Here is a 111,938-nt window from a genome sequence, read left to right as displayed (position 1 = left end):
GGGCAGGTGGGCGCCCTCGCCGCGTTCCACGCCCCGGTGGGCGCGGCCGGGCCCGACAACCTGCGGCGGATCACCGCCCGGATCCACTTCGGCCACGCCGGAACCGACCTGACGCCCGAGGCACTCGCCGAGCTCAACCGCACCCTGGACGCCGCCGGGCTGGACTACACCTCGGAGATCTATCCGGGCACCGTCCACGGCTTCACGATGTCCGACACCGACGCCTTCAATGCGGAGGCTCTGCGGCTGCACTGGGACCGCCTGCTGCCCCTGCTGAGCGGCACCCTCGTCGGCGGCTAGCCGCCGACGTGGATGCCCGGGCGGCGGGCCGGGTCCGGCTCGCTGCTGCGGATGATCTCCCGGACCACCGGCGCGGTGTCGCCGCGGCCGAGCAGCAGATACCGGAACAGGTGCCCGAGCGGGTTGCCTTCCGACCACTCGAAGTGGCACTGCGGCCGCACCCCGGTGACGTCGCGCAGGGCCAGCAGGATCGCCGCGATCGCGTTGGGCGCCGCCGGGCTGTTGGCGCGGAGGATCCGGTGCCCGTCGACGTCGACGCCGCGGACCTCGAGGACCTTGCTGAACTCCGACGGGTCCACCACGTCGATCTCGAGGAAGATGACGTCGGCGGCGCCGGGCACCGGGTTCATCCCGCGCTGCTCGGCTTCCTTGGCCGAGTACTCGGCGTCGTCCCCGGCCTGGCGGCGGTTGGCGATGATGTTCAGCGCGCCGTCGTGGGCCAGCGAGTCGGTGACGAACCGGCGGGCCTGCTCGTCGAACTCGATGCGCTCGGCCCGCAGTTCCGTCGTCCGCGAGACCCGGGAGACCAGCGAGACGACGATGATCCCGAGGATGAACAGCGCCGAGATCGCGATGCCGTCGGGCTTTTCGATGACGTTCTCGACCAGCGCGTACAGCAGGACCAGCGTCAGCACGACGAAGCCGATGGCGGCGCCGCGCTGGCGGTGGCGGACCGCCGAGATGCTGACCGCGACCGCGCCGGAGACCATCATCGCCAGGATGCCGGTCGCGTAGGCGCCGGCCTGGGCGTTGACGTCGGCGCCGAACGCCACGGTGATGAGGATGCTGATCACCGTGTAGACGATGACAACCGGCCGGACCGCCCGGCCCCACTCCGGCGCCATGCCGTAGGAGGGCAGGTACCGCGGCACGATGTTGATCAGCCCGGCCATCGCCGAGGCACCGGCGAACCACAGGATGAGGACGCTGCTGATGTCGTAGGCGGTCCCGAAGACCTCGCCCAGCTCGCGGTGCGCGAGGTAGGCCATGGCCCGGCCGTTGGCCTCGCCGCCCTCCTTGAACGCGTCGGCCGGGATCAGCACGGTCGTGACGAAGCTGGTCGCGATCAGGAACACCGACATGATGAGCGCGGCGGCGGTCAGCAGCTTCCGGGTGTTGCGGATCCGCGACTCCAGCCGCTCTTCCGGCGACTTCCCGCGCGCGGCGACCAGCGGCATCATGCTGACGCCGGTTTCGAAGCCGGAGAGGCCGAGCACGAGCATCGGGAACGCGATGATCGCCGGGCCGATGACGCCGGTGAACCCGCCGCCGCCCGCGGTCAGGGCGTCGGTCCAGTGCGACAGGCTCGCGGAGTCGCCCACCAGGTCGATCACGCCCGCGACCGTGACCACGGCGTTGAGCAGCAGGAACACCGCGACCAGCGGGATCGCGACGCCGACCGCCTCGCTGAAGCCGAGCAGGAACACCCCGCCGAGGATCAGCAGCAGCACCACGGTGATCAGCACCGCGTGCCCGTGCAGGAAGCCCGGCAGGTACGGGTTCTCCAGCATGTGCACGGTGGCGTCGGCCGAGGACAGCGTGATCGTGATGATCCACGACGTCGCCACGAACCCGAGCAGGGTGAGCACGAAGAGCTTGCCGCGCCAGAACGGCAGCAGGTTCTCCAGCATCGCCACCGAACCCTGGCCGTGCGGGCTTTCGCGGGCCACGCGGCGGTACATCGGCAGCATGCCCAGCAGGGTCAGCGCGACGATGAGCAGGGTGGCCAGCGGCGACAGCGCCCCGGCGGCGAGCGCGGCGATGCCGGGCAGGTAGGAGAGGGTGGAGAAGTAGTCGACGCCGGTCAGGCACATGACCTTCCACCAGGCCTGCGGCGTGCCGTGGTCCTCGCCGCCTGCCCGGCCGACCGGGGCGACCCGGTGCTCCAGCAGCCACCGCGCCACCCCGGACGCCGGCGGCTTCGGCGGCACCGGGCTTTCGACGCTCGCCGGCACGGACAGTTCGGGTGAAACACCCATTTCGCCCTCTCATCCCCTCGTCTCGGAAGACAACTGTTCCAGCATGCCCGATCCGCGCGGCGACGGTCCGCGGGGGAGTCCACTTCGGACGCAGCGCCAGGGCGGGCGTCCTGACTGATCCTCCCACCCGGATCCACCGCTGGCGCGTGCTGAAAGGGACGTTCCTGGCGTCTGGCGCGACGAAAGTCCCGTTCGCTGCGCCGCACGAGACGAAAGCGCCGTTCAGCCCACCCGGGCGCATCCCGCGGCAGACCTCCGAGGCCGCGATCCGCTGGTACAGCCGCCGCCGTTTCGGCGCCGCGGCGGCCGGGTAGCCGGGGTGACATGCCCGGACGCGAAGACTTGCCCAGCACGCTGCTGCGGTCACCGCGCAAGGCCCAGGACACGTGGGTGGCGGCGCACGACTCCGCGCTGCGGACCTACGGCCCCGGCAGGCGGGCCCAGCAGACGGCCTACGCGGCCCTGAAACACTCCTTCGAGAAGGTCGGCGACCACTGGGAGCCGAAGCCCGAGCGCGGCCCGTCCGACGAGCAGGCCGCCCGCGGCGCCGGACAGCCCGCCCGGCCGACCCGCGGCGGCGTGAACGCGACCGCGAGCCGTCAGCACCTCTACGAGCGGGCCAAGCAGCTCGGCGTCCCCGGCCGCTCCCGGATGTCCAAGGAAGAGCTGGTCACGGCGCTGGAGAAGGAAAGCCGCCGTCGGACCGCCCGAGCCCGGCGCTCCGGGTGAAGCGGCAGCCGGTGGAGTCGGCGAGCATCGCCTCGATCGGCTACGACGCGGCCGTCGGCACGCTGGAGGTGGAGTTCCGCAGCGGCGGCGTCTACCACTACTACGCCGTGCCCCGCGAAGTCCACCGCGCGTTCCTGGCCGCGGACAGCCACGGGCGGTTCTTCCGGACGTCGATCCGGGACCGGTACCCGTGCCGCCGGGCGGACCAGCCCTAGTCCGATGTGGACGCTCAGAACTCGTCGGCCGCGGTCAGCTCGTGCTCGAACGCGTCCGCACGGGCGACGACCGTCTTGAGCGGGCGTTCGAACTCCTCCTGGATGCTGAGGTCCTCCAGGGGCACGGTGTGCTTGAGCAGGGCCACCCCGTCGACCACCGCGGCGCCGCCGACGGCCGAGCCGCCCGCCAGTTCGAGCAGCTTCCGCAGGTCGATCGCGTCGGCCCAGCCGACCGGCGAGGAGATCTCGATCCACGCGCCGCCGTCGAGGTCGGGCAGGTGGTGCACGGTCACCTGCTGCGTCCGGTTGCGGGGACCCTCCAGCCGGAACCGCAGCCAGCCGTCCGACTCCTCCAGGACCTCGTACCGCGTCCGGACAAAGTTGATCACGTCGATCCAGGTGGTCACCCGTTCCGCCTCCCGCCTCCGGCCTGCCTGCGGCTCGCAGCATCTCACGCCGGGGCCTGCTGCGGCACGCCCCGGTCGGTTGCGGTGCCGGTGCCCGGGTGTTATGCGTTGAACCATGGGGCTGACCAAGGTCTGGATCGCGACGCTCAACGACGGCATCCTGCGTGCCGACCAGGTCATCGGCCTGACCGCGCACGCGACACCGGCGCTGACCGGCAAGCCGCCGCGGTGGCTGCTCGACGCGACCGTCCGGGTCCCGGCGGGCAGCGGCGCCGTGGACGGCTGGGACGTCGGCATCCTGCACCGCACGCTGGTCCAGACGCCCGCGGAACCGGTGGGTGCCCCGGAGGACCTGGCCCGCCTGCTGGCCCGGCTGGACCGCCAGGACGCGGCGGGCCTGGTCACCGCGGTGGTCGACCGGTCGGCCGCCGGCGTCCGCTTCGCCTTCCGCGCCTTCGACGACGACGTTACTTCGTCAGCGGCTCGATCCGGCTGAGCACCTCGTCACGGCCCAGCGCCTGGGTGATCGCGTGCATGTCCGGGCTGCGCGTCGACCCGGTGAGGGCGATGCGGATGATCTGCGAGGCTTCGCGGATCGAGCCGGGGTAGGCGTCCGGGTTCTTCTTGAACTCCTTGGCGTTGCGCGCGAAACCGTGCTTGGCCGCGACCTCGCGGATCTGCTCGAACCACTCCTGGCCGTCGTCGAGCTGCCGGTAATCGGCGGCGAAGTCGCGCGCCACCGCCTGGACGACCTCCCGGTCGACGCCCAGTGCCGCGATGCGCTCGTCGTCCGGGCCGGTCACCGCCGCGTGCAGCCGCGGGAAGAAGAAGCCGTAGACCGGGCGGAAGTCGCTCCACTTCTTCAGGTCCTTGCGGGGGTTCTCGACGCCGTCGCGCTCGACCGCGAGCGCGCGCAGGGCCAGCTCCGGCTCGTCGTCGAGGACGCCGCGCAGCTCGGGGTCGAACCGCTCGGCCCACGTGCGGACCGCCGCGAGGATGTCGGCGCCGGACAGCGTGGCGATGTGGTCGGCGGCGATGTCGTCGAGCTTGACCAGGTCGACCAGCGGACCGGCGACCCCGCACTCCTCGAGCCGGATCGGCTCGGCCAGCGCCTGCTCCAGCGGCAGCTCGGCGAGCCGGCCGTTGGCCAGGCCGCGCAGGTAGTACAGGACGGCCTCGGCGGGGTAGCCGGCTTCGATGTAGAAGTCGACCGACGCCTCGGGGTCCTTGCGCTTGGACAGCTTGCGCTTGCTGCCGCCCTCCTGCTTCATCAGCGGCGCGATGTGCGCGTAGGTGACCGGCTCGAAGCCCAGCGCGTCGAACAGCTGCTGGTGCACTGGCACCGACGAGATCCACTCGTCGCCGCGGATCACCAGGTTGACGCGCATGAGGTGGTCGTCGACGGCGTGCGCGAAGTGGTAGGTCGGCAGCCGGGGGCTCTGGTCGGAGCTCTTGAGGATGACGACGTCGTTGCGGTTGGCCTCGGCCTCCAGCGGCCCGCGGATGGCGTCGGTGAAGCGGGCCCGCGCGCCGGTGTCGTCGGGCGCGCGGAACCGCACGACGTACGGTGCGCCCGCGTCGAGCTTGGCCTGGACGTCGGCCGGGTCGGCGTCGCGCCAGATGGCCCAGCTGCCGTAGTAGCCGGTGGGCAGCTTCGTGGCCTGCTGGCGCTGGGTGATCGCGGCCAGCTCCTCCTTGGTGGCGAAGTCCAGGTAGGCCTTGCCCTGGCGCAGGAGGTGGCGGACGTAGGTGAGGTAGATCCGCTCGCGCGCGGACTGCTGGTACGGCCCGTACGCGCCGCCGCGGCCGGTGTCTTCGTCCGCGGCGAGGTGGAAGTAGGTGAAGCCGCGCTCGAACTGCTCGAGGGCGCCTTCGACCTCGCGGGACTGGTCGGTGTCCTCGACCCGCACCAGGTAGCGCCCGCCGGTGCGGCGCGCGAGGTCCTGGTCGATGGTGGCGACGTAGATGCCGCCGATGTGCACGAACCCGGTCGGCGACGGGCCGAACCGCGTCACCAGTGCGCCTTCGGGCAGCTCACGGGCGGGGTACTGCTGCTCCCAGTGCTCGGGTTCGGGCAGGTCGGCAGGGAAGAGGGCGTCGATGACCGCTCGGTCCAGCATGGGTGTTCTCCCCGCATCGTGGTGCACTTGCCCGCCGTTCGGCGTCGGCGAAGATCGTGGTTTCTGCGACGAAGAGCCTAGCCGGGCGGGCCGCGGCGCCGGTCCGGTGGGCCGGGCTCCCCGCGCCCGGCCGTGTTCAGCGGAGCTTCCGCCAGTGGACGGCGAGCGCGCCGAGCAGCCACAGCAGCGCCAGGACCGCCAGGAGCAGCGCGGGAGCGCCGATCGTCAGCGAAAGCTCGTGCGCCGTCCCCGGGGGACGGGCGTCCAGCACCACGGCGACGACGAAGAGCAGGCCCGCGACGGCCAGCGCGGACAGGGGCCACCGGGTCGCGCGCCAAAGCTCCTTCACGGCTTCGACAATACGCGGCGTTTTCCCTGGTGGCGGCCGGATTCCCGCAGGTCTGCCCGACCGGGCAGCGGCAAAAATGTCGGTGCCCCGTGTGAGACTGGCCCGCGTGATCGTCGACTTCGAAGCCGAGCTGTGGGAATGGGCAGCCCGGCCTACCGAGAGCTGGACCTTCGTGACCCTGCCCGCCGACGTGTCGGACGAGATCCGCGAGCGCGCCGCCGGGCGGCGCCGGGGGTTCGGCTCCGTGCGCGTGCGGGTGACCGTCGGCGCGACCGGCTGGCGGACGTCGATCTTCCCGGACAGCTCGCGCGGCTACGTCCTGCCGATCAAGCGCGCCGTCCGTGAAGCCGAAGGATTGGAGGTGGGCAGCACCTGCGCGGTGACCGTCGAACTGGTCGATTTCTGAATCGGGGGAAACGCCGATCGGGGGCCGGGCGGATCTGTCATGATGCGGACACAGGCCCCGAAATGCGCAAGGAGACTCATGTCCGCCCAGATGGACGAGCTGATCGCCCAGTTCGAGAACTTCCGGGCCAAGGTCCGGCAGGCCGAGGCCCGCTTCGCCGGGGTCGGCGACATGCAGGAGCGGGTCGCCAGGGTGGAGTCCACCGCCACGTCGCCGGACGGCACCGTCACGGTGGTCGCCGGGGCCGGCGGCACGGTCACCGACCTGCGGCTCACCGCGGGCGCCACGCGGGTCGAGGCGGGCCAGCTGGCCGCGACGATCATGGCGACCATCCGCCGGGCGGTGGCCGGGGCCGTGCAGCAGCAGGCCGGGATCGTGGACGACGCCTTCGGCGACGCGTTCGGCGTCGACGTCTCCGCGCAGGTGCGTGAAGCGCAGGCCCAGGCGTTCGGAACCGCGGCGGCCGAGCCCGCGTCGGAAGAACAGCCGCGGCAGCCGTCGCGGCCCGCCCGACGGCCCGCCCCCGAAGACGACGACGACTTCGGCCAGGGCCCCATCCTCCGCCGATCCTAGGGAAACCCCGATGCCAGACGGAATTCAGACGAACATCGGCGCCATCTCCGCCTACGCCCGCCAGCTTCCCTACTACGAGCAGGAAGCGGACAAGTTCGGCGCGAAGATCGACGCCGCCGACGTCACCGACGCGGCGTGGGGCCTGGTCGGCCTCTTCGCCAAGCAGGGCTACACCGAGCGGCTCGCCGAGCTGCGGTCCCTGCTGACCGACCTCAAGGACGGCGTCGACGGGTTCACCACGAAGCTGAACAAGGCCGCGGAGATGTACCAGGGCATGGAAGACGCCGGCAAGCTGACCTTCGGCCGGTACGAGGCGGAAATCGACGCGGTGGGGAAGAGCGAATGACCGAGCCGAAGCGCAGCATCGCCGACGCGCTGGACGTCCAGGCCTACGACGAGAGCACCGGCGCGAACCTCGACCGCGCGGCGGGTTACGTGCCGGTCGCGGGGACGGCCTACAAGGCAGGCAAGTCGATCGCCGCACACGCCCAGCAGGCGGCCGAGGCGGACAACCCGGGTGAGCTGGCCTCGGCGGGGGCGGCTCTGGTCGGCGACGGAGCGAAGTTCGTCGGCGCCGCCGCCGGCGACATGGTCACCTTCGCCATGGACCCGATCGGCTGGCTGGTCAGCCACGGCCTCAACATGCTGCTGGAGCTGGTCCAGCCGCTGCAGGACGCACTGCACCAGGTCACCGGCGACGGCCCGGCCATCGGGCACGCCTCGGAGAACTTCGTGACGATCGCGCAGGGGTTCGTCGCGCTCGCGGAGGACTTCGAGAAGACCGGCGACACCGCGCTGGCCGAGTGGGTGGACGACGCGGGCAAGGCGGCGAAGGAAGCGCTCGGCGACTTCTCCTCCGGCATCCGCGGCATCGGCTCGGCCGCCGGCTCGGTGGCCGAGGTGCTGCAGATGTGGTCGATGGTCATGGTGGTCATCGAAGAGGTGATCAAGGGGATCATCACCGAGCTGGTGTCCTGGCTGATCACGCTGTGGCTGCCCGCGCTGGCCGCGTCGGTGATCAGCTTCGGCGGCTCGGTCGCCGCCGCGATGACGGCGTCGATCGCCAAGGCGGCCAGCGTCCTGCAGAAGGTGACGCGCTACCTCGGCAAGTTCGGCAAGCTCCTGGACAAGTTCATGGAGTTCCTGGTCCGCTACTCGGGCAAGCTGGAGACGTTCGCCCGGAAGCTGCGGGTCGGCGTGATGCCCGGCGAGACGAAGTTCGGCTTCGGCGCGGCGGCACAGGGCCTCCAGCCGAGCAACCGGATGCTCACCACGATGTTCGGCACTTCGGCCGGCGTCAAGCCGTTCCTCGCCGGCGCGGGTGTCAAGGCCGGGATCGGGGCGGGCAAGGGCGCGTTCGCCGAAGGCAAGGAAGCCGTGACGCCCGAGGGGGACGAACCGTGGTTCAACAAGAGCGAGATCGGCGGGGACCGGAGCCCGGACCAGACACGCCGGGACCTCGACATTTGAGCGAGCGCATGGAGAACTGGGCGGAGCAGACGCAGGTCCGGCCCGGGTTCCGGGAACGGGTCGAGGCGCTGCTGCGCGACCGGTGGCAGGAGCCGGTCATCGTGCTGCGCCTCGGCGACACGGACCTGGGTTTCGACGTCCCCGGCCGTCGCTTGGACGGCACCGTCAAAGGAAAGCGGCTGATCCGGCGGTTTTTCTGGAACATCCTGCGCGGTATCGGCACGGCTGTCATGGCCGTCTTCGCACTCGCGAACGGAGCCACGCCAGGACGGCCCCTGCAGCGGGCGACTCAGGTTTCCGGTCCGGAGAACGCGATGGTGCTCGACCTGGCCGACCGTCTCCGCGGGCTGTCGGGCCCCTGGCTCGCGTGTTCGCCGTCGTGCGTGGCGGTGGTGGAGACCGGGCCGACCTACGTCGACCCGGCGGACGCGCCACCGCCGGAGATCGTCTGGGAGGCCCGCAAGCCGCAGGCCCCGGAACTCAGCCTCCGCAAGCGCACGCTGACCTGGCCGGACGGTTCGCGCTTCGAGTTCCCGCTGCACGGCCGGTCCGAGGACCAGCACCTGCGCAAGTACCTGGAGTTCCCGGACGTCGTCCACTGGAACGGCCGCTGAGCCGACGGCCGGCAGACCACCCGACGGTCACTGGTCGCGGCAGGCGAGGCGGGCCCAGACGACCTTGCCGTCGTCGTGGTGGCTCACGCCCCAGTCGAGGGAAAGCCGGTCGACCAGCAGCAGTCCCCGGCCGCCGCGGCGGCCGGGGACGCGGGGCCGTGGCTCGCCGGTCCCGACGTCGGCGACCGCCACCGTCACCTCGCACGGGTCGTCCGCCCGGTGGATGCGCAGCTCACGCGGCCCGCCGGCGTGCACGTAGGCGTTCTCCAGCAGTTCCCCGACGACGATCAGGGCGTCGACCCGGTGGGCCTCGTCGAGCGAGGCCAGCGTGTCCTCGGCCCAGCGGCGCGCGGAGGCCAGCTCCGGCGGACCCGCTCCGGTCACGTCCAGCGTGCGCCACCCCGGCTCGTTCGCCGCTCCCCAGTTCACTTGCACCGTGCGACTCCTCCTCCGCAGAGGCGTACCCGCGAAAGCGGGAGATACTCGCGCCGGTGCCTAATTGCGCCCGAGCCGCCACAGGTACGCGGCGCGCAGGGCCACGATGAGGGCTTCGTCGTCGGCTTCGCTGGGCTGCTCGCCCATCGGCAGCCAGAGTTCGCCGTCGGGCAGGCCACCGCAGACCCGCGTGAGCGTGACACCGGGGTAGGAAAGCGTCTCCTGGCCCCCGCCGGGCCCGGAGACGGTGACGCGCCGGGTCTCCGCCCGGACGAGCACCTGCCGCTGGTCGTTCATCTCGCGCACTTCCCGGACCGACACCACGCTGGACGTCCAGCATAGACACGCGGGCGCACGGGCACGCTCGGGCGAACAGTGGATTCTCGTTCACGTCAGCTCAAGAACCGCTGTGCCACAACATCTCCGCTGCGGTTTCCGGCGGGCACGGCGCGCTCCGAGGGGGAGGGGCGAGCGCGCCGTGTCCGTGCTGGACGGTACGCCCCGCAGCCGTGTCCGGCGGGGGAACCACTCGTACGCCGGAGCAGCGCACAGTGACCGGAATGCGTTTACAGTGCGCGACGAGGGGGGTAGCCGATTTGCCCGGTACCTATCTTTTGTCCCTGTCCGACGAAAGTCGGTACCGGCGCCGCCGGGGCGGGGATCACCCTGCGGAAAGCACCGGATCACCCGGTGCCGGTTCAGCCCACCGTGGCCGGCGCGGCGATCGCCACGCGCCGGCTTCCCCCGCGAAAGTGAGTTACCGGCATGCGCAGAACGTCTCCGGGACACCACATCCTCGCCCGCTCCGCCACCACCCTGGTCGCCGCCGCTGTCGCCTTCGTCGTCCCCGTCAGCGCCACCGCCACCACCATCGAGGGCTATTCGCCCACGGTGCAGCGCGAGGCGGTCGCTTCGCTCGCCGCGGAAGCGGGAATCAGCGAATCCGCCGCCGTCGCCCTGCTGCGGACGCAGGCGGCCAGTGTCGAAACCCTGCACCACGTCACCGCCGCGCTCGGCGACCGGGCCGCCGGCGGCTACCTCGACGCGGCCGCCAAGCCGGTGGTCAACGTGCTCGACCAGGCCGCCGCGGACCAGGTCACCGCGGCCGGCGCGCAGGCACGGCTGGTCAAGCACTCCAGCGCCGCGCTGGCGAACGCGCAGAACGCGCTGCAGGCACTGCCCGCGGTCACGCACACCGCGATCGGGCTCGACCCGAAGACCAACCAGGTCGTGCTGACCGTGGCCGACGCGGCCAAGGGCACCGAAGCGTTGCTCGAGACGGCCAGGTCGCTGGGCGACCGGGTCCGGGTCGAACGGGTCGCGGGGGAGATGCACACCGCGATCTACAACGGCGAAGCCATCACCGGCGGCGGCATCCGCTGCTCGGTCGGCTTCAACACCAACCGCGGCGGCCAGAACTACATCGTCGACGCCGGCCACTGCACGCGCGCGGTGTCGCAGTGGAACGTCGGCCCGTCGCAGGGCGCGAGCTTCCCGGGCAACGACTACGGCCTGATCCGCAACACCACCGGCAGCGCACCCGGCGCGGTCACCCTGTGGAACGGCTCGGCCCAGCCGATCACCTCCGCCGGCACGGCGACCGTCGGGCAGCGGATCAGCAAGAGCGGCAGCACCACCCACCTGACGTCGGGCTCGGTGCAGCGGACCAACGTCACGGTGAACTACGCCGAAGGCTCGGTGTCCCAGCTGATCCAGACCAGTGCGCTGGTCAACCCCGGCGACTCGGGCGGCTGCCTGTTCGCCGGCAGCGTCGGCCTGGGCATCACGTCCGGCAAGGGCGGCGGGAGTTCCTACTACCAGCCGGTCGGTGAGGCGCTGAGCGCGTACGGCGTCACGCTGAACTGACGTTCCCGCCGGGGGTACCGCGAGGTGCCCCCGGCGGCCGGTCAGTCGCGGCGTTCGCCGAAGATCAGCCGGTGGCCGACCAGGATGATCAGCGCGCCGAGCACGGCAAGTCCCCAGGTGCGCAGGTCGAAGAAGGTGCCGAGCTGCGTGTGGAAGAGGGTCTTGCCGACCCAGCCGCCGACGAACGCGCCGGCGACGCCCAGCAGCATCGTGATGATGCAGCCGCCGGGGTCCCTGCCCGGCATGAGCGCCTTCGCGATCACCCCGGCGATGAGCCCGAGCACGATCCAGCCGATGATGCCCACGAAGCCGTCCTCTCGTCGTGTTTTCGCTGTCCAGCCCCAGGATGACACATGTCCACTGTGGAGTGCCGACCGGCGGGCGGCCGGTTTTTGTCGTACCCCCGGGCTACCGTCGGCGGCATGGTCCTTACGAAGGAAGAACGCGAAGAGTTCCTGGCACAACCGCACATCGGTGCGCTTTCGGTCATCGAGCGTCCCGGCCGGGCGCCGCTGACGGTGCCCATCTGGTACCAGTACACGCCCGGCGGCGAGCTGTGGGTGCGCTCGGCGCCCGGTGCGCGCAAGACGCGGGCGATCGAGGCGGCCGGCCGGTTCACGATGATGGTGCAGCGCACCGAGCCGACGACCCGGTACGTCTCGGTGGAGGGGCCGCTGACCAGGACCGGGCCGGGCGATCCGGCGCAGGCGCGGGAGCTGGCCGAGCGCTACCTGCCGCCGGAGGCGGTGGCGGGATTCCTGGAGTACGAACGCGAGCAGCTGGGAGAACACATCACGCTCTCCATGCGTCCCGAGCACTGGCTGTCGGCCGATCTCGGGTCGTGGTGACGTCCATCAGGAAGGAATCATGAACGCCTGCCGAGCCTTGTTCGCCGCCCTCGTCGTGGTGGCGGCCCTGGGTATTGCCCCGGCCGACGCCATGGCGAGCGGTCCGGTACCCGTGGTTTCCCCGTCACCCCAGCAGATCGCCCGGACGTCACCGGATGTCCGGGTGCCGTCGGCGATTGTGCTCGTCACCGACGGCAGCACCGACGCCGCGGCCAAGGACCTGCTCACCGCGCTGTTGCGCGAACACGGCGTCCGGCGGATCACCTCCGGCGGGCCCGGCCTGACCGTCCGCCTCGGCAGTTCCGGCGGCGACGTCCCGGCGCAGGCCGAAGGGTACGCGCTCAGCGTGTCGCGCACCGGGATCACGATCGGCGGACGCGACGGCGCCGGGCAGTACTACGGCGTGCAGACGCTGCGGCAGCTGTTCGTCCGGGCGGGTTCCGGCTGGGCGGTGCGCGGCGTGGCCGTGCGCGACTGGCCGGACATGGCCCTGCGCGGCTCGATCGAAGGCTTCTACGGTCCACCGTGGACGAACGCGGACCGGTTGCGGCAGCTGGCTTTTCTCGGCGAGGTGAAGGCGAACACCTACGTCTACAGCGCGAAGGACGACGAGTACCTGCGCGCCAGGTGGCGTGATCCGTACCCGGACGACGAGCTGGCCACGCTCGGGCAGCTGGTCCGCGCGGCGAACGCCCACCACGTCGAGTTCACCTACGCGCTGTCGCCCGGCGTCTCGATCTGCTTCTCGTCGCCGTCCGACGTCGCCGCGGTCGAGGCGAAGTTCCAGGCTGTGTACGACCTGGGCGTGCGGTCGTTCTCGCTGCCGTTCGACGACATCTCGTACACGAAGTGGAACTGCGACGCCGACCAGGCGGCCTTCGGCGCGCCCGGGCAGGCGGCGGCGGGACGGGCGCAGGTCTCGCTGCTCAACACGATCACGGCGAAGTTCGGCGGGACGCGGCCGCTGCAGACCGTGCCGACCGAGTACAGCGACCTGAAGGACTCGCCGTACAAGACCGAGCTGCGGGAGCACCTGGATCCGTCGGTGGTGGTGCAGTGGACCGGGACCGACGTCGTCCCGCCGAGTGTGACCACCGCGGAGGCCGCGCAGGTGTCCACAGTGTACGGACGCAAGGTGTTCCTCTGGGACAACTACCCGGTCAACGACTACGAGCAGTCGGCAGGGCGGCTGCTGCTCGCGCCGTACGCGCACCGGGAAGCCGGGCTTTCGCGGTACCTGAGCGGCATCGTGGTCAACCCGATGAACCAGGAGGCGGCCAGCGAGGTGGCCGAGTTCGGCGCGGCGGACTTCGCCTGGAACGACCGGGCCTACGCCCCGGAGCGCTCGTGGCCGCGAGCCCTGGCCCGCCTCGCGGGCGGCGACCCGGCCGCGACGGCGGCCCTGACGGTGTTCGCCGACCTCGAGCACCTGGCCCCGACGTTCGGCCCGGCCCCATGGCAGCCCCAGGCCCCGGTCCTGGCGGCGAAGACGGCAGAGTTCTGGTCCCGCTGGACGGCGGGCGACCCCTGGGCACTCCCCGCCATGAGGGCGTACGCAACCCGCATCCGCGACGCGCCCGGAGTGATCCGCAGCGGCCGGGTACAGAGCGCGTTCGTCACTGACGCGGCACCTTGGCTGGACGCAACCCAGTGGTGGGGCGAGGCAGCGGTAACCCGCCTCGACGCCCTGGCCGCGGCAACCCACGGCGACCACCCCCGAGCGGCCCGCCTGACGGCGGCCGCGGACGCCCTGGTAGCCCGCGCCGAGTCGGTCAAGACGGGCAACACGAACCGCTGGGGAATCCGCCAAGCCCTGGTCGCCGACGGAGTCCTGGACAACTTCCTGACCCGCCTCCGAACCACAACAACCCCCTAACCACCCACGCGACTCCCGCCCGGGACTTCGGCCGGGATCACGCAAATCCCGCCCGAACCACGCGAGTTCGGCGGGGACCGCGCGAGTTCGGCCGGGATCACGCGAGTTCCGTCCCGAAACACGCGGCTTCCGCCCCGGATCACGCGAGTTCGGCGGGGATCACGCGAGTTCGGCCGGGAATCACGCGAGTTCCGTCCCGGACCACGCGAGTCCCGCCCCGGATCACGCGGCTTCCGCCCGATCACGCGAATCCCGCCCCGAATCACGCGAGTTCCGGCCTGGATCACGCGGCTTCCGTCCCGAATCACGCGAGTCCCGGTCCGAGGCCCGCGGGACCGGGAGGGATTTACCCGTGCTCCGAGGGGCATCACTCGTGATCCGAAGGGCATCACTCGTGATTGGAGGGGCATCGAGGTGATGCCCCTCAAATCACACGTGATGCCCCTCCAGACACAGGCGATGCCCGGCCAAGCACGCGTGATGCCTCCCGGAACTCGCGTGGTCGGGGGCGGGGGAAAGACGGTCAGCCGTCGTAGGTGGCCTGTTCCACTGCGAAGACGTTGCGGCTGCCTGCCGCCTCCTGGAGGGTCCAGAGGAGGTCGGCTGCCGTGTCGTCCTCCCAGTACGAAATGCTCTCGCCGCTGCTCACCCACGCGTACGTTGCCGAGCCGGTTGACGGGGTCCAGTAGTACAGCTGCTTCGCTCCGGACGACTGGAACCACCAGCGGCCGTTGTGGGAGGCCACGCCGTTGAGCTTGTACCAGGGCAGCTGGAGGGCCTGGCTCGCCGTTGTCGTTGCGGCGAACGTCGTCGTGCCTGCCGCGAACGGGTAGCGGATGGCTCGCGGGGCGCGATTCGGGTACGCCGTGCAGCCGGACGGGCAGGTGTACTCCGTCATCACGATCGACTTGGTCACGCGGTCCAGGGAGATCGACGACCAGGCGAGGTTCGTCCCCGACGTCGTGGCCGACGTGATCGTGCCGACCTGCGGCAGGACGTAGGCGTAGTTGTGGGCGTAGTAGGTGCCGGACGGCTGGCGGCCGATCTGGTCGGCCGTGCCGCCGGTGTCGGTCTTGAGGATCTTGCGCATGTCGAACACGCGCATGCCGCGGCCGGTGTCGGCGACGTACAGGTAGTCGCCGTACCAGGACACGCCGCCCGCGTGGATCGGGATGTCCTTGAAGTCCGGGGTCGTGGCCGTGCCGGTCGGCTCGACCAGCAGGATCTTGCGGTACTTGTTGGGGTACGTCGCGTCCCAGTCGGCCAGGGTGATGCGGCTGCGCTGCTGGTCGCCGTCGCAGCCGTCCTTGGTGTACCAGCTGACCAGCACCAGCTGGTGGCCGTCGTAGGTGCCGCCGCCGGCGGTGCCGACCGCGTCACGGCTGGTTGTGATGCCCTGCGGGTAGTTCGCGCAGTCGGAGTTGTCGCCGCTGTCGAACCGGAAGCCGCCGGCGAGCCCGGGCATCGAGAACGACGACGGCAGCGCCGTGCGGTCGTGGTTGGCGTTGTCCATCACGGTGTGCACGGCCGCGGTGCCCAGCGTCGACACGAGGGCCGCGTTGACGGTGTCGTACCTGTGGTAGTCGGCGGTCAGCGTGTACTGACCGGCGGGCAGGGTCGCCGGCACGGCCGCGGCGGCGGCCGCCGGGGTGGCGAACACCCCCGCGAGCACGCCGGCGGCCAGCGTGGCCCGCAGAAATCGATGCTGCAGTGACATGGGAGCCATCGTCGGCCGCGGCCGTACAAGAGCCGTACAACGGGTCAGGCGCCGGCGCGCCGGGCGAGGATCTTCAGCGACTGCTCGCACCAGCGCAGGTTCTCCCGCTCGAACGACAGCCCGCGCATCAGCGTCAGGTACGGCCCGATCCGCTCGGCCTCGGCGAGGTAGTCCTCCTCGAAGCGGCCGTCGAGCAGGCGCGCGCGGAGCCGTTCGAACCGGGCGATCTTGGCCTCCGCGCGGGCTTTCCGGTCCTCGAGCGCGCGCCGGACCGCCGCCTCGTCGCCGTCGTCGACCGCCTGGACCTGGACCAGCAGCTCGTCGCGGATCACGCCCGCGCGGGGCGGCCGCGCGGTGAACTCGCGCAGCGCGCGGCGCCCCGCGGGGGTGAGCGAGAACAGCCGTTTGTCCGGCCGTTTCTCCTGGTGGACGACCTCGGCGCGGACCAGGCCGTCCGCGGCCATGCGGTCGAGTTCGCGGTAGAGCTGCTGCGGGGTCGCCGCCCAGAAGTTCGCCACCGAGGCGTCGAACCCCTTCGCCAGGTCGTAGCCCGACGCCTCGCCTTCGAGCAGCGCCGCCATCAGCGCGTGACGCAGTGCCATAGTGAACTAGTTGACTGCTTCCCGCTGGATCTGCTCGAACTGCGCCGCCATCGCCTCGGCCAGTGCCTGCGCCGCCGACAGCGGGCGGACCATGACCGTGAACTCGTCGATCAGCCCGGCGTCGTCCAGGTGCAGGAAGTCGCAGCCTTCGACGCGCACGTCCCCGATCCGGGCCTCGAAGACGAGCGCGTGGTCCCGGCCGTCGCCGCCGCTCAGCTCGCGGACGTACCGGAAGTCCTCGAACACCCGCAGCACGCCGCGCAGGATCGCGGCAGTGATCGCCTTGCCGGGGTACGGCCGGAACGCCACCGGGCTGCGGAACACCACGTCGTCCGCCAGCGTGGCGGCCATGGCCTCGGGATCACGCGCCTCGACGGCCTTGCGGAAGCTGCTGCTCACATCCACCTCGCATACTCAATTAGTTGACTACACCGTACGGCGTCACGCACGGCCTGCCAACTCCAGTGAAATCCTCTTTGCCGGAAAGGACAGCAGCGAAGCACACAAAAGAGCAGAAGAGACACCGAACCAGTAAAAGACGGATAGCCGGTTTGAGGTCCGGGACACCCGGGTAGCCGAACCTCATGAGTGCGACAACAGTGCAGGTGGACGACACCCGCGGCGCCACGGCATGGCGGTTCGGGCTCCCCGGCCTGGCCACCCTCGCCGTCTGCTTCGGCTTCGCCCGCTACGGCTACGGCCTGTTCCTCCCGCGCTTCCAGGCCGAGTTCGGCGGCTCAGCCGGGGCGCTGGGCGCGGTCACCAGCGCCGGGTACGTCCTCGGGCTGGTCGCGCTCGGCGGCGTGGCGTGGTCGTCCGGCCGCCTGGGCGCGCGGTGGCCGGTCGCCTTCGGCGTGGCCTGCGCCGCCGCCGGGATGCTGATGATCGGCCTGGCCCGCGGGCCAGTGCTGCTCGCCGCGGGCGTTGCCGTCGCGGGCACGGCACCGTGCTGGGTGTGGGCGCCGTACGCGGACGTCGTCCAGGACGAGGTGCGCCCGGCCGGGCGGCGGCACGCGCTGGCGATGATCAGCACCGGCACCACCTTCGGCATCGCGGTCGCCGGCTCCGTGGCCGCTCTCGTGCCGGGCGCGGGCTGGCGCGTGGTCTGGCTCGCGGCGGCCGCCGCCGCGCTGGTCGTGACGGGGTGGAACCTGCGCGTGCTGCCCGCCCGGCCGCGGCAGGCCACCGAGGGCCGCGCGAAGCTGTTCGCCCGTCCCGGCGTCGGACGCCTGCTCGTCGCCGCCACCTCGTTCGGGCTGGTCGGCGCGGCGTGCTGGTCGTTCGCCGGGGTCGCGGTGACGGCCGGCGACCCGCGGATCGGCCCGCTCCTGTGGGCACTGACCGGGCTGGCCGGGGCCGCGGGGCTGGCGGCCGGCCTGCTGGTCCGCACGCAGGGGCTGCGCCGCGTGTACGTGGCCGCGCAGGTGGTGATCGCCGCCGCGAGCGTGCTGTTCGGGCTGGCCGCGTGCGGCTGGGGATTCGCGGTCGCCGCCGCGGTGCTCTACGGTGCGGGGTTCATGACCGGTGGTGCGCTCCTCCCGCTGCGCAGCGCGGCCCTCTTCGCCGACCGCCCGACGCGGGGGTTCAGCCTCGTCATCGTGTTCAACACGCTCGGCGCGGCGGCCGGGCCTGCGGCCTTCGGGTTCGTCGTCGACCACGCCGGGCTGACGACGGCGTTCGTGCTGACCGCGGCGCTGGCGCTGGCGAGCATCGCGGTGCTCCCGGGGAAGGAGCGGTGACCGTGGACTTCATCGGCGGCCTGGTCTGCCTCGACTTCGCCAACACCGTCGGCCCGCGCCGGTCGCGGCCCGGCCAGGCCGCGGTGGACTACCTCGGCGGGCCCGCCGACCTGATCGCCTGGTGCGAACGCGCGGGCACGATCGGCACCAACCGGGCCCGGTTGCTCCTGCGGCGCGCCGAGCGTCATCCGGCCGAAGCGGCCGCCACGCTGAGCCGCGCCGTGGCGTTGCGCGAAGCCATCCACGCGGTCTTCGCCGCCATTGCCGACGGAGAGGACCCGCCCGCCGAAGCCCTCGCCGGCCTCCAGCACGCGTACGCCGAGGCGATGGCTCACGCCGAACTCGTCCCGACGCCCGAGGGCCTCGACTGGAGCTGGGCGGCGAGCACGGATCTCGACAGCCTGTGCCGGCCGATCGCCCGCTCGGCCGTCGAAACCGCGCTGACGGCCGACTTCGGCCGCATCCGCAAGTGCCCGGGCCACGAGGGCAGCTGCGGCTGGCTCTTCTACGACACCAGCAAGAACGGCTCACGCCGCTGGTGCAGCATGCGCGCCTGCGGCACCTGGGAGAAGACCCGACGCCACGGCTGACCGGCGGCGCTGCCGCGCGTGACCGGTCCATTGTGGACCCCGCAGCCGAGTCCGGATCAAACGTCCTACACGGCCGCGCCACGCGGCTGGTACCGGGCGCGCAGGGCCTTCTTGTCCGGCTTGCCCAGCCCGGTCATCGGCAGGGACTCGGCCACGAGCACCTGCTTGGGCACGTGCACCGGGCCCTTGCGCTCGCGTACCGCGGCCTGGATCTCGGCGGTGAGCCGCTCGAGGTCGGTGTCGGCGTCCTCGCGCAGGACCACCACCGCCGTCACCGCTTCGCCCCACTTCTCGTCCGGGGTGCCGATCACGCCGACCTGCGCGACCGCCGGGTGCTCGGCCACGACGTCCTCGACCTCGCGCGGGAACACGTTGAACCCGCCGGTGACGATCATGTCCTTGACGCGGTCGACGATGAACCAGAAACCGTCCTCGTCCTCGCGGGCGACGTCGCCGGTGTGCAGCCAGCCGTCGCGGAACGTCTCCGCGGTGATGTCCGGCAGGTTCCAGTAGCCGCCCGCGAGCAGCGGGCCCGCCACGCAGATCTCGCCCGGCTCACCGGGCGGCACGGGCGTGCCGTCCGCGCCGAGCAGCGCGGTCCGCAGGAAGGCCGACGGGCGGCCGCAGGAGGCCAGCCGCGCGTCGTCGTGGTCGCCCTTGGCCAGGTAGCTGATCGCCATCGGCGCCTCGGACTGGCCGTAGTACTGCGCGAAGATCGGCCCGAAGCGGTCGATCGCCTCGCGCAGCCGCACCGGGTTGATCGACGCCGCGCCGTAGTACACCGTCTGCAGCGACGACAGGTCGCGGGTACGCGAGTCGGGGTGGTCCATCAGGGCGTACAGCATGGTCGGCACCAGCATCGTCGCCGTGATCCGCTCCTCCTCGACGATCCGCAGGACCTCGGCGGGGTCGAACCGCGGCAGGACGACCAGCGAGCCGCCCTTGAGCAGCGTCGGGGCGAAGAACGCCGCGCCCGCGTGGGACAGCGGTGTGCAGATGAGGAACTTCGGCGCTTCGGGCCACTCCCACTCGGCGAGCTGGATCTGGGTCATCGCCGCCATCGACTGCGCGGTGCCCATGACGCCCTTGGGCTTGCCGGTCGTCCCGCCGGTGTAGGTGATCGAGACGACCTGCCCGGGCGGCAGCTCGACCGGGACGAGCGGCCGCGGTTCGTACGCCGCGGCCGCCGCGGTCAGGTCCGTGCCGACGTGGGCCAGCGGCTCCGGCACCGGGCCGATCGTGAGGACCCGGGTAAGACCGGGGACCCTGTCGAGCAGGCCGAGCGCGCGCTCGACGAAGGCGGGCACCGGGTCGATGATCAGCGTGGTGATGCCGGCGTCGGCGAGGATGTAGGCGTGGTCGTCGAGTGAGCCCAGCGGGTGCAGCGCGGTCCGCCGCGACCCCTGCACCTGCCCGGCGGCGATGATGAGCAGCACTTCCGGCCGGTTCAGCGACAGCAGGGCCACGGGCGCGCCGGTGCCTGCCCCGAGCGCGTCGAAGGCCTGGGCGTACTGGCTGACCTGTTCGGCGGTCCGGCCGCCGGTCATCGTGGTGTCGCCCAGCACCATGACCGGCTTGTCCCGGTGCCGTTTCAGTGCCGAGACGACCAGGTGGCCGAGGTGGTTCGGGTACCGCATCGCCTGCTCGTCCATCCCGCTCCCTTCGCCGGCGTCAGACTAGAACACGTTACTGTTTTGGGCAACGTGCGCTGGGTGCTGCGCATGGAACAGGTTTCATTGGTGGGCGGTCACGGCACGGGCGCGGCCTGGGCGCGGGCCACGGCCTCGTCGCGGTCCGGCGGCAGCAGGTAGCCCGCCTGCACCGCCCGGTCCGCCGCCGCGGTGAACTTCGCGACGTAAGTGGCGTGGTCGGGGTACAGCTGCCGGATCCGCTGCGGTGACAACGGTGTCGTCGTGCCCAGCAGCATGCAGGCGCCCGGCACGTTGCCGCCGCTGTTGTTCGGCGAGTACGTCGCCACCGGGACGGCGAAGTCCGGCAGCCGGATGCCGCCCAGGGCGTTCTGGTCGCCGTCACGCAGGACGACCAGGTTGAACAGCATCGCGATCGGCGGCGCCGTCGGCGGGGCCGCGCCGCCGCGGGCCCACCGGTCGAGGTGGCGGAACGCCGCGTTTTCGGCGTACCGGAACGTCATGCTGTTGACCGGCTTGTCGCACGTCGTCGGCGCGCCGTCGTTGATGGACCGGTCCCGGGCGTTGGCGGCGTTGTACAGGTCCAGCCCGTACTGGTCGGCGTGTGCCGTGCCGGCGACCTCCCACGTGCGCACCCGGGCGGTGTCCTGGCGGACCGAAGCCGAGGCGACGACGTCGGTCTCCGACTGCAGGACGAACACCGGGACGCCGAGGTCGGTGCGGATCCGGGCGGACAGCGGGCCGATGACGCCCTCGCCGATCGGCGCCGCCAGCGCGGCCCGCCCGTGGATCATCAGGCCGTCGTAGACGTTGCGCAGCGGCTGGATCGCGTTCGCGTACGTCGTCAGCCGCAACGCCGACTGCGAATGCCCGGTGCCGAGCACGACCGTCGGCGTCCGCCCGCCGAGCAGCTGTGGATTCGCCCGGACCGCCTGCGCGGCCTGGGAAAAGATGTCGTAGGAAAGCGCGTCGCCGGAGAGGTTCACCGCGCCGTATCGCGCGGGATCGAGGCTCTTGAGCTTGTCGGCACCCGCTTTCTGGGTGGTCAGCCCGACGTAGATGTCGCCTTCGCGGAGAAAATGCTCGTAGGACTGCGAGAAGTCGACCGGGATGTCGACGCCGAAACTGACGTTCAGCCATTCGACGACGACCGTGCCGGAGAACCGGGCGGCGTCGCGCGGCCGGACCACGACGAGCCGGGTGGTGTAGGGGTTGCCGGTGGAGGCCACGCGGGTGGCCCACCGGCCGTCGTCGGTCCAGAGGCCGGCCTGTTCGTAGGTGTCGGCGCGGCCGGAGAGCAGGTACTCCTCTTCGACGTAGCCGCGGGCGGCGAGGTCGAGAACGCCCTGGGCGCCGCTGACCGGCCAGCCCCGCCCGGCGTTCGCGGGCACCGCGGTGACGGTGGGCTCGGCGGCTTCGGCGGCCGCGGGGACGGCGAAGACCGGGAGAAGAACGGTGAGCAGGACGAGCAGGGTTCTGCGCATGGGAAACCTTCCTGATGGCAGGCCGGGGACCGTCCACATCGGACACGGATCGTCAGGGTGCCTGCTTCGTCTCTACTCGCCGGTACGGGACCCGGGCAACGCGGAAAGCGCGAACCGGGGAAAATGCACCGGGCAACGCTCAGGGAAGTGACAAGTCCACGACACCGTCACTCGCTCCCGCAAGAAAGGCCTTTCGGCGCAGCAACCTTGCGCGGGTGTCCCTCGTTGCGCGACTATCGCGGGACGTTTTGCACGTGCACGCGCACGGCGAGGGGGTGTGGTGACCGAGGTGGCGCCGGCGGTGGCCGGCACGGCGGACGGCCCGAGCGACGCGGCCCTGATCGAGGCGGTGCGCGGCGGGGACATCGCGGCGTACGGCCAGCTCTACGACCGCCACCGGGTCGCCGCCCGGAGAGTCGCGGCGGCGATCGCGGCCGACGACGCCGAGCGGGACGACCTGATTGCCGAAGGCTTCACGCGCGTTCTGCGGATTCTGCGCTCGGGCGAGGGACCGGACTCCGATTTCCGGCCGTACCTGCTGACCACCATCCGGAACACGATGATCAGCTGGCGGCGCCGCGACTCGGCCGTCTCGCTCGTCGCCGAGGTGCCGGAAGTCGTCCCGGACGGCGCGAGCGACGAACCGGTCGGCGCCCGGATGCACGCGACCGTGGCCGTCGACGCGTTCGCCAGCCTGCCCGAGCGGTGGCGGACGGTGCTGTGGCGCACCGAGATCGACGGCGAGTCGCCCGCCCGCATCGCCGCCGACCTCGGGATGACCCCGAACGGCGTCGCGGCGCTGGCCTACCGGGCCCGGGAGGGCCTGCGCCAGGCGTACCTGGACCAGCACGTCCCGGCCGCGCGGCGGCGGAACTGCCGGATCGTCTCCGGCCAGCTGGCCCGCTGGGTGCGTGACGGGATCTCCGACCACAAGGCCGGCCGGATCAGCGCCCACCTCGACCGCTGCGCGGACTGCCGCGAGCTGGCCGCCGGGCTGCGGCAGCTCAACGAGGAACTGCCTGCCGGGATCATCCCGCTCATCCTGGGCGTGCCGGTCGTCTCGCAGTGGCTGTCGGCCACCGGGACGATCACGTCGTCCGGCGTCGCGGCCGGGACGAGCGCCTCCGCCCTGTCGTGGGCCACGGCGGCGAAGGTGGCGGCCGCGGGTGCCGCACTGGTGACGACGGTGACCATCGGCGCGAGCACCTCGTCCGTACCGCCGCCGTCGTCGTCGCCGGGCGCCGAAGGTTCGACGGGACAGCCGGTGCGGACGCAGCCGTCGCCGCGGGCCGCGGGCGTCCCCGGCGGGACCGCACAGCCCACGACGGCACCGGCGACCGAGGGGGTCCCGACGACCGGGGACCTCACCTCGCCGCCCGCGACCTCGGGCGCGGGAACGACCGGCGAGGAGCAGCCGGGCCAGACGACGGCCGCGGCGAACGGGAAGCCGGCCGAGGCGGGCAACCCGAACAAGCCGGACAACGCGGCCAACCCCGAGAAGGGCAAGCCGTCGACACAGGCGGGCAAGCGGCAGAACGAGAGCAAGACCAAGGAACCCAAGCCGGAGAAGACCAAGAACCCCCACGGCTGACCCGGCCCCGCGCGTCCGGGTGGGCTGAAAGGCGCTTTCGTCTCATCTGGTGCAGCGAAAGGGACGTTCCTCGCATCTGATGCCAGGAACGTCCCTTTCAGCTCACGCTGTCAGCAGGGTTGCAGCAGCCAGCAGAGCCGGTAGTTCGCCTGGTACGTCGCCGACGTCGAAGGCGCGACGATGTTCTGTGTCCGCGGGCCGCCGTGTGCCCAGCTCGTGAACGCGTACTTCAGGTTGAGCGGCGGCAGGTTCTGCGGGCTGTCCGCGCTGATCGAGTTCGTCGAGCCGGCGATCACCGTCCGGGAGAACGGTGTGCGCTGCTGGGTGCCGCCGACCGTCAGCGTTGCCTGGCTGGGGCTGGACGTGAAGTTCAGCGCCACCGTCTTCGGCTGGAGGTCGACCGTCTTCGTGCCGATGCGGCCGGTCGAGTCCGTCGCCGTGAGCGTCAGCTGCAGGTACGACGGGTACTCGTGGTCCGGTGCGACGAACGAGCCTGCCGCGACGCCCGGGAAGTCCTGGACGTTGTGGGTGTGGCAGGTGCCGTTGGCCGCGCAGTGCCGGATCGCCAGCCGCCACGACAGCGCCGACGGCGGCAGCTCGCCGTCCTGGGCGTCGACCGCGCGGCCGGAGAACGGCACCGTCTGGCCCACCGACCAGGTCAGTGCCGCGGTCGGCGTGTCGATCACCGGCACCGGGTCGAGCCCGGCCGGGGTGCCGACCGTGACCCGGACGGTCGTGACGGCCGTCGCGCCGTGGGAGTCGGTCACGCGCAACCCGGCGTCGACGGCCGCCGCGGTCGTGTACGTCCACGTCGGACGCGGGTCCGCCGAGTCGTCGTACGCGCCGTCCGCGTCGAGGTCCCAGGCGTACGACAGCACGTCACCGGCGTCCGGGTCGGTGGAGCCGGTGCCGTCGAACTGCACGGTCAGCGGCGCCGGGCCGCTGGACGGCGTCGCCGTGGCGGCCGCGACCGGTGGCCGGTTGGTGCCGCCGGGGTAGCTCACGCGGCGCAGTTCGCCACTGCCCAGCGCGATGTAGAACAGGTCGCCGCCGGGACCGGTGAGCAGCTGCACCGGCGTCGCCGCCCCGGTCACGAACGGCACCAGGCGGCTCGGGCTCGGCTGGCCGGAGACGGTCTGCATCGCCCAGATGCAGCCGCGGGAGGAGTCGGCGAAGAAGAGCGCGCCGGCGTACTCGGCCGGGTAGTTGCTGCCGGTTTCGAAGGCGATCCCGCTGATCGAGGAGCCGCCGGTCGGGCACGGGTCGCTCGCCACGACCTTGGCGCTGTGGTTGTACGCGTAGTACGGCGCAGTCTGGCCGCCCGCGGCGTACAGCGACTCGCAGCGGTCGAGGTTCGCGCCGTCGTAGCCGGCCTGCCGGGCGGTGCCTTCGAAGCAGGGCCAGCCGAAGTTCTCCGCCGCGCCGCCGACGTCGGTGACGCGGTTGATCTCCTCCCAGGTGTTCCAGCCGACGTCCCCGGCCCACAGCTCGCCGGTGCCCGGCCGGAACCCGAACCGGAACTGGTTGCGCGAGCCGTAGGCGATCACGCGCCGGGCGTTGGCGTCGGCACTGCTCGCGAACGGGTTGCCGGGCAGGCCGTCGCCGGTGTCCGGGTCGATGCGCAGCAGGGCGCCGTTGAGCAGCACGGGCTGGCCGGCCGCGCGGCGCGGGGACTGCGAGCGCAGCGCGCCGCCCTCGGCCGTGGGCGGGGAGAGGTTCGTGCCGGCGGGGGACGGCGGGTCGGCGCAGGGATTGCCGGTCTGGCCGTAGTCGGCGTAGTTGAAGCTGGCGCCGTCCCCGCCGCCCGCGTACAGCGCGCCGTCCGGGCCGAAGGCGAGCGCCCCGACCGAATGGCTCGGGAACTGCTGGCACCAGCCGGTGACCAGCGGCTTCTCGCTGACCGCGGTGCCGTCGGGGCCCATGGTGAGCCGGGAGATGCGGCCGGTGACGACGCAGCCCTGGTCGGTCGCGCCCGGCGGTGTCGGGCAGGTGTCGCCCCACTGCGGCGCGGTGCCGCCCGGCAGGGCGTCGAGGGTGTAGGAGACGTAGACGTACGGCCGGGAGGGGAAGGCCGGGTCGACGGCCAGGCCGAGCAGGCCGCGGTCCCAGAAGTCCTGGGTCTGCGTGCGCAGGTCGGCGAACACCGTCGCGGTCGGATCGGCGAGGGAGTCGAACACCTTGACCAGCCCGCTCTTCTCGGCGACGAACACCCGCCCGTCCGGGGCGAACGCGGCGGCGGTCGGGGAGGTCAGCCCGCCGATCGCGACGGTGTCGGTGAAGCCGGTGGGCACGGCGGCGGCCGGGGCCGCGGTGGCGACGGCCAGCCCGGCGGCGAGCGGCGCGATCACCCCCAGTGCCAGTGATCTTCGGGCGGACGTGAAGCGGCGAGAACGCATGACGAACTCCTGCAGCGGCGGGGACCGGATGAGCGCGAACGCTGTCCGGTTAGGCGCAGGACGCCCGAAAGTTGTTACATCCCAGACAGAAATGCCCTCGAAACGCGCAATATCGTTGGCAGGAAATAACTTACCGGCGCTCGCCTTGCCGTCGCGGCCGGGTCATGCTGGGCTCGCGGGACGTCGTGAGCGAGGAGGCTGCCGGTGGCGGAGACCATGCACGCGTGGCGTGTCGTCCGGCCGGGCCCGATGGCGTCGGGCCCGGTGGAGTGGTCGCGGGTGCCGGTGCCGCGGCCGTCGGCGGCGGAGCTGCTGGTGCGGGTGCTGGTGTGCGGCGTGTGCCGGACCGACCTGCACGTTGCGGAGGGCGACCTGCCGGTGCACCGTCCTGGTGTGGTTCCGGGGCACGAGGTGGTCGGCGAGGTCGTCGAGGGTGCGGCCGGGTTCGCGCCCGGCGACCGGGTGGGCATCGCGTGGCTGCGTGCCACGTGCGGGCAGTGCCGGTTCTGCCGCCGTGGCCGAGAGAACCTGTGTCCGGAGTCGCGCTACACCGGATGGGACGCCGACGGCGGATACGCGGAGTTCGCGCTGGTCCCGGCGGCGTACGCGCTGCCGTTGCCGGGCGGGTATTCCGACGACGAGCTGGCTCCGCTGTTGTGTGCCGGGCTGATCGGCTACCACGCGCTGGCGCGGGCGGACCTGCCGGAGGGCGGCCGCCTGGGCATCTACGGATTCGGCGGCAGCGCGCACCTGACGGCGCAGGTGGCGATCGCCCGCGGCGCGACGGTGCACGTGCTGACGCGCAGTGCGCAGGCCCGGGAGCTGGCGCTGGCGCTGGGTGCGGCGTCGGCCGGAGCGGCGGACGAGCCGCCGCCGGAGCCGCTGGATGCGGCGATCCTGTTCGCGCCGGCGGGTGAGCTGGTGCCACCGGCACTGGCGGCGCTGGACCGGGGCGGCACGCTGGCCATCGCGGGTATCCACCTGTCCGACGTGCCGGTGCTGGACTACCAGCGGCACCTGTTCCAGGAACGGCAGGTCCGCAGTGTCACGGCGAACACGCGGGCGGACGCGCGGGAGTTCCTGGAGTTCGCCGGGCGGCATCGGCTGGAGGTCAGCACGGTGCCGTACGCGCTGAGTGAGGCGGACCGGGCGCTGGCGGATCTGGCCGGGGACCGCGTGAACGGGGCAGCCGTGCTGCGAGCCTGACTGTTTCCGGCGATATCGACAACGTGGTTCCAGTGATGCTAACGTCGCTAATATCAACGTTAACACACCGAGGGGATCACCCATGATCGTCATCACCGGGGCCACCGGCAAGCTCGGCTCCCGCATCGTCGACCAGCTGCTCCGGCGGGTCCCGGCCGCGGAAATCGGCGTCAGCGTCCGCGAGCCCGAGCGGGCCGCCGGGCTCGCCGCACGCGGGGTACGCGTCCGGCGTGGCGACTTCGCCGACCCGTCCTCGCTTGCCGACGCCTTCGAAGGGGCGGCGCAGGTGCTCGTCGTTTCGGCGGGCCAGACGGGCGAGGCGGGGCTGTCCCGGCATGCCGCGGCGATCGACGCCGCCCGCGACGCCGGGGCGAAGCGGGTGCTCTACAGCAGCCACCAGGGTGCCGCCGAGGACTCGCTGTTCGCGCCCATGCTCGTTCATGCCGCGACCGAGCGGCGGCTGGCCGCCGGCGGGATGTCGTTCACGGCTCTGCGCAACGGTTTCTATGCCAGTACGGTGCCGCTGCTGCTCGGGCAGGCACTGCAGACCGGGGAACTCGTCGCGCCGGCCGACGGGCCCGTGTCGTGGACCGCGCACGACGACCTCGCCGAAGCGGCGGCGATCATCCTTGCCGCCGAAGGGCGCTTCGACGGGCCGACCCCGCCGCTGACCGCGCCCGTGGCCCTCGACCTCGAAGACGTCGCCGGTCTTCTCGGCGACCTGGCCGGGCGGACGGTCCGGCGGGTCGTCGCCGACGACGAGGAGTGGGTTGCCGGGCTGATCGGGCACGGTGTTCCGGAAGACCGGGCCCACCTGCTGCTCGGCATGTTCCACGCGGCTCGCCGCGGGGAGTTCGCGACCGCGGGGCCGGAGCTGGAAGACCTGCTCGGACGGCAGGCCACACCGCTGCGAGACGTCCTCCGTGATCACTATGAACGGGGTGTATAAACTCCGGCTATACACACCGTGTACAGTCGTCCGCATGTCGATCGGACTCACCCTGCTCGGGCTGCTGGAGAACGGCCCCCGGCACGGCTATGACCTGAAACGCGCGTACGACGACCGGTTCGGGCACGACCGCCGGGTCCACTACGGGCAGGTCTATTCGACCCTCGCCCGGCTGCTCAAGCAGGGGCTCGTCGAGGCCGACGGCGTCGAAGCGGGCGGCGGCCCGGAGCGGAAGCGCTACGCCATCACCGAGGCCGGGGTCGCCGACGTCGGCAGCTGGCTGGCCACACCGGAAAAGCCGGACGTCTACCTGCAGAACACCCTCTACACCAAGGTGGTGCTGGCGCTGCTGTCCGGGCGGCCCGCCGCCGACGTCCTCGACGTCCAGCGGGCGGCGCACCTGGACGCGATGCGGGAGCTGACCCGGCGCAAGACCGGCGGCGACCTCGTCGACCAGCTCGTCTGCGACCACGCGCTGTTCCACCTCGAGGCCGACCTGCGCTGGCTGGAGCTGACCGCGGCCCGGCTCGACCAGCTGGCGGAGGAGGTCGCGTGACCGGGGACGTGCTGCTGGAAGCCGACGGCGTCGGGAAGGCCTACGGGCCGACGGAGGCACTGGCCGGGGCGAGCCTGCGGGTGCGCGCCGGGGAGGTCGTCGCGCTGATGGGGCCGTCCGGGGCCGGGAAGTCGACCCTGCTGCACTGCCTGGCCGGCATCGTGCGGCCCGACTCCGGTACGGTCCGCTACCGCGGCGCCGACCTGGCCACGCTGTCCGACCGCGCGCGTTCGGCGTTGCGCCGCACCGACTTCGGGTTCGTCTTCCAGTTCGGTCAGCTGGTTCCGGAGCTGACCTGCCTGGAGAACGTGGCCCTGCCGCTGCGGCTCAACGGCGCGCGCGGCCGGGCCGCCGCGCAGCGGGCGCGGACCATGCTCGCCGACCTCGGCCTGGAGGACGTGGCCGGGAAACGGCCGGGGGAGGTGTCCGGCGGGCAGGGCCAGCGCGTCGCCGTGGCCCGTGCGCTGGTCACCGCGCCCAGTGTCGTCTTCGCCGACGAGCCGACCGGCGCGCTGGACTCGCTCAACGGCGAGCAGGTGATGCAGCTGCTCACCACCGCGGCCCGCGAACGGGACGCGGCGATCGTCCTGGTCACGCACGAACCGCGCGTCGCGGCGTACTCCGACCGCGAGGTCGTCGTGCGGGACGGCCGGACCCGCGAGCTGGAAGTGACCCGGTGATCCGGCGCTGGACGGCCGACCTGGCGCTCGGCCTGCGCCTGGCCCTGCGCGGCGGCGGCGCGCGGACCGCGCTGGTGCGCCTGGCCCTCACCGCCACCGGCGTCGGCCTCGGCGTGCTCGTCCTGCTCACCGCGACGTCGCTGCCGCACATGCTCGGCGCCCGCGGCGAGCGGGCCGCCGCGCGCACGCCGGTCGCGGGCGACGTCCGGGGTGTCGACCCGCTCTACCTCCTCCTGCGCGACGACGAGTTCCGGGGCCGCGGCCTGCAGGGCTACCTCGTGCAGGCGACCGGGCCGCGCCAGCCCGCCGCGCCCGGTGTCGAGCGGCTGCCGGGGCCGGGCGAGGCAGTGCTGTCGCCTGCCCTCGCGGCGCTGCTGCAGTCGCCGGACGGGGAACTGCTGCGCCCGCGTTTCCCGCAGCGGCTGATCGGCACGATCGGCGACGCGGGGCTGACCGGGCCGAACGAGCTGTTCTTCTACGTGGGCTCCGGCATGGCCGCCGTCCAGCCGGAGGTCAGCGCGGTCAGCCGGTTCGGTGCCGAGCCCCGCGACCGCGGCCTCGATCCGCTGGAGCTGCTGCTGGTCGTGATCGGGGCGACCACGTGCCTGGTCCCGGTGTTCGTCTTCGTCGTCACGAGCACGCGGCTGGCCGCGGCGTCCCGCGACCGGCGGCTGGCGGCGTTGCGCCTGGTCGGCGCCGATCGCGGTCAGGTACGCCGGATCGCCGCCGGGGAAGCCCTGCTCGCCTCGCTCGCCGGGCTCGTGGTCGGCGGGGTGCTGTTCCTGCTCGTGCGGGCACTCGTCCCGCGGATCACCGTGTCCGCCTTCCGCGGCGGGATCTTCACCGCCGACGTCGTCCCCGACTGGCGCCTCGGCGTCCCGGCCCTGCTGGCGCTGCCGCTGCTGGCGTGCGCGGCGGCCGTCTTCGCGCTGCGGCGGGTCGTCATCGAGCCGCTCGGGGTCGTCCGCCGCGGGACGCAGGTGCGCCGGAAACTCTGGTGGCGGCTGCTGCCCGTGCTCGCCGGCGGGGCGTTGCTGCTCAGCGCGCTGGGCACCGAAGACCCCCGCGATCCCGCGGTGGTCGCCGGCGTGGTGCTCGTGCTCGCCGCGGTGCCGGTCGTGCTGCCGTGGCTGGTCGAACGGTTCGCGGGCCTGCTGCGCGGCGGATCGCCCGCCTGGCTGCTGGCCGTGCGCCGGCTCCAGCTGGACAGCGCGACGGCGGCGCGCCTGGTGAGCGGGATCGCGGTGGTCCTGGCCGGTTCCATTGCCCTGCAAGGGATCTACGCCCGTGCCGAAAGCGACCGGCCGCCGTCCGGGGAGGCGAGGGTACTGGCGACGTACTTCGCGACGCACCTCGCCGACACCCAGGCGTTCACCGCCGCCTTCGGCACGCTGCCCGCGCACGAGCCGGTGCGTACCCTCGGCCGCCTGGAAACCGCGGCGGGGGAGCAGACCGCGCTTGTCTTCGGCACCTGTGCCGAACTGCGCGCCCGCGCGGAGCTGACCGAATGCCGCGACGGCGACGTCTACGCGGCGGGCGCCCCCGTCCGGCCGGGCGAGCAGGTGTGGTTCGCCGGAACCCGGCGCGCCGACCCGGCGGCCGCTCCACAGTGGACGGTTCCGGACCGCTTCCACCGCGTGCCCCGCGCGCTGGACGCACCTTCGGCCCTTTTGGTCACCCCGGCGGCACTGGCCACGGCGACGAGCGTCGGGCTGGCGTCGTCCACGACGATCCCGGCGGCGGGACCGGAACTGGTGGAGCGGGTGCGGAACCTGGTGGGCTTCGACGGCACGGTCTACTCGCTCGGCACCGAACGCGACGGCACGTACGCGCTGATCACCCGGGTGCTGTCGATCGGATCGATCCTGGTGCTGCTGCTGGCCGCGGGCAGCCTGCTGATCGCGGCGTGGGAGCAGCTGCGCGAACGGCGTCGCAGCCTGGCGACGCTCATGGCGAACGGCGTCGGCCGCGGCGTGCTCGCCCGGTCCCTGCTGTGGCAGCTGGCGATCCCGGTCGCGCTGGCGGTGGCCGTCGCGGTCCTCGCCGGGCTCGGCCTCGACTGGCTGCTGCTGACACTGGTCGTGCACCGCCAGATGGTGGTGGACCTCCCCACGATCGGGATCCTGACGGCCACCGCGGCGGCCGCGGTGCTCCTGGTGACCGCGGCGACGCTGCCTGCCCTGTGGCGGACCACGAGCCTGGAGCAGCTGCGGGAGGAATGACCGGCGTTTCAGCAGACCGCGGGTTTAGGTGGTCTGCCGCGGCTTGTCGTGAGTGCGTAACAGTGTTCTAACACTGTTACGCACTCACGAGCCGCTCCCGGCGGCAGCCCCGACATCCGGCTGGACTGCGCAGCCGCAGGGGAGGTCCGGGTGGGCTGAAAGGGACGTTCGTCTCACCTGGTGCAGCGAAAGGGACTTTCCTCGCATCAGATGCCAGGAAAGCGCCTTTCAGCTCGCGCTCACCGGTGGATCCCGGTCCGGCGACAGGAATAAGTCATTCGCGTCATCCCCGGGTTGGTACAAGAGCCGTACAAACGCCGGTGTACGAAATTTGGACCGGGGTGTGGCGGACTGGGGCCATGCGAATCCGGAAAACCCTCTTTCTCGCGCTGGCCGTGGCGGCAGGCGCACTCGCGCTGCCCGGCACGGCCGGCGCCGCCTACAGCGATCCCCTGACCACGACGACCAAGCAGGGCCTGGTGTGGCACGCCACGCCGGACGCCGCGCTGACCGCGCTGGACAACGCGCTGCCGAACGTCAGCATGAACACCGTCGTCCACGACACCAGCTACGCCATGACCGGCTGTACCGCCGCCGAAAAGGCCGCGCTGCCCAAGGCGCCGGTGGCCACCAAGGCGCTGTGCTGGGACTCCGAGCGGGCGGGCAGCACGTCGTGGGTGCCGCAGGGCATCACGACCTCCGGCGACGCCGACGACGACGGCAAGTGGGGTGACGACCGGATCATCCTGTCCGGCTGGCACGGCACCGACGACCTCGGCCGCTACAACGACGCGCGCATCCAGGCGATCAACTACAACGACCCGGCTTCGGCCGCGCACCGGATGCTCTACCTGGCCGTCCCGAACAGCACCGGCAGCAGCTTCACCGCGGCCAAGGCGCACATGGGCGGCATGGCCTGGTACGGCGACAAGATCTACGTCACCGCGGTCGGCAACACCTCGACCGCGATCCGGGTGTTCAGCACCAAGCACATCCTGCAGATGACCGACACGACGTCGAACGCGATCGGCAAGACCTCCGGCGGTTATGCCGCCTACACCTACAAGTACGCGATGATGCAGGTCGGCTACTACACCTACGCGGGCGGCACCTGCAGCATGGACTCCGACACCGGCGTCCCGTGCTTCTCGTCGATGTCGCTGGACCGCAGCACCACCCCGGCTTCGGTGGTGACCACGGAGTACTTCTCCGACCAGACCCTCCGCGGCCGTCTCTACCGCTTCGCGATGGGCGACGACTACCTGCTGGCGGCCTCTTCGTCCGGCAGCGTGCCGGCGACCGAGGCGCTCCGCAGCTCGGTGGGCAACATGCAGGGCGTGCTGTCCAACAACGGCAAGTGGTACGTGGCCCACAGCTCGGCGACGATCAACGGCCAGCTCTGGAGCCAGACGACGGCCGCGAGCAAGGCGGCGTCCTGCGGTTCGACGAACGCCTGCTGGGCCGTCCACCCCGAGGCACTGACCTACGACTGGTCGACCGGGCTGGTGTGGTCCCAGTCGGAGTGGTCGACGGCCGACTGCACGGCGCAGGGCCAGACGTGCGGCCGCTCGGTGTTCGCGGTGCCGCTGTCGTCGATCCCGGCCGCGTGAGCTGAAGTCACGGCCTGGCGAGCAGGGATGTGCCGAGCGCGGTGATCAGGTAGACGACCTGGCGCCCGGAACGTTCCCGCTCGACCAGGCCGTTCTCGCGCAGGACGCCCAGATGCTGTGACACGGCACTGGGCGTCACGCCGAGTGCGCGGGCCAGCTCGGTGGTGGTCGCGGGGGAGCGCAGGGCTTCCAGGAGCCGGGCCCGCGCGCGGCCGAGCAGCCGGACCGTGGCCCCGGCGGGTGCTCGCGTTCCGGCCGTCCACAGTGCACCGCGGCCGCGGGCCGGGTAGCGCACGGTCGTCTGCGTGGACGTGCGCTTCTTGATCAGCACGTACGGCGAGCCGAGCACGACCGGGATGAGGACCAGCCCGCCGGGGCCCCGGTTCACCACGTGGTCGGCCCGTTCGCGGTCGCCGCCGAGCACCACCCGGCCGTCGCGCCAGTGCAGGTCCGGGTGCAGGCCGGTGAACAGCTTCTCGCTTCCCCCGGCGGCGAGTACTCGGGCGCGGTGGGCGACGTCGGCGTCGAGGACGGCCCGGATCCGCGGCCAGTGCGGCGCGACCAGCCGGTCGTGCGCCGCGCGCAGTTCGGCCGCGATCGCGGCCAGCCCGGCGGCGGGCCGGGCGGCGAGGTCGGCGGCGGCCCCGGTGAGCCGTTCGCCGAAGACGCGGCGCAGGCTGGTGCGGACCTGCCGGGCGGTGGTGCGCCGGAGCGCGGCCAGATCGTCCTCAATGGACGGACCGGCGCCGCGCGGGGCGGGGACGAGGAATTCCGGCCAGTTCGGCCGGTCGCTGACCAGCAGCGGCCACGTCCACGGCAGCGCGAGCGGGGCGCGGGCGAGTTCGTCCTCCGCCCAGCGCAGCCAGGGCAGGGTGGCGGCCTGCCGGTCGCGGCCGGCCAGCTGCTGCAGGCAGCCGACCGTTTCCGAAAGCGGCGAGATCGCGAACCGGGTCGCCGCCAGTTCCGCCACGCCGAGCTCGATGGTCAGGGCCACCTCGCGAGTATGTAGCAAAGAGCTAAATCGTGTCCGGCCGCGGCGAAGCGCCGAAGGATTCGGGGATGACCTCGATCGACGCGAAAACCCGGCTGCCGCAGGCGTATCGGCGGCTGACGGTGGCCACCGGCATCGACAGCCTCGGCACCGGGGCGTCCGCCGCGGCGGTGCCGCTGCTGGCCGTCACGGTCACGGCCGACCCGCGCCTGGTGTCCCTGGTCGCCACCGCCGCGTACCTGCCGTGGCTGCTGCTGGCCCTGCCCGCCGGTGCGCTGGCCGACCGGCACGACCGGGCGACGCTGATGTGGCGTGCCCAGGCGGGTCAGGCCGTCCTCGCCGGTGCGGCCGCGGTGCTCATCGCGTGCGGCGCCCTGAGCCTGCCCGTGCTCGTGGTCGCCGCGTTCGGGCTCGGGGCGGGTGACGTCGTGTGCGGAACCGCGGCGCAGGCCATCCTGCCGGAGCTCGTCCCCGCGCCGCTGCTGCCGCGGGCGAACGGCCGTCAGCAGGCGGTCACCACCGTCACCGGCCAGTTCGCCGGGCCACCCGCCGGCAGCCTGCTGTTCGGGGTGACGGCCGCGCTGCCGTTCGGGCTGGACGCCGTCTCCTTCGCGGTCGCCGCCGCACTGGTGGCCAGGCTGCCGAAGAAGCCGCGGCCCGCGGCCGGCCGCGCCGGCATCCGGGACGGCCTGGCCTGGCTGTGGCGGCACCGGCTGCTGCGCACGCTCGCGCTGCTGCTCGGCGTCAACACCTTCTGCGGCCAGCTCGCCAACGCGACGCTCGTCCTGCTCGCGACCCAGGTCCTGCACGTCGGTGCCCGCGGCTACGGCCTGCTGCTCGCCGGAGCGGCCCTCGGCAGCGTGCTCGGCGGCCTGGTCAACACCCGGGTGGTGGCCAGGATCGGGCAGCGGCGGGCATTGCTGACGGCGCTGGCCGCGAACGCCGTCGCCTTCACCGGCATCGGCCTGAGCCCGGACGCCGTGCTGCTCGGGATCTTCCTGGCCGCGAACGGATTCGTCACGACCCTGTGGAACATCGTGACCGTCGGCCTGCGCCAGCAGCTGGTCCCGCCGTCGCTGCTGGGCCGGGTCGCCGGCGTCTACCGGATGGTGGGCTGGGGCCTGATCCCGCTCGGCACGCTCACCGGCGGGCTCGTGGCGCACGCGCTGGGCCTGCGGGCGCCCTACCTGGTCGCCGGGGCCGTCCGCGGCGCCGCGCTGCTGGTCGCGCTGCCCGTGCTCGTCAGGACGGCGGCGTCGGCGGCGCCAGGAACAGCCCGGTGATCGCGTCGATCAGGCCCGTGCCCGCGTCGTCCCAGCTCGCCCGCGGCGTCGGCGAGCCCTCCGCCAGCGCGCGTTCGCGCTCGGCCGTCATGTGGATCATCAGCTGCCGCGCCATGTCGCCCCGCTCCGCGCGGACGTCGGCGGGCAGGTCGTCCAGGCACCGGAACAGCCCCTCGACCGTCCGGGCCAGCGCCGGCGACGACATCGACTCCTCCACGAGGATCGCCCGCAGTGCCGGGTCGGTCATCACCTGGGCGCTGAACCGGGCGAACCACGTCGGGCTGCCCAGTTCCTGCAGGTAGCTCGTGCTCGGCCGGACCAGGCAGGCCACCCAGTCACGCAGCTCGCCGTCGCCGTCGATGGCCTCGACCAGCGCCTCGCGCAGCCGCTCGATCCGGGTGGCGTGCTTGCGGGCGATCGCGCGGACGAGGTCGGCCTTGGTGCCGAAGTGGTAGTTGACCGCGGCGTTGTTGCCCTGGCCCGCCGCCTCGCTGATGTGACGGTTGGACACGGCGTGCACCCCGTGCTCGGCGAACAGCCGTTCCGCCGTGACGAGGATGCTCTCGCGCGTCGCGCTCGCGCGGTCCGTTCTGACGTTCATCGCCCCTCACCTTACGGAGCGGGTCAGCGTGGCGGGAATCCGGCGGAGCATGGCAGAACAGCCACTGGCCGCCAGTGCCGCCGGTTCCTAGCGTCAACCGCGTGATCGAAATCCTGGCGCCGATCGTGATCGGCCTGGTCTACGTGGCCCTCAACTCCCTGATCGCCGAGCCGCACCGGCGCAAGTTCAACGCACTGATGGTGGGCGGCGCGGGCGCGGCCTACCTGTCCGGCGGCGCGCTCGGGCCGTGGGAGCTGCTGTTCTGCGCGGTGTCGACGTACGTCGCGTTCCGCGGGCTCGACTCGTGGACGTTCATCGGCATCGGCTGGCTCCTGCACACCGGCTGGGACATCGTCCACCACCTCAAGGGCCAGCCGATCCTGCCGTTCGCCCACGGCTCGTCGTTCGGCTGCGCGATCTGCGACCCGGTGATCGCGCTCTGGGCGTTCACCGGCGGCCGCTCGGTGTGGACCCGGATTGGCCGGGCGGAGCCGCGGGTATCCGGCTGAGCCCGGACCCGAGGAGCCGCCATGAGCACCGCCGTCGAGCGCGCCGCCCACGCGTACTGCCCGCGTTGTCACCCGGACCCCCAGCCGGGTGAAGTGCTGACGGCGTTGTGCGGCGCCCGGCATCCGTACTGGGGACGGCGTGACAGGCCGGTCCACACGTGCCCGGCCTGCCAGGCGCTGGCGTCGGCGAACGTCTACGCCTGCGGCCACCCCGGCGGCTGACGCGCGGGGTGGGGGGGGTGCGGGGGGTGGGGTGGTGTGTTTGTGGGGGTTAGACCGCGAATTACCACTCACGACAGCGGACCGGTTATTCGTCCGAAGTGGACGCCGCGGCCGGGCGGCGGATCAGCCACGAACCGGCGAACGCCACCAGGCCGATGCAGCCCGCCACGAGGAACGCCGCGTGCAGGCCCGCCGCGTCCGGGCTGCCCGCCGCGGTGTCGTTGCTGCTGAGCGTGGCGACGCTGACGAACACCGCCGTGCCGAGCGCGCCCGCCACCTGCTGCAGCGTCGACAGGATCGCGCTGCCGTGCGGGTACAGGTGGTCGGGCAGCACGCCGAGGGACTCGGTGAACAACGGCGTCATCATCAGGCCCAGCCCGGCCATCAGCAGGACGTGGATCCCGATCACCGCGATCAGCGGCGAGCCCGGCCCCAGCGCGGCGAACAGCCACAGCGAAGCCGCCATCGCCCCCGCGCCGGGGATGACCAGCGGCCGCGCGCCGACCTTGTCGAACAGCGCGCCCACCGGACGGCCCAGCAGGCCCAGCACCAGCCCGCCGGGCAGCACGGCCAGCCCGCTGACGAACGTGCTCGTGTGCAGCACCGTCTGCAGGTAGAGCGGCAGCACGATCGCCGCCGCGCCGATCAGGCACACGAACAGCAGCGCCGTCAGCACCAGCGCGACGACGAAACTGCGGTGCGTGAACGGCCGCAGGTCCAGCAGCGCCCGGTCGCGGCGCTGCAGCCGCAGCTGACGCCAGGTGAACACCACCAACGCGACGACGCCGACGACGATCGCCACCCACGGCGGCACCGGCGGCTCGGCGCCGGCCTGCTCGCCGCTCGAGGACAGCCCGTACAGCACGCCGCCGAACCCGATCGCCGACAGCAGCACCGACGGCACGTCCAGCGGCACCCGGCGGCGTTCGCTGTCCAGCCGCAGCTGCAGCGCCCCGGCCACCAGCGCGGCCACCGACAGCGGCAGCACGATCCAGAACATCCAGCGCCAGCCCAGCGACGACAGCACGGCACCACCGATGGTCGGCCCGATCGCGGGCGCGACCGCGATGACGATCGTGATGGTGCCCATGGTCGCGCCCCGCCGCTCCGGCGGCACCAGCCGCATCACGGACGTCATGAGCAGCGGCAGCATCACCGCGGTCCCGCACGCCTGCACGACGCGCCCGGTCATCAGCATCCCGAACCCGGGAGCCAGCGCGCTCAGCAGCGTGCCGGTGCTGAACGCCGTGAGGGAGAACAAGAAGACCTGCCGCGGCGAGAAACGTTCCAGCAGGAACCCGGTCGTCGGGATCACCACGGCCATCGTCAGCAGGAAACCGCTGGTCAGCCACTGCACGGTCGTGGTGGGCACCCGCAGGTCGACGGTCAGGTCCCGCAACGCGACGCTCAGGATCGTCTCGTTGAGGATCATCACGAACGCGGAGAGCACGAGGACCCCGATGAGGAGCCCCGAACGCACCGGCGCGCGATTCAGGTCGGAGGGGGAAGTGGACACGGTGTCGGTCATGAAGGTCGGGAACTTTCCTGGTCGGCCGCGCCGGGACGCCGGCGGGGGTCCCTTGCAGTCTGCCCGTTTCGGCTCCTTCGTGTCACGGCGGTTTTCCCACGGCGGACGGCAACCGGGACCCCCCGTGCAGCGCCCGCGGCGGGTCCGATATGGTTTCTCCAGTACGAAGTTCCGCAGCGCGCGATTAGCTCAGCGGGAGAGCGCTTCCCTGACACGGAAGAGGTCACTGGTTCAATCCCAGTATCGCGCACCACGACTCCACCCCCATGGACGTCGTGGAAGTTCGTACCACGGGCGATTAGCTCAGGGGGAGAGCGCTTCGTTCACACCGAAGAGGTCACTGGTTCGATCCCAGTATCGCCCACGAGATTTCGGATGAGCCCTGTTCGCGGACCGCGCGAGCAGGGCTCATCTCGTTGTGTCCAGTGGGGCCGAGCCCCCTTCCCTTTCGGGCACTGTCCACTGGGGACTGGTCACAGCAGGCGGCGCTGGATTGCGTCCGCCATGACCGTGCTCACCACCTTCTCCAGCTCTGCCTGCGGTGGCTGGGTTCCCCGGCGGCGGCCCGCGAACAGCAGATGGCCCGCTCCGATCAGCGACAGGGCCAGGGACTCCGTGTCGGCGTCCGCCGCCGTCCGGCCCAGCTCGCGCTCGGCCGCCAGATAATCCGACAGCATGTCTCGGGCCTCCGTCAGGATCGGCAGGCCCTGGCCTCGCGGACGCAGGCGTGCGCGCAGCTCGTCGCGGACGAACACCATGCTCACCAGTGCCAGCGTCACCGGGTCGAACAGCTCGGCCAGTGCCTCGGTCAGCGTCGCTTCGATCGGGCGGCTGCCCGCTGCCGCGCGCAGGAGCACCGACTGGTCCGTCACGCGGGCGATGCGGGTGCGGACCAGCTCCGCCAGGAAGTCGTCGAAGTCCGCGAAGTGGCGGTGCAGCACGCCCTTGGCCACGTCCGCCTCGGCCGTCACCGCCCGGCTCGTCAGGGCGTTCGGGCCCTCCTTCAGCAGCACCCGCTCGGCCGCCGCGAACAGCTGGCGGCGCACGTCGCGCAGATGGACCCCGGTCGGCATGTCCCTCATTCTCCGGTACGCCCACAGCGAACGCCCACCCCTGGCCATAGTGGGCACGTGCCCACTAGAGTGGGCGCATGCCCACTCAACCTCATGAAGCCCGGCAGATGGCCGAATCCTTCGGCGTCGACGTCGAACGCTACGACCGTGCCCGGCCGCCCTATCCCGGCGAACTCGTGTCCCGGATCGTGGACGGCAGTCCCGGGCGCGACGTCCTGGACGTCGGCTGCGGGACCGGGATCGAGGCCCGGCAGTTCCGTGCCGCCGGCTGCCGGGTGCTCGGCGTCGATCCCGATCCGCGGATGGCCGCCTTCGCCCGTCGTGGCGGGATCGACGTCGAAGTGGCGACGTTCGAGGACTGGGATTCCGCCGGACGCACCTTCGACGCCGTGGTCGCCGGGCAGGCGTGGCACTGGGTCGATCCCGTGGCGGGCCCGGCCAAGGCTGCGCGCGTGCTGCGGCCCGGCGGGCTGCTCGCCGTCTTCGCGCACGCGTTCAGCCCGCCGCCCGCCGTCGCGGACGCGCTCGCCGAAGCCTGCCGCCGCGTGCTGCCGGGCTTTCCCTTCGCCGCGGAGAACGCCCAGGACGTCTACGACGCCATGTTCGCCAAGTTCGCCGAGGGGATCCGCGAGTCGGGCCGCTTCGGCGAGCCGGAGCGCCTGCGGTTCGCCTGGGAGAAGGACTACACCCGGGATGCCTGGCTGGACTTCCTGCCCACGACCGGCGGCCTGACCCGGCTGCCGCCGGACGCGCTGGCCGAGGTGCTCGCCGACGTCGGAGCTGCCATCGACCGGGCGGGCGGTGGCTTCACGATGACGTCCGCCACGCTCGCGGTGGTCGCCCGGCGGCCTTGACAAAAAAAGTTGTCGGTGCGACTGTGGTGCCACCCGACCGGAGATCTTTTGGAGGCACCATGTCTTTCCAGGCCTACCTCGACAACGCGGAGAAGCAGACCGGCATCACCCCGCGTGGCTTCCTCGACCTGGCCGCGGGCCGGAACCTCACGAAGCACGGCGAAGTCGTTGCCTGGCTGAAGACCGAGCATGGCCTCGGCCACGGTCACGCCACCGCGATCGCCCGGCTGGTCACCAAGGGGCCGGAGTTCGTCGCGCAGCACCACGGCGACGGCGTGCTGCACCTGGACGGCCTGGCTGGGCGGAGTTGAATCAAGTGCTTGACTCGCTGGCCCCGGCTCAGACGCTGCGCAGCACCGACACCACGACGCCGAGGATCACCGCGCGATCGCCGTCGATGACGTCGTAGGCGGGGTTGCGTGGTTCGAGGTACACGTGCCCGTCGCGGCGGCGGTAGACCTTCACGGTCGCCTCTTCGTCGATCATCGCGGCGACGATCTGCCCCGAGTGGGCCTCGTGCTGCTGCTTCACCACGACGATGTCGCCGTCGCAGATGGCCGCGTCGATCATCGAGTCGCCGCGGACGCGCAGGCCGAAGACGTTGCCGCGGCCGGTCAGGTCGCGGGGCAGCTTGAGGACGTCGTCGACGTGCTCCTGCGCCGAGATCGGCGTGCCCGCGGCGATGTCGCCGACGACGGGCACCGGGACGGAGTCGCGGTCTTCGCCGGACGAGCTGCCGTTCAGGAAGGCGCGGACGTCGATCGGCCGCGACACGCCGGTGCCGCGGCGCAGGAAGCCCTTGTCCTCCAGGCTCGCCAGGTGCTTGGACACCGACGACGTCGACTGCAGGCCGACGGCCTCGCCGATCTCCCGCGTGCTCGGCGAGTAGCCGTGCCGGACCACCCAGTCCCGGATCGCCACGAGGATCTTCTGCTGCCGCTCCGGCAGGGCCGCGGGGTCGAGGTGCTCGAAGGTGTCGTCGTAGGTGGTCACCGGCGGAATCCTAGAGGCTCGCCGCCTGCCGCCGGCGCCCGGCCGGGTGGTCCACAATGGACCACCCGGCCGGGTCGAACGGGTGTTCGCTCAGCGCCGGGTCTCGTACCGGGTCAGCAGCACGCCGCCCGGGAACGTCCGGGTCTCCGCCAGTGTCAGGTTCACCCAGTGGTCCAGTGCCGTGAAGAACGGCGTGCCGCCACCGACCAGGACGGGATGGGTGACGAGCACGTACTCGTCGATCAGCCCGGCCCGCATGGCCGCCGCGGCGAGGGTCGCGCCGGCGATGTCCATGGTGCCGCCGTCGCCGGCCTTGAGCCGGGTGATCTCGGCGACCGCGTCGCCGGTGACCAGCCGGGCGTTCCAGCCGACCGGGCACCCGGCCGAGGAGAACACGACCTTCGGCATCTCGCGCCAGCGGCGCGCGTACTCGATCTGTGCCGGGGTGGCGTCCGGCCGCCGGTCGGCGGTCGGCCAGTGGGCGCTCATCGTCTCCCACAACCTGCGCCCGTACAGCGCGGTGCCGGTCGTCCCGACGCGGTCGGACCACCACTGGAACAGCTCGTCGCCCGGCACGCTCCAGCCCAGATCGTCGCCGGGGGCGGCGATGTAGCCGTCCAGGCTCACGTTCATGCCGAAGGTCAGTTTTCGCATGGGTGCCAGCCTCCCATGCCCGGTGGCCGGGGTTTCGAGACAATCGACGAAAGCCGTTGATCGAAGTCGTCGATCGGCACTGCCATGCCTTGACCGGCCGGCGAAGCGGCTGCGATAGTCGTTGCGCGGCAAGGAAGAATCGGCAGAAAGCGCTTCCGCAAGGCAAAGGGACCGATGAAGTTCAGCGACGGATACTGGCGGCTGAAGCCGGGCGTGGTGGCCGCGCACCCGGTGCAGGCGTACGACATCACCGAGGAGCCCGGTTCGCTCGTCGTGCACGCGCCCGCGCATCCCGTCCGGCACCGGGGCGACCTGCTCAAGGGGCCGGTGGTCACCGTCCGGCTGTCCGCGCCGATGCCGGACGTCATCCGTGTCCGGATCACGCACTTCGAGGGCGTCGCCGACCGCGGGCCGCACTTCCGGATCGACGATTCCGGCGCCGACGGCAAGGTGTCGCACGAGGACGGTTGTGCCGTGCTGACCTCCGGCGCGTTGTCCGTGCGCGTGCACCGGGACCCCTGGCGGGTCGACTTCGCCGCCGGGGGCGAGGTGCTCACCTCCAGCGGTGCCAAGGGCATGGGATTCCTGACCGTCGACGGCACCCACCACGTCCGCGAGCAGCTGGACCTCGGCGTCGGCGACGTCGTCTACGGCCTGGGCGAGCGGTTCGGGCCGCTGGCCCGCAACGGCCAGGAAGTCGACATCTGGAACGCCGACGGCGGCAGCGCGACCGAGCAGGCGTACAAGAACGTCCCGTTCTACCTGACCAACGCCGGGTACGGCGTGTTCGTCAACCACCCCGGCCGCGTGTCGTTCGAGGTCGCCTCCACGGTGACGTCGAAGGTCCAGTTCAGCGTCGAAGGGCAGTCGCTGGAGTACTTCGTCGTCCACGGCGCGACGCCCAAGGACGTCCTGCGCACCTACACGGCGCTGACCGGGCGGCCGTCGCTGCCGCCCGCGTGGTCGTTCGGGCTGTGGCTGACGACGTCCTTCACGACGTCCTACGACGAGGAGACGATCACCGGGTTCGTCGACGGCATGGCCGCCCGCGACCTGCCGCTGAGCGTGTTCCACTTCGACTCCTTCTGGATGCGCGGGCTGCACTGGTGCGACTTCGAGTGGGACCCGCAGGCGTTTCCCGACCCGGCCGGGATGCTCGCCCGGCTGAAGGCCCGCGGCCTGCGGATCTCGGTGTGGATCAACCCGTACATCGCGCAGGCCTCGGCGATGTTCGCCGAGGGCGTGGCGGGCGGCTACCTGCTGCGGAAGCCGGACGGCGACGTCTGGCAGTGGGACGAGTGGCAGCCGGGCATGGCACTGGTCGACTTCACCAACCCCGCCGCGCGCGCGTGGTACGCGGCCAAGCTGGAGAAGCTGCTGGACCAGGGCGTCGACTGCTTCAAGACCGACTTCGGCGAGCGGATTCCCACCGACGTCGCCTACCACGACGGGTCCGACCCGGAGCGGATGCACAACTACTACGCCCACCTCTACAACGAAACCGTCTTCGAGGTGCTGCGCCGTCGGGGCGACGCCGTCGTGTTCGCCCGGTCGGCGACGGCGGGGTGCCAGCGGTTCCCGGTGCACTGGGGCGGGGACTGCGAGTCGACGTACGAGGCGATGGCCGAGAGCCTGCGCGGCGGGCTGTCGCTGGGGATGTCCGGGTTCGGATTCTGGAGCCACGACATCGGCGGGTTCGAGGGCACGCCGCCTGCCGCGCTGTTCAAGCGCTGGATCGCGTTCGGCCTGCTGTCCTCGCACAGCAGGCTGCACGGCAGCCGCTCCTACCGGGTGCCGTGGCTGTTCGACGAGGAGTCGGTCGACGTCCTGCGCCGGTTCGCGAAACTGAAGGCACGGCTCATGCCCTACCTCGACCAGGCGGCCCGGCAGGCCGTCGCCGAGGGCGTCCCGGTGATGCGTGCCATGGTGCTCGAGTTCCCGGACGACCCGGCGTGCACCCACCTGGAACGGCAGTACATGCTCGGCGGCAGCCTGCTCGTCGCGCCGGTGTTTTCCGATGACGGCGAGGTGTCCTACTACGTGCCCGACGGCGCGTGGACGGACCTGCTGACCGGCCGGACCGTCCGGGGGCCGCGGTGGGTCCGCGACCGGTGCGGCTTCCTGGAGCTGCCGGTCCTGGTGCGGCCCGGCACGGTCCTGCCGCTCGGTGCGGTCGACTCCCGGCCGGACTACGACTACGCCGACGGCGTCACGCTGCACCTCTACGGCCTGTCCGAGGGGATCCGGGTGACGCCGGTGGGCGGCACGACGTTCGTCACGCACCGCCGCGGCGACCATGTGCTCGTCGAGACGTCCGATCCGCCGTCGCGCTGGCAGGTGCTGGTCGCCGGCGTGCACGAGGTGGCCGTCGTGAACGGCGGCGTCGTCGAAGCCACCCCGGCCGGGGCGCTCGTCCGGGCGGACGGCAACGCGGTGACCCTGCGCATCGAGGAGTGAGGGAGTTCTGCCCATGTCCGAGCTTTCCCGTCGTGGCCTGCTGAAGGCAACCGCCGCCGGCTCCCTGCTGATGGCGTGGCCCGCGCTCGCCCAGGCGTCCACAGTGGACGACCCACTGTCCTTTTTCGTCAACCTGCGCTTCGGGATGTTCCTGCACTTCAACATGGGCACGTTCCACGACGCCGAGTGGGTGGACCCGAAGCAGGACCCGAAGTCGTTCGCGCCCACCGCGCTGGACTGCAGCCAGTGGGCCGACGCGGCCAAGGCGGCCGGGATGACCTTCGGCGTGCTCACCACCAAGCACCACGACGGGTTCTGCCTGTGGCCGTCGCGGCTGACCGGCTACACGGTGGCCAACAGCTCGTACCGCCGTGACGTCGTCGCCGAGTACGTCCGCGCCTTCCGCTCGCGGGGCCTGGTGCCCGCGCTGTACTTCTCCATCTGGGACCGCACGCAGGACGTGGCGAAGGGCTCGGTCAGCCGGGCCGACCTCGACTTCGTCAAGGGCCAGCTGACCGAGCTGCTGACCGGGTACGGCGAGATTCCCGCGCTGGTGATCGACGGCTGGTCGTGGCAGATGGGGCTGCGGGAGGTGCCCTACGGCGAGATCCGCGACCACATCCGGGCGCTGCAGCCGCGGTGCGCGGTGGTCTGCCTGACCGGGATCACCGAGCCGTGGGGCAGCGACGTCGTGTTCTACGAAGAGCCGAAGGGCGTGTGGACGGCGCCGGACAACACGTACGCGGCCTGCCAGGGCCAGACCATCTCGGCCAACGGCTGGTTCTGGCACCCGGACACGCCGACCACGACCCTGATGACGGCCGACGACATCGTGCACCGGCACCTCGGGCAGCTGGAACCCCGCTGGTCGACGTTCATCCTGAACTGCCCGCCGAACCCCCGCGGCCTGCTGGACGACAACATCGTCGCCAGGCTGCGGGAGGTGGGCAAGCTGTGGCGCCCCAACCCGGCCCGGCCACCGCTGCCCCCGCAGCCGGCGCGCCTGACACATCCCATCGCGCCGGTCCGGGCCACGGCGACCAGCGGCGACGCGGCCGCCGCGATCGACGGCTACAGCGACTACAACGGCGGCGCGCAGCAGACGCTCTGGCAGCCCGCCGGGCCGTTGCCGCAGTCGGTGACGCTGGACCTGGGCGGCGTCCGGCCCGGCATCGACATGCTGACGTACCTGCCCCGCCAGGACGAGGTGAACGGCCAGTACGTGACCACGGGCAACGTCACCGGCTTCCGGGTCGAGACGAGCACCGACGGCGTCCGGTTCACGCTGGCGGCCCAGGGCGGCTGGCCGTCGGACAAGACGATGAAGCGGGCGAAGTTCACCCCGCGCCCCGCACGGTACGTCCGGTTCGTCGCGACGGCCGCGCAGGGCGGAGCCGCGGTGGCGAGCCAGATCGACTGCGGCCGGTCCTGACCGCGGTTTCTCAAACGCCCCAATGTGGCCTTCGGTGCGTTCAACGCACCGAAGGCCGCCTTGGGTGCGTTGAACGCAACCAAGGCCACCTTGGGGCGCTTGGGCCGCGGCAGACCGCTCAGCCCGGCCGGACCGCGCTCATCCGGGTACCGGCCCCGCGCGGGAGTCCGGAGGTTAGCCGGGGTGGGCGCGTCCGGGTACCGGCCCCGCGCGGGGGCTAGCCAGGGTGGGCGCCCGCGGCGGCCTTGGCGGGGCGGGGGCGGTCGTGGGGGAGGAGGCCGAACTGGCGCAGGCGGTCCGCCGGGGAGAACGGGCGGATGCCGAGACCGGCCATGTTGTACGCCATCAGGTGCACCAGGCGCGGGTTGGCGGCCGTGCGGTGCAGGGCGTGGGTGCCGAGCCGGCGGCCGAGCGGGGAGGTGTTCGTGATCAGCCGGGCGGCGCGGTGGCTCATCCGCTGGTTGTGGACGAGCGCGGGCAGCCGGTCAGCCTGGTAGGCGGGCAGGGCGCGGTCGACCGCGGCCGCGAAGTCGCCGTCCCAGTGCTCGGCGATCCGGGCGGCGAGCGACTCGGCGTCGGCGACCGCGCAACCCAGTCCCTGTGCCGCCATCGGGTGCACGACGTGCGCGGCGTCGCCGGCCAGTGCCAGCCCCGGCACGACCAGCCGGTCGGCGAGGAACCGGGCAACCGGCAGGGACTGCGGGCGCCGTGCCGCCGGGGGCAGCCAGTCCAGCGCCGGCACCTCGGCCGCCAGGTCGCGGTACCAGCGCCGCGGGTCGCCGCGCAGTTCGTCCGGTCCGGTTTGGACATACACGCGGACCCGGCCGCCGGGCAGCGGGTACACCAGGCGCAGGCCGCGCGGGCTGCGGTAGGCGGTGAACGCCTCCGCGGCCGCGCCGTCGGCCTCGAAGGTGGCGAGCCGGTGGCGGTAGGCCCGGCGGTACCCGGTGATCCGGGCGTGCTTGCGCAGCGCGGAGGAGACGCCGTCGGCGGCGACGACCAGCCCGGCCCGCACCCGGTAGGGACGGCCGTCCTCCTTCAGCCACGCGCCGTCGATGCGGCCGCCGCTGCCGGTCAGCTCGGTGACGACGGTGCTGCGGCGCAGTTCCACGGTGGCGGGCAGGCTGCCGGTGAGCGCGCGCAGGATGCCCGCGTAGTCCTGCGCCAGCAGGTGACGGCTGCCCTCGGGCAGGCCGCCGTAGTCGATGGCCAGCAGCGGTTCGCCGGGTCCGTCCCGGATGACCAGCCGCGACAGCCGCAGCGCGCCCTGGTCGCCGAGCCGGGAGAGGGCGCCCCACGCCTGCAGGGCGGGGAACGCGGACGGCTGGAACACCTCGCCCTTGGCGACCGGCCGGATGCCCGGCTGCTTGTCGACGACCAGGACCTTGAGCCCCAGCGAGCCGAGCGCGCAGGCGGCCGACAGCCCGGCGACCCCGGCACCGCACACGAGAACGTCGGTCATCACGCCGCCTTCCGCGCTCGTGAGTGAGAAACAGGGTTAGAACACGGTTTCTCACTCACGACAAGCCGCGGCAGACCGGCTTGCGGGAGCATCGTCGGGGTGTTGGTCATCGCGCCGCCTTCCGGTAGCAGCCGAGCGCCCGCAGGGCCAGGCCCTGCGTGATCGCCGTGTTGAAGTAGCGGTAGCAGTTGCGGATCCACTCGCTGACCGGTGCCGCGGGCCAGGTGCCGTCCGGGCGCTGGGTGTCCAGCAGCCACGTCACCGCGGCGCGCGCGGCCGGGTCTCCCGGTGGCAGGCCCGCCTGCAGGAGCGCGCGCAACGCCCACGCCGTCTCCTCGACCGTGCCCGGTGTGCCCGGCTGCCCGTCCGACCACGACCCGTCGGCGTGCTGCGTGCCCAGCAGCCACTCCTTCGCCCGCCCGGCGCCGCCGTCCGCGCGGGCCAGTGCCTCCAGCACGACCGCCGTGCCCGCCGTGTGGTTGCGGTACCACATCGCCTCGAACCGGCCTTCGGCGTCCTCCTGGCGGCGCAGCCACGCGACCGCGCGCCGCACGCGCCGGTCCGCAGTGTCCACTCCGGACTCCAGCAGCGCGCAGACCGCCTGAGCCGTCATGAACGGGTCCGCGCCGATGTTGGGCGCGGTCGTCTCGGGCACGCACAGGCTCCACGAGCCACGCCGGTCCTGCTGACGGCTGAGCCACGCCAGCCCGCGGGCGGCCGCCTCGTCGCCCGGCGCGACCCGGGACAGCAGGGCCGTCACCTCCGCCGTCTCCAGCGCCATCGGCCAGCCGTGGCCGGTGCCGTAACTCCAGTACCCCGGCGGGCTCGCGAACGCCGTGAACGGCCGGTCACCCTGACGCGACCGCAGCATCGCCAGCGTCGGCGCCAGCCGGGGATCGGCACCGTAACCGGCCTCCGCCAGCCCGGCCGCGGCGAACACCGACCACGTGATGTCCAGCGGCATCATGTCCCACGAGCCGTCCGGGTTGACCGTCGCGCGCAACCGCCGCCGGATCGCGTCGACCACCTCCGGCGCCTGTCCGGCCCGGTGCAGCCCGAGGCAGATCATCGACGCGGGCCACGGGTCGCCGCCCAGCTCGCCGGTGCCGCCTTCGTGCTCGTGCATCTGCCGGATCACCGACACCGCGCGCCGCGCCGCCGGCCCGCGCGCGCCCGGCTTGAGGCTCAGCGCGGCCGCCACCGGCAGCATCACCGCGAACATCCGCCGGGCCCGGGAGGGGAAGAGGAACAGCGCCGCCGGGATGCGCGGCACGGCCGCCGGTTCGACCCAGCCGGCCAGCGAGCAGAAGAACGCGCAGAGCGCCCGGATCGCCCGGCTCGGCACGGCGTCGAGCCCGCCGTAGCGGTCCAGCCAGGCCCGCCCGGCGAGCACGGCGGAATCGACGTCCCGGCGCTCGGCGACGGCCAGCGCGACCGCGGTCATGACGGTCGGCAGCATCTCACTGTCCACACCGGACACGGTTCCCCAGCCGCCGTCGGGACGCTGGGCCTTGCGCAGCCAGCGGATCCCGGCCGCGACGAGGTCACCGGCGTCGTCGTCCACAATAGACAGGGTCAGCACGGCCGCCGCGGTCGACACCGTGGAGGACCAGTCGACGTCGGTGCGGATCACGCCGTCGGTGCGGACCGCGGCGAACACCGCGGCGGCGCCCCGCTCGATGGCGTCGTCGAGCAGGTCCGTCTCAGACATGGTGTCCCTCCGGGAATTCGTAGCGCGCCCGCAGCCGGTGCTGGGTCGCCAGCGTCGGCACCAGCGCGACGGCCAGCGCGGCCATGCCCAGTACCGGCGGCAGCAGCGCGGCGGCCAGCACGAGCCGTTCGACGACCAGAATTTCGTGGGCGCGCAACGCGCGGCCGGGCGTCACGGTCCGCAGTGTCCACAGTGCACCGATGCCGAGCGCGGCCGCGGCGAAGAGCAGGACGGCGAACGCGGCCACGGTGAACAGGGCGCCGACGGCGACCGCGTACAGCACCACGACCAGGCGCACGGTGGCGGGCACCCCGTGCCGCACCGGGAAAGTCCGGTAGCCGCCGCGCTCGTCGCCGTCGATGTCGCGCAGCGTGCCGACGAGGTTCGACGCCGTGTCGTGGCACAGGAACGCCACCGCGGCGACCGCGGTCACCACCGGGGGCACCGGATGGGTCAGCAGGGCGCCGCAGGTCAGGGCCAGCGCCGTCGCGGTCCCGCGGGCCAGGTTCCCGGACAGGCCGCGGCTCTTGAAGAACGCGCTGTAGGCGATCATGACGGCCACCGTGGCCAGTGCCAGGAGGCTGACCCGCCAGTTCACGGCCACCAGCGTCGCCAGGACCGCGACGGCGAGCCCGATCCCGGTCACCAGCGCCGTGCGGGCGGACAGCCTGCCCGACGGGATCGGGCGCTGAGGCTTGCTGAGCGCGTCCAGGTCGCGGTCGAAGTAGTCGCCGAGGTAGTGGCCCGAGACCCAGCCGAGGGTCGCGGCGGCCCAGGCCAGCGCGAGCTGCCACCACGCGGGCGGCCCGGGCGGCAGCGCCGCGCCCGCCATCCCGACCAGTCCCGGGTAGGCGAGGGTGTACGGCCGCCAGGTCTGCACGTGCGCCGAGAGCATCACCGCTCCCGGTCGACGACGAGTTCGGCGACCGACGCGAGGAACGCCGTGCTGTCCGAAGGCGGGAACGCGGCCAGCGCGGCGATCGCGTGGCCGGCTTCCGCGGTGGCGAGGCGCCGGGCGTGCTCGATCGCGCCGATGCCGTGCAGCAGCTCGCTCATCCGGGCCAGCGCACCCGGTGCTCCACTGTGGAGGATCGCGGCCAGCTCGCCGCGGCGGCCCGGCGCCAGCTCGGCGGCGACCAGGACCGGGAACGTCGGCCGCCGGTTGGCCAGGTCGCTGCCGGCCGCCTTGCCGGTCGTCGCGCTGTCGCGCAGGTACGGCAGGAGGTCGTCGTACATCTGGAACGCGATCCCGAGGTGGCCGGCGTAGGCCGCGGCCGCGACCTGGTCGGAGGTGCTGCCGCCGCCGAGGACGACACCGGCGACGCAGGCCGCGCGGAACAGCGCGCCGGTCTTGCCCTCGACCATCGCGAGGTAGGCCGGCAGGCCCGCGTCGAGTGCGCCCTGCTGCGCGCTTTCCTCGACCTGGCCGCGGCACAGCCGGATGCCTGCCTCGCCGAACAGGCGCAGCGCGGTGACCACCGCGGCCGCGGGCACGCCGAGGTGCCCGCACTCGGCCAGCGCCGTCGCCGAAGCCATGAACAGCGCGTCCCCGGCCACGATCGCGTCGTCGACGCCGTAGCGGGCCATCACGGACTCGCGTCCGCGCCGCAGCCGGTCGCCGTCGATCACGTCGTCGTGGATCAGCGACGCGCCGTGCAGGTACTCGACGGCGAGCGCGGCGGGGACGACCTGCGTGCGGTCGCCGCCGACGGCCGCGGCGGACTCCAGCAGCAACAGCGGGCGCAGCAGCTTGCCGCTCGGGAGCAGCGCGTGGCGGCACATCGCGTCGAGCCGGTCGCGGCCGTCCGGCCAGCGCCGCTCGAGTTCCTCGCGCACCAGGTCCAGCGACGCCCGTACCGGTTCCAGGGTGATGCTCATGGCGGGAACTCCTCCAGTGCGGCCAGCAGTTTCCGGTTTTCCTCGGGAGTGCCGACGGTGATCCGCACGCCGCTGCCCGCCACTTCGCGGACGAGAATGCCGTGCTGGGCAAGGAATTCCACCAGCGGCTCGCCCGCTCCGGGCAGCCAGAGGAAGTTGGCGTGGCTGCGGGGCACGGTCCAGCCCAGGTCGAGCAGGGCCGCGCGGAGGCCGTCCCGGTCCCGGCAGATCCCGGCAACCGACTGCCGCATCGCGGTTTCGGCCCGCAGGGCGGCCAGCGCGGCCGCCTGCGCCGTGGTGGGGACGAGGAACGGCAGCAGGGCCAGCCGCAGCCGTCCGATCAGCCCAGGCTCGGCGATCGCGTAGCCCACGCGCAGCCCGAAGAGCCCGTAGGCCTTCGAAAAGGTCCGGACCACGCACACCCGCGGATCTTTCCGGAACAGTTCGACGCCGTCGGCGCAGTCTTCGCCGAACTCCCGGTAGGCCTCGTCGAGAACGACGACGACGTCGTCGCGGAGAGCGGCCAGGAACTTCTCGATTTCCGCGCCGCGCCACCGTTCCCCGGTGGGATTGTTGGGGTTGCAGAGGATCACCGCGCCGGTCTTCCCGGTGACCGCGGCGCCGAGCGCGTCCAGGTCCACCGGTGCCGCGACCGCCTTGGCCCCGGCCATCAGCGGGTACATCTCGAACGACGGCCAGGGATGCACGACTTCGCCGTCGATGATCTGGCACAACGCCTGCAGCACGGCCGACGAGCCGGCACTCACGAGGACGTTGCCGACGTCGACGGAATGCCGCTGCGCGAGGGCCGCGGAAAGCTCCGAACACAGCGGATCGGGGCCGCGGCCGGGTTCGCGGGCGGCGTCGGCGATGGCGCCCGCGACGCCGGGCAACGGCTCGCGCCGGTTCTCGTTCAACGACAACCGGACGAAGCCCTCGGCGGGGGCACCCAGCGCCGCTCGCATCGCTTCCGTGGTCATCGCCATAGCTTCCGGACCGGACCGCGCCGGAACCATCCGCACTCTCCGAAGGCCGGTCCGCAGATGGCGCATGGTCCCGTGCCCGACCGCCGGACACACTGGGCCGACCCCGATCGCCCGAGGAGCCCGGATGTCCCTTCCTGCCTATCCCGCGCTGCGCACCGGCTGCCCGTTCGATCCCGCACCGGCCTACACGGAGGTGCGCGAAGGACCGGGCATCGCCGAAGTCGGGATGTGGAACGGCACGACCGCGTGGGTCGTGACGCGCTACGACGACGTCCGCGCCATCCTCACCGACCGCCGGTTCAGCGCCGACGGGACCCGGCCGGGATTCCTGCAGTTCGCCCCGGGCGTCAACCCGCAGGTGTCGACGTTCATCCGCATGGACGACCCCGAGCACGCCCGCCTGCGCCGGATGCTGGCACGCAACTTCACCGTCCGGCGCGCGGAGTCGATGCGGCCGGAGATCCGCCGCATCACCGGCGAGCACGTCGACCGGCTCCTGGCGGCGGGCCCGCCCGCCGACCTGGTCACCGGGCTCGCGCTGCCCGTCCCGTCCCTGGTGATCAGCCGCCTGCTCGGCGTGCCATACGAAGAGGCGGAGTTCTTCCAGGCGAGCACCCGCAAGATCATGAGCTGGGCGTCCAGCGGCGACGAGGCCATGGGGGCGCTGGTCGAGCTGGGCACGTACCTGAGCGGGCTGGCCGACCGCAAGGCGGCCGACCCCGGCGACGACGTCATCAGCACGCTGGTGACCGAATACGAGAGCACGGGCGAGCTGGAGCGCCAGCAGCTGGTGCTGATGGCGGTGCTCCTGCTGATCGCGGGCCACGAGACGACGGCGGGCACGATCGCGCTGGGCGTCGCCGCCCTCACCCGGCACCCCGACCAGCTGGCGGCGCTGCGCCGCGACCCGGACCTGGTCCCGGGCGCGGTCGAGGAGATCCTCCGCTACGCGTCGGTCGTCCAAAGCGGACTGTCCCGGATCGTCACCGAGGACGTCGAGATCTGCGGCCACACGCTGAAGGAAGGGGACAACGTGATCCTCTACCTGCCGTCGGCCAACCGCGACGAAAAGGTCTTCCCGGACGCGGCGGCGTTCGACATCCACCGCACCGGCGCGAAGCATCTCGGCTTCGGCTTCGGGCCGCACCAGTGCCTGGGAATGTCCCTGGCCAGGGTGGAGATCCAGGTGGCGATCGAGACCGTCGTCGCGCGGATGCCGGGGCTCGCGCTCGCGAAACCGCTGGAGGACCTGCCGTTCCGGCACGAGATGTTCGTCTACGGCCTGCACGAGCTGCCGGTCACCTGGTAGCGCCCGGGCGCGTCGCCGGATTTGCCCGAACTCACGGAGCGCATCCGGCCGGGTGCGCTCCCGCTCACAAGAGCGTCATACCCAGGTCACGGTGCTGTTTCCCGGGCCGGTTCGACTGGGGCACGCGATCATCCGGTCGCCTCAGCCGAGACCGCCAGGAGGAGCACTCGTGCCCGTTCCGATTTCCGAAGCCCTCAGTCTCCAGGCCGACGCCGCGCAAGGCAAGATTGCCGAGCTGCGCCGTCCGGGCCGGTACCTGCTGAGCTCGGCACTGGCCGGTGCCTACATCGGGATCGCCGTGGTGCTGCTGCTCGCCGTCACCGGGCCGCTGAACGCCGTGCAGTCGCCGTGGACCAAGCTCGTGCAGGGCGTGGTGTTCGGGATCGCGCTGACGCTGGTGGTGTTCGCGGGCGGCGAGCTGTCGACCGGGAACATGATGACGATGGTGCACGGCATGGTCGCCCGCCGCCGCGGTGTCGGCGCCGGGTTCGCCGTGATCGCCGGGTCGTTCGCGGGCAACCTCGTGGGCTCGGTGGTGTTCGCCTGGCTGGTGCACGAAAGCGGCATCCTGCAGACCGGCGCGACGCCCGGCCACGCCGCCCCGGCGGCCGCGCTGCTGGCGGCCACGGTCAAGGCGAAGGCCGCGGAGTCGGGCGCAATGCTGTTCTTCCGCGGCGTGCTGTGCAACTTCCTGGTCTGCCTCGCGGTCTGGATGGCCGCCCGCACCAAGTCCGACGGCGCGAAGCTGACGCTCATCTTCTGGTGCCTGCTGGCCTTCATCGGGTCCGGGTTCGAGCACGTGGTGGCCAACATGACGGTGTTCTCCCTCGGCCTCTTCGAGGACGTCCCGGGAGCGACCTTCGGCGGCTTCGCGGCCAACCTGGTCCTGGTCGGGCTGGGCAACCTGGTGGGCGGCGGCCTGATCGTCGGCGCGGGCTACGGCTTCCTCGGCCGTGGCGAGCCTGCCGCCGCGGCGGCCGAGCCGCGTTCGGACGAGAAGGTGCTCGAACCCGTTTCCGCGTGACGTGCTTCCGGAGGGCACCTTCCTTGCGTCAGGGGGAAGGTGCCCTCCGGCACGACCACTCAGTCCTTGCCGAGGACGTTCTTCAGCTTGCCCGCGACGTCTCCGACCGCGTCCTTGACGTTCTCCGCCGCGTCCTTCAGGCCCGCCTTGAGCTGCTCGTCGCCGGTGAGGTTCCCGGCGGCCTCCTTGGCCTTGCCGCCGAGGTCGTCGGCCTTGTTCCCGATCTTGTCCTGAAGGGCCCTGATCGGGTGAGATGCACGCCACACCATCGGGTTCATGACTTTCTCCCCGGCACCGGGTCTGTCCGGTGTGGAGGAAACCCAGCGCGGAGGAGAAGCCATGACCGCCACCAAGAACAGCACCGAAGGCGCCCTCGTGACCAGCCAGGGCTCGACGTCCATCGCCGACGTCGTCGTGCAGAAGATCGCCGGCCTCGCCACGCGGGAAGTCGCGGGCGTGCACGCGCTCGGCGGGGGTGCCGCGCGGGCGTTTTCGGCGATCCGGGAACGCATTCCCGGTGCCACGGCGTCGGCGGGGCAGGGCGTGTCGGTCGAGGTCGGGGAGAAGCAGGCGGCCGTCGACCTGCAGGTCGTGGTCGAGTACGGCGCGGCGATCGCGGACCTGGCCCGCTCGGTGCGCCGCAACGTGATCACGGCGGTCGAACGGATGACCGGCCTGGCGGTGGTCGAGGTGAACATCCACGTCGGCGACGTGCACATCCCCGCCGACGACGAGGACCAGCCCGCCGAAACCGGCCGCGTGCAGTGACGACACCGTGAGCCTGTCGCCGAAAGTTAACCTGAAAGACTGTATTCCGGTGAACTTCCGGTGACGTGCGGGCGCCACGATACGGGCGCCTGATTCCCTGCAAGGAGGTTCCGTGCCCGCACAGACGCTCACCCGCACCGCGAAGCGGCTCGCCGTCACCGTTGCCGCCGTGGCGGCCACCCTCGGCTTCTGCTCCACCGCCGCCGACGCGAGTGTGTACAGCTCCTGCACGATGTCGCGCTGCGACGCCGCGCGTTCGGCCGACTCGACGTGGGAGTCGCTGGGCTACCCGGGCAGCCGCGGGTGGTACGACTGGCCCGGCGGCGACTGCAACTTCGCGGGCGGCACCTACTCCAACCGCGAAGGCGAGCTGCCCGCCGGCCACCCGTACCAGGAGTTCGACGTCTACCCGCGCGCGTGCGGCGCGGCCCGCGACGCCTACCGGATCGTCGTCGACATGAGCACCGGCGCCGTCTGGTTCTCGCCGGACCACTACAGCAACTTCTACCGCCTCTGACCCGGCAGGCCCGGCGCGGTCCGCGTCAGCGCAGGTGCTGCTGCACCTTGTCGCGGACCGCACCGGGCAGGCGGGGATCCTGGCCGAGCTTCCGCAACGCCGCCAGGCCCGCCGCCGGGTCCTTCTCCCCGGCCCGCAACGCGGCCTGCAGCCGGAGTTCCCCCGAAACGCTGTGGTCGTCTGACATCGACACCAGTGCCCTGACGGAGTGCTTCCCGCGCACCGCCAGCGACGCCTGCAGCCGCACGTCGTGGGGGTGGCCCCGCGCGGCCAGGTCGCGCAACGGCGTATCGGCGGCCTTGCGGTCGTACCGGTCGAGTTCCTTCGCGACCTTCAGCCGCAGGGCGTCGGGAACGGAACCGGAGGTGGCCAGTTCCCGCAGCACCGGCACGGCCGCGGCGCCTCCGGCGAGCGCCGCCTTCACGCGGTACGGGAAGCCGGCCGTGGTCCGTGCGGCGAGATCGGCCATCCGCTCGTGGCCGCGGGTCGAATCGAGGGCCAGCAGCTTCTGGGCCGCCTCCATGGCGGGTTCGTTGTCGGCGGTCTCGGAAATCTGGCTGTACAACTGGATGCGGGCGCTGCGGTCCAGCCCCGCTCCGGCGGCTTCGACCGCCGCGAGCCGGCGCCTGCCCGGGACCCGGGAGTCCGCGGCCAGGTTCGCCAGCGCCGCCGCCCCGACGCTCCGGTCGAGGTCGTACGCCTGCTCGAGGATCTCCAGCCGGCGCGGTGCGATGGCGACGAGCAACCGGGCTCCGGTGCGGGGCTGGGTCCTGCCGACGAGTTCCGCGGCGCGGAGCCGGGCCTTCCCGGGCACGTGCCCGTCTCCGGCGAGATCGACGAGGGCCGTGACCGGCCCGCCGTGCTCGTCGACGATGTGCTGGGCGGCGTCGACGCGGATGTCCCCGCCGGCGGTCGGGTCCCGGGAAAGCCGCTGCAGGGCCGGGACCGCCTGGCCGCGGTCGAGTTCGCCGATCGCCTTCACCGCGTGCAGGCGTGCCGCGTCGCCGGCTTCGCCCGACCACGCCACGGCTTCCAGGACTTCCCACGCGGCCGCGGGGTCGTGCGGGTGCAGCAGGACCGCGACGCGCGCGGGCGTTTCCGATTGTCTGGCGGTCGCCGCGATCCGTTGGGCCGTTTCCCGTGCCATGCCGTCGTTCCGGGCCAGCAGCTCGGCCAGCAGCTTCAGCCTGCCGGGGTCGGACACCCCGTGCCGCGGGTCGGTGAGGTCGCGCATGACGTCGGCCGAGCCTGCCTCGATGGCCGCCGGGACCCGCCGTTCCCCCATGGTGGGGGACTGCGCGAGCAGCAGCAGCGCCCGGACGCCGAGCGCGGGATCCCGGTCGCGGATCAGCCGCGCGGTGGCGAGACGGTCCGGCGGCTTGCCGATGAGGTTCGCGGCCAGGAACGCGAGGCTTTCCCGCGCGCGGACGGGGTCGTGCTTGGCCAGCTCGTCGACGGCGAGCAGCCGGCGCTGGGGCCGGCAGCCGTTGCGGGACGCGCGCACCAGATCGTCCAGGACCAGCCGGGCCGTCGCGGGATCGAAGGCGCCCAGCCAGCCTGCCGCCGCCGGCCACTCGTCGTCGGCCAGCCGGTCGCCGTGCAGGCCCTCGCGCAGGACCTCGACGACCCGCCCGGTGAAGTCGTGGCCCGGCACCAGGTCGCGCCGGATCAGTTCCAGGACGAACCGGATGTTCGGGTACCAGTGCTCGTCGCGCAGCAGCCGGTTCAGGCGCCGCTCGACCCGCGCTCGCGCGGACCGCCACCACAGCGCCGCGAGCCAGAGATCGGTGCCGAGCGCGGGCCACGGCCAGCCGGGCCGGGGCGCGAGGCGCTCTCCCGGATGCCACCATCTCGGCCCGCGCGGGTGACGGCGCACGAGATGCTTCGCCGCGAGGAAGTGCGCCATTTCCTCGTCGGCGAAGGAGAAACCGCCGTCCCCGGCGGTGAACAGGCCGCAGCCGGTGAGCAGCCGCGCCACCTCGGCACGGTCGGTCCCGCGGAGCCGCCGCGACCCGGCCGCCAGGTCGAGGATCGTCCGGTCGCCGGGGCGGAGCACGTGCGCGTACGCGATGTCCTCCAGCAGCACCAGTGCCTCGTCGGCGGTCAGGCGCGGTGTCCCGCCGAGTTTCCCCGCACCCAGCAGGGCGGTCCATTGCAGCTGCTCCAGCGAGTCCCCACCAGCCATCCCGGTAACGTAATCGGGCGCGTGGCAGGCGGTCCAGGACAAAGACGGGACAGTCGGTGACGCGGGAAGGCCGCCCCGCTCCGCCTGAGCGGCTCGGGACGGCCCCGCGGTGGCCGGTTCAGGGCAGCAGCACGACCTTGCCGCGGCTGTGCCTGCGCATCAGGTCGCGGTAGGCCTCGCGGACCTCGGCGAGCGGGTAGGTCGCCGCGATCGGGACGTCCAGGTCGCCCGCCGCGACGAGCTTGACCAGGTCGGCAAGGACCTCGGCGGTGGCGGAGCCCGCCATGCCCTCGCTCTTCACCCCGGTGCGGGCCGCGCCGGCGAAGTCGATGATCGTGTTGATCCGGTCCTTCGCGACGCCCAGTTCGAGGGCCAGGTCGACGTAGCCGTCGCCGAAGTTGTCGATGAACGCGTCGACGCCGCCGGGCGCCGCTTCGCGGATCCGGTCGAGCACGCCGTCGCCGTAGGCGACCGGCACCACGCCGTGGTCGCGCAGCCAGGTGTGGTTGACCGGGCCTGCCAGGCCGATCACGGTGGCGCCGGCGCGGCGCAGCAGCTGCACGGTCAGCGAACCCACGCCGCCCGCGGCGCCGGCGACCACGACCGTGTCACCCGGGCCCGCCCCGACGGCCTGCACGTTCGCGTGCGCCGTGGTCCCGGCGACGAACAGGGCGCCGCCGACCTCCCACGGCACCGCGGGATCGCGGGCCACGAGCTGGCCGGACGGCACCACGACCAGCTCGGCATGGCTGGCGCGGGTGTCCACCCAGCCGATCACCTCGTCGCCCGCCGACCAGGTGTGCACCCCGGCGCCGACCTCCTCCACGACTCCGGCGAGGTCGCTGCCCTGACCGGACGGGAAGGTGGCGGGCCAGCGGTCGTGCAGCGCGCCGATCCTGATCATGTTCTCGCCGGGGTTGATCCCGGCGGCCCGCACGCGTACCAGCACCTCGCCCTCCGCGGGCTGCGGCCGCGGCACTTCGCGGACCTCCAGCACGTCGAAGTCGCCGTACTCGTCGAACCGTACTGCCTGGGGCATCCGCCCCTCCTTCCTGGCTTCTTGTTCCTGTCCACCAGTAGACCCGGACCGGCAGCGGCGATCCATGCTGGATCGGCGCAAAACCATATGCGATCGTCTCTTGTTGTGGACGTACTGACAGATCTGCTGCAGCGCTCGCGGGCCCGCGGCGCCGCGTTCTCGCACTCGACCGCGCGCGGCCCGTGGGGCATCCGGTTCCCGACCGGCGCCAAGCTGGCCATCCACGGCATCCTCGGCGGCGAGGCGTTCGCGTGGACCGACGACCCCGGCCGGGCCCGGCACGTGCTGACCGGCGACGTCGTCCTGGTCCGCGGGCCGGTCGAGCAGTTCATGGCCCACACACCGGGCGCCGACGTGGTGCCGTTCGCCTATTCGCGTGCGGCCGGCCCGCCCCACGGCGCGCGCCGTCTGGCGTTCGGCACCGAGACCGGCGAGGCCACCACGTTCTTCTGTGGTGCCTACACCTTCGAGGGCGAACTCTGCGCGGGACTGCTCGCCGGGCTGCCGGACCTGACCGTGGTGCGCCCGCGCGCCGGGTCGAGCCTGCGCGCGACGCTCGACGTGTTCGCGGCGGAGATCCTCGGCGACGCGCCGGGGCAGCAGGCCCTGCTGGACAGCCTGCTCGACGTGGTCCTCGTGCAGGTGCTGCGGGAGCAGCTCGCGACCGACGTGGAGACCGCGCCGGCCTGGTTCCGCGCAATGGACGACCCGGCGGTCGGGGCGGCTCTCCGTGCCGTCCACGAGGACCCGGCCCGCGCCTGGACGGTCGCCGACCTGGCAGGCGCGGCGGCCCTTTCCCGCGCAACGTTCGCCCGCCGGTTCACGGCGCTGCTCGGCGTGGCTCCGCTGGCCTACGTCACCGACTGGCGGATGGCACTGGCCCGTGAGCAGCTGCGCGACGGCGGCACCGGGCTGGCCGCGGTGGCCCGCTCCCTGGGATACGCATCGGAGTTCTCGTTCGCCGCGGCGTTCAAACGCCACCACGGCGTTTCCCCCGGTCGCTGGCGGACATCGAAGGCGATCGCGGGCTGAGGTTCACGGTCCTTTGTGGACACACGCACGGCTGACCGGCCATCGGACCGCGGCGGCCCCGTGAACTCGACCTCGGTGGCTACCTGTCCGCGCTGGACGGCTGGCTGTGATCCGGGGCGGTGCCGAACAGCTCGGCGATCCGCTGGTCCAGTTCCTTCGCCAGGACCGGGCAGTCGCGCACCGGGTTGTCGCGCGGGCACTGCAGGCTGTGCTCGAGCACCCGGCGCGCCGTGTCGAGCCGCTCGATCTCCTGCTCGAGCCGGGTGACCGCGCCGGACACCACGTCCCGCCAGCCGCCGTGCGCGCGGCCGGAGATCACCGCGGCGGTGTCGTCGAGGTTCAGCGAACCGGCGTGGTGCCAGAGCTGGATCAGCGCGAGCAGGCGCAGCTCCGCGATGCCGTAGGTGCGCGCGCCCGCCCGGCGGCCCGCCGGCTTCAGCACGCCCAGGGTGTCGTAGTAGCGCAGCGCCGAGGCGCGGATGCCGAACGCCTTGCAGGACATCGACATGACGCACCAGAACCCGCACCCTCACCGCGCCGCAGGCAGGACTGCTGGTCGCTGTCCTGCTCGCCGTGTTCATGGCGCTGCCGGACGTCAACATCGTGACCGTCGCGCTGCCCACCATGCAGGCCGATCTCCACGGCGGGGTCGGGGAGATGCATCGCCGCGCTCGCGCTGTCCGCCGGCGCGCTGGCCGACCGGTACGGCCGCAAGCGGATGTTCGTCACCGGCGTCGTCCTGTTCACCGCCGGGTCGGCGGTGTGCGCGCTCGCCCCGGACGCCGTCGTGCTGGTGATCGGCCGGTTCGTCCAGGGAACCGGTGCGGCGATCACCGTGCCCGGCACGCTTTCCCTGATCGCGCAGGGGTTTCCGGAGCAGGGGCAGCGGGCGCGGGCGATCGGGGTCTGGTCGATGGTGGCGGGCCTGGCCGCGATTGCCGGTCCGGTGCTCGGCGGCGCGCTGGTGGATGCCTTCGGCTGGTCGAGCATCTTCCTCATCAACCTCCCGATCGGTCTGGTGGCGGTGGTCGTCGCCGTCCGCTCGGTGACCGAGTCCGCGGATCCGGACCACGCCTCCCTCGACCCGGCGGGCCAGGTGCTGTGCGTGGCCTGGCTGGGACTGCTGCTGTACGGGCTGATCAACGCCGGCACCGCGGGCTGGTCCGGGGCGGGCACCGTGCTGCCACTGGCCGGTTTCCTCGTCGTCGAGGTGCGCCAGGACCGCCCGATGCTCCCGGTGCGGCTGTTCCGCCACCCTCCCTTCGCGGGCGCCAACACCGCCTCGTTCCTGCTCGGCTTCAGCGTCCTGTCGGCACTGTTCTTCCTGCCGCTGTACCTTCAGCAGGTCCAAGGTGTGTCGGCCGCTGGACCGGGCGGGCGGGGCCGCGCCTGCCGATGATCACGGGCTATCTGGTGTCGAGTGTGGCGCTGGCGGCGCTGGTTCTCCTGGAACCCGGCAGCAGCCGCGTCCTGTGCGCCCTGCTCGGGATCGGCGGTGGTATCGCGCTGACGCCGACGAACGCCGGCCGCCAGACGGGAACTTCGCTCGGGATCGCGTTGCTCGGCACGCTTTTCGCTTCGCTCGGCACCGGCGATCTCGTCCGCTCGCTGACCGCAGCCGGGATCACCGACCCGCGGCCGCGCGCACGGGTCTCGGTGCCGTGCGGATCCAGGAGATGTACGGCAGCGCCTTCGTCGGCGGGCTGCACGTGGCAATGCTCGTCGCCGGTGAGCCTGGCCGCGACGGCGATCGCGGTCGCGGTGAAGGCAGGCAGACCGCGGGAATGATTCAGCGTGGTGGGTCCGATGAGCCACGTCGCCGGAAATCGCCGGGAACTCGACGGGGGCCGCGTCCGACTGGTGCAGGCAAGACCTGCGAAGGGAGCTCGATGTCCGTCGACCAGAGTGAAGAGCGTGCGGCCGATGCCCCTCCCCGGTTCGCCTGGGCCGCGGTGCGTCCGCTGCTGCTGCGCCTGCACTTCTACGCCGGCGTGTTCGTCGGCCCGTTCCTCCTCGTCGCCGCGCTGACCGGGCTGGCCTACGTCTGGACCCCGCAGCTCGAGCAGGCCGTCTACGACCACGAACTGCACGTCCCCGCCGGTCCCGGGGTCGTGTCGCTGGACCGGCAGGCCGCGATCGCGAAGGCCGTGGTGCCGGACGGCACCCTCACCGCCGTCCGGCCGGGACCGACCCCGCGAGACACCACGCAGGTCATCTTCGACCGGCCCGGCCTCGAACCGAGCTATCACCACACGGTGTTCGTCGATCCGCACACCGGGGAGATCCGGGGACAGCTGGAGACCTACGGCTCCAGCCAGGCACTGCCGGTGCGCACCTGGATCGAGAACCTGCACGGCAGCCTCAACCTCGGGGAGACCGGGCGGCTGTACAGCGAACTGGCGGCGAGCTGGCTGTGGATCGTCGTGCTGGCCGGGATCGCGCTGTGGATCGGCAGCTGGAAGCGGAAGGCGTCGCGCAGTGCCCGGGGCCGGCTGCTGTCGTGGCACCGCACCACCGGCCTGGTGATCGCGGCCGGCCTGCTGTTCCTGTCCGCGACCGGGCTCACGTGGTCGGTCTACGCCGGGGCGAGCGTCAGCGAGCTGCGCGCGCAGCTGGACTGGACGACGCCGTCGGTGTCGACCGCGGTGCCGGCCGCCGCGGCGCCGCAGGGGGATGCCGGGCTGGACGCCGTCCGGGCGGCGACCGTGCAGGCAGGCCTGGCGGATCCGGTGGAGATCCGCCCGCCCGCCGGACCGGGCAAGGCCTACGTCGTGGCGCAGGTCGGCCACGGCTGGCCGACGAAGCAGGATTCGATGGCCGTCGACCCGGCCACGGCCAGGGTCACCGACACGCTGCGGTTCGCCGACTACTCCCTGGCGGCGAAGCTGAGCCGGTGGGGGATCGACGCGCACATGGGCGTGCTCTTCGGCCTGGCCAACCAGATCGTGCTCACCGCGCTGGCGGTCGCGCTGGTGTGCGTGATCGGGTGGGGCTACCGGATGTGGTGGTTGCGCCGTCCGACCCGCGGTGAAGGGCGCGTAGGACGTCCGCCGTCGCGCGGGACGTGGCGGCGGATCCCGGGCCGGGTGCTCGCGCCGGTCCTGGTGGTGACCGCCGTGGTGGGCTACTACCTGCCGGTGTTCGGCTTGTCCCTGCTGGGTTTCCTGGTCGTGGACCTGGTCATCGGCGCCCGCCGTCAGGAGGTCCGGGCATGATCGAGGCGACCGGGTTGCGCTGGATCCTGACGGTCGTGTTCGTGGCGGCCGGTGCGTTCTGCCTCTTCCGCTGTGCCCGCCACGGCTCGCTGCCGAGCCGGATCGCCGACGTGCTGCACGCGGCGATGTGCGCGGCGATGGTCGCGATGGCCTGGCCGGCGACGATGAGCTTCGCCCGGGTGCCGCTGCTGGCGCTGTTCGGGTGCGCCGCGGGGTGGTTCGCCGTGGTCACCGTGCGAGGTACCGCGGCGCACGGCGGCCGGTGGCAGTCCGGCTACCACGTCGCGATGATGGCGGCGATGGCGTGGATGGTGTTCGCCATGCCCCGCGCCATGGTGGGCGGCGGCACGATGGACATGGCGGGGCACCACGGCGAGCAGGCGGCCATGGCTTCGACGGCAGGCAGTGCGCCGTCGGACATCCTGATCGTCGCGCTCGTGCTCGCGGCCGGTTTCGGCGTGGCCGGAACGGCGTTCCTGGCCAGGGCGATCGACAGCGCGCGCGTCGGCAGGCCGTCCGTGCGGACGGCCGGCTGGGGCGCCGACGCCGTGCTGGGCCTCGGCACCTCCGTGATGCTGCTGGCGATGCTGTGAACGACGGAGCCCCCATGTCTTCCGAGACCACCGTCCCGCCGTGCAGAACCCTGCGTCACGGTTCGTCCAGTGTGGACAGTCTGGTGTCGCTGGGCGTGACGCATCCGCAGGGTCGTCGTGTTCGGGCCGGCGCAGTAAGCGCTTTCCCAGGTTGCGACCGCGTGCCGGATCTGGCATCAATGGCAGGGTGTCCTCACCATCCACAGAACCGGTTTCGATCACCGAGGTGGCGCGGCTTTTCGGGCTGACCGTCTCCACCCTGCGGTACTGGGAGGAGCGGGGACTGGTCTCGGCGGCCGAGCGGCGGGGCGGCCGCCGGTGGTACGGCGCGGCGGAACTGCACCGGATCGGGCTGATCCAGATGTGGCAGGACACCGGCCGGATGAGCCTCGACGAGATTTCCCTGCTGCTCGACGGCGGTGGCGACGGCGCATGGCGGGACGTGGTGCTCGACCGGCTCCAGGCAATCGACGAGCAGATCGAGCGGCTGCAGGCCGGGCGTCTGCACCTCACGCACCTGCTGAACTGCCCCTGCGGCAATCCCGCCTCGGAATGCGAATACCTGCGGGAAACCGTGGTCCGGCGGATGGCGGGCCACCCGGTCACCCCCGAGGAACTGCCGCGGCCGCGGACTTGACCTCAAGCCGCCTTGAGCGGGCACAGTCTTGAGGGAACACGGTGGGACCGCGGAGCGGCGACGCCGGCCCTGCGGACGAAGCGAGGGAAAGGCCCGGATGGACGGCTGCAGCATGTTCTGGCCTGCTCAGACATCCGATGAGGGGATGGCTGAGGCGGCGATGGGGAAGGTGACCCGGGGATCCCTGGTCAACCAGACACCATGCGGGGACAAGGCGCCGGCGTACGCCGGGGTGCTGGAAGTCCGCCACGGTGACGGCACCTACGTGCGGGCGAAGGACGAGACCGAAGCCGCCCGTCGGGCGGCGGAACGCCGCCGTCCGGAGGATCTGCGGCGGATCGGCGAACTCACCCGTGAGGCGGCCGACGGCGAACGGCGGGAAGACGTCGTCGCGCGTGCCATGGTGCCGATCGAGTTCTACCGGGCGTTCTCGACCGCGGTCGCGGACGGCATGCGGCGCCTGGCGATCGACCGGTCCCTGCCCCCTTTCGACGTCGACGCGCACCACGAACTGCACGTGGCGATCGTCGTGGGCGATCCGGAGCGGGCGGGCCGGGAAGCCGCGCGGCACATCGACCACATCCTCGAAGGCGTGCGCGAACAGCTGGGGCGCACCCGATGAGCCAGGTGAGCGCGGCACCCGCGCAGCGCACCCCGGACCGGGCCGGGTCGATGCCGCTCCTGGTCGCGGCGTTCGTCCTGCTGAGCCTCAATCTCCGGATCGTGTTCGGCGGCGTCGGCCCGCTGATCCCGAGCCTGCAGCTGAGCCACACCGCGGCCACGGTGCTCACCACGCTCCCGCCGCTGTGCATGGGCCTGTTCGCGCCCGCCGGCACGGCACTGCGCGGCAGGCTGGGCGACGAGCGCTCGCTGTTCGCCGCACTGGCCGTGCTGGTGCTGGGCATCGTGCTGCGGTCGGCGGGGATGTTCGGCCTGTTCGCCGGGACGATCGTCGCCGGCATCGGCGTCGCCGTGCTGAACGTGATCACCCCGGTGCTGGTGAAAAAGCGCTTTCCGCCCGAGCGCATCGGCGTGATGATGGGCGTCTACGCGATGATGATGGGCGGGGGAGCCGCCGCCATCGCGGCACTGTCGGTGCCGATCTACCGCGCGTCCGGCGGCTCGTCCGCGATCGCGCTCGGCGTCGCGGTGATCCCGGCGGTGCCTGCGCTGCTGGCCTTCACCACCCAGCTGAAGTTCGGCCCGGACAAGGGACAGCCCGCGACCGCCGCACGGTGGTCCGGCCTGCTGCGCCGCGGCACCGCGTGGAGCGTCACCGGCTTCTTCGGGCTCCAGTCGCTGATGCTCTACACGGTTTTCGCCTGGCTGCCGACGATCTACGTGGCCCAGGGCGTCGACCGCGCCACCGCCGGGCTGTACCTGTCGATCTGCGTCGTCGCGGTCTCGGCGGGCGGGTTCTTCGGCCCGAGCCTGGCGGGGCGCCGCGCCGACCAGCGGCTGCCGGTGCTCGTGACGGCCGGCCTGTGCTTCGCCGGCATCGCCGGTGTCCTGCTGGCGCCGACCGCGTCGGCCCCGGTGTGGGCCGTCGTCCTCGGCCTCGGACTGGGTGCGGGCCAGGGAATCCCGGGCGTGCTGTACGTGGCCAGGACGGCGGATCGCCAGACGGCGGCCCAGCTGTCGTCCATGGCGCAGACGGTCGGCTACGTGATCGCGGCCGCCGGACCGCTGCTGACCGCCGCGTTGTTCGCCGCGGCAGGTTCGTGGACGCTGCCGCTGGTGGTGCTGCTCGCGTTGATGGTGGTGAACGCCGTGATCAGTCTCCCCGCCGGGAGGCGCGGCACCATCAAATAGGGGCGATACCCGACCGCGCATTCCCGGAAAGGCCTATTCATTGGTGGGTCACCTGCGGCCCGCGCAGGTGACCCACCCTTGAATTCAGTTCACCGCGAGGGTGAATCCGGACCAGCCGGTGCCGATCTGGGTGCCCTGGCCGAATGTTCCGGTGCCGGTTCCCAGCCACTGCCAGAGGGTGTTGTCCGAGGTGCGGATGGCGACGAGGTCGGCCTTGGTGTCGCCGTTGACGTCCATCGAGACCAGCTGCCGGAACGCTGTCCAGCCCGCTCCGACCTGGACCGCCGTGGCGTACCCGCTGCTGCTGCGCTTCCAGAAGTACAGCTCGCCCGCGCTGTTGGTGGCCCAGATGTCGCCGTCGCCGTCTCCGTCGGCGTCCGCTCCGGTGTGGCGGGTCAAAGACGTCCAGCCTGGCCCGACCGGGCTGCGCTCGGCGAAGGAGCCGCCGCCCTTGCCGATGTAGAGGTACATCGTGCCGCCGTCGCGGGCGAGGATGTCCGCCTTGTTGTCGCCGTTGACGTCAGCGAACGACACCCACTCCATCGCGGACCAGCCCGGGCCCACCGTTGCCGCGCCGCTGAACGTTCCGTCGCCGCGGTTGTTGCAGTAATACAGCGTCCCGGCCTTGATCCCGAACAGGTCCGCCCAGCCGTCGCCGTTCGAGTCGTTCACCGCGATTTCGGTGAAGCCGCTCCAGCCCGGCCCGATGCGGACGCGGGTGCCGAAACCGCCGCCGGACCGGCCCGGGTACAGCCAGGCCACGCCGTCGCTGTCGACACCGACCGCGTCGTCGTATCGGTCGCCGTTGATGCTCTTGGCCACCCGGACCGGCGGCACCGGTGCGCCTATCGCCGCGCGGGCTTCGTCCACGAACTGCTTGTAGGACCCCGAATTGTAGGTCGACCACGGTGTCCAGTCGGTGCCGCCGCCGGAGATCCGGTAGGCCGCGTTCGCGTTGCACTGCGCGTCGTAGGCGCAGGCGTCGCTGACTTCGGGGTGGTACTTGTCGTTGATCTGCCAGAGACCGCGGTCGAGGGAATCAGGGTTGGCGCCCCTGGCGAGCGGATCGCAGCGCGATTCGGCCATCGCGACCGCGACCGCGGTGACGAAGTTCTCGCCGGTGAACCCGGCATTGCGGCCCACGGTGACGCACAGGTCGATGTCACCCGCGGCGGACGCGGGCGCGGCGAACGTGACACCCGAGGCCAGCACGGCGAGCGGCAGCAGGGCACGCAGGAATCTTCGGCTCATCGGAGTTTCCTTTCTCAGCTGTCCGCGAGGGTGAAGCCGGCCCAGCCGGTGCCGATCTGGGTGCCCTGGCCGAACGTTCCGCTTCCGGTTCCCAGCCACTGCCACAGCGTGTTGTCCGACGCGCGGATGGCGACGAGGTCGGCTTTGCCGTCACCGTTGACGTCCATCGAGACCAGCTGCCGGAACGCTGTCCAGCCGGTCCCGACCTGGACCGCGGTCGCGTACCCGCTGCTGCTGCGCTTCCAGAAGTACAGCTCGCCCAAACCGTTGGTCGCCCAGATGTCGCCGTCACCGTCGCCGTCCGCGTCGGCCGCCGTGTGCCGCGTCAGCGACGCCCAGCCGGAACTCACCAGGGTCCGCGCCGCGAACGTGCCGCCGCCGATGCCGAGGTAGAGGTACATGTTGTCGCCGTCGCGGGCGAGGATGTCGGCCTTGTTGTCCCCGTTGACGTCGGCGAACGACACCCACTCCATTGTGGACCAGCCGGGGCCGACCTCGGCCGCCGCGGAGAACGTCCCGTCGCCGCGGTTGTTCCAGTAGTACAGGGTGCCCGCCTTGATCGCGAACAGGTCGGCCCAGCCGTCGGCGTTGGAATCGCCGATCCCGATCCGGCCGAAATCGCCCCAGCCCGGCCCGATGCGGACGCGGGTGCCGAAACCGCCTGCCCGGCCCGGGTACATCCACGCGACGCCGTCGGCGTCGACCCCGACCGCGTCGTCGAAGGCGTCCCCGTTGATGCTCCGCGCCGCGCGCGGCCCGCCACCGCCACAGTTCTTCGACGTGACAGTGCCTTCCGGGTAGGGGAACCGCACGCCGTCGAAGACCGCCGGCTGGATGTTGCCCGGATAGCCGCTCCCGTAACGCACTTCGTAGTGCAGGTGCGGCAGGATGTCGTTGCCGGGCTTGCTCGTGTTCCCGACGTGCCCGATCAGCTGTCCCTGCCTGACGGTCTGCCCTTCGGTCACCGTCATGTCCTGCAGGTGCGCGTAGTAGGTGAAGTAGCCGCTGCTGCCGTGGCTGATCTTCACCAGGTTGCCGTATCCGTTGGCACTGCCCTGGTTCGCGGCGGTGGCGACCGTGCCGTCGGCCGCGGCGAGCACGGGGCTGCCCAGGTCGTCACCGCGGTTGAAGTCGAGCTCCCACGGCGTCACGTGCGCGCTGCTGTCCGGGTTGTTCCCGGACCAGGTCTGCCCGCACGGGAACGGCAGCTGGAACGGTGGTTCCGCGGCTTGCGCAGGCCCGGCGACGCCGAGGGACGCGGCGGCCGCCGCGAGCCCGGCCAGGCCCCACTTCTTCCACGATCTCATCGGCTTCCTCCCACAGACGACTTCTCCGAGCACCGGAGCCTCGCCGGGGGCGCTAAGGAAGTGCTAAGGGCAATCGCGGCGAAACGGTCAGCGATTCGCCCGAACGGACGCATGCGACCCCTGCGCAGGCGTGACACTCTGAGGGCAAATGTCAACTTCAGGGGGAACCGCGGTGGGGAGCAGGGAACATTTCTACCGGCTGCTGGGCGCGCCCGCGGCCGAGTGGGACGGCCGGGAGCTGCCGCTCGGGCCGCCGCAGGCACGCCGGGTGTTCGGCCTGCTCCTGCTCGACGCCGGCCGGGCGGTCACCTGCGACCGGATCATCGACGAGCTGTGGGGCGACACCCCGCCGCCGTCGGCGAAAGTGCAGGTCCAGGGGCTGATCTCGGGGTTGCGTCGCGCGCTGCGGGTGCTGGGCGGCCCCCAGCCGATCGTGACCAGGGGAGCTTCGTACGTCCTCGACGCCCGGCCGGAGCAGACCGACACCGGGTGGTTCACCGCGCTGACCCGGGAAGGCCGTGAACTCCTCGCCGCGCAGCGTCACAGCGAGGCCGCGCAACGGTTCCGGAAGGCGCTCGCCCTGTGGCGCGGGCCGGTGCTCGAAGGGATTCCAGTCGCGCCGGAGGTCCTCGCGTACTGGGAAGACCTGCGGCTCGCCGCGATCGAGGACCGGATCGAAGCCGACCTCGGGGCAGGCGAGCACGATCGCCTCGTGCCCGAGCTGCGGGACCTCCTGGCCGCGGCGCCGTACCGGGAACGCACGTGCGGCCAGCTCATGACGGCCCTCGCCCGCGCCGGACGGCTGGCCGAGGCGCTGGAGCTCTACCGGCACTGGCGTGACCGCCTGGTCGACGAGCTCGGCATCGAGCCGTCCCCCGGAATCCGGGCGCTGCACGAGGAAATCCTGCGCGACGGCGCCGGTATGGCCGCCCGGGACTACCCGGTCCGCCGGACCGTCGTCCCGAGCCAGCTGCCGCCCGCCGTCCCCGGTTTCGTCGGCCGGGCAGCGCTGATCGCCGAGCTGCTCGCCGACCTCGCCCCGGATCCCGCCCGCGACACCCCGCCCGTCCTCCTGCTGACCGGGACCGGCGGCATCGGCAAGACGTCGCTGGCCGTCCGCGTCGCGCACCAGGCCGCGAAGGACTACCCGGACGGCGCGCTGTTCGCGTTCCTGCGCGGGACTTCCGGCGAGCCGCGCTCGGCGGCGGCCGTGCTGGGCGGGTTCCTGCGCGCGCTGGGCGTGCCGTCGGGCTCGGTCCCCGCCGACGTCGACGAAAGCGCGGGCCTGTTCCGCAGCCTGGTCCACGGGCGCCGGGTGCTGATCGTGCTCGACGACGCCGCGGGCGAGGCGCAGCTGCGGCCGTTGCTGCCCGCCGGCGCGGGGTGCGCGGTGATCGTGACGAGCCGGTTCTCGCTCACCGGGCTGGAACTCGGCCGTTCCGTGCCGGTCGGCGTCCTGTCCGACGCCGACGCGGCGGCTCTGCTCGCCCCGCACGGCGACGTCGGCACCACGGCCGCCCGGCAGGTCCTGGAGTACTGCGGCGGCCTGCCGCTGGCGTTGCGGATCGTCGGCAGCAGGCTCAGCGACGAGCCCGGCTGGCAGCTGGCCGACGTCGCCGCGGAGCTGTCGGTCGAGCGGAAGCGGCTGGACTGGCTGCAGGCCGGGGATCTCGCGGTCCGCAGCAGCGTCGCCGTCGGCTACCACCAGCTCGCCCCGGAGAGCCGCCGGCTGTTCCGGCGGCTCGGCCTGCTGCCCGCCGCCGACTTCCCCGCGTGGGCCGCCACCGAGGTCACCGGCGGCGAACCCGGGACGACCGGGGCGGCGCTGGAGGACCTGCGCCGACGGCACATGATCCAGCCCGCCGGGCGGTACGCGGGAATGCCGCGCTACCGGGTGCACGACCTGCTGCGGTCGTTCGCGATCGAGGAGGCCGTGGCGGAACCCGGCCGCGAACACGCCGTCGAACGCGCGCTCGGCGGCTGGCTCTTCCTGGCGGAGAAAGCCGCGGCGCGGATGCCCGGCAGCGTCCTGCGGCCCGAGCCGGGCCACGCGGTCCGCAGCCCGTTCGACGGCGCGGACGCGCTGGTGGCCGACCCGATGTCGTGGTTCCACACCGAGCTTCCCGCCCTCGAAGCCGCCGTCTCGCACGCCGCCGGAGCGGGACTGGGCGAGACGGCATGGGAACTCGCCGTCGTCACGTCGTCGTACTTCGACCACGGCGGCCTGTACTCGGAATGGCTGCGCTGCCACGAATGCGCGCTCGGCGCGGCCAGGGCGTCCGGCTGTACGCGCGGGGAAGCGGCGCTGCTGCGCGGGATCGGCCAGGTCCACCTCTACCGGGACGACTACGCCGAGTCCGCGAAAGCGCTTGCCGAGTCCTACCGGATCAGCGCGGACATCGACGACCCCGGCGGCATGGCGCGGGCGCTGACCGGCCTGTCCGTCGTCGCCCGCTCGACCGGACGGCCGGGCGAATCCCGCACGCTGGCCGAGCGGGCGCTCGCGATGTACACCGGCATCGGGGACGTCCTCGGCATGGCCCACCTGCAGACCACGCACGCCGTCGCGAGTATCCAGTTAGGACTGTTCGACGACGCGGAAGCCGCGCTGGACAAGGCCTGGCGGCTGTGTGCCGAACTCGACGACCCGCACCGGATGGCGCTGGTCCTGCGCCGTCAGGGCCAGCTGCAGCTGCACCGCCACGACCCGGCGGGCGCGATGTCGTGCCTGCGCCGCGCACTGGAGCTGCTGGAATCGATGAACGACGAGCTGTGCGCCGCGCAGGTCCGCCTCGACATCGGGCGCACCTACACGACACTCGGGCAGCGGAAGGCCGCGACCCGGGCGCTGATCGACGCGTCGTCGCACTTCACCAGCGCCGGCAACCGCAGCAGCGCGGCGGCGTGCGCGCAACTGCTCGATTCGCTGGCCTGACCTGCGCGCCTGAGGATCTTCGCGGCCCGCGCTTAGCGGCTGCCCAGCGGTGCCTGCCAGGTTCGGTGGCGTAGTCACTCGCTGGGAAGGGACGAACGAATGAACGTGAACCTCAAGCGCCTGGCCGCCGCCGGCGTCCTCGCCGCGACGGCGTCGGTCACCGTGCTGGCGGGCAGCGCCTCGGCGGCGACCGAGAAGGCCTGCAGCGGTTCGTACTTCTGCAACTGGACGTACGGCGACGGCACCTACGTCCAGTACCTCGACGCCTACCGCGGGAGCGGCACGAAGGGCAAGTACGGCTTCTTCGAAGTGTTCGGCCCGAACGGCTTCAAGGTGACCGGCTCGTCGGGCACGGCGGATTCGCAGCGCTTCCCGTTCCGCAAGTCCTTCCCGTCCGGGCTGCTCTGCCTCCGGTTCTTCGAGGTGGTCGGCGGCCAGGCGACGGAACGGGGCAGCGCGGCCTGCACGTCCATCCCGATCGGCTGACCGCGGGGCTCACGATGGGCGGACCAGCTCGGCCATGTCCGTGGCCGAGCTGCCGTCCGGCGCCGCGGCGTCAGCCCGCCGTAGTGCCGGATCCGGGCTGCAGCCGGGTGAGCGCCTCGCCGGTCGCGGCGTCGAACGGCACGGAACTGTGTTCGTGGACGATCTTCCAGCCGCTGTCGCCGCGGCGGAGTCCGGCGGTCGAGCGGACCCACATCGCCACGGCGGTCCCGTCCAGCATGGTCCCGCGGACGTGGAACAGGTAGGACGCGAACGCGACGTCGCCGTCGGCGACCACGTCCAGGTCACGGATGTCCAGCTCGATCGCGGACCGGTAGGCGCCGAACCACTCCCGCAGCCGGGCCCGTTCGGCGTCCCGGCCGGTGTCGCGGAGGGGACCGACGGCGTCGAACAGCGTGACGTCCTCGGCGTAGCAGGCCAGGAGGGCGTCGATGTCCTTCGCCGCCACCGCCGCGACGCGGGCCTCGATCACCGCGATAGGCGGTCAAGTAAGTGCTTAACTATTCGAGCCGCGGCGGACTTCCCGATCAGGCCTGGAGCCGGTCAGAGTTGCGGCTTGCCCGGCTGGTAGAGCCAGGTGTGGAAGAACGCACCGAGGTCGCGGTGGGTCAGCAGCTCGACGAACTGGATGAACTGCTGCGTCGAAACGGTTCCGTACCGGTGCGTGGCAGGCCACAGGGTGAGCATGCGGAAGAAGTCGCGGTCGCCGATCTTCGTCCGCAGTGCCTGCAGGGTCATGGCGCCGCGGTTGTAGACCAGGTCGTCGAAGATGTGGTCGCGGCCGGGGTCGGCGACTTCGCCGGTCCAGTCCTTCTCGGCGGCGTACGTCTTCGCGAACGTCTGCTGCACCGGGATGTTGTTGAACTTCTCCTGGTAGAGCCATTCCGAGTAGGTGGCGAAACCTTCGTTGAGCCAGATGTCCGACCAGCGCGCCGGGGTCAGGCTGTCACCGAACCACTGGTGGCCGAGTTCGTGGGCGAGCAGGTCGCCGTCGACGGTGCTGGTCTTGTGGTCGTAGACCGGGCGGCTCTGGGTTTCCAGGGCGTAGCCGACGCCGACGTCGGCGAGGATGCCGCCGGTCGAGTCGAACGGGTACGGCCCGTACGTCGAGGACTCCCACTGCACGATCTGCGCCGTGGTGTCGTTGAAGACCTTGCCCTGGCCGGGTTTCGTGTCGATCGACCGGCCGATCGCGGTGATGTTCGGCAGGCCGTCGGCCGTCACGCCGCGGGTGACGTCGTAGGTGCCGATCGCGAGCATGCTCAGCTCGCTGGCCATCGGCCGGTTCATGGACCAGCGGAAGGTGGTCCGGCCGTCGTGCGTCGTGGTGGGTCCGGGTTCGCCGTTGGCCAGCACGGTGAGCCCGGACGGCACGGTGACGGTCTGGGTGTAGGTCGCCTTGTCCTGAGGGGTGTCGTTCACCGGGTAGTAGGTCGCGGCGCCGATCGGCTGGTTGAGCGCGACCGCGCCGTCCTTGGTGGCGACCCAGCCGGAGACGCCGAGTGCGGGATCGTCGATCCTCTGCGGGACGCCGGCGTAGGTCACCGAGACGACGAACGGGCTGCCCTGCGGCAGACCGGACGGCGGGGTGATCACCAGTTCCTGGGCGCCGCTGCGGGTGAAGGCGGCGTCCCGGCCGTTCACCGTGAGCCTGCTGATCGTCAGCGGCCCCTGGAAGTCCAGGTCGAAGCGGGACAGGTTCTGCGTGGCCGTGGCGTAAATCGTGGTGGTCGCGTCGATCGCGCCCGTGCCAGGGGTGAACGCCAGCCGGATGTCGTAGTGGCCGACGTCGTAGCCGCCGTTGCCCATGTCGGGGAAGTACGGATCCCCGGCACCCGGCGCACCGGGGGAGTACACCGGCGCCGCCTCCGCCGCGGGGCTCGTCGCGACCGCCAGGCCTGCCGACAGGGCGAGGGAGACGACCAGCAGCCGGGCACGGGGCATGGGGGTCCTCCTCGGGCAGTTGCCGACGCTGAAGAGTAGGTCCGATCCGGCACGCGGATCAAGGCCGTCGACCGCCTACGCCGGTGTCAGCTGCCATTGCTGGTTGAGGCCGTTGTTGGCCGTCCACTGGACGACCTGGGCGCCGTCGGCCGTCGACTGGCCGTACACGTCCGCGACCAGGCCGCTGTCGTGGCTGACGATCGTGTAGTACCCGTCGGCGGCCGGGCGCAGGTACCACTGCTGGTTGGTGCCGCCGTTGGCGGTCCACTGCTGCAGCTGCAGCCCGGCGGTGGTGGACGAGCCGTTGACGTCGAGGGCCTTGCCGCTCGCGGTGTAGCGCAGGGTGTAGGCCCCGCCCTGAACGGTGCTGATGGTCCAGGTCGCGGTCCCGGTCTGCTGGACCGCCTTGGCGCCGTCGGCCGTGGAGTCGCCCGCGATGGCGAGCGGCTTGCCGCTGTTGCGGTTGACGATGCGGTACGTCCCCGGTGCCGGGCCGGTGCTCGCGCCGCCCAGCGTGAAGTACTCGACCGAGTCGGCGAACGCCGGCGTGCCCGCCTTGGCTGTCGACAGCACGAGGTACACCCGCGAGCCGGTGGCCGGGGCGGTGAACGACACCGGCTGTGTCACCCGTCCCCCGAGCGGGACCGAGAGGGTCGCGCCGCCGGAGGCGATCACGGTGCCGCCCGGGCTGTCGAGCCGGGCACTCCAGGCGAAGTCCACGGCGGTACCGGTGAGGTCGTCGTTGAAGACGGTGACGGCCCGGTTCACCACCGCGTTGGCCGCGTAGCCCGGCACCGCCTGCGGCAGCGGGAAGGCACCGGCCGAATCCGAGACGCCGGAGGCCGACCAGTACGGCAGGTCGATCGCGGCGACCGGATTGAACGCGGCCTGGACCCGCTGGAACTGCGGGTTGCTCCACGGATCGGCCAGGTTGTCCGCCCCGTAGACCGGGTGGCCGCCTTCCTCCGGCGTGAAGTCCGTGGATCGCACCCCCGGGATGACGCCCGCCCAGGCCGACAGCAGCGTGTAGGGACGCAGGTCGTTGGCACCCTTGCCGCGCTTGGCCGCCGTTGCCGTGGCGAACCATTCGAAACCCTGCCTGGTGTTGCACTTCGGCCAGATGTACTCGCCTTCGCCGTCGGGCCGCCCGGCCACCGACGGCACCCGCTCGCCGTACTGGCCGGTGCCGTCCAGATAGTGCGCGAAGACGGCGAAGTTGGCGTAGTTCATGTTCGGGTACCGGCCGGGCGAGTCGGCGCCGGGCGCGGCGTCCACGCTGATCGGGCGGGTGCCGTCGGCGCCGTTCACCGCCGCGTAGAGGTCCTGCTCGAACTGCTCGGAGTCGTTGGAGAAGCTCGGTTCGTTCGCCTGGCTCCAGCGGACGACCGCCGGGTGGTTGCGGTCCCGCAGCGTCAGATCCCGGACGTGGCCGACCATGGCGTCGTGCCCGGCGGCGAAGTCCTCCGCACCGCCGCGCACCCCGCTCTCGTCGATGATCATCAGGCCCAGTTCGTCGGCGACGTCCAGCATGTACGGGCTCGCCGGCTCCTGATGGATCCGCACGACGTTGAAGTTCAGCCGCTGGTAGTTGTCGACGGCCTGGGGCCAGCCGGGATTCCCCGGTGACGGCGGGAGAAACCCGGGCAACGTGTCGTAGGCGTCGCCCTTGCCGCCGTTGTCGATCCGGTCGTAGTCGGCGCCCTGGAGGTTGTCGCCGCGGTAGTTCACGCGCACGCCGTTGAGTTCGAAGTACTCGCCGTTCTGCCTGCTTTCGCGGAACCCGAACCGGTACGAGGTGTCGCTCGTGCCCCCGTCGTCGGTGACCGCGTGCACCGACAGCCGGTGCAGCTGGGCCCGGTACCCCGGGCGATAGGGCACGTTCGGCCACCAGTACGAGGCCGTGCCGAGGTTCCACGCGACCGGGCCGACGGTCACCTGGGCCGTCGCGTGGGCGGGCACGCTGACCGTGCGGCTGGGCAGCGCCGGATAGGAGAACGGGCCACCGCCGTCCGCGGCGAGCGTCCCGGTGAGGGTCACCGACCGGGCGGTGGCGGAGGTGTTCGTCACGGACACGTCGTAGCTGAGGGACTGGTTCGCCACCGACGTCCGGACGAAGGTGTCGCTGACGTACACCGCCGGGTAGGTCCGCAGGAACGCCGAGCGGAAGATGCCCTGCGGCACGGCTTCGGACCAGTCGGCGGCCACCGGGACCAGGTACTTGCCCGCGCTGGTGCGCAGGGCGCCGCGGCCCTTCACCGCCACGCTGATCGTGTGCGTGGTGCCGGGCGCGGCGTAGGCGGTGATGTCGAAGTTCGACGGGGTGAAGGCCGTGGTCCGGGTGGCGACCACCCGCCCGTCCACCGACAGCGTCGCCTGGTGGTTGACCGCACCGAACTCGATCCACGCCGACTGCGGCCGTCCGGAGTCCGGCACCGTGACACTGCGCGAGTACACGGCCTCGTTCACGTCGGTGAAGCCCTGCTTGTACCAGCCGCCACCGGGCACGGTGATCGACGTCGTGGCCCGGCCCGCCGGGGTGAAACTCCACGTCCCGGCCAGGTCGACCGACCCGAGCGCGCCGTTGCCCGCGGCGGCGCCGTCGACCTGCCGCGCCGAAGTGGCGGGAACCGGCTCGGTGGGCCGCGGACCGGCCGCCGCCGGGAACGTGCCCCCGGCCGGAAGAAGCAGCGCCGCGACCGCCACGAGCATCGGCCGGAAGTGTCGTCGCATGACACGGGCCCCTTCGTCGGAGTTTCGCAGTACCCGGGGAAAGAAATGACAGCACCCCGTCGCCTGCGCCGTCAAGAAACGTTTTCACCTGCGTCGATACGCTGAAATTTTCACGGGCGCGGGAATTGAAAATTTCACCGGGAAGGCGAGGTATTCCGCCGCAGCTGGGGGTGTGCCGGACCCGGCGGCAACCTTTCCGGGACCGGCGGCAACCAGGGGCGGAGAGAGTTCGACGGAGTCGAGGAGCGCAGCTGTGTGCAAGACCAGGTCCCGGAAGGCCGATGACCGCGGCGTACTGTACGGCGAGCCGTCCTGACCCGCAGCGTCCCCATCGGAAGGGTGCCGCCAGGGCGTGCGGCCCGGGCAGGAAGAGGACAGCCGAGACCCATGCTCGTCGATGACACGTCGGCGGAGTTCCACGAATTCTTCGAGCGGCACTACGCCGGGCTGGCCCGGTTCTCGTTCCTGCTCACCGGAGAGCCGGACGCCGCCGACGACCTCGCCGCCGACGCCCTGGTCGCCCTGTGGCAGCGCTGGGACCGGTTCCGTGACGCCGAGCGCCCGCTGGCCTACGCCCGCGGGGTCGTCGCGAACCTGGCCCGCGAACGGATCCGCAGCGCGACCCGCGAGCGCCGCCGGATCGCGCTGTTCTGGGCCTCGGGTGCGCAGCAGGAACGCAGTCCCGACGTCGCGGCCGTGGTCGACGTCCGGGCGGCACTGGACCGGCTGCCCTTCGGGAAGCGGGCGTGCGTCATCCTCCGGCACGCCTTCGACCTGTCGGAGAAGGAGACCGCACGGGTGCTCGGCATCTCGGTCGGTGCGGTGAAGAGCCAGACCTCGAAGGGGCTGGCCGAGCTGGAACGCCTGCTCGGGGCGGGCGCGGCGGGGGACCTGGCGGCGGAGAGGAGGAGCCGGTGAACGAGGAGATCGTCCGGCGGCTGCGCGAGGCCGCCGAGGCCCACCAGCCCGACCGGGACCGGATGCTGGCCCGCGTGCACCGCGGCATGGCAGGCAGCGCCGTCCGGCAGCGGCGGCCGGGGATCGCGCGGTCCTGGCCCAAGGCGGTGCTCGCCGGCAGTGCCGCGGCCGGAATCCTGGCTGTCGCCGGTGTCGCCGTCGCCGGACTCGTCCAGACCACGCCGGCCGGCCCGGACACCGTGACCACGCTCACCGCCCCGACCGAGACGTCCGGTCCGGCGCCGACCACCACCGGCGGTTCGGCACCGGCCCCGGCTTCGGGTGCTCCGGCGCGGACGACGGCAGCCCGGCCGTCGTCCGGCAGCCCGGACCCGGCCGCACCGCGCGGCGGCCGGGTCTCCGACGGGCCGCTGTCGGCACGCGGCTCCATCGACCCGCACAGCACCGTGTACTGGGCCCAGGGCGGCGTCACGCTCGACACCACCCAGCCGCTGACCGCGCTCACGGTGGAGGTGCACGTCAAGCAGACCGGGGACGTGCGGAGCACGGGCCAGTGGCAGACCGCGCCCGGCGACGACTTCACCGTCACCGCCCAGGACGGCGACGGTGAAGTGGTGTACCGCTGGGAACTCAAGCCGGGCCGGACCGTCCCGGCCGCCCACCACGTCTTCGCCGTCCAGTACAACCACGCGACGGGCGTGCGCTCCGCCGACGGCGACAGCTACCGCGTGCAGGCCACGGCCGCCGACGGCGTCCACACCGTCCAGGGCGGCTTCACCCCGGCGAGCTGACGGCCCGAGGCCTACCGGCCGAACACCGAAAGGTCGATCGACTCGCCCAGCAGGCGGTCGCCTTCGGCGTTCGGGTGGTAGCAGTCGGTCCGCAGGGCGGGCGGAATGACCGTCGGGTCCGCCGGGTCGCGCAGCACCGAGTCGAAGTCGAGCACGGCGTCGAACGCCCCGGACGTCCGGATCCACGCGTTGACGGCCAGCCGTGCCGCTTCCTTCGCGCTGCCCGCGGCGTTGCACATCGGCAGGATGGTGGCGCCGACGATCCGGTGCCCGGCGGCGTGCACCCGCGCGATGATGCCGCGCATCGCGTCGATGACCTGCGACGCGGGTGCAGGCGGGGCGTAGTCGCCGCCGCCGAGGTCGTTGGTTCCCTCCAGCAGCAGCACGTACCGCAGCCCGGGCAGGGACAGCACGTCCCGCTCGAGCCGCTCCGGCGCCGGCGCGCCGCAGCACTGGCCGGAGGCGTCGTAGGGGTTCGGCTCGACGCTGACCGTGTTGCCGCTGATCCCGGCGTTGGCGACGGACAGCTGCCGTCCCGGCGGCAGCTGCTGGAGGCGCTTGGCGAGCACGTCGGTCCAGCGGCGGCCGCCGCCGTAGGCGTTGGTGCCGTCGGTGATCGAGTCACCGAGCGCGGCGATGGTGCCGCGGGCCGGCGAGATGGCGCTGACGGCGTCGACCCACCACAGCGTGCCCGCGGCGAAGGCACCGTAGGCGCTTCCGCCGGAATCCGCGCCGGCGTCACCGGGGCCGGACCGGAACGAGCCGGGGGTGTCGGTCGCGGGCGGCGGGAACGTGTGGTCGTTGACCGGTGCACCCGGGGCGTACACGCTCACCGCGACGTGGTCGCCCGGCCGCACGGTGAGCGGCAGGGGGTCGCTCCACACGGTGGCCCCCGCGGGCACGGTCACCTCGGGCCGGAACCCGAACGTGGCCCGCCGGTTGGAGCCGGGCACCAGTGCCGCCGAACCCGGCGCCGCCTGCACTCCCACCCACACCGACCGGACGGACAGCGCGGTGCGGCCGTAGGGGTTGCCCAGCCGCACGCGCAGCGCCGTCCCGCCCGCGGTCACGGTGAGGACGTTGCGGACGGTGGTGTCCGGCGCGGTGCCGTGGACGCCCTGCAGTGCCGACTCGGCCAGCGTGACCGGATGCGGCCCATTTCTTTCCGGCGTCGCCGCCTGCGCCGTGACCGAGCCGGAAAGGAAAAGGGAAAAAGCGAACACGGCGATCATTCGGCTTAAGCGCATCAAGGCACTCCTCGCGCGTCAACGGCGATGTCGGAAAACATGAGAGCATGGGCCGCGTGCGGCGTGCAACCAACCTTGCCCGCGAAATAATCGACGCGGGAATCGAATTCTTCGAAGCGCTTCGAACGCCTTGAGCAGATCTACTCAGGCGCCCCGCGCGGGGACTGCGCTAGCGTGTGCTCCATGCGAACGGTGAGCCGGGCTCTGACCCTCTGCGGTGCCGGACTGCTCCTGGCGTCCTGCGGCGTCTTCGCGCCGGGCGACGCCGAAACCGACCGGCAGTCCACCACGCTGGCGGACGCGATCAGCTATCCGCAGCAGCCCGACGCGACCGGGCTGGCCCGGGCCGCGCTGGCCACCACCTTGGGCCGCAGCAGCAACTTCAGCGTGCTGGAGGCCAGGGACCTGGAGCACAGCGACGCCAAGGACCCGTTCGCGCACCTGGTGTGGCGGATCCACCGTCCCGAGAGCACCGGCTGGGGCACGACCCCGGCGTTCGACGCCTGCTACGCGGTCGAGTTCAACTACTACGGGACGACCTCGCTGGAGCGGACCACGTGCCCGGCGGACGCCGTGCCGATCACACCGCCACCCCTGCCGCGGGCCGACATCCCGCCGGACTTCGAGCCGGCGCTGAAAGCTCTTCTCGGCAAGCTGCCCCCGGCGCCCGTCGACGCGGACGTCCGTACCGCGCTGGCCACCGGCCTGCCCGCCCCGCGGGTGGACCCGGAGACCCACCTCGCCGCCATCCCGCCGGAAACCGCTTTCCAGATCAAGGGGACGGACGTGGGCGTGGTGGTCTTCACGCGGGGCGGGGACTGCATGATGGGGCACCGCCTGCACGGCACGGTCAAGGTGTGGTCCCTGAACTGGCGCGACCACATCCAGGAGAAACCGTGCGGCGCGGAGGCCGCGCTGTCCACCCCCTGAGCACGACTGGAGGTTCCATGCCCAAGGGCTACTGGGTCAGCGTGTACCCCACCATCACCGACCCCGAGGCACTGAACGGCTACAACGAACTGGCCCGAGCAGCCGTCCAGGCCGCAGGAGGCCGCACGTTCGCCCGCGGCGGCAGCCGGGTCGTCGCCCACGAAGCCGGCATAGCCGAGCGCGTCGTCCTGATCGAGTTCGACACCTTCGACCAGGCGGTCGCCGCGTACGAGAGTCCGGCGTATCAGAAGGCACTGGCGGCACTGCCGGACGGCTTCGAGCGCGACTTCCGCATCGTCGAAGGCCTCGGCTGACGACCGGGGCGGTCTGCCGCGGCTTGTCGTGAGTGAGAAACAGTGTTCTAACCCTGTTTCTCACTCGGGGGGGGGTTGTGGGGGCGGTAAAAAGCGGCCCCACCCGTTTTCCCCCCCCCACGACCCTCTCCCCGCGGCGGCCCCCGACGACCCGGCCGGGCTGCGCACCCGCAGGGTGCGTGCGGGTGGGCTGAAGGGGACTTTCGTCTCACCTGGTGCAGCGAACGGGACTTTCCTCGCATCGGATGCCAGGAAAGCGCCTTTCAGCTCGCGCTCACCGGTGGATCCAGGTGTCGTCCGGATACCGCCCGAAGGCCTCGGCTGACGCCCGAAGCCGCGGCGATTGCGGTATACCCGGAGCAGTGGAGGAAATCCGGGCCGAGGTCATCCGGCCGCTGCTGACGTCCCTGTCCGCCCACCCCGCGGATCGCCTCGCCTACTCCGACGGCCGGCGGACGCTGACCTACGGTGAGCTGGACCGCGCCAGTGCCCGGCTGGCCGCGGGGCTCGGCGTCGCGCGGGGCGATCGTGTGCTGGTCCACGTCGGCAACCGGGTCGAGTTCGCCGTCGCCCTGCTGGCGGTGCTGCGGGCGGCGGCCGTCGGGGTGCCGGTGAGCGCGCGATCGACCGAAGCCGAACTCGCCCACCTGGCCGGTGACTCGGGCGCGACGCTCCTGATCACCGAGGCCCGGCACGCCGAGGTGGCGGAACGGCTGGGGGTCCGCATGCTCCTCGTCGAAGACCGGTCGCCGGCGCCGGACGGGCCGCCGCGGGACGATCTCGGGCTGGACGAGCCGGCCTGGCTGCTCTACACCTCCGGGACCACCGGGCGGCCGAAAGGCGTTCTCCTTTCCCAGCGGGCGATGCTGTGGTCGGCCGCCGCCTGCTACGCCCCGGTCTACGGGATCGGGCCCGGGGACACCGTGGTGTGGCCGCTGCCGACCCATCACGCCTACGCCCTGTCGCTCGCCTTCACCACCACGATCGCGCTCGGCGCGCACACCCGCTTCGCCGACGGCTGCTCGCCGGGCCTGCTCGCCGCGTACCCGGGCTGCGTGCTCGCCGGGGTGCCGGCCACCTACCTCCGGCTCCGGCAGGAGGCCGACGGCCCGGTGACCCCGCCGCGGCTGTGCCTGACCGGCGGGGCGCCGTGCACGCCGTCGGCCCGCGCCGCGGTCCGGGAGCTGTTCGGCCTGCCCCTCGCCGACGGCTACGGGAGCACCGAATCGGGCGGAAAGATCGCGGTGGAACGACCCGGTGAACCGGGACTGGTCCCGGTGCCGGGCATGGAGGTCCGGATCGACGCGGGGGAGGTGCTCGTCCGCGGCCCCGGACTGCTTTTGGGCTACCACGGCCAGCCCGGGTCGCCGCTGGAGGACGGCTGGTACCGCACCGGCGACGCCGGACGGCTCGAAGACGGCCGGCTGGTGCTGGCCGGCCGGGTCGACGACGTGATCGTCTGCGGTGGCCAGAACGTCCACCCGACCGAAATCGAGGCAGTGCTGGAGGAATCGCCCTCGGTGCGGGAGGTCCTGGTGACCGGCCGTCCCGACGACCTCGTCGGGCAGGTGCCGGTGGCGTTCGTGGTCGCCGGGCCGGACGGCTTCGACGCCGAGGAGCTGCGCCGTCTCTGCCTGAGCCGGCTTTCGCTGCACAAAGTTCCGGTGGCCTACGTCGAAGTCGATGCGATTCCGCGGACCGCGTCGGGCAAACCGAAGCGGAATGCCCTGAAACAACCGGATCTCGCCGCGGTGGTGCGGGCGGAGCTGACGGCCCTCTGCGGACACGACGGCGGCGACGGCTGGCGGGACCGGCCGTTCACCGACCTCGGGTTGTCCTCGCTGGCCGGGGTGCAGTTCCGGCACCGGATCACCGCGCTGACCGGCGTGCCCGTCCCGCATTCGCTGATCTACGACTTTCCCACGCCGGGCGCGGTGATCGCCGAGCTGACGCGGCTCGGCTCGGCCCGCCCGGCGGTGCCGCCGCCGTCCACCCCGGCGCCGTCCGCGGAACCGATCGCCGTCGTGGCGATGGCGTGCCGGTTCCCCGGCGGCGTCCGGACGCCGGAGGACCTGTGGCGGCTCGTGGCGGACGGCGTGGACGCGACGAGCGAGTTCCCCGCCGACCGCGGCTGGGACGTGGCGGGGCTGTACGACCCGGATCCGGACCGGATCGGGCACTCGGTGACCCGCCGCGGCGGGTTCCTCGACGGGTTCGCGGACTTCGACGCGGGGATGTTCGGCATCTCGCCGCGGGAAGCGCTGGCCACCGACCCGCAGCACCGGTTGCTGCTGGAGACGTCCTGGGAGGCGTTCGAGCGGGCGGGCCTCGACGTCGCCGCCCTGCGCGGCAGCGACACGGGCGTGTTCGCCGGCGTCATGAACGAGGACTACGCGAGCCGGTTCACCGGCACCCACCACGAACTCGAGGCGTGGCTGGGCATCGGTTCCTCGCACGCGGTGGCCTCGGGCCGGATCTCCTACACCTTCGGGTTCACCGGGCCGGCGCTCACCGTCGACACGGCGTGCTCGTCGTCGCTGGTCGCGCTGCACCTGGCCGTGAAGGCGCTGCGCGAGGGGGAGTGTTCGCTCGCGGTCGCGGGCGGGGCCACGGTGATGGCGACCCCGCGGACGTTCGTGGCCTTCAGCAGGCAGCGCGGCCTTTCCCCGGACGGCCGCTGCCGGTCCTACGCGGCCGGAGCGGACGGCACGGCGTGGTCGGAGGGTGCCGGGGTGATCCTGCTGGAACGGCTGTCCGACGCCCGGCGGCACGGGCACCCGGTCCTGGCGGTGCTGCGCGGCACCGCGGTGAACGCCGACGGCGCGTCGAACGGCCTGACCGCACCCAGCGGACGCGCCCAGCAGGCGCTGATCGCGGCGGCGCTCGCGGACGCGGGCCTGACCGCCGCGGACGTCGACGCCGTCGAAGGGCACGGGACGGGAACGCCGCTGGGTGACCCGATCGAGGCGGACGCGCTGATGGCGGCGTACGGGCGTGGGCCGCGCCGGGAGCCGCTGTGGCTCGGCTCGGTGAAGTCGAACATCGGCCACACCCAGGCCGCCGCCGGCATCGCCGGCGTGATCAAGGTGGTGACCGCGTTGCAGCACGAGCACCTGCCGCCGTCGCTGCACGCGGACGAGCCGAGCCCGCACGTCGACTGGACGGCAGGCGGGGTGGCGCTGCTGGCGGAGGGCAGGCCGTGGCCGCGGACCGGCCGGGCTCGCCGGGCGGGCGTGTCGGCGTTCGGGATCGGCGGCACCAACGCGCACGTGATCGTCGAGGAAGCACCGCCGCCCGAGCCGTCGGAGCGGCGGCCGTTCCCCGCGGCGCCCTGGCTGCTCAGCGCCGCGGACGGCGACGCGCTCCGGCTCGTCGCGGCGGGACTGGCCGACGCCCCGGACACCGTCGACGTCGCCTACACCCTGGCCCGGCGGACGCCACTGGCCCACCGCGTGCTGGTGCCCGCGGCGAACCGGGAAGCCCTGCGCGCCGTGGCCGACGGGCGGCTGCCCGGCCGGACTGTCCGAAGCAGACCCCGGCTGGCCGTGCTGTTCGGCGGGCAGGGCGCGCAGCGGGCCGGGATGGGCCGGGAACTGGCCGAGCAGTTCCCGGTATTCGCCGACGCCTTCGCCGAAGCGTGCGAAGCACTGGGCCGCGGTGTCGGCTTCACCAGCGAGGAAGCGCTGGACCGCACCGACCACGCCCAAGCCGCGCTGTTCGCCTTCGGCGTCGCGCAGTACCGGCTGTTCGAGTCGTGGGGCCTGCGCCCGGACGTCCTGCTGGGTCATTCGATCGGCGAGATCACCGCCGCGCATGTCGCCGGAGTGCTGTCGCTGGCGGACGCGGCGACGCTCGTGGCGGCGCGCGGCCGCCTCATGGCCGCGCTGCCCGGCGGCGGGGTGATGATCGCCGTCGAGGCCACCGAGGCGGAGGTGGCTCCCCACCTGGGAGACGCGGTGGCCATCGCCGCGGTCAACGGGCCGCGCTCGCTGGTGCTCTCCGGGGAGAAGGCCGCGACGACGGCGCTGGCCGATCGCTTCGGCGGCGGGACGCTGCTGCGCGTCAGCCACGCCTTCCATTCGCCGCTGCTGGAGCCGATGCTCGACGAGTTCCACGAGGTCGCCGCCGGTCTGCGGCACCACCGTCCGGTTCTCCCGCTCGTCTCCTGCGTGACCGGCCAGCCGGTCGAGGAGATCGAGCCCGGTCACTGGCGACGGCACGCCCGCGCGACCGTGCGGTTCGCCGACGCGCTCGCCGCGGCGGCGGCTCCCGGCCCGGCCACCGGCCTCGAAATCGGCCCGGCTCCGGTGCTCGGCCGCCTGGCCGCCGACGTCCTGCCGATCGCGCCCGCCGCGATGTCGGGCTCCGGCGTGCTGGCCGCGGCGGGCGCGGTGCACACGGCCGGCGTCCGGGTGGACTGGCCCGCGGTGTTCGACGGCTCGGGCGCGCGGATCACGCCGCTGCCCACCTACCCGTTCAAGCGCACCCGGTACTGGCTGGACCAGCCCGCCCCGGAACAGGACGGCGGCGACCACGCCGTGCTCGGCCCGGCGCTGGCGGCGCCCGATTCGCCGCGGGTGGTCCACGGCGGCTCGCTCGGCGTCCGCCGTCACCGGTGGCTCGCCGACCACGTCGTCGGCGGGTCCGTGCTGGTGCCCGGGACGCTGTTCACCGAGCTGGCCCTGCACGCCGGCGCGGCGGCCGTCGAGGAACTCGCGATCGAGGCCCCGCTGCGCCTGGACACCGGGGACGTCCACCTCCAGGTCGTCGTGGACGAACCGAGGATCGACGTCTACGCCCGGGCGCGCGACGAGAAGCACTGGCGCAAGCACGCCGCTGGGAAGCTGCGCCCGCGCGGCCCGCTCCCGCCCGGCTGGAGCGGCGAGTGGCCGCCCGCCGGGGCTGTGGAAGCCGACGTCGCCGCGGCCTACCGAGCCCACGCCTACGGCCCGGCTTTCCAAGCCGTGCAACGGTTGTGGGTGCGTGATGCCGAGTTCTTCGCCGAGGTCGAGGTGCCACCGGGCGTCGCAGGCCGGTTCGAGCTGCACCCGGTCCTGCTGGACGCGGCCGTGCACGCGAGCGCGCTCGCCGAGGGCCCGGCGGCACAGCCGCGGGTGCCGTTCCTGTGGAGCGGTGTCGAGGTCCACGCGCCCGGTGCCAGGCGGGCCAGGGTGCACGGCGTCCGCCTCGGCTCCGGCGCAATCCGCGTCACGCTGTACGACGAAGCGGGGAACCCGGTGGCCGGGGTGGCGTCGCTGACTACCCGGCCGATGACGGCGCCCGACACGATGCTCTACCGTCCACAGTGGATTCCGATACCGCCTGCGGCGGCCACCGAACCGGTCCGGACCGTGGAAATCCCTGGCACACCGGGTGATCTGCGCGCGGCGGCCGGGCACACGCTGGCGGTGCTGCAGGACTGGCAGGGCAGCGGCGACCGGCTGCTGCTGGTCACCCGCAACGCAACCGGCCCCGACCCCGACCCGGCCGCCGCGGCGGCGTGGGGAGTGGGCTGCGCGGCCGCGGCGGAACATCCCGGCCGGATCGGCCTGGTCGACCTCGAACCCGGGTTCCCCGTGACGCGCGTGGCCGATCTCGCCGGTGGCAGCGCGGAGCCGCAGATCGCCGTCCGCGACGGCGTACCGCACGTCCTGCGGATCACCCGCGCCGCCCCGGCACCGGCGCGGCCGATCGACCCGGCCGGGACGGTGCTGATCACGGGCGGCACGGGAGCGATCGGCGCGTTGCTGGCCCGGCACCTCGTCACCGCGCACGACGTCCGGCACCTCCTGCTGGTGAGCCGAAGCGGGCCGGACGCGCCCGGAGCCGCGGAACTGCTCGCGTCGCTGCGGGACCTCGGCGCGCACGTGCGGATCGTCGCGGCCGACGTCGCGGACCGGGCCACCGTCGCCCGGCTGGTCGACAGCTGCGATCCGCCGTTGACGGCGGTCGTGCACAGCGCGGCCGTGGTCGACGACGGTGTCCTGGCGGCCCAGACACCGGAACGCCTGGACGCGGTGCTGCGGCCGAAGGCGGACGCGGCACTGGTTCTCGACGAGCTGACCCGCCACCTCCCGCTGACGGCCTTCATCCTGTTTTCGTCCGTAGCCGGCGTGTTCGGCAAGGCCGGGCAGGCCAACTACGCGGCGGCGAACCGGGCGCTGGACGCGCTGGCCTGCCGCCGCCGCGCGGCCGGACGTCCGGCGTTGTCCCTGGCGTGGGGGCTGTGGGAGCTGGGCACCGGCCTGGGCGACCGCATCTCACCGACCGCCCGGCGCCGGATCCGCGCATCGGGCGTGCAGGGCCTGACGCCCGACCAGGGCCTGGCCCTGTTCGACGCGGCACTCGGCTCGGCCGAGCCGGTCCTGGTCCCGGTCCGCTTCGACCCGGCGGCATCGATGGCACCCCCGACCGGCGGTCCCTCCACCCGAGTGCCCGCGGCCCGGGCAGCGTGGCCGGAGAACCCGCCCGAGCCGCAGCTGCGTGAGCTGCTGCGAGCGGAGGTGGCGGCGGTCCTGGGCCACCAGGACGCCGCGGTGATCGCCGACGACCACCCGTTCCCGGACCTGGGCTTCGATTCCCTCACGGTGATCGAGCTACGCACGCGCATCGCGGAGTCGTCGGGCATCGACGTCCCCGCCACGGTGATCTTCGACCACCCCACGGTCGCCGAGCTGGCCCGGCACCTCCTGGATCTCCGGCGTGGGCGTTGATCCGGGAAATGCGCCGCCGCACGCTTGCCCTGGCTGCCGACGTGCGGTCAGCCGTCCTGCTGCCGGGCACGCAGGGCTGCCCAGCGGCGCAGGCGTTCGGTGATCTGCGCTTCGTAGCCGTTCCGGGTCGGCTGGTAGTACGTCTCGCGCTCCATGTCGCCGGGAAAGTAGTCCGCGCCGGAGAAGCCGCCGGCGGTGTCGGGGTCGTACTGGTAGTCCTTGCCGTAACCGAGGTCCTTCATCAGCCGGGTCGGGGCGTTGAGGATGTGGGCCGGTGGCATGAGCGAGCCGGTGCGCCGGGCCGCGCTGTGCGCCGCGTTGAAGCCGCGGTAGACGGCGATGGATTTGGGCGCGGTGGCGAGGTAGACGACGGCCTGCGCGATCGCCAGCTCGCCCTCCGGGGAGCCGAGCCGTTCGTACACGTCCCACGCCGCAAGTGCCTGCTGCACGGCGTGGGGATCGGCCATGCCGACGTCTTCGGTGGCGAAGCGGACCAGCCGGCGGGCCACGTACAGCGGGTCCTCGCCGCCGTCGAGCATGCGCGCGAGCCAGTACAGGGCGGCGTCCGGGTCGGAGCCGCGCATCGACTTGTGCAGCGCGGAGATCAGGTTGTAGTGGCTTTCCTGCGCCTTGTCGTACAGCGGGGCGCGCTGCTGGATGTGGTGGGCGAGCCCGGCGGTGTCCAGGACCGGCTGGGTGTCCGGGAGGGCCTGCAGCTGTTCGGCCATGTTGAGCAGGTAGCGGCCGTCACCGTCGGCCATCGCGATCAGGGCGCGGCGGGCGTCGTCGTCCAGGGGCAGCCGCCGTCCGGTCAGCTGTTCGGCGCGGTCGAGCAAAGTGGACAGTGCGGCTTCGTCGAGGCGTTTGAGGACAAGGACCTGGGTGCGGGAGAGGAGGGCGCCGTTGAGTTCGAAGCTGGGGTTCTCGGTGGTGGCGCCGATGAGGACGATCGTGCCGTCCTCGACGTAGGGCAGGAAGCTGTCCTGCTGCGCACGGTTGAAGCGGTGGATCTCGTCGACGAACAGCAGCGTCCCCTGGCCGACGCCCCGCCGTTTCCCCGCGGCGGCAAAGACCTTCCGCAGCTCGGCCACCCCGGAAAAGGTGGCCGACACCGGTTCGAAGGCCAGGTCGCTGCCATCCGCGAGAAGCCGGGCAATGGTCGTCTTCCCGACCCCGGGCGGCCCCCAGAGAATGGCGGAGCCGAGCCGCCGCTGGGCAACCATCCGGCCGAGCGGAGCATCCGGCGCCAGCAGGTGATCCTGCCCGACGACGTCCTCCAGCCGGGCGGGACGCAGGCGGTCGGCAAGCGGCCGCGCGGGCTCCTCGTCGAAGAGCGGCAGAGTCGCGTGTTCCATCATTCTCCCGGATCGGCGGCGCTCAGTGCGAACGCGTCGTGGCGCCGTTCGACAACCGGATTGTAGGAGTTCTCGGTGACCAGGGGCCGGGTGATGCCGGGCTCATCGGGCCGCCTGGGTGCCGTAGGCGTGCGGGTCGACAGGCTGCTCGGCCTTGGGCAGGCGAGCGACCACCAGAAGGTAGGAGTCGCTGACGAGTTCCTCGACCAGCGTTTTGTCGACTCCGTCGCCGTCCTCCAGGGTGATCCAGTGCTTCTTGTTCATGTGGTACCCGGGAGTGATGTGCCGGTGCTGCTCCCGCAGGGCGCGAGCGTCGCCGGGGTCCGCTTTGAGGATCACGACCGGACGTCCCGGCACTTCGGTCATCAGCATGAAGACCCTGCCGCGGACCTTGAAGACGTCCCAGTCGGGGCCGAAGGGATGGTCGAGCCGGGCTCCGGGAAGGTCCTTCGCACAGCCGGCGGCGATCTTCTGCAGAGGTGAGTCGTTCACGAGCGGTCGCCTTCCTCGGGTGACGGGCTGCGGCGCCGATGGGCACGGCGCCCGTCCCATCTTTCCGGCGAAGTCGATCAAAAGGCCGTAAACTGCGGACACGTGATGGTCGACAGGCGACAAACCGAGCCGGGTGCGGTTCCGCTGTACGATTTCCAGCCCCCGGTCGGCACGCCCTACGGCCTCGAGGTGAACACCATCGAGGACTTCTTCGCTGAACACGACGACTGGCCGTGGAACCCGCCCCGGCCGGGCCGCGCCACCTTCCACTACCTGATCCTGGTCACCGAGGGGGAGTTGCGGCACGACGTCGACCACGTAACGCGAATCGTCGCGCCCGGCCAGTGGCTGTGGGTGCGTCCCGGGCACACGCAGTGCTGGCATCCGCCCGGCACCGCACGGGGCCCGTTCATCCTGTTCGAGCCGGATGTGCTGACGGCAGGCACCGCACGCCTCCTGGCCCCGCTCCTCGCCCACGAGGCGCCGGCGGTGCTGACCCCGCACCCCGATGACGTCCCCTGGCTGCAGCAGACGGCGTTCCAGCTCCTGGACGAACACCGTGCACTCGGGCGCCGCCCCCTCGGCATCCACCACGCCCTGCGGCGCAGTCTCGTCGAAGTCCTGCTGCTGCGCCTCGCCAATTCGCCAGGCGTCGCCACCGGCACGGCGGGCCGTCGTGACACGTATGGACGGTTCCTGGACACCCTGGAGCTGCACTTTCGCGAATTGCACCGGGCAGCGGACTACGCCGAGCTGCTCGGCTGCTCGGTCCGCACGCTCACCCGCGCCGCCCAGGACGCCACCGGCAGGGGAGTGCGCGAGCTGATCGACGAGCGGCGGCTGCTCGAAGCCCGGCGCCTGCTGGCCGACGCCGGGTGGGACGCCCGGGCGGTGGCTGTCCATCTCGGCTTCACCGACCCCGCGAATTTCGGCCGCTTCTTCCACAGCCGCACCGGTCTGACTCCGGCCGCCTTCGCGATGCGCGCGGCGGGAAGCGACCGTACCGTCTCCACCGGGCCGGCACATCACCTGGCCTCGGCGGCATACACCGCTTCAGCGACCGTGCGGAGCGTCGCGACCGGGTCGTCGCCGAGCGGGTAGACGCCGACGTGGTCCGCGCCGGCGTCCCGGTGGGCCAGCAGCCGCGTCGCGACGCTCGCCGGGTCGCCGTGAGCCACGAGCGCGTCGATGAGGCGGTCGCTTCCGGCGTTGGCAAGGTCGTCTTCGGTGAATCCGAGCCGCTGGAGGTTGGCCGCGTAGTTGGTGATGCCCAGCGCGGTTCCGGGCGGTGCGGACCGGGCGATCGCACGGGCCAGCCCGGTGTCGGGCTCGGCGAGGGCGAAATGCCCAGGCAGCAGCAGTTTGCCCACGCCGAGGATCGAGCGCGCCCGCCGGGTGTGCTCCGGAGGCACCATGCACGGAACGGCCCCGGCGGTGCGGTCACGGGCCAGGCGCAGCATCTTCGGCCCGAGCGCGGCCACCACCGTGCGGGCGGCCGGAACGCCCGCACGGGCGAGCTGGTCCAAATAGGACACCAGCGTGGCGTACGGCGAGGCGTATCCGGTGTGGACTTCGCGGTGCCCGACGCCGACGCCGAGCAGAAACCGGCCGGGGTGCCTGGCTTCGATCCGGTGGTAGGAGGCGGCGACGGTTTCCGCGTCGGCGGTCCAGACGTTCACCACGCTCGTTCCGACGGTCAGCCGGGTGGTCGCGTCGAGCAGCTGCTCCGCGAGGGCGAGGTCGGCCGGTGGCGAGGCGTCCAGCCAGAGCGTGCCGTAGCCGGCTCGCTCGAGTTCCGACGCAGCTTCCGGGGTTACTTCGTGCTCGCGTAGATGGGCGCCGAGCAGGCCAAGATCGAAGCTCATGCTTCGACTCCAGCACGACGGCCCCCGGCGAACCAGGCCCAGTGCCGACGCGCGGCGATAACCTGACGGCATCGTCGCAGGGGAGGGCCGGTGGAACTACGGGCGTTGCGGTACTTCGTCACAGTCGCCGACGAGCTGCACTTCGGCCGGGCCGCCGACCGGCTGCACATCGCCCAGCCCGCGGTCAGCAGGCAGATCGCGCGGCTGGAGCGCGAGCTGGGCGTCCGGCTGTTCGACCGCTCACCGCAGCGAGTCCGGCTGACGGCGGCCGGGCACCGGCTGCTCGACGCGGCGCGAGAGGCGCTCGCGGCCGCCGACCGGGTCCGGGTCGTGGCGCGTGAGCAGGCCGGTGTCATGCGCATCGGGATGGGTGCCGGCCAGTTCACTGCCCGCTTGGAACGGGGGATCGACGCGTTGCGCGAGCGCGCGCCGGCGTTCGACGTGGCGCTCGTCGACCTGCCGCTGCCCGCGCGCCTGAACGCCCTGCGGCAGGGGGAGATCGACCTGGCACTGACGCGCGGAGTGCGTTCGGCGCCTGGGGTGCGGGTCCTGCCGGCATGGACCGAGTCTCTGTTCGCGGTGGTGTCCACGCGGCATCCCGCCGCCGGTGGCGAGATCGTCGGCGTGGCCGAGCTGGCCGCCGACCCGTTCCGGACTTCCCAGGACCACGACCAGGCTGTGCTCACGGCGCTGCGGGAGGCTGGGGTTCAGGTACGGCCGGACCACCGGACGGGAACCATCCAGGACACGATCATCGAGGTCGGCTCCGACCCGCGCACCTGGACGGCGCTGCCCACCGACCAGGCGGCCGAGATCCGCTCCACCCGGGTACGCGCGATTCCACTCGCACCACACACGCCGATCATCGGCAGCATCGCCGTCCCGGACGATCTCCCGCCCACCTGCATGGCAGCCCACCGGGCGGCCTTCGGCGACTGATGCCGTGCGTCGCTCCCATCGACCCAATGTGCGGAATCGGCACCACCCTGGTCGAGGCGACCGACCTCGGCCGCCACGACGGCCACATCATCCGCGGCGACGCCCGCCGACTCGAGACCCTGCTGCCCGGCGCGCAGCAAGCGCCACTACTTCCCTGTGGGCGTGGGCTTGGCCTGTGCGCGTGTCCATGCGAGGGCGGCGGCGCCGGCCGCGCAGACTCCGGTGGCGGCTGCGGCGGTGATGACCGTGGACGGGGCGAAGGCCTGGGCGAGGAGCCCTGCGGTGATGACGGCCAGTCCTTGGGCGGTGCGCAGGGAGGCGATCGCGATGCCGATGGCCTGGCCGCGGAGGTGGGCGGGGGCGTGGGTGACGTAGGCGGCGTTGGTGATCATGTCGTGGGCCGAGAGGGCTCCGCTGAGCGTCCACAATGCGACGCTGACGGGCAGGGCCGGTGCCCAGCCGGTGGGCAGCAGGACGGCGCTGGTCGCGACGGCCAGCGCGCCGAGCCAGTGCAGCCGCAGCCCGGGCGGCACGCGGCGCAGCAGGAGCAGCCCGGCCACGGTGCCGACGGGGTTGGCGGCCAGCAGCCACCCGGCCGCGGGGGTGCCGCCGCCGAGCTGGGCGGCGTAGGGGACAGCGAGGCCTTCGGGCACGACGTAGAACCCGGAGCAGCACGCGATGGCCAGCAGCGCGCGCAGCTGCGGGTCGCCCAGGACTATCCGCCAGCCGGCGAGGGTGTGCCGGCGGTGTTGCCGCGGCGGCGGGTGTTCCGGTGTGGCTGGGGGATGGTGCGGGGGCAGGCCGGTGCGGATCACCAGCGCGGAGAGGGCGAAGGTGGCGGCGTCGGCCAGCAGGGCACCCGAGGGGCCGAGCCCGGTCACGACGGCGGCGCCGGCGCCGAAACCGAGAGCGAGCCCGGCCTGGTAGGTGGTCTGCATGATGCCGATGCCGACGGTGAGGCGGTCGCCGGGGAGGATGTCGGGCAGGATCGCCGAGCGGGCCGCCTGGAACGGCGCCGCGGCCAGCTGTACCGCGACCAGCAGCACGATCCGCACGGTCAGCGGCAGCACGGGCAGTGCCATCGCGGCGACCAGCACCGCGCGGACGAGGTCGGCGGCGACCATGACGGTGCGGCGGGAGAACCGGTCGGCCAGCTGGGCCAGGGCGGCACCGCCGAGGAGGTCGGGCAGGTAGGTCAGGGCGTAGGTGAGCGCGGCCAGTCCGGCGGAGCGGGTCCGGTCGAACACCAGCACGGTGAGCGCGACACGGGCGAGCTGGTCCCCAGCGACCGAGAGCAGGTGGGCCAGCCACAGCCGCCGGAACTGCTCGGAGGCGAGGACGCTGCGGTAGCTCGCCGCGTGTTCCCGGGGGCCGGTCACGGTTGGCCTGGTCAGCGGGGTCCGGGGTCGGCCAGGCACACGCGGTCGCGGCCGGTGGCCTTGGCGCGGTAGAGCGCGGCGTCGGCCGCGCGGACCAGGTCGTCGACCGTGTCCACGCCGGGGGCGGGATAACGGGCAGCGCCGATCGACACCGTGATGCGTGCCTCGGCCGCCGGCGGCGGCGGGGCGGTGCCGGTGAACTCGGTGAGGTCGAGGACGGCGATGCGGCGGCGGATCCGTTCGGCGATGGCCAGCAGCGTCGCTTCGTCGGCGACCCCGGGGATCGTGATCGCGAACTCTTCCCCGCCCCATCGGCCGGCGACGTCTTCGTGGCGGATTTCGCCGCGGATGGCGTCGGCGACCGCGCGCAGGACGTGGTCCCCGGCCGGGTGGCCGTGGGTGTCGTTGATCGCTTTGAACCGGTCGATGTCCAGCATCAGGATGCCGAGTCCGGTGGCATGGGCCCGGGCGGTGGCCAGCAGCTTGCCGGTGGCCTGTGACCACCACGACGGCGAGGCCAGCGCGGTCTTGGCGTCCAGCCTCGACTGCAGCTGGAACTGGCCCAGCAGCAGCCCGCGGTGCAGGGCCACCAGCACGATCACCACCGCGGCCAGCAGCACCGGCGCGGTGGCCACCAGGGACGCCGCGAGCGCGCCGAGGGCGAGCGCCCCGGCTTCCAGGACGTACTCCCCGGCGTTGGAGAACAACGTCCTGGCGGTGACGTCCGGGGTGGACAGCACCAGCGCGACGTAGACGAGCGCGGTGTTGACGAACCACCGCAGCAGTCCCGCCCCGGCCAGCACGGCCATGTCCACCAGACCGGGGCCCGGCGCGGCGGCAGGCGGACCCGGGTAGTGGTGCAGGCCCACGGCCAGCACCGCCACCACGGCCTGGGTGGCGATCAGCACGGTCGCTGCGGAGAACGTCCACCGGTACAGCGGCACCGGACGTCCGGACGGCCAGATCCGCCACCACGCGAACGCGTACGTCCACACGACCATCGCCGAGGCGAGCGCCGGCGGCAGCACGATCAGTGCCGCGAACGACCACACGCTCTTCAGGTCGATGTAGGGAGCCCCGGCGACGCGCAGGTACTCCCGCTGCCGCTCCACGTGCCGGGTCAGCTCGATGTGCACCGCCGCCGCGGCCGCCAGCACACCCCAGCGCAGCACATCGGCGCCGTCCACCGCGACCGTGAACGCGGTCGCCGTGCCGGCCACCAGGGCCAGCGACACCACGGCGACGACATAGGCCTGCACCGGCGCCGGCATCGCGCGCAGCGCCCACCCCGACCGTCGTCGCCCGAACCGCATCCCCACCTCGCCAGCACATGCAGTGACCGGACGAACACCGTAACCGGTTCGTGGCCGGTCCGGCCAGAGCCGGGAGGCGACCATAGGCAGACGACCCGGACAACACCTGATCGGCCTAACCGGCACACTCCCACCAGACCGCGAAGGGAGGTGACCCCGATGCGCGACACCAACTGGACCACCCGCTGACCCCGCAGCACACACCCGCCCCGGCACGAGAATCGAGGACCGCCATGCGCGACACGAACTGGTGACCCGCCACCCGGACATCGGGCGGGACACACAGGCCGGCCTGCCCGCCCGATGTCCACCGACGCCGTCTCCGGTCGCGTAACGCGCCGGACTTGTCATCCTGTCATGGCGGACGTCGTTCTCAGCACGCCAAGCGGAGGCGTCCGGTACTGGCGCGGTAATCGAATGAGGTGCTCATTCTGCCCACCTGGCCGTCAGCTGATGTTGTTGCGGCGTTCGAGGACAAGATGTGGGCTGAAAGGGACTTTCCTCGCATCAGGTGAGACGAAAGGTCCGTTCGCGGCACCAGCTGCGACGAAAGCGCCTTTCGGTTCACCTGGCTCCGCCCCCCGGCGGTTCGCCGCGGCAGGCCACCCCCGCGCCCCTTCCCGCATTCGGCCTCGGTGTCCAGGCCATTCCCCACTTCGATACAGCCCCTGGGAGGCTTTCGATGTCGGTGAATAGCTGCAGCGCTCGGGTCAGCGCGTCCACCGCGGCCTCTGGATCGCCTCGGGCGCGATAGCCGCGTCTGGTGCGCAGGCGCCGAGCACTGATTCACGCGACGCCGAGCAGCGGAGACGGCGGTTGCGGCCCAGGTCGGTTTCTCCGAACGATCGGCGGCACTACGCGCGAATGATTTCGAGGGCTTGCAGTGCCGGCACCAGTGCCGGGTTGGTGTGCGTGCGCGACCACAGCAGGTGCAGTTCGACCGGTGCGTCCGGCTGGCCTTCCAGCTCGGCCCAGGCGACGCCGTCGATGGTCATCCGGGTCGCCGACGCCGGGACGAACGCCACGCCCCTGCGGGCGGCCACCAGCCAGATCATCGTGTGGATCTGGCTCACCGAGTGCACGACGTTGCGGTGCGCGATCGGCAGGAGCCGGATGACCAGGTCGTAGAAGTAGCGGGCGTTGTCCGGTGCGTACATGATCAGCGGTTCGTTGGCGAGGTCGGCCGCGGTGACCGGCCGCCCGAGGTCCGCCAGCCGATGTCCGCCGGGGACGCACAGCACGAGCGGTTCCCGGTGGATCAGCCGTGAGGCGAAGGCGTCCGTGTCGAACGGCGGGCGGGCCAGGCCGAGGTCGATCTCGTCCCGGTTCAGCGCTGCCACCTGGTCGTTGGTCACCATCTCCGACAGTTCGACGTGGACGTCCGGGAGGGTGTCGCCGATCGCGGTGAGCGCCGCGTCCAGCACCCCGAACACCGACGCGCCGGTGAACCCGATGCGGAGATACCCGGCCGCTCCGGCCGCGACCCGGCGGGCCCGGTCCGGTGCCCGGTTCGCCAGCGCGAGGAGCCGGCGGGCGTCGACGAGGAACGCCTCTCCCGCGCGCGTCAGCCGGGCGCCGCGGGTACCGCGGTCGAACAGCTTCGCCCCCACCGAGTGCTCCAGCTTCTGGACCAGCCGGCTCAGCGGCGGCTGCGTCATCGACAGCCGTGCAGCTGCCCGGCCGAAGTGCTGCTCCTCGGCGACCGCGACGAAGCCTTCCAGCTGCGCGAACGAGAACTCCATGCGGTGAAGGTATCAAGGCATGCCATATCGGTGTTGGAACTGCATCACGTGACCTCTTAACGTCACTGGGCAAGCCGGGCGACGAAGCCCGCGGTCCCCGGAGGTCTCCGATGACTTCAGTGCAGAACGACCCCCTGAACCTCGCGGTCGGCAAGGTGTTCCGCCGCGTCGTCCCGCTGTTCGTCGTGATGCTGATCTGCAACCAGCTCAACCGCGCCAACATCGGGTACGCCCAGGTGCACCTGGAGGCCGACGTCGGCATCGGCGCGGCCGCCTATGGCCTCGGCGCCGGCCTGTTCTTCATCGCCTACGCGGTCTTCGAGCTGCCCAGCAACATGCTGATGGAACGCTACGGCCCCAAGATCTGGCTGACCCGGATCATGGTGTCCTGGGGTGTCGTCTCGGCGGCCATGATGTTCGTGCAGGGTCCGACGTCCTTCTACGTCCTGCGGTTCCTTCTGGGCGCCGCCGAAGCGGGCTTCTTCCCGGCGATCATCTACTACTTCTCCCGCTGGCTGCCCTCGTCGCACCGCGGCCGCGCCACGGCCTTGTTCGTCGCGGGCTCGTCGGTGGCCGCCGCGATCTCCGGTCCGCTGTCCGGTCCCTTGCTGTCGATGCACGGGTTCCTCGGGCTCACCGGCTGGAAGTGGCTGTTCCTCGTCGAGGGCGTGCTTTCGATCGTTGTCGGCCTGTTCGCCTACACCCGGCTCGACAGCCGCGTCGCCGACGCCCGCTGGCTCACCGCCCCCGAGAAGGACGCGCTGACCGCCGCGATCGAGTTCGAAGACGCCGCCCGCCGCACGACGTCGGATTCCGTGTCGCGCTGGCGGATCCTCGCGCAGCCGCAGGTGCTGCTGTTCTGCTTGATCTACTTCGCGATCCAGCTGTCCATCTACGCCAACACGTTCTGGCTGCCGGCCATCGTGCGCCGCATCAACGGCACCGGAGACATCACCGTGGGGCTGCTCTCGTCGCTGCCCTGGATCTGCGCAGTCGTCGCGATGTACTTCACCGGGCGGGCCTCGGACCGGTCGGGGCGGAGCAAGCCGCTGCTGATCGCGTCGCTGGTCGTCGCCGGTGTGGCGACCTTCCTGGCGGCGATCGCGTCGCCGATCTTCGCCCTCGTCCTGCTGTGCGTCGCCGCGATGGGCTTCAAGAGCGCCAGCCCGCTGTTCTGGACGATCCCGCAGGGCAGCGTCCACCCCGTCGCGCTCGCCGCCGTCGTCGCGGTCGTCAACTCGCTGGGCAATCTCGGCGGGTTCGTCGCCCCCTACGGTTTCGGCCTGATCAAGCAGGCGACCGGGCAGGTCACCTGGGGTCTGTACGGCCTCGCCGCCGCCTGCCTGCTCGCCGCCGTGCTCGTGCTGTTCATCCGCCGCGACCGCGTGGTCACGGCACCCGCCGCCACCCGTACCCCGGTTCAGGAGCCGTCATGACCCTTGCCGCCCGCCTGGGCTCCGGCCTGCTTTCCTTCCCCGTCACGCACTTCGACGCCGAGCACCGCTTCGACGAAGACGCCTACCGCCGGCACGTCACCCGGCTCGGCAAGTACGACGTCGCCGGGCTCTTCGCCGCCGGCGGCACCGGGGAGTTCTTCTCCCTCACACCGTCCGAAGTGGACCGGGTGGTGCGTGCCGCCGTCGGCAGCGCGCCCGCCGGCACCCCGATCATCGCTCCCGCCGGGTACGGCACGGCGATGGCGATCGAGTTCGCGGAAGCGGCCGAACGCGCCGGGGCCGACGGCATCCTGTTGTTCCCGCCCTACCTGACCGAAGCACCGCAGGACGGCCTCGCCGCCCACGTCGAAGCCGTCTGCGCGGCCACCGGCCTCGGCGTCGTCGTCTACAGCCGCGTCAACGCCGCCTACGACGCCGAGACCGTCGCGCGCATCGCCTGCGCGTCACGGTCCACGCCGTCACCGCGCTGGAGTCCGCGCTGCTGGACCTGCTGGGTCGGCACCTCGAAGTACCCGTCTGCGACCTGCTCGGGGACGGCCGGCGGCGCGACGCCGTCCCGGTGCTGGGGTATCTGTTCTACGTCGGAGACAGCGCGAAGACGGATCTGCCGTACCGGCGCGGCCACTCGGGCGACGCGTGGCTGCGTCTGCGTGACCAGGAGGCGCTGACACCCGAGGCCGTTGTCGCGCTTGCCGAAGCTGCGCAAGCTCGCTACGGGTTCCGCGACTTCAAGCTCAAGGGCGGCGTCTTCCCTGCGGAAGAGGAAGCCGAGGCGATCCACGCACTCGCCGCCCGCTTCCCGGAAGCGCGCATCACCCTGGATCCCAACGGGTGCTGGCTCCTGGAAGACGCCGTCCGCACCGGCCGGGCGCTGCGGGACGTGCTGTCGTACGCCGAGGACCCGTGCGGCGCCGAACAGGGATACTCCGGCCGTGAGACGATGGCCGAGTTCCGCCGCCGGACCGGTCTGCGCACCGCGACGAACATGATCGCCACCGACTGGCGCCAGCTGGCGCACGCGATCCGCGCCGACGCCGTCGACATCCCGCTCGCCGATCCGCACTTCTGGACGATGGCGGGCTCGGTCCGCGTCGCCCAGCTCTGCCACGACTTCGGCCTGACCTGGGGCTCGCACTCGAACAACCACTTCGACGTGTCCCTGGCGATGTTCACCCACGTCGCGGCAGCCGCCCCGGGCGAGATCACGGCGATCGACACGCACTGGATCTGGCAGGACGGCCAGCGCCTGACCACGGACCCGCTGCGCATCGAGGGCGGCGAAATCGCGGTGCCCCGCCGTCCGGGGCTCGGTGTCGAGCTGGACATGGACCAGGTCGAGGAAGCGCACGAGCTGTATCTCGAGCACGGCCTCGGCGCCCGTGACGACTCCGCCGCAATGCAGTATCTGCGTCCGGAGTGGACATTCGACCCGAAGAGGCCCTGTCTGGCGCTCTGATCGTGCCTACTGACTCCGTTTCCGCTCAGCCAGGCGCACTTCGCCCGGGGTCCGGCCGAAATGCTCGCGGAACACCCTGGTGAAGTGGGACTGGCCGGAGAAGCCGCAGCCGTAGGCGATATCGGCGATCGTGGCGGTGGTCCCACCGGAGGTCAGCTGGGCGTACGCGTGGTCCAGCCGCCGTCGCAGGATGTAGCGCGCGGGACTCGTGCCCTCGGCTTCGAAGAGCCGGCTCAGGTGGCGGGCCGAGATCCCGGCCGCGGCGGCCACGTGCTGCGCGCTCAGCGCGGGATCGGTCAGGTGGCGGTCGATGTACTGCCGGATCGCGGCGAGGTGGCCGCGATCTCCCTCGAACCGGCGCGCGCCGAGTGCCCGGATGAGCTCCAGCAGCGTTGTCTCCGGGTCGTCGCCGCCCGGCAGCGACCGCTGGGTCACCAGCGCGTCGGCCACCGAGTGCAGGGCCGAGACGGCCATCGTCTCGGCCCTCGAACGCGTGCCGAGCACCGTGGGCTCGGGCACACCGCCCGGCCGGCAGCGTTCGGTGAAGACCGTGCGCGGGATGTCCACCAGGATCTGGCGCATCGGTGCGGAGAACGCGAACAGGTACGGCCGCTCGGTCTCGTACAGCACCAGGCTTCCGGCCTCGACCGGGAACACGCCGTCGCCGGAGAAGAACACCGCGGTGCCGCCGAGGACCAGGCTGGCGAACACCGAGTCCTTCGGCAGCGTGCGGCAGGTCTTCCGGGACCGTTCGACGGCGTGCGCGTTGCCCAGGATCTCCGCGACGTGCAGCGCACCGGCGGCAAGGTTGGTCTCTTTGGCCACCAACCCCTGCTCGGCGTACGAAGAACAGGTCAGGCCGACCAGTTCGCGCCGGTTGTGGTCCTCCCAGAACTCGATCCGCTCGTCGGGAGGCACGGACTCGGTGGACGCGCTGGAGACCACGGCGACGGGACTGCTGGGCGCGGGCATCGTTGCCTCCTGGCCGGTCGTGGTGCTGAGCGGCGTCGGTAGCTTAAGCCAGGTGGCCGCACGAGTCATCGCTCCCGGCAGCGCTCTCCCTTCATCGCGGTCCCGGATTCGGCCGGACGAGCACCTTGATCTGGCTGGTGCCGCCGAGCAGAGCCTCGAAGCCGCGGGGCACCACCTGGTCGAGGGGGATCGTGCCGGTGGCGATCGGAGTGAGGTCGAGCCCGTCCTCGGCGACCAGCCGGATCAGCTCGGGATGGCAGTTCCGGTACCCCACGCTGGTGATGATCGACTGCTCGTTGTTCACCAGCTCGAAGGCACTCAGGGTGATGTCGCCGGTCAGCCCGACCAGGACGACCCGGCCGCCACGCCGGGTGGCGGCGAGGCAGGTCCGGAGCGTGTGCGCCGCGCCGACCGCTTCGACGGCCACGTCGGCGCCCTGCCCGCCGGTCAGTGCGCGGACGCGTTCGGCCGCGTCCTCGCCGGATCCGGCGTCCACCAGGTCGGTGGCGCCGAGCCGGCCCGCCAGCCGCAGCCGCTCCGCCACCACCTCGGCGGCGATGATCCGCCTGATCCCCAGCCGGCCGGCCAGCAGCACGGTGAGCAGGCCGATCGGGCCGAGCCCGATGACCGCGACGGTGTCCGCGGGCCCGGCGCCGGAGCGGCGCAACGCGTGCAGGGCCACGGCGGCCGGCTCGAAGAGCGCGGCCTGTTCCAGGGAGACCTCGGGCGGCAGCCGGTGCGCCATGTAGGCGGGCAGCGTGCAGTACTCGGCCAGCCCGCCGTGCCCGGTCAGCCCGGCGAACCCGAAGTGGCGGCAGATGTTGTACTCCCCGGCCGCGCACCGCGGGCAGGTCCCGCACCGGTAGTGAGGTTCGACGGCGATCCGGTCGCCGATCGCCAGACCGGATACGTCGGGACCCACCGCGCTGATCGTCCCGCAGAACTCGTGGCCGAGCACCAGCGGCGCGGTGACCCCGGAGGCCGGGTGCGGGGTGCCGACCGGGACGGCGTGCGGCCCGTCGACGTATTCGTGCAGGTCACTGCCGCAGATCCCGCAGTAGGCCACCGCGATCGTGACTTCGCCGGGCCCTGGTGGGCGCACGTCCAGTTCGGTGATCCGGACGTCCTTCGGCCCGTGCCACACTGCCGCCGTCATCCTCATCGGGCCACCGCCGCCTTCGCCGCGGCCCGGCGGCGCAGCACCGCGGGCGCGGTCTCGCGCAGGCCGAGCGACAGCGCGGCGACCACGAGTGCGCCACCGGCGGCGATGAACATCGCCGTCCGCAGCCCCCAGACGTCCGAGGCCCAGCCCGCGACCACCGGGGCGAGGAATCCGCCTGCCAGTTCGCCGACGCCCATCACCAGCCCGAGCGCGGTGGCGAGCACACCGCGCGGCACGGTCTCGGCCGGGATGGTGGCCATGAACAGCGTGAAGCAGCCGAGCCCGGTGAAGCTGAGCACCACGACCACGCCGAGCACCAGCGGGTCGGGCACGTACACCACGGCCACCGGGCAGACCGCGGCGATCAGCGTGAACACGGCCATGGTGCGCCGCCTGCCGACCCGGTCCGAGATCGCCGGGGTGAGAAATCCCCACAGCACCCAGGCCACGCCGAAGCAGGTCATCACCGCGCTCATGGTGCCGGGGGAGAAGCCCTTGACACTGGTGAGGAAGACCGGGGTGAAGGTGATGATCACGATGAACCACGTCAGGTAGAAGCACGCGATCAGCGCGCAGAGCACGACGTTCCGGTACCTGAGCACCGACCAGAACGCCGGGGCTTCCGCTGCCGGCGGCCGGTCGGCGACCGGTGCCGTCAGGGCGGGACCGCCGGGCGGCACCTCGCGCACCGATCGCCGGATCCACACCGCCAGCAGCACGCCCGGAACGATGGTGACGAGGAACGCGGTACGCCAGCCGAAGTGCTCGGCCAGCCACACCACCACCAGCGGCGAGATGATGCCGCCGAGCAGGCCGGCCGACGAACCCTGCACCAGTCCCATGTTCAGCCCGCGCCGGTGCTCCTGGGACGCCTCGGCCATCAGTGACTGCGCGACCGGCAGCACCGCGCCCTCCGCGACACCCATCAACGCCCGGGTGAGCAGCAGGCCGGCGAAACCGGTCATCAACCCCGACAGCGAGGAGATGACGGAGAAGAGCAGAACCGCCGCGATCAGGATCGGCTTGCGGCTGCCCAGCCGGTCGGACAGCCGCCCGAAGAACATCCCGGACAGCGCCCAGGTCAGCGCCAGCACCCCGGACAGGGTCCCGAGTTCGGTGTTCGACAGCCCGAACTCCTTGACCAGGAACGGCGCCAGAAAGGACAGCGCCTGCCGGTCGAAGAAGACGAACCCGAACGACAGGAACAGGATCAGCAGCAACAGGTTCTCGTAGCGCCGGGCGGCCGCGGCGCCCGATCCGACGTCGGAAGACATGCATACCTCGATTCGCTGGAAGGCCCCCGGGAACAGGTGCGGAGCCGCTCAGCGGAGCAGCGAGTCCACGTAGCCGGCGCCGATGCCGACCTCGTCGTAGTGCCTGCGGCACATCTCGACGTAGTCGTGCACGTCGAAGTAGCCGGTGGTGTTGCCGTCTTCGTCCAGCCAGATCAGCGGTCCCTTCACGATGAACAGCGCCTTCATCGGTTCCGGGCCGTCGTAGGCGACCAGGGTGTGTCCCTCCCCGGGTGCCTCGTAGACGAAGTCGCCTGCCGAGGCCGTCCACGGCCGTTCGAGGTAGCCCCACTTCCCGGAGATGGTGTAGGCGAACACTTCGTGCGGGTGGTAGTGCCGGTTGACCAAGCCGGCCCGGGTGGCGCGCAGGACGTCCGACCAGGAGTTGTCCTTGATGTTGATCCACAGTGGCCGGGAACCGACGGTTTCGGTGAACGGCACGTAGTACCGGTCGTCGTCGGTGGCCACGTTCTCGAGGTAGACCTCGGGCAGCGCATCGGGTTTGACCGAGTTCCGGATCGGCTTCAGATCCTGCCAGAACTCCGTGGTGGCCTCTTCGGGCATCGTGGGCTCCTCGCGTCGAATCGGGAGCAACAGAGAACCTCGCCGGGGACGGGACCGTCTATCCGGTCCGGGACACCGGGTTGGCCTGTTCGGGACATGACGGCGCACCGCGCCGCCGCGGTCACGTGACTCGTTTGAAAGAGAATTGACAACGTGGTCATTTCGAACTCGTGCTGAACTTCCCGTTCCACGCTTGTGACGCTGACATGTGATCGCTAACATCCGACGTGTGACGGCTACCGCGTCCGGCGCTCGGCAGTGTGCTGGGACGACGGGAGTCAGGACGGGCTGGTCATCCGACCTATTTCGCCGTGCGGCTTGGTTATCGGGAGTGTCAATGGTGGCATCGGGAATGTCCCGCCGTGGCTTTCTGGCGGCTGCGGGTGTGACGGCGGTGGCGGCGACGGTGCCCGGCCTCGCGGGGTACTCGCCGCGCGCCTTCGCGGCGGACACGCAGACGAACCTGGCGAAGCTGGTCGACCTGCGGTTCGGCATGTTCAACCACTTCAACCTGGGCACCTTCACCGACGAGGAATGGGCGGCGGGTGGCCAGAGCCCCTCGCTCTTCGCGCCGTCCTCAGTGGACTGCCGTCAGTGGGCGGCCGCGGCGGCCGCGGCGAAGATGAGCTATGGAGTGCTGACCACCAAGCACCACGACGGTTTCGCCTTGTGGCCCACGGCGTTCGACCGGCAAAATGTGGCGTACTCGGGTTACCGGCAGGACGTGGTGCGCCAGTACGTCGACGCCTTCCGTGCCCAGGGGCTGAGAGTGGGGTTGTACTACTCGATCTGGGACCGCACGCACACGATTCAGGCCTACGGCGGTCACGTCGACGACCGCGCGCAGTCGATCGAGCCGGGCGACATGACCGTGGTGCTCGGCCAGATCCGCGAACTGCTGAGCAACTACGGCACCATCGACCTGCTGATGACCGACGGCTGGTCCTGGCAGATGGGTCAGCAGCAGGTCTCCTACCAGGCCGTTCGCGAACTGGTCAAGTCGCTGCAGCCGGACTGCGTGATGGTCGACATCGGCGGGTTGTCGCACCCCTGGCTCAGCGACGCGATCTTCTTCGAAGCTCCGCTGGGTGTCCGATCTCCCGCGGGCAACACCTACGCCGGTATCCAGGGCGAGACGATCAGCAACGGCTGGTTCTGGCATCCCAGTACCCCCACGACCGCCCCGCGCAGCCGCGATGCCATCCTGGCAGACCTGCGGGACCTCGAACCCAAGTACACGTCGTATCTGCTGAACTGCCCGCCCAACCGCGACGGCAGGCTCGACACCAACATCGTCAACCGGCTGGCAGAGGTTGGGGCCGCCTGGAGCCCGAACCGCTCACGCCCGCCGCTGCCCGCGCAACCCCTGCGCGTGGAATGGCCGGTGAACGCGGTGGCCGCCTACGCGTCGTCGTTCAACGACGGCGAGTTCGCCTGCAACGCGATCGACGGCCGCAGTGACGTCCGGTTCGAGACCTGCTGGTCCACCTGGGGCGGTGGCCGCACGTTGCCGCAGACGATCACCATCGACCTCGGCGGTGTGTGGAGCAATGTGTCCACTTTGGAGTATCTGCCCAAGCAGTGGAACCGGGACGGCGCCAACACCAACGGCGACATCACCGCCGCCCGGATCTCCGTCAGCACCAACGGGGTGGACTTCACCGAGGTGGCGAGCGTGAACTGGGCGGCAGGTCCGCAGCCCAAGGTCGTCGAGTGGGCCGGCCGGAACGTCGGCTTCGTGCGGATCCAGGTCACGGCAGCCACGGGCGGGTACGCCAACATCAACGGTGTCCACATCGGAGGGAGGTTAGCGCGGCCACAGCTGGTGTCCCGGTTTCCGGCCGCGAACACGGTCTACCGCCTGCAGGCGAGGCACAGCGGCAAGGTGGTCGACGTCTCGGGCGCCGGCACCGCAGACGGCACTCCGGTGCAGCAGTGGTCCTGGAACGGCAACGCGTGTCAGAAGTGGACGTTCGTCTCCACCGGGGACGGCTACTTCAAGATCCGTGACCAGAACAGCGGCAAGCTGCTGGAGGTCGGCGGACTCTCGCGGGACAACGGCGGGAAGATGGGCATCTGGCGTGACGCGAACGTCTACCAGCAGCACTGGGCGGTCACCCCGGTCGGGGGCGGCTACCACATCCTGACCAACCGGCTGAGCCGGCGGGCGCTCAACGTTCCCGGCGCCTCCGCGGCGGACGGCACGGTTCTCGACCAGTGGGACTACCAGAACGCTCCCCAGGAACAGTGGCAGCTCATCCCCTCCTGACGGGCGGCTTGCAAACAGTTGGCCTATCCCTATCCCGGCCAGGTGACCGGTGACGTCGGTGTGCACGATCCGAGCGTGGTCAGGCGCCCCGACGGCAGCTACCTGGTGGCGCACACCGGTGACAACATCTCGCTCAAGACCTCCGCCAACGGCACCCGGGTGATCCTGGCGACCTGCACCGGCGGCGACCATCAGCAGTGGTCCTTCTGAGCAGTGGTAATCCAGCGATCGTGAGCAGGTGTCGGCCGAAGGAGAACTCGTGGCCAGCTTGTCCGGGTGGGGAGGTGGGGAGGTGTCGCGGAAAACCGGCCTTGAGTCTGCGGGCCGCGGGCGGGCCGACATTGCCAAGAAATCGCTCTTGCATGGTCGGCCACGTACGCATCTGCCGGCCTGCCGGGTGCTACGCCGGCCCGAGAATGCCGGATCGGTCGGAGATTTGCGAGGATGAGGGTGGGTATCAGCGACATCGGCAAGGCGGTTGGTGTCCTTCGTGCGGGGGGATTGGTCGCTGTCCCGGCCGAAACGGTGTACGGGCTGGGCGCCTGATCGTCCACCTTGCCGCCGCCGGGCAGTGGGGCGGCTGGGTCGCCGGCGTGCCCGAGACGGCGCTCGTGCCGGCCAAGCACTTCTGGCCCGGACCGCTCACGCTGGTCCTGCGGCGCGGTCGCCGGGTGCCGCCATCGTCGGCGCGACCGGCGAGATCCCCAGCGTTCTGCGGCCCGGGCGGGGTGACGCCGGAGGAGCTGGAAGCGGTGCTCGGGCACCCGGTCGCGACCGGCTCGGCGAGCAGCCGCATCCGGGTGCCCGGCCAGCATCCCTCGCACTACGCGCCCCGCGCGCGCGTCGTCCTGGTCGAGCCGGGGGAGATCGCCACCGCAGCATGCGCGGGAGCGGGGACACCGGGTCGGTGTCTTTCCGCCGTCCTCCTGCGCCGACGTTGCGGTGAAGGCGCACGCCGTGGTGGCGATCCCGGAGTCCATGGCCGACTACGCGCGTGGGCTGTACGGGTTCCGGGTGAAACGCGGCTCGATACGGCCGAATCGACGCTTCGGTTGTCACGAAAGCATAACGAAAGATTTTCTTTGCCGGGGTTTACAAGCCGTCGATCGAATTTCTAGGATCCACAGCACGAGCGGGGGTGCTCGATCCTTTTGTCGGGACATGGAGGTTCCGGTATGGCCCACGCCGGGCGACGACGAGCTGTGCGGCCGAGGGCTGAGTGGTCGTGAAATCGGTTTACGCCCGGGCTGAGCATCGACTGCGTCTCGAGCGCCTGGCGCGGCAGGCAGCTTATTCGCAGCAGCGGGCAGGTGCGCGAATCCGCTGGGTGGCTGCCGTGCTGGCGGGACTCGTCGTGGTGGGCAGCGGCATACTGCTGACGACGGTGTCGAGCACCTCTCAGCCGCGTCCGGTCGCGTTGTCGCCGGTCTCGCTCGAGCCTGCCACCGCGCTGCCGCCGACGCCGACGCCGACGTCGAGCGCGAGCAGCCTTCCGGCGAGTGTCCCCGTGGCGGCTCCCGCGTTCACGATGTCGGCCACCGCGACCCGGTCGAGTGTCGCGCAGAAGCCGCCGCAGAAGCCGCCCGTTCAAGCCGCTCCGAACTGCCCGGCCGCGGGCACGTCGACGCTCAACGACGATGCGGCCGGCATCACCTACAGTGGCTCGTGGCGCCCCAACCGCAATCGCGGGTACGGCGACTTCCACGACGACGTGCATTACACGAATTCGAACGGTGACTCGGTCAGTTACTCGTTCACCGGAACCGGCATCTCCCTTTTCACCGAGACCTTCCGCGACGAGGGACGAATGGACGTCTACCTGGACGGGCAGTTCCAGCGCACCGTCGACACCACCAGCGACACCAGGCGCGTGCAGCAAATCGTGTTCAAGGCGTGTGGCCTGCAGGCGGGTTACCACAACATCCGGGCCGTCAAGCGCAGCGGCGACAACATGCTGATCGACCGCCTCGACGTCACGCCCTGACCGGGTTCGGCGGGATCACGCCCGCGGTCAGCCGACGTCGGCGGAGAAGGAGTTGACGGCGAGGCCGGCGCCGCCGTTCCACGGCTCGAATCCGGCCTGGATGCTGGTCAGGTACCAGGAGGCGTCGACCCGGGTCCTGGCATCGACGTCGTTGACGAAATCCATGACGTTGAACGACAAGCTCGGCAGCGCGTACGGAGATACGTAGGAGACCACGTCGTTCTGGCCGTTGCTGCCCTGCCACACCTGCCAGGTCTGTCCGGCGATGGTCGCGTTCCCGACCGGGCTGCCGATGGGCTGGATACTGCCCTGGTGGTTGAACCAGATCATCAGTTCCATCTGGTTCACACCGGTGGTCTTCGGGGTGGGGTCCATCCAGATGTCGTAGGCGGCGTCGTAGGTCCCGCCGACGTAGCCGTAGGAGATCGACGACGGTGCGCTGCCGATCGAGCTGAGCTGCTTGGGCAGGTTCGTGCCCGGCGAGCAGGCTCCGTAGTGGCAGCCCGCGTAGATTGCCGGATACGAGACCGGCGCTCCGTTGGTGGGGGCGACGCCCTGCTGGCTCTTGATCTGGAACCCGTTCGACGTGACGTTGATGCACTGCTCGGCGCTGGTGCCCCAGCGGTTGTTCATCACGATGTACTTGCCCGCCGTGGCCGACCCGAACTGGTCGCAGATCAGCGTGTCGGCGTGCGCGGAAGTCACCGCTCCGACGGCCGGTACGGTGACGGCGGCCGCGGCCAGCGCGATCACGGACAAGGTTTGCTTCAGCTTCATCGCTGCTACCGCCTCGGTTCAGTGGCGCTCTGGGAGCGCTCTCAGAGGTTGACCGAATTGATGAAACCACAACCGAACCGCCAGGAAAAGAGTGGTCTCGTAATTGGCGTGCATCGTCCCGTCCGTCCTGCGTATGCCTGCTTGCGAATTCGACGAATTCATCTTTGCGGCCGCGGCCGCTAATTGGCGAGTTCGCAGCGTGTTTCGTTCACGGCGAAGTCGGCAGGCCGGGGGTTCGCGGATGTGTGCGAGCCATTGAATCCGAACTCGACCGTGCCGGACGGCGCAATCGTCGCGTTGTACGTTGCCGCGCGGACGGTCACGCGGCTGCCGCTTTGTGCGTATTCGCCGTTCCAGCCGTGCGTGATCTGCTGGCCCGCGGTGAACGTCCACGTCAACGTCCACGGCGAGAACGCGGAACGACCCGTATTCGTGATGAACACCGAAGCGGTGAACCCGTCGGGCCACGAGTCTCTGATCACGTAGCGGACGGTGCAGGCAACGGCGGGAAGGGAAGCCGGGGCACGCGGGACCGCCGGGACCGCCGAGGCGGGCGGGGGCGAAGCAGCCCGGCGGGGGCCGGAGGCCGGAGCCGGAGCGGCCGGGACGGAAGGAATCCCCGGTGGCGGGGCTGGCGTGGTCGTCGTGGCCGGCTTCGATTCCGGAACAGGCACGCTGCCGGGATAGCCCCTCGGCGGCCGCTCCGGGAACTCCGGCAGCAGGGAGGGAGGTGACGGAGAAGCCGGCCGCGACGGCTGCGGCGCCGGGGTCGCGGCGAACGCGATCAGGCCACTCGCCGCGACCACGGCGGCCAGGCCGAGACTCAGCCGCAGCCGGTTCCCTCCGGCCCGGCGCCCGGAGCGCAGCCGATGCCTGATGACACTGTCCGGCACGTAATCCTCACCCATGGTGCGCAGCCACAGGTCCTCGACCAGCACCTCCTGGCTCTCTTGCTGTGGGGAAACGGCCATGCGGACACCTCCTGGCGTTTCGGGGGGATTGGATCGGACCTGCTTTTCTGGTCCGCCAGCGTACCCCGTCCGGCCGAGTACCGACACCCTTTCGGTGGCCGACGGCGGCAGCCGGTTGCCGTAAGTGAAAATGTCGAAAAATGCGCACAGTGACCGCCGCGGTAGCTCCGGGGATACGAAATCAACGGTCGATCCTTCGCGGTAAGCCGGTCGTCGAAATGTCGAAAAAGCCTTGCGTGCAGGGAAAACGTATCCAGTTATGCGTGCCCCGCGCGCCTCGGGCTTTACAGCGAAGTCCCATTATGGTTCCCTTCGGTCTGGAAGCGCTCCCAGATCCCTGGTGAAGACCTGCTTCACCGTGTGTCCAGCCCAGTCCTGTCCGGACGGTGCGTGGCACCGGCGTTCATGTCATCAGTTCTGTCCGGGCCGAGGCCGCCACGACGTTCACCGGTCGTGCGGACCTGTCCGGCTGAAAGGTAATTCGATGAAGCCAATCCGCATGCTCGCATGGACGGCCGTCGCACTGGCCGGGATCGTCGCCTCCGTGGCGGCCCCGGCTCTTGCGGCCAGCAGCACGACCGCCACGCCGAAGGTCGCCGAAGCAGGGACCGGCTACTGGCACGCCGTCGGATCTCAGCTGGTCGACGCCACCGGCGCGCCGGTCCGGATGACCGGCGTCAACTGGTTCGGCGCGGAGACCGCCAACTACACCCCGCACGGCCTGTGGACCCGGAACTACCAGGACATGCTCGACCAGATGGCGGGCCTCGGCTACAACACGCTGAGACTGCCGTACTCGAACCAGCTGTTCGACCCGGGCTCCACGCCGAACAGCATCGACTACGCCAAGAACCCCGACCTCGAGGGGCTCAGCGGGCTCGAGGTTCTCGACAAGATCATCGGCTATGCCGGCACGAAGGGCATGAAGGTCTTCCTCGACCAGCATCGCCCGGACTCCGGTGCCCAGTCCGCGCTCTGGTACACCAGCGCCTATCCGGAGAGCCGGTGGATCTCCGACTGGACCATGCTCGCCAAGCGGTACGCGGGCAACTCCACTGTGGTCGGTGCCGACCTGCACAACGAACCGCACGCGATCCAGGGCGGCGGCGGTGCGTGCTGGGGCTGCGGCGACACCGCCGCCGACTGGCGGCTGGCGGCCGAACGGGCCGGCAACGCGATCCTCGCAGCGAACCCGGACTGGCTGATCATCGTCGAAGGTGTCGACTGCGTCAGCGGCACCGGCGATCCGCAATGCGGCTGGTGGGGCGGCAACCTCTCCGGCGTGAAGGACAACCCGGTCAGGCTGTCCAAACAGGACAAACTGGTGTATTCGACGCACGAGTACGCGACCTCGGTGTTCCCTCAGCCGTGGTTCGGCGACCCGGCCTTCCCGGGGAACATGCCGGCTCTCTGGGATCACTTCTTCGGCTATCTGCACAAGGGCAACATCGCGCCGGTGCTGATCGGCGAGTTCGGCAGCACGCTGTCGGATCCGCGCGACAGGACGTGGTTGCAGGAGCTGATGAAGTACGCCGGCACCGGCACCTCGGGGATCAACTTCACCTACTGGTCGTGGAACCCCGACTCCGGGGACACCGGCGGGATCCTCGACGACGACTGGACCACGGTCAACCAGGCCAAGCAGAGCATCTTGCAGCCCTACCTGATCCCGCCCAAGTAACCGGACCTATGACGGCAACCAACCCAGAAGCAGAGGAGTCCACTCGATGACGAGCGAACTTTGGTTCCAGAAAAGGAAAAGGCCGCTCGGCTTGGTCGCCGTCGTGGCGGCAGCGGCCATCACCGGGGCGCTGATCGTGGCCGGCGGCGCGGCGGATGCGGCGAGTGACCAGGTCGCGCCCTCGCCGGCGACCGAGGTGGAAGCCCATGTGGACAATCCGTACGCCGGGGCGAAGGGGTACGTGAACCCGGACTGGTCGGCCGAGGTGACCGCGGCGGCCGCGGCCAAGGGCGGGACGCTGGGTGCCCAGATGGCCAAGGTGGCCAACACTTCCACGGCGGTGTGGCTGGACCGGATCGCGGCGATCGCGGGCACGTCGAGCTCGCGGGGTCTGCGTGGGCATCTGGACGCGGCGTTGGCACAGCAGTCCGGCAGCACCCCGGTGACGATCCAGATCGTGATCTACGACCTGCCGAACCGGGACTGCTCGGCGCTGGCGTCCAACGGTGAGCTGCTGATCGCGCAGAACGGGCTGGCCCGCTACAAGGCCGAGTACATCGACCCGATCGCGGCGATCCTGGCCGACCCGAAGTACAAGCCGCTGCGGATCGTGACGGTGATCGAGCCGGACTCGCTGCCGAACCTGATCACCAACACCTCGCTGGCCAAGTGCGCGGAGGCGCAGTCGAGCGGGGCGTACGTGCAGGGTGTCCAGTACGCGCTGAACAAGCTGCACGCGAT

The 111,938-nt window shown here is 71.9% G+C and carries 103 protein-coding genes, 2 tRNA genes and 1 pseudogene (1 of these 106 running past the window's edge); 60 read left to right on the top strand and 46 right to left on the bottom strand.

Annotated features, from left to right (window positions below):
* Positions 1-300: the 3' portion of a dienelactone hydrolase family protein gene (locus ABJI51_RS40840; RefSeq protein ID WP_348956553.1), read on the top strand. The gene continues 435 nt to the left of window position 1, outside the view; 300 of the gene's 735 nt are visible here — the last part of the coding sequence; its start codon lies off the left edge, out of view; it ends in the stop codon at positions 298-300.
* Here the strand turns inward: ABJI51_RS40840 and ABJI51_RS40835 are convergent.
* Complete coding sequence (locus tag ABJI51_RS40835; RefSeq protein ID WP_348956552.1) at positions 297-2,279, bottom strand: APC family permease; 1,983 nt, start codon at positions 2,277-2,279, stop codon at positions 297-299. The two genes, ABJI51_RS40840 and ABJI51_RS40835, sit on opposite strands and share 4 nt — an antisense overlap.
* A 324-nt stretch (positions 2,280-2,603) precedes the next feature.
* On the opposite strand from ABJI51_RS40835, the gene ABJI51_RS40830 reads away from it, so the two are divergent.
* Positions 2,604-3,008: a ChaB family protein gene (locus ABJI51_RS40830; protein WP_348956551.1), complete on the top strand. Its 405-nt coding sequence runs from the start codon at positions 2,604-2,606 to the stop codon at positions 3,006-3,008.
* A complete protein-coding gene (locus ABJI51_RS40825; protein WP_348956550.1) occupies positions 3,005-3,223 on the top strand; it encodes a KTSC domain-containing protein in 219 nt (72 codons plus the stop codon). Before ABJI51_RS40830 ends, ABJI51_RS40825 begins: the two co-directional genes overlap by 4 nt.
* A gap of 14 nt (positions 3,224-3,237) precedes the next feature.
* Here ABJI51_RS40825 and ABJI51_RS40820 read toward each other — a convergent pair whose 3' ends face one another.
* Positions 3,238-3,630: a hypothetical protein gene (locus tag ABJI51_RS40820; RefSeq protein ID WP_348956549.1), complete on the bottom strand. Its 393-nt coding sequence runs from the start codon at positions 3,628-3,630 to the stop codon at positions 3,238-3,240.
* Positions 3,631-3,745: 115 nt separating this feature from the next.
* Here ABJI51_RS40820 and ABJI51_RS40815 point away from each other — a divergent pair, with 115 nt between their 5' ends.
* Complete coding sequence (locus ABJI51_RS40815) at positions 3,746-4,126, top strand: hypothetical protein (protein WP_348956548.1); 381 nt, start codon at positions 3,746-3,748, stop codon at positions 4,124-4,126.
* Here ABJI51_RS40815 and ABJI51_RS40810 read toward each other — a convergent pair.
* Positions 4,098-5,750 (bottom strand): glutamate--tRNA ligase, encoded by a 1,653-nt coding sequence (locus tag ABJI51_RS40810; protein WP_348956547.1) that lies wholly within the window; start codon positions 5,748-5,750, stop codon positions 4,098-4,100. The genes ABJI51_RS40815 and ABJI51_RS40810 overlap by 29 nt on opposite strands.
* Before the next feature lie 136 nt (positions 5,751-5,886).
* Complete coding sequence (locus ABJI51_RS40805) at positions 5,887-6,099, bottom strand: hypothetical protein (protein WP_348956546.1); 213 nt, start codon at positions 6,097-6,099, stop codon at positions 5,887-5,889.
* A gap of 106 nt (positions 6,100-6,205) precedes the next feature.
* Here ABJI51_RS40805 and ABJI51_RS40800 point away from each other — a divergent pair, with 106 nt between their 5' ends.
* The 5 genes from ABJI51_RS40800 to ABJI51_RS40780 all read left to right on the top strand — a co-directional run bounded on the left by ABJI51_RS40800 (position 6,206) and on the right by ABJI51_RS40780 (position 9,162).
* Positions 6,206-6,505 (top strand): DUF1905 domain-containing protein, encoded by a 300-nt coding sequence (locus tag ABJI51_RS40800; protein WP_348956545.1) that lies wholly within the window; start codon positions 6,206-6,208, stop codon positions 6,503-6,505.
* A 78-nt stretch (positions 6,506-6,583) separates the two neighbouring features.
* The gene (locus ABJI51_RS40795; RefSeq protein WP_348956544.1) at positions 6,584-7,078 is read left to right on the top strand and encodes a YbaB/EbfC family nucleoid-associated protein; all 495 of its coding nucleotides are present in this window, start codon (positions 6,584-6,586) and stop codon (positions 7,076-7,078) included.
* A 10-nt stretch (positions 7,079-7,088) separates the two neighbouring features.
* Complete coding sequence (locus tag ABJI51_RS40790) at positions 7,089-7,424, top strand: hypothetical protein (RefSeq protein WP_348956543.1); 336 nt, start codon at positions 7,089-7,091, stop codon at positions 7,422-7,424.
* The gene (locus tag ABJI51_RS40785; protein ID WP_348956542.1) at positions 7,421-8,548 is read left to right on the top strand and encodes a hypothetical protein; all 1,128 of its coding nucleotides are present in this window, start codon (positions 7,421-7,423) and stop codon (positions 8,546-8,548) included. Before ABJI51_RS40790 ends, ABJI51_RS40785 begins: the two co-directional genes overlap by 4 nt.
* 8 nt (positions 8,549-8,556) lie before the next feature.
* Positions 8,557-9,162, top strand: coding sequence for a hypothetical protein (locus ABJI51_RS40780; RefSeq protein ID WP_348956541.1), 606 nt, complete (start codon positions 8,557-8,559; stop codon positions 9,160-9,162).
* Between the two features lie 27 nt (positions 9,163-9,189).
* Here ABJI51_RS40780 and ABJI51_RS40775 read toward each other — a convergent pair whose 3' ends face one another.
* Together ABJI51_RS40775 and ABJI51_RS40770 are read right to left on the bottom strand one after the other, a co-directional pair.
* On the bottom strand, positions 9,190-9,597 hold the full coding sequence (locus ABJI51_RS40775; RefSeq protein ID WP_348956540.1) for an ATP-binding protein: 408 nt from the start codon (positions 9,595-9,597) through the stop codon (positions 9,190-9,192).
* Between the two features lie 60 nt (positions 9,598-9,657).
* The gene (locus tag ABJI51_RS40770; protein WP_348956539.1) at positions 9,658-9,918 is read right to left on the bottom strand and encodes a hypothetical protein; all 261 of its coding nucleotides are present in this window, start codon (positions 9,916-9,918) and stop codon (positions 9,658-9,660) included.
* Positions 9,919-10,362: 444 nt separating this feature from the next.
* On the opposite strand from ABJI51_RS40770, the gene ABJI51_RS40765 reads away from it, so the two are divergent.
* Positions 10,363-11,463, top strand: a complete 1,101-nt coding sequence (locus ABJI51_RS40765; protein ID WP_348956538.1) for a S1 family peptidase — start codon at positions 10,363-10,365, stop codon at positions 11,461-11,463.
* Positions 11,464-11,504: 41 nt separating this feature from the next.
* Here ABJI51_RS40765 and ABJI51_RS40760 read toward each other — a convergent pair whose 3' ends face one another.
* Positions 11,505-11,768 (bottom strand): GlsB/YeaQ/YmgE family stress response membrane protein, encoded by a 264-nt coding sequence (locus tag ABJI51_RS40760; protein ID WP_348956537.1) that lies wholly within the window; start codon positions 11,766-11,768, stop codon positions 11,505-11,507.
* 117 nt (positions 11,769-11,885) lie between these two features.
* Between ABJI51_RS40760 and ABJI51_RS40755 the strand changes: the two genes are divergently transcribed.
* Positions 11,886-12,311, top strand: a complete 426-nt coding sequence (locus ABJI51_RS40755; RefSeq protein ID WP_348956536.1) for a pyridoxamine 5'-phosphate oxidase family protein — start codon at positions 11,886-11,888, stop codon at positions 12,309-12,311.
* Between the two features lie 19 nt (positions 12,312-12,330).
* Complete coding sequence (locus ABJI51_RS40750; protein WP_348956535.1) at positions 12,331-14,187, top strand: glycoside hydrolase family 84 protein; 1,857 nt, start codon at positions 12,331-12,333, stop codon at positions 14,185-14,187.
* Positions 14,188-14,710: 523 nt separating this feature from the next.
* Here the strand turns inward: ABJI51_RS40750 and ABJI51_RS40745 are convergent.
* Genes ABJI51_RS40745 through ABJI51_RS40735 form a run of 3 tightly spaced genes read right to left on the bottom strand, consistent with a single transcriptional unit; the run spans position 14,711 to position 16,911 of the window.
* Positions 14,711-15,904 (bottom strand): hypothetical protein, encoded by a 1,194-nt coding sequence (locus tag ABJI51_RS40745; RefSeq protein ID WP_348956534.1) that lies wholly within the window; start codon positions 15,902-15,904, stop codon positions 14,711-14,713.
* A 44-nt stretch (positions 15,905-15,948) separates the two neighbouring features.
* Positions 15,949-16,506 (bottom strand): PadR family transcriptional regulator, encoded by a 558-nt coding sequence (locus ABJI51_RS40740; RefSeq protein WP_348956533.1) that lies wholly within the window; start codon positions 16,504-16,506, stop codon positions 15,949-15,951.
* A 6-nt stretch (positions 16,507-16,512) separates the two neighbouring features.
* Positions 16,513-16,911, bottom strand: coding sequence for a nuclear transport factor 2 family protein (locus ABJI51_RS40735; protein WP_348956532.1), 399 nt, complete (start codon positions 16,909-16,911; stop codon positions 16,513-16,515).
* Positions 16,912-17,090: 179 nt separating this feature from the next.
* Here ABJI51_RS40735 and ABJI51_RS40730 point away from each other — a divergent pair, with 179 nt between their 5' ends.
* Both ABJI51_RS40730 and ABJI51_RS40725 read left to right on the top strand, forming a co-directional pair.
* Positions 17,091-18,245, top strand: coding sequence for an MFS transporter (locus tag ABJI51_RS40730; protein WP_348956531.1), 1,155 nt, complete (start codon positions 17,091-17,093; stop codon positions 18,243-18,245).
* Positions 18,242-18,835 carry a CGNR zinc finger domain-containing protein gene (locus ABJI51_RS40725; protein WP_348956530.1) on the top strand — a complete coding sequence of 198 codons (594 nt, stop codon included), beginning with the start codon at positions 18,242-18,244 and terminating at the stop codon, positions 18,833-18,835. Before ABJI51_RS40730 ends, ABJI51_RS40725 begins: the two co-directional genes overlap by 4 nt.
* Positions 18,836-18,900: 65 nt before the next feature.
* Here ABJI51_RS40725 and fadD8 read toward each other — a convergent pair whose 3' ends face one another.
* A complete protein-coding gene (gene fadD8 / locus ABJI51_RS40720) occupies positions 18,901-20,487 on the bottom strand; it encodes a fatty-acid--CoA ligase FadD8 (RefSeq protein ID WP_348956529.1) in 1,587 nt (528 codons plus the stop codon).
* 95 nt (positions 20,488-20,582) lie between these two features.
* Positions 20,583-21,968: an alpha/beta hydrolase domain-containing protein gene (locus ABJI51_RS40715; RefSeq protein ID WP_348956528.1), complete on the bottom strand. Its 1,386-nt coding sequence runs from the start codon at positions 21,966-21,968 to the stop codon at positions 20,583-20,585.
* A 280-nt stretch (positions 21,969-22,248) separates the two neighbouring features.
* Between ABJI51_RS40715 and ABJI51_RS40710 the strand changes: the two genes are divergently transcribed.
* Positions 22,249-23,559 (top strand): sigma-70 family RNA polymerase sigma factor, encoded by a 1,311-nt coding sequence (locus ABJI51_RS40710; protein ID WP_348956527.1) that lies wholly within the window; start codon positions 22,249-22,251, stop codon positions 23,557-23,559.
* Between the two features lie 110 nt (positions 23,560-23,669).
* On the opposite strand, the gene ABJI51_RS40705 is transcribed toward ABJI51_RS40710, so the two are convergent.
* Positions 23,670-25,955: a PQQ-dependent sugar dehydrogenase gene (locus tag ABJI51_RS40705; RefSeq protein ID WP_348956526.1), complete on the bottom strand. Its 2,286-nt coding sequence runs from the start codon at positions 25,953-25,955 to the stop codon at positions 23,670-23,672.
* A gap of 216 nt (positions 25,956-26,171) precedes the next feature.
* Here ABJI51_RS40705 and ABJI51_RS40700 point away from each other — a divergent pair, with 216 nt between their 5' ends.
* From ABJI51_RS40700 to ABJI51_RS40675, 6 genes are all read left to right on the top strand, one after another.
* Positions 26,172-27,161: a zinc-binding alcohol dehydrogenase family protein gene (locus tag ABJI51_RS40700; protein ID WP_348956621.1), complete on the top strand. Its 990-nt coding sequence runs from the start codon at positions 26,172-26,174 to the stop codon at positions 27,159-27,161.
* Between the two features lie 82 nt (positions 27,162-27,243).
* Positions 27,244-28,110, top strand: coding sequence for an NAD(P)H-binding protein (locus ABJI51_RS40695; protein ID WP_348956525.1), 867 nt, complete (start codon positions 27,244-27,246; stop codon positions 28,108-28,110).
* Positions 28,111-28,144: 34 nt separating this feature from the next.
* Complete coding sequence (locus tag ABJI51_RS40690) at positions 28,145-28,666, top strand: PadR family transcriptional regulator (protein WP_348956524.1); 522 nt, start codon at positions 28,145-28,147, stop codon at positions 28,664-28,666.
* Complete coding sequence (locus tag ABJI51_RS40685; protein ID WP_348956523.1) at positions 28,663-29,346, top strand: ABC transporter ATP-binding protein; 684 nt, start codon at positions 28,663-28,665, stop codon at positions 29,344-29,346. The genes ABJI51_RS40690 and ABJI51_RS40685 overlap by 4 nt, the downstream gene beginning before the upstream one ends.
* Positions 29,343-31,568, top strand: a complete 2,226-nt coding sequence (locus ABJI51_RS40680) for an FtsX-like permease family protein (protein WP_348956522.1) — start codon at positions 29,343-29,345, stop codon at positions 31,566-31,568. Before ABJI51_RS40685 ends, ABJI51_RS40680 begins: the two co-directional genes overlap by 4 nt.
* A gap of 359 nt (positions 31,569-31,927) precedes the next feature.
* Positions 31,928-33,178 carry a hypothetical protein gene (locus ABJI51_RS40675; RefSeq protein WP_348956521.1) on the top strand — a complete coding sequence of 417 codons (1,251 nt, stop codon included), beginning with the start codon at positions 31,928-31,930 and terminating at the stop codon, positions 33,176-33,178.
* A gap of 7 nt (positions 33,179-33,185) precedes the next feature.
* Here ABJI51_RS40675 and ABJI51_RS40670 read toward each other — a convergent pair whose 3' ends face one another.
* Entirely contained in the window at positions 33,186-34,172 is a 987-nt protein-coding gene (locus ABJI51_RS40670) for an ArsR/SmtB family transcription factor (RefSeq protein WP_348956520.1), read from the bottom strand.
* 65 nt (positions 34,173-34,237) lie between these two features.
* Between ABJI51_RS40670 and ABJI51_RS40665 the strand changes: the two genes are divergently transcribed.
* Complete coding sequence (locus tag ABJI51_RS40665; protein ID WP_348956519.1) at positions 34,238-35,452, top strand: MFS transporter; 1,215 nt, start codon at positions 34,238-34,240, stop codon at positions 35,450-35,452.
* On the opposite strand, the gene ABJI51_RS40660 is transcribed toward ABJI51_RS40665, so the two are convergent.
* Complete coding sequence (locus ABJI51_RS40660; RefSeq protein WP_348956518.1) at positions 35,412-36,053, bottom strand: TetR/AcrR family transcriptional regulator; 642 nt, start codon at positions 36,051-36,053, stop codon at positions 35,412-35,414. The two genes, ABJI51_RS40665 and ABJI51_RS40660, sit on opposite strands and share 41 nt — an antisense overlap.
* Positions 36,054-36,154: 101 nt before the next feature.
* Between ABJI51_RS40660 and ABJI51_RS40655 the strand changes: the two genes are divergently transcribed.
* Both ABJI51_RS40655 and ABJI51_RS40650 read left to right on the top strand, forming a co-directional pair.
* Complete coding sequence (locus ABJI51_RS40655) at positions 36,155-36,562, top strand: DUF6010 family protein (protein ID WP_348956517.1); 408 nt, start codon at positions 36,155-36,157, stop codon at positions 36,560-36,562.
* Between the two features lie 21 nt (positions 36,563-36,583).
* Positions 36,584-36,784, top strand: coding sequence for a hypothetical protein (locus ABJI51_RS40650; RefSeq protein ID WP_348956516.1), 201 nt, complete (start codon positions 36,584-36,586; stop codon positions 36,782-36,784).
* Between the two features lie 85 nt (positions 36,785-36,869).
* On the opposite strand, the gene ABJI51_RS40645 is transcribed toward ABJI51_RS40650, so the two are convergent.
* The gene (locus tag ABJI51_RS40645; RefSeq protein ID WP_348956514.1) at positions 36,870-38,312 is read right to left on the bottom strand and encodes a DHA2 family efflux MFS transporter permease subunit; all 1,443 of its coding nucleotides are present in this window, start codon (positions 38,310-38,312) and stop codon (positions 36,870-36,872) included.
* Between the two features lie 178 nt (positions 38,313-38,490).
* Here ABJI51_RS40645 and ABJI51_RS40640 point away from each other — a divergent pair.
* Together ABJI51_RS40640 and ABJI51_RS40635 are read left to right on the top strand one after the other, a co-directional pair.
* A tRNA-Val gene (locus tag ABJI51_RS40640) sits at positions 38,491-38,565 on the top strand.
* Positions 38,566-38,604: 39 nt separating this feature from the next.
* Positions 38,605-38,676, top strand: a tRNA-Val gene (locus ABJI51_RS40635).
* A 109-nt stretch (positions 38,677-38,785) separates the two neighbouring features.
* On the opposite strand, the gene ABJI51_RS40630 is transcribed toward ABJI51_RS40635, so the two are convergent.
* Positions 38,786-39,385 carry a TetR/AcrR family transcriptional regulator gene (locus tag ABJI51_RS40630; protein ID WP_348956512.1) on the bottom strand — a complete coding sequence of 200 codons (600 nt, stop codon included), beginning with the start codon at positions 39,383-39,385 and terminating at the stop codon, positions 38,786-38,788.
* Between the two features lie 107 nt (positions 39,386-39,492).
* On the opposite strand from ABJI51_RS40630, the gene ABJI51_RS40625 reads away from it, so the two are divergent.
* Both ABJI51_RS40625 and ABJI51_RS40620 read left to right on the top strand, forming a co-directional pair.
* A complete protein-coding gene (locus ABJI51_RS40625; RefSeq protein WP_348956620.1) occupies positions 39,493-40,239 on the top strand; it encodes a class I SAM-dependent methyltransferase in 747 nt (248 codons plus the stop codon).
* Positions 40,240-40,298: 59 nt separating this feature from the next.
* A complete protein-coding gene (locus tag ABJI51_RS40620; protein ID WP_348956510.1) occupies positions 40,299-40,550 on the top strand; it encodes a DUF4287 domain-containing protein in 252 nt (83 codons plus the stop codon).
* Positions 40,551-40,578: 28 nt separating this feature from the next.
* Here ABJI51_RS40620 and lexA read toward each other — a convergent pair whose 3' ends face one another.
* Together lexA and ABJI51_RS40610 are read right to left on the bottom strand one after the other, a co-directional pair.
* Positions 40,579-41,232 carry a transcriptional repressor LexA gene (gene lexA / locus ABJI51_RS40615; protein ID WP_348956508.1) on the bottom strand — a complete coding sequence of 218 codons (654 nt, stop codon included), beginning with the start codon at positions 41,230-41,232 and terminating at the stop codon, positions 40,579-40,581.
* Positions 41,233-41,322: 90 nt separating this feature from the next.
* Positions 41,323-41,886, bottom strand: a complete 564-nt coding sequence (locus ABJI51_RS40610) for a dihydrofolate reductase family protein (protein ID WP_348956506.1) — start codon at positions 41,884-41,886, stop codon at positions 41,323-41,325.
* Between the two features lie 174 nt (positions 41,887-42,060).
* Between ABJI51_RS40610 and yicI the strand changes: the two genes are divergently transcribed.
* Together yicI and ABJI51_RS40600 are read left to right on the top strand one after the other, a co-directional pair.
* Positions 42,061-44,343, top strand: a complete 2,283-nt coding sequence (gene yicI, locus ABJI51_RS40605) for an alpha-xylosidase (protein WP_348956504.1) — start codon at positions 42,061-42,063, stop codon at positions 44,341-44,343.
* 13 nt (positions 44,344-44,356) lie between these two features.
* Complete coding sequence (locus tag ABJI51_RS40600) at positions 44,357-45,775, top strand: alpha-L-fucosidase (protein ID WP_348956503.1); 1,419 nt, start codon at positions 44,357-44,359, stop codon at positions 45,773-45,775.
* A 217-nt stretch (positions 45,776-45,992) separates the two neighbouring features.
* On the opposite strand, the gene ABJI51_RS40595 is transcribed toward ABJI51_RS40600, so the two are convergent.
* The 5 genes from ABJI51_RS40595 to ABJI51_RS40575 all read right to left on the bottom strand — a co-directional run bounded on the left by ABJI51_RS40595 (position 45,993) and on the right by ABJI51_RS40575 (position 51,806).
* Entirely contained in the window at positions 45,993-47,237 is a 1,245-nt protein-coding gene (locus ABJI51_RS40595) for an FAD-dependent oxidoreductase (RefSeq protein ID WP_348956502.1), read from the bottom strand.
* 106 nt (positions 47,238-47,343) lie between these two features.
* On the bottom strand, positions 47,344-48,948 hold the full coding sequence (locus ABJI51_RS40590; protein WP_348956501.1) for a prenyltransferase/squalene oxidase repeat-containing protein: 1,605 nt from the start codon (positions 48,946-48,948) through the stop codon (positions 47,344-47,346).
* A complete protein-coding gene (locus ABJI51_RS40585) occupies positions 48,941-49,843 on the bottom strand; it encodes a UbiA family prenyltransferase (RefSeq protein ID WP_348956499.1) in 903 nt (300 codons plus the stop codon). Before ABJI51_RS40585 ends, ABJI51_RS40590 begins: the two co-directional genes overlap by 8 nt.
* Positions 49,843-50,826 (bottom strand): polyprenyl synthetase family protein, encoded by a 984-nt coding sequence (locus tag ABJI51_RS40580; protein WP_348956498.1) that lies wholly within the window; start codon positions 50,824-50,826, stop codon positions 49,843-49,845. The genes ABJI51_RS40585 and ABJI51_RS40580 overlap by 1 nt, the downstream gene beginning before the upstream one ends.
* A complete protein-coding gene (locus ABJI51_RS40575; RefSeq protein ID WP_348956497.1) occupies positions 50,823-51,806 on the bottom strand; it encodes an aminotransferase class I/II-fold pyridoxal phosphate-dependent enzyme in 984 nt (327 codons plus the stop codon). The genes ABJI51_RS40580 and ABJI51_RS40575 overlap by 4 nt, the downstream gene beginning before the upstream one ends.
* Before the next feature lie 130 nt (positions 51,807-51,936).
* Between ABJI51_RS40575 and ABJI51_RS40570 the strand changes: the two genes are divergently transcribed.
* Together ABJI51_RS40570 and ABJI51_RS40565 are read left to right on the top strand one after the other, a co-directional pair.
* Positions 51,937-53,121: a cytochrome P450 gene (locus tag ABJI51_RS40570; RefSeq protein ID WP_348956495.1), complete on the top strand. Its 1,185-nt coding sequence runs from the start codon at positions 51,937-51,939 to the stop codon at positions 53,119-53,121.
* Positions 53,122-53,290: 169 nt separating this feature from the next.
* Positions 53,291-54,145: a formate/nitrite transporter family protein gene (locus ABJI51_RS40565; protein WP_348956494.1), complete on the top strand. Its 855-nt coding sequence runs from the start codon at positions 53,291-53,293 to the stop codon at positions 54,143-54,145.
* 59 nt (positions 54,146-54,204) lie between these two features.
* Here ABJI51_RS40565 and ABJI51_RS40560 read toward each other — a convergent pair whose 3' ends face one another.
* Positions 54,205-54,423 carry a CsbD family protein gene (locus ABJI51_RS40560; RefSeq protein ID WP_348956493.1) on the bottom strand — a complete coding sequence of 73 codons (219 nt, stop codon included), beginning with the start codon at positions 54,421-54,423 and terminating at the stop codon, positions 54,205-54,207.
* 61 nt (positions 54,424-54,484) lie between these two features.
* Between ABJI51_RS40560 and ABJI51_RS40555 the strand changes: the two genes are divergently transcribed.
* Together ABJI51_RS40555 and ABJI51_RS40550 are read left to right on the top strand one after the other, a co-directional pair.
* Positions 54,485-54,913: an Asp23/Gls24 family envelope stress response protein gene (locus ABJI51_RS40555; protein WP_348956492.1), complete on the top strand. Its 429-nt coding sequence runs from the start codon at positions 54,485-54,487 to the stop codon at positions 54,911-54,913.
* A 112-nt stretch (positions 54,914-55,025) separates the two neighbouring features.
* On the top strand, positions 55,026-55,430 hold the full coding sequence (locus ABJI51_RS40550) for a ribonuclease domain-containing protein (protein ID WP_348956491.1): 405 nt from the start codon (positions 55,026-55,028) through the stop codon (positions 55,428-55,430).
* Positions 55,431-55,455: 25 nt separating this feature from the next.
* On the opposite strand, the gene ABJI51_RS40545 is transcribed toward ABJI51_RS40550, so the two are convergent.
* On the bottom strand, positions 55,456-57,615 hold the full coding sequence (locus ABJI51_RS40545) for an NACHT domain-containing protein (protein ID WP_348956490.1): 2,160 nt from the start codon (positions 57,613-57,615) through the stop codon (positions 55,456-55,458).
* Positions 57,616-57,733: 118 nt separating this feature from the next.
* Positions 57,734-58,654 (bottom strand): NADP-dependent oxidoreductase, encoded by a 921-nt coding sequence (locus ABJI51_RS40540; RefSeq protein WP_348956489.1) that lies wholly within the window; start codon positions 58,652-58,654, stop codon positions 57,734-57,736.
* 105 nt (positions 58,655-58,759) lie between these two features.
* Here ABJI51_RS40540 and ABJI51_RS40535 point away from each other — a divergent pair, with 105 nt between their 5' ends.
* Entirely contained in the window at positions 58,760-59,686 is a 927-nt protein-coding gene (locus ABJI51_RS40535) for an AraC family transcriptional regulator (RefSeq protein WP_348956488.1), read from the top strand.
* 79 nt (positions 59,687-59,765) lie between these two features.
* On the opposite strand, the gene ABJI51_RS40530 is transcribed toward ABJI51_RS40535, so the two are convergent.
* On the bottom strand, positions 59,766-60,194 hold the full coding sequence (locus ABJI51_RS40530) for a MerR family transcriptional regulator (RefSeq protein WP_348956487.1): 429 nt from the start codon (positions 60,192-60,194) through the stop codon (positions 59,766-59,768).
* Positions 60,195-60,320: 126 nt separating this feature from the next.
* On the opposite strand from ABJI51_RS40530, the gene ABJI51_RS40525 reads away from it, so the two are divergent.
* From ABJI51_RS40525 to ABJI51_RS40495, 7 genes are all read left to right on the top strand, one after another.
* Complete coding sequence (locus ABJI51_RS40525) at positions 60,321-61,085, top strand: MFS transporter (RefSeq protein WP_348956619.1); 765 nt, start codon at positions 60,321-60,323, stop codon at positions 61,083-61,085.
* Complete coding sequence (locus tag ABJI51_RS40520) at positions 61,082-61,474, top strand: hypothetical protein (protein WP_348956485.1); 393 nt, start codon at positions 61,082-61,084, stop codon at positions 61,472-61,474. Before ABJI51_RS40525 ends, ABJI51_RS40520 begins: the two co-directional genes overlap by 4 nt.
* 101 nt (positions 61,475-61,575) lie before the next feature.
* A complete protein-coding gene (locus ABJI51_RS40515) occupies positions 61,576-62,901 on the top strand; it encodes a PepSY-associated TM helix domain-containing protein (RefSeq protein ID WP_348956484.1) in 1,326 nt (441 codons plus the stop codon).
* On the top strand, positions 62,898-63,494 hold the full coding sequence (locus ABJI51_RS40510) for a DUF5134 domain-containing protein (protein ID WP_348956483.1): 597 nt from the start codon (positions 62,898-62,900) through the stop codon (positions 63,492-63,494). The genes ABJI51_RS40515 and ABJI51_RS40510 overlap by 4 nt, the downstream gene beginning before the upstream one ends.
* 226 nt (positions 63,495-63,720) lie before the next feature.
* Positions 63,721-64,131 carry a MerR family transcriptional regulator gene (locus tag ABJI51_RS40505; RefSeq protein WP_348956482.1) on the top strand — a complete coding sequence of 137 codons (411 nt, stop codon included), beginning with the start codon at positions 63,721-63,723 and terminating at the stop codon, positions 64,129-64,131.
* A 169-nt stretch (positions 64,132-64,300) separates the two neighbouring features.
* Positions 64,301-64,753, top strand: coding sequence for a hypothetical protein (locus ABJI51_RS40500; RefSeq protein ID WP_348956481.1), 453 nt, complete (start codon positions 64,301-64,303; stop codon positions 64,751-64,753).
* The gene (locus ABJI51_RS40495) at positions 64,750-65,943 is read left to right on the top strand and encodes an MFS transporter (protein WP_348956480.1); all 1,194 of its coding nucleotides are present in this window, start codon (positions 64,750-64,752) and stop codon (positions 65,941-65,943) included. The genes ABJI51_RS40500 and ABJI51_RS40495 overlap by 4 nt, the downstream gene beginning before the upstream one ends.
* Before the next feature lie 84 nt (positions 65,944-66,027).
* Here the strand turns inward: ABJI51_RS40495 and ABJI51_RS40490 are convergent, their stop codons facing one another.
* Together ABJI51_RS40490 and ABJI51_RS40485 are read right to left on the bottom strand one after the other, a co-directional pair.
* Positions 66,028-67,194: an FG-GAP-like repeat-containing protein gene (locus tag ABJI51_RS40490; RefSeq protein ID WP_348956479.1), complete on the bottom strand. Its 1,167-nt coding sequence runs from the start codon at positions 67,192-67,194 to the stop codon at positions 66,028-66,030.
* 14 nt (positions 67,195-67,208) lie between these two features.
* Entirely contained in the window at positions 67,209-68,501 is a 1,293-nt protein-coding gene (locus ABJI51_RS40485; protein ID WP_348956478.1) for a peptidoglycan DD-metalloendopeptidase family protein, read from the bottom strand.
* A 172-nt stretch (positions 68,502-68,673) separates the two neighbouring features.
* On the opposite strand from ABJI51_RS40485, the gene ABJI51_RS40480 reads away from it, so the two are divergent.
* A complete protein-coding gene (locus ABJI51_RS40480) occupies positions 68,674-71,436 on the top strand; it encodes an AfsR/SARP family transcriptional regulator (RefSeq protein WP_348956477.1) in 2,763 nt (920 codons plus the stop codon).
* 99 nt (positions 71,437-71,535) lie between these two features.
* Positions 71,536-71,922 carry a hypothetical protein gene (locus ABJI51_RS40475; RefSeq protein ID WP_348956476.1) on the top strand — a complete coding sequence of 129 codons (387 nt, stop codon included), beginning with the start codon at positions 71,536-71,538 and terminating at the stop codon, positions 71,920-71,922.
* 70 nt (positions 71,923-71,992) lie between these two features.
* On the opposite strand, the gene ABJI51_RS40470 is transcribed toward ABJI51_RS40475, so the two are convergent.
* The 3 genes from ABJI51_RS40470 to ABJI51_RS40460 form a co-directional block, all read right to left on the bottom strand.
* Positions 71,993-72,412: a YybH family protein gene (locus tag ABJI51_RS40470; RefSeq protein WP_348956475.1), complete on the bottom strand. Its 420-nt coding sequence runs from the start codon at positions 72,410-72,412 to the stop codon at positions 71,993-71,995.
* Positions 72,413-72,483: 71 nt separating this feature from the next.
* On the bottom strand, positions 72,484-73,884 hold the full coding sequence (locus ABJI51_RS40465) for a M1 family metallopeptidase (protein WP_348956474.1): 1,401 nt from the start codon (positions 73,882-73,884) through the stop codon (positions 72,484-72,486).
* Between the two features lie 75 nt (positions 73,885-73,959).
* A complete protein-coding gene (locus tag ABJI51_RS40460; protein ID WP_431605715.1) occupies positions 73,960-76,614 on the bottom strand; it encodes an RICIN domain-containing protein in 2,655 nt (884 codons plus the stop codon).
* 387 nt (positions 76,615-77,001) lie between these two features.
* On the opposite strand from ABJI51_RS40460, the gene ABJI51_RS40455 reads away from it, so the two are divergent.
* On the top strand, positions 77,002-77,532 hold the full coding sequence (locus ABJI51_RS40455) for a SigE family RNA polymerase sigma factor (RefSeq protein ID WP_348956473.1): 531 nt from the start codon (positions 77,002-77,004) through the stop codon (positions 77,530-77,532).
* Positions 77,529-78,323: a hypothetical protein gene (locus tag ABJI51_RS40450; RefSeq protein ID WP_348956472.1), complete on the top strand. Its 795-nt coding sequence runs from the start codon at positions 77,529-77,531 to the stop codon at positions 78,321-78,323. Before ABJI51_RS40455 ends, ABJI51_RS40450 begins: the two co-directional genes overlap by 4 nt.
* 11 nt (positions 78,324-78,334) lie before the next feature.
* Here ABJI51_RS40450 and ABJI51_RS40445 read toward each other — a convergent pair whose 3' ends face one another.
* Positions 78,335-79,570, bottom strand: coding sequence for a GDSL-type esterase/lipase family protein (locus tag ABJI51_RS40445; RefSeq protein ID WP_348956470.1), 1,236 nt, complete (start codon positions 79,568-79,570; stop codon positions 78,335-78,337).
* Between the two features lie 183 nt (positions 79,571-79,753).
* Between ABJI51_RS40445 and ABJI51_RS40440 the strand changes: the two genes are divergently transcribed.
* The 3 genes from ABJI51_RS40440 (at position 79,754) to ABJI51_RS40430 (ending at position 87,527) form a co-directional block, all read left to right on the top strand.
* On the top strand, positions 79,754-80,500 hold the full coding sequence (locus tag ABJI51_RS40440; protein WP_348956469.1) for a hypothetical protein: 747 nt from the start codon (positions 79,754-79,756) through the stop codon (positions 80,498-80,500).
* A 17-nt stretch (positions 80,501-80,517) separates the two neighbouring features.
* Positions 80,518-80,814, top strand: a complete 297-nt coding sequence (locus tag ABJI51_RS40435; RefSeq protein ID WP_348956468.1) for a DUF1330 domain-containing protein — start codon at positions 80,518-80,520, stop codon at positions 80,812-80,814.
* A gap of 362 nt (positions 80,815-81,176) precedes the next feature.
* Complete coding sequence (locus ABJI51_RS40430) at positions 81,177-87,527, top strand: SDR family NAD(P)-dependent oxidoreductase (RefSeq protein ID WP_348956467.1); 6,351 nt, start codon at positions 81,177-81,179, stop codon at positions 87,525-87,527.
* Positions 87,528-87,574: 47 nt separating this feature from the next.
* Here ABJI51_RS40430 and ABJI51_RS40425 read toward each other — a convergent pair whose 3' ends face one another.
* Positions 87,575-88,882, bottom strand: a complete 1,308-nt coding sequence (locus tag ABJI51_RS40425) for a replication-associated recombination protein A (protein WP_348956466.1) — start codon at positions 88,880-88,882, stop codon at positions 87,575-87,577.
* Between the two features lie 102 nt (positions 88,883-88,984).
* A complete protein-coding gene (locus tag ABJI51_RS40420) occupies positions 88,985-89,374 on the bottom strand; it encodes an MmcQ/YjbR family DNA-binding protein (protein ID WP_348956465.1) in 390 nt (129 codons plus the stop codon).
* Positions 89,375-89,479: 105 nt separating this feature from the next.
* Here ABJI51_RS40420 and ABJI51_RS40415 point away from each other — a divergent pair, with 105 nt between their 5' ends.
* Positions 89,480-90,475: a helix-turn-helix domain-containing protein gene (locus tag ABJI51_RS40415; protein ID WP_348956617.1), complete on the top strand. Its 996-nt coding sequence runs from the start codon at positions 89,480-89,482 to the stop codon at positions 90,473-90,475.
* Here ABJI51_RS40415 and ABJI51_RS40410 read toward each other — a convergent pair.
* Positions 90,400-91,239: a TIGR03620 family F420-dependent LLM class oxidoreductase gene (locus tag ABJI51_RS40410; protein WP_348956464.1), complete on the bottom strand. Its 840-nt coding sequence runs from the start codon at positions 91,237-91,239 to the stop codon at positions 90,400-90,402. The two genes, ABJI51_RS40415 and ABJI51_RS40410, sit on opposite strands and share 76 nt — an antisense overlap.
* Positions 91,240-91,329: 90 nt before the next feature.
* Here ABJI51_RS40410 and ABJI51_RS40405 point away from each other — a divergent pair, with 90 nt between their 5' ends.
* Positions 91,330-92,178: a LysR family transcriptional regulator gene (locus ABJI51_RS40405; RefSeq protein ID WP_348956463.1), complete on the top strand. Its 849-nt coding sequence runs from the start codon at positions 91,330-91,332 to the stop codon at positions 92,176-92,178.
* Between the two features lie 146 nt (positions 92,179-92,324).
* Here the strand turns inward: ABJI51_RS40405 and ABJI51_RS40400 are convergent, their stop codons facing one another.
* The 3 genes from ABJI51_RS40400 to ABJI51_RS40390 all read right to left on the bottom strand — a co-directional run bounded on the left by ABJI51_RS40400 (position 92,325) and on the right by ABJI51_RS40390 (position 96,612).
* Positions 92,325-93,557, bottom strand: a complete 1,233-nt coding sequence (locus tag ABJI51_RS40400) for an MFS transporter (protein ID WP_348956462.1) — start codon at positions 93,555-93,557, stop codon at positions 92,325-92,327.
* 11 nt (positions 93,558-93,568) lie between these two features.
* Positions 93,569-94,870, bottom strand: a complete 1,302-nt coding sequence (locus ABJI51_RS40395) for a GGDEF domain-containing protein (protein ID WP_348956616.1) — start codon at positions 94,868-94,870, stop codon at positions 93,569-93,571.
* A gap of 854 nt (positions 94,871-95,724) precedes the next feature.
* Complete coding sequence (locus ABJI51_RS40390; protein WP_348956460.1) at positions 95,725-96,612, bottom strand: LysR family transcriptional regulator; 888 nt, start codon at positions 96,610-96,612, stop codon at positions 95,725-95,727.
* 110 nt (positions 96,613-96,722) lie between these two features.
* On the opposite strand from ABJI51_RS40390, the gene ABJI51_RS40385 reads away from it, so the two are divergent.
* The 3 genes and pseudogenes from ABJI51_RS40385 (at position 96,723) to ABJI51_RS40375 (ending at position 99,525) form a co-directional block, all read left to right on the top strand.
* Positions 96,723-98,048, top strand: a complete 1,326-nt coding sequence (locus ABJI51_RS40385; protein WP_348956459.1) for an MFS transporter — start codon at positions 96,723-96,725, stop codon at positions 98,046-98,048.
* Positions 98,045-98,506, top strand: a pseudogene (locus ABJI51_RS40380) (dihydrodipicolinate synthase family protein); the annotation flags it as partial. The gene ABJI51_RS40385 and the pseudogene ABJI51_RS40380, both read left to right, overlap by 4 nt.
* Before the next feature lie 122 nt (positions 98,507-98,628).
* Complete coding sequence (locus ABJI51_RS40375) at positions 98,629-99,525, top strand: enolase C-terminal domain-like protein (protein ID WP_348956458.1); 897 nt, start codon at positions 98,629-98,631, stop codon at positions 99,523-99,525.
* A 6-nt stretch (positions 99,526-99,531) separates the two neighbouring features.
* On the opposite strand, the gene ABJI51_RS40370 is transcribed toward ABJI51_RS40375, so the two are convergent.
* From ABJI51_RS40370 to ABJI51_RS40355, 4 genes are all read right to left on the bottom strand, one after another.
* A complete protein-coding gene (locus ABJI51_RS40370) occupies positions 99,532-100,497 on the bottom strand; it encodes a helix-turn-helix domain-containing protein (protein ID WP_348956457.1) in 966 nt (321 codons plus the stop codon).
* A gap of 91 nt (positions 100,498-100,588) precedes the next feature.
* On the bottom strand, positions 100,589-101,659 hold the full coding sequence (locus ABJI51_RS40365) for a 2,3-butanediol dehydrogenase (RefSeq protein WP_348956456.1): 1,071 nt from the start codon (positions 101,657-101,659) through the stop codon (positions 100,589-100,591).
* Positions 101,656-102,933 (bottom strand): MFS transporter, encoded by a 1,278-nt coding sequence (locus ABJI51_RS40360; protein WP_348956455.1) that lies wholly within the window; start codon positions 102,931-102,933, stop codon positions 101,656-101,658. The genes ABJI51_RS40365 and ABJI51_RS40360 overlap by 4 nt, the downstream gene beginning before the upstream one ends.
* Positions 102,934-102,981: 48 nt before the next feature.
* Complete coding sequence (locus tag ABJI51_RS40355) at positions 102,982-103,515, bottom strand: 2,4'-dihydroxyacetophenone dioxygenase family protein (protein WP_348956454.1); 534 nt, start codon at positions 103,513-103,515, stop codon at positions 102,982-102,984.
* Between the two features lie 385 nt (positions 103,516-103,900).
* On the opposite strand from ABJI51_RS40355, the gene ABJI51_RS40350 reads away from it, so the two are divergent.
* The 4 genes from ABJI51_RS40350 (at position 103,901) to ABJI51_RS40335 (ending at position 107,768) form a co-directional block, all read left to right on the top strand.
* Positions 103,901-105,784 (top strand): alpha-L-fucosidase, encoded by a 1,884-nt coding sequence (locus tag ABJI51_RS40350; RefSeq protein ID WP_348956453.1) that lies wholly within the window; start codon positions 103,901-103,903, stop codon positions 105,782-105,784.
* Positions 105,785-105,859: 75 nt separating this feature from the next.
* A complete protein-coding gene (locus ABJI51_RS40345) occupies positions 105,860-105,994 on the top strand; it encodes an RICIN domain-containing protein (RefSeq protein ID WP_348956452.1) in 135 nt (44 codons plus the stop codon).
* 152 nt (positions 105,995-106,146) lie between these two features.
* Entirely contained in the window at positions 106,147-106,902 is a 756-nt protein-coding gene (locus ABJI51_RS40340; protein WP_348956451.1) for a Sua5 family C-terminal domain-containing protein, read from the top strand.
* A 107-nt stretch (positions 106,903-107,009) separates the two neighbouring features.
* Positions 107,010-107,768: a hypothetical protein gene (locus ABJI51_RS40335; protein WP_348956450.1), complete on the top strand. Its 759-nt coding sequence runs from the start codon at positions 107,010-107,012 to the stop codon at positions 107,766-107,768.
* A 27-nt stretch (positions 107,769-107,795) separates the two neighbouring features.
* Here ABJI51_RS40335 and ABJI51_RS40330 read toward each other — a convergent pair whose 3' ends face one another.
* Together ABJI51_RS40330 and ABJI51_RS40325 are read right to left on the bottom strand one after the other, a co-directional pair.
* Entirely contained in the window at positions 107,796-108,545 is a 750-nt protein-coding gene (locus tag ABJI51_RS40330) for a GH12 family glycosyl hydrolase domain-containing protein (RefSeq protein ID WP_348956449.1), read from the bottom strand.
* Positions 108,546-108,724: 179 nt separating this feature from the next.
* Positions 108,725-109,516, bottom strand: coding sequence for a cellulose binding domain-containing protein (locus ABJI51_RS40325; RefSeq protein ID WP_348956448.1), 792 nt, complete (start codon positions 109,514-109,516; stop codon positions 108,725-108,727).
* Positions 109,517-110,000: 484 nt separating this feature from the next.
* Here ABJI51_RS40325 and ABJI51_RS40320 point away from each other — a divergent pair, with 484 nt between their 5' ends.
* Positions 110,001-111,197 carry a glycoside hydrolase family 5 protein gene (locus ABJI51_RS40320; protein WP_348956447.1) on the top strand — a complete coding sequence of 399 codons (1,197 nt, stop codon included), beginning with the start codon at positions 110,001-110,003 and terminating at the stop codon, positions 111,195-111,197.
* A gap of 46 nt (positions 111,198-111,243) precedes the next feature.
* Positions 111,244-111,938: glycoside hydrolase family 6 protein (locus tag ABJI51_RS40315; RefSeq protein ID WP_348956446.1), on the top strand; the 695-nt coding region annotated here is incomplete at its 3' end.

The organism is Amycolatopsis melonis (genome assembly GCF_040064235.1).
Lineage (GTDB): Bacteria > Actinomycetota > Actinomycetes > Mycobacteriales > Pseudonocardiaceae > Amycolatopsis > Amycolatopsis melonis.
This window is presented reverse-complemented; position numbering and strand designations above follow the sequence as displayed.

Bases quoted from the DNA above. Each gene is read 5' to 3' on its own strand.
- yicI (WP_348956504.1), top strand. From the start codon at position 42,061: ATGAAGTTCAGCGACGGATACTGGCGGCTGAAGCCGGGCGTGGTGGCC.
- ABJI51_RS40650 (WP_348956516.1), top strand. From the start codon at position 36,584: ATGAGCACCGCCGTCGAGCGCGCCGCCCACGCGTACTGCCCGCGTTGT.
- ABJI51_RS40625 (WP_348956620.1), top strand. From the start codon at position 39,493: ATGGCCGAATCCTTCGGCGTCGACGTCGAACGCTACGACCGTGCCCGG.
- ABJI51_RS40425 (WP_348956466.1), bottom strand. From the start codon at position 88,882: ATGGAACACGCGACTCTGCCGCTCTTCGACGAGGAGCCCGCGCGGCCG.
- ABJI51_RS40600 (WP_348956503.1), top strand. From the start codon at position 44,357: ATGTCCGAGCTTTCCCGTCGTGGCCTGCTGAAGGCAACCGCCGCCGGC.
- ABJI51_RS40750 (WP_348956535.1), top strand. From the start codon at position 12,331: ATGAACGCCTGCCGAGCCTTGTTCGCCGCCCTCGTCGTGGTGGCGGCC.
- ABJI51_RS40610 (WP_348956506.1), bottom strand. From the start codon at position 41,886: ATGCGAAAACTGACCTTCGGCATGAACGTGAGCCTGGACGGCTACATC.
- ABJI51_RS40440 (WP_348956469.1), top strand. From the start codon at position 79,754: ATGCGAACGGTGAGCCGGGCTCTGACCCTCTGCGGTGCCGGACTGCTC.
- ABJI51_RS40595 (WP_348956502.1), bottom strand. From the start codon at position 47,237: ATGACCGACGTTCTCGTGTGCGGTGCCGGGGTCGCCGGGCTGTCGGCC.
- ABJI51_RS40410 (WP_348956464.1), bottom strand. From the start codon at position 91,239: ATGAGCTTCGATCTTGGCCTGCTCGGCGCCCATCTACGCGAGCACGAA.
- ABJI51_RS40665 (WP_348956519.1), top strand. From the start codon at position 34,238: ATGACCTCGATCGACGCGAAAACCCGGCTGCCGCAGGCGTATCGGCGG.
- ABJI51_RS40555 (WP_348956492.1), top strand. From the start codon at position 54,485: ATGACCGCCACCAAGAACAGCACCGAAGGCGCCCTCGTGACCAGCCAG.
- ABJI51_RS40490 (WP_348956479.1), bottom strand. From the start codon at position 67,194: ATGAGCCGAAGATTCCTGCGTGCCCTGCTGCCGCTCGCCGTGCTGGCC.
- ABJI51_RS40815 (WP_348956548.1), top strand. From the start codon at position 3,746: ATGGGGCTGACCAAGGTCTGGATCGCGACGCTCAACGACGGCATCCTG.
- ABJI51_RS40580 (WP_348956498.1), bottom strand. From the start codon at position 50,826: ATGAGCATCACCCTGGAACCGGTACGGGCGTCGCTGGACCTGGTGCGC.
- ABJI51_RS40570 (WP_348956495.1), top strand. From the start codon at position 51,937: ATGTCCCTTCCTGCCTATCCCGCGCTGCGCACCGGCTGCCCGTTCGAT.
- ABJI51_RS40445 (WP_348956470.1), bottom strand. From the start codon at position 79,570: ATGCGCTTAAGCCGAATGATCGCCGTGTTCGCTTTTTCCCTTTTCCTT.
- ABJI51_RS40355 (WP_348956454.1), bottom strand. From the start codon at position 103,515: ATGCCCGAAGAGGCCACCACGGAGTTCTGGCAGGATCTGAAGCCGATC.
- ABJI51_RS40730 (WP_348956531.1), top strand. From the start codon at position 17,091: ATGAGTGCGACAACAGTGCAGGTGGACGACACCCGCGGCGCCACGGCA.
- ABJI51_RS40515 (WP_348956484.1), top strand. From the start codon at position 61,576: ATGTCCGTCGACCAGAGTGAAGAGCGTGCGGCCGATGCCCCTCCCCGG.
- ABJI51_RS40700 (WP_348956621.1), top strand. From the start codon at position 26,172: ATGCACGCGTGGCGTGTCGTCCGGCCGGGCCCGATGGCGTCGGGCCCG.
- ABJI51_RS40690 (WP_348956524.1), top strand. From the start codon at position 28,145: ATGTCGATCGGACTCACCCTGCTCGGGCTGCTGGAGAACGGCCCCCGG.
- ABJI51_RS40620 (WP_348956510.1), top strand. From the start codon at position 40,299: ATGTCTTTCCAGGCCTACCTCGACAACGCGGAGAAGCAGACCGGCATC.
- ABJI51_RS40530 (WP_348956487.1), bottom strand. From the start codon at position 60,194: ATGTCGATGTCCTGCAAGGCGTTCGGCATCCGCGCCTCGGCGCTGCGC.
- ABJI51_RS40545 (WP_348956490.1), bottom strand. From the start codon at position 57,615: ATGGCTGGTGGGGACTCGCTGGAGCAGCTGCAATGGACCGCCCTGCTG.
- ABJI51_RS40385 (WP_348956459.1), top strand. From the start codon at position 96,723: ATGACTTCAGTGCAGAACGACCCCCTGAACCTCGCGGTCGGCAAGGTG.
- ABJI51_RS40705 (WP_348956526.1), bottom strand. From the start codon at position 25,955: ATGCGTTCTCGCCGCTTCACGTCCGCCCGAAGATCACTGGCACTGGGG.
- ABJI51_RS40495 (WP_348956480.1), top strand. From the start codon at position 64,750: ATGAGCCAGGTGAGCGCGGCACCCGCGCAGCGCACCCCGGACCGGGCC.
- ABJI51_RS40575 (WP_348956497.1), bottom strand. From the start codon at position 51,806: ATGACCACGGAAGCGATGCGAGCGGCGCTGGGTGCCCCCGCCGAGGGC.
- ABJI51_RS40795 (WP_348956544.1), top strand. From the start codon at position 6,584: ATGTCCGCCCAGATGGACGAGCTGATCGCCCAGTTCGAGAACTTCCGG.
- fadD8 (WP_348956529.1), bottom strand. From the start codon at position 20,487: ATGGACGAGCAGGCGATGCGGTACCCGAACCACCTCGGCCACCTGGTC.
- ABJI51_RS40330 (WP_348956449.1), bottom strand. From the start codon at position 108,545: ATGAAGCTGAAGCAAACCTTGTCCGTGATCGCGCTGGCCGCGGCCGCC.
- ABJI51_RS40365 (WP_348956456.1), bottom strand. From the start codon at position 101,659: ATGAGGATGACGGCGGCAGTGTGGCACGGGCCGAAGGACGTCCGGATC.
- ABJI51_RS40630 (WP_348956512.1), bottom strand. From the start codon at position 39,385: ATGCCGACCGGGGTCCATCTGCGCGACGTGCGCCGCCAGCTGTTCGCG.
- ABJI51_RS40745 (WP_348956534.1), bottom strand. From the start codon at position 15,904: ATGTCACTGCAGCATCGATTTCTGCGGGCCACGCTGGCCGCCGGCGTG.
- ABJI51_RS40510 (WP_348956483.1), top strand. From the start codon at position 62,898: ATGATCGAGGCGACCGGGTTGCGCTGGATCCTGACGGTCGTGTTCGTG.
- ABJI51_RS40325 (WP_348956448.1), bottom strand. From the start codon at position 109,516: ATGGCCGTTTCCCCACAGCAAGAGAGCCAGGAGGTGCTGGTCGAGGAC.
- ABJI51_RS40360 (WP_348956455.1), bottom strand. From the start codon at position 102,933: ATGTCTTCCGACGTCGGATCGGGCGCCGCGGCCGCCCGGCGCTACGAG.
- ABJI51_RS40645 (WP_348956514.1), bottom strand. From the start codon at position 38,312: ATGACCGACACCGTGTCCACTTCCCCCTCCGACCTGAATCGCGCGCCG.
- ABJI51_RS40455 (WP_348956473.1), top strand. From the start codon at position 77,002: ATGCTCGTCGATGACACGTCGGCGGAGTTCCACGAATTCTTCGAGCGG.
- ABJI51_RS40475 (WP_348956476.1), top strand. From the start codon at position 71,536: ATGAACGTGAACCTCAAGCGCCTGGCCGCCGCCGGCGTCCTCGCCGCG.
- ABJI51_RS40765 (WP_348956538.1), top strand. From the start codon at position 10,363: ATGCGCAGAACGTCTCCGGGACACCACATCCTCGCCCGCTCCGCCACC.
- ABJI51_RS40835 (WP_348956552.1), bottom strand. From the start codon at position 2,279: ATGGGTGTTTCACCCGAACTGTCCGTGCCGGCGAGCGTCGAAAGCCCG.
- ABJI51_RS40790 (WP_348956543.1), top strand. From the start codon at position 7,089: ATGCCAGACGGAATTCAGACGAACATCGGCGCCATCTCCGCCTACGCC.
- ABJI51_RS40755 (WP_348956536.1), top strand. From the start codon at position 11,886: ATGGTCCTTACGAAGGAAGAACGCGAAGAGTTCCTGGCACAACCGCAC.
- ABJI51_RS40695 (WP_348956525.1), top strand. From the start codon at position 27,244: ATGATCGTCATCACCGGGGCCACCGGCAAGCTCGGCTCCCGCATCGTC.
- ABJI51_RS40715 (WP_348956528.1), bottom strand. From the start codon at position 21,968: ATGCGCAGAACCCTGCTCGTCCTGCTCACCGTTCTTCTCCCGGTCTTC.
- ABJI51_RS40560 (WP_348956493.1), bottom strand. From the start codon at position 54,423: ATGAACCCGATGGTGTGGCGTGCATCTCACCCGATCAGGGCCCTTCAG.
- ABJI51_RS40320 (WP_348956447.1), top strand. From the start codon at position 110,001: ATGAAGCCAATCCGCATGCTCGCATGGACGGCCGTCGCACTGGCCGGG.
- ABJI51_RS40370 (WP_348956457.1), bottom strand. From the start codon at position 100,497: ATGCCCGCGCCCAGCAGTCCCGTCGCCGTGGTCTCCAGCGCGTCCACC.
- ABJI51_RS40590 (WP_348956501.1), bottom strand. From the start codon at position 48,948: ATGTCTGAGACGGACCTGCTCGACGACGCCATCGAGCGGGGCGCCGCC.
- ABJI51_RS40520 (WP_348956485.1), top strand. From the start codon at position 61,082: ATGATCACGGGCTATCTGGTGTCGAGTGTGGCGCTGGCGGCGCTGGTT.
- ABJI51_RS40785 (WP_348956542.1), top strand. From the start codon at position 7,421: ATGACCGAGCCGAAGCGCAGCATCGCCGACGCGCTGGACGTCCAGGCC.
- ABJI51_RS40740 (WP_348956533.1), bottom strand. From the start codon at position 16,506: ATGGCACTGCGTCACGCGCTGATGGCGGCGCTGCTCGAAGGCGAGGCG.
- ABJI51_RS40435 (WP_348956468.1), top strand. From the start codon at position 80,518: ATGCCCAAGGGCTACTGGGTCAGCGTGTACCCCACCATCACCGACCCC.
- ABJI51_RS40675 (WP_348956521.1), top strand. From the start codon at position 31,928: ATGCGAATCCGGAAAACCCTCTTTCTCGCGCTGGCCGTGGCGGCAGGC.
- ABJI51_RS40780 (WP_348956541.1), top strand. From the start codon at position 8,557: ATGGAGAACTGGGCGGAGCAGACGCAGGTCCGGCCCGGGTTCCGGGAA.
- ABJI51_RS40585 (WP_348956499.1), bottom strand. From the start codon at position 49,843: ATGCTCTCGGCGCACGTGCAGACCTGGCGGCCGTACACCCTCGCCTAC.
- ABJI51_RS40460 (WP_431605715.1), bottom strand. From the start codon at position 76,614: ATGCGACGACACTTCCGGCCGATGCTCGTGGCGGTCGCGGCGCTGCTT.
- ABJI51_RS40390 (WP_348956460.1), bottom strand. From the start codon at position 96,612: ATGGAGTTCTCGTTCGCGCAGCTGGAAGGCTTCGTCGCGGTCGCCGAG.
- ABJI51_RS40465 (WP_348956474.1), bottom strand. From the start codon at position 73,884: ATGCCCCGTGCCCGGCTGCTGGTCGTCTCCCTCGCCCTGTCGGCAGGC.
- ABJI51_RS40340 (WP_348956451.1), top strand. From the start codon at position 106,147: ATGGTCGGCCACGTACGCATCTGCCGGCCTGCCGGGTGCTACGCCGGC.
- ABJI51_RS40415 (WP_348956617.1), top strand. From the start codon at position 89,480: ATGGTCGACAGGCGACAAACCGAGCCGGGTGCGGTTCCGCTGTACGAT.
- ABJI51_RS40830 (WP_348956551.1), top strand. From the start codon at position 2,604: ATGCCCGGACGCGAAGACTTGCCCAGCACGCTGCTGCGGTCACCGCGC.
- ABJI51_RS40395 (WP_348956616.1), bottom strand. From the start codon at position 94,870: ATGCGGTTCGGGCGACGACGGTCGGGGTGGGCGCTGCGCGCGATGCCG.
- ABJI51_RS40540 (WP_348956489.1), bottom strand. From the start codon at position 58,654: ATGCCCCAGGCAGTACGGTTCGACGAGTACGGCGACTTCGACGTGCTG.
- ABJI51_RS40660 (WP_348956518.1), bottom strand. From the start codon at position 36,053: ATGAACGTCAGAACGGACCGCGCGAGCGCGACGCGCGAGAGCATCCTC.
- ABJI51_RS40485 (WP_348956478.1), bottom strand. From the start codon at position 68,501: ATGAGATCGTGGAAGAAGTGGGGCCTGGCCGGGCTCGCGGCGGCCGCC.
- ABJI51_RS40810 (WP_348956547.1), bottom strand. From the start codon at position 5,750: ATGCTGGACCGAGCGGTCATCGACGCCCTCTTCCCTGCCGACCTGCCC.